This window comes from Achromobacter sp. ACM03, from assembly GCF_014851665.1.
In the GTDB taxonomy this organism is placed as follows: Bacteria; Pseudomonadota; Gammaproteobacteria; order Burkholderiales; family Burkholderiaceae_B; genus Achromobacter; species Achromobacter aegrifaciens.
In genome coordinates, this window is the sequence record NZ_JACVAD010000007.1 from 111187 (window position 1) to 222053 (window position 110867).

The following is a 110867-nucleotide window of genomic DNA, read 5'->3' on the forward strand; positions in this document are numbered from 1 at the left end:
GGCCATGCGGTCCAGCATGTCGGCGGTGCCGTCGCTGGAGCCGTCGTTGATGGCGATGACCTCGATGTGCGGATAGTTCTGGCCCAGGGCGGCCAGCAGCGTCTCTTCGCCGTTGTCGGCCTCGTTGTAGCAGGGCACCAGGATGGACACCAGCGGATTGCCGGCCAGGACTGGCGGCTGGCTGTCCTTGCCCCATTTCCAGTGCCGCTCCCAATGCCACCAGAAGTAGATGCCGCCAGCCATCCACATGCCGGACATGAACAGGGGGTAGAAGAACACGAAGCCCAGCAGCGCTTCGCCGGTCAGCATCAGGGTGAAGCCGAAGGGCGCGCCAAGCACCGCGCAGAGAATCAGCAGGGCAATCAGTCGGTCTATCATTTGATCGGATACCAGGCTTCGGAGATGGCGGGCCGGATGCCTTGCAACCGGGGCTGGTCTTGCGAGAAATCGTCGGGGTAGTAGCCGAAGCTGCGCGAGCCGCGCAGCTGCAACCGCTTCATCCAGCCGGCCAGCACGGCCGTGTCGACCGGCGTGGCTTCGGGGCGGCCGGGGCCGGTGCGCCAGTCGCGGGCCTGCAGCTCGAACACGGTCCTGTCCAGCGCCCCGGGGCGCTGCGCGACGGTATCGACCAGCCGGTCCAGCCAGGCGTTTTCCTGGCCGGCGGGCACGTTTTCCATCAGCGGCATCGCCATCGGCGCGGTCCAGTCGTAGGCGCCGAGGAAGTCGTCCAGGTTCTGCGCGAACCAGGTTTCGCTGCCGGGGTTCAGGATGGGTTCGGCAAAGATGTTGCGCGCCGTCTTGATCTGCGGGCCGCGCACCGCGCGCACCCGCTGCGTGAGTTCGGCGGTGAAGTCCACCAGCGCGCGGCTCTTGTAGCGGGTCCAGCGTTGCAGGGTGTCCGGATCCGCGCGCAGTTCGGCGATGCTGCCCGGCAGGCCCGCGGCCCGGTAGGCGGCCAGCGCGCCGGGGCTGGCGTCTTCGAAGTCCGACAGCAGCGCGTCGTCATGGAACAGGATGCCGTCGAAGATCGCGTAGCGGGACAGGTCCTCGTACAGATCGCCGATGCGCGCACGCACGGTCGGGTCGAACGGCGACAGGCGGCGGTACTGGTCGGGATCCGGCTCTGGCTGCGCCTGGCCTTCCTGCCAGCGCGTGACGCGGGGCAGGGCGGGATCCAGGTCGAAGGACAGCACCGGCATCCAGGCGTAGACCATCACGTTGGCGCGGTTGTGCAGCTGCCATGCGGCGCGGTTGAAGAGATCGGCGCGCATCGGCAGCCAGCGGTTGGGGAAGTAGACGGACTTCACCAGGCCGTCGCCCACGGGGTCCGAGTAGGCCTGCAGGAACACCGTGTTGATCTGCATGTCGAGGATGCGCTGCACCAGCTCGCCCAGGTTGCGGTCGGTCTGCGCCGGGTCCGGGTCGTAGACGTAGTCCAGGTCCACGTGCGCCACGCGCATGAAGGGCTGGGCTTCCATGCCGACCACGCTGTTGGCGAAGGGCTTGAGCGTCGGGTCGCTGGACAGCAGCAGGCGCGGCGTGGACATCAGGCGGCCGACGCGGCCCGGGCCGTCCTCCAACGTCAGCGCCAGCTGATAACCGTGCTCGGCGGTAATGCGCAGGGTGGAGCCGCCTTCGGCGCCATAAGGCCAGACCCAGACGCGCGGCTTCTTGCCGGTGGCGCGGCGGATCTTTTCGGTGATGGCGGCGACGTCGCCGCCCATGCGCGCGTCGAACTCCGCTTCGGTCTCGTAGCGGCGGGTCTGCGCATCGTAGGCTCGGATGGCGGCGGCGGGCTCGGTATTGCCCTGGGGATTGGCCAGCGCGCCGTAGTGCGAGGCATTGGTGTGCGCGGCAATTTCGACCAGCCCCGAGCGCGAGATCTCGCGGACCTCGTCCCAGTTCAGGAAGCGCTTGCGGTCTTCGGGGCTGCCGCCGAAGTCCACGCGCTGGTTGGCCGGCGTGTCCATCCAGACGCCGACCGGCGCCAGCAGCGCGGGCCATTGATAGGCTTTCAGGATGGGAAGCACGCGGGTGTAGAAGCTGCGGTAGCCGTCGTCAAAGGACAGCAGCACGGCGCGCTCGGGCAGCGGCTTGCCGCCCTGGCGCGCGGCCAGGATCTGATCCACGGTGACGGCCTGGTAGCCATTGGCGCGCAGCCAGGCCAGCTGTTCGACCAGACGGTCGGTGCGCACGCTGAGAAAGCCCTGGTCGGGGTCTTCGTCCTCCACGTCGTGGTAGGCCAGGGCCAGGAACTGGCCCTGCACCCAGGGCTGTTCGGCGGGGGCGAGCGGGCGCTGGTCCGGCGGCGTGTAGACCGGGATGTCCTTGGCGCAGGCGGTCAGCGCCAGGATCGCAAGCAACAGCAGGCCGGCGAGAATCAGGCGGGTATGGGTTTTAAGCATCATGGCGTTACTCGGATCCGGGTTCAGAAGCGGTACGTCAGGTCGAACACGATGCGCAGTTCGCGCTCGCGTTCGCCGTCGTACGGGCGGCTGGTGCCGGTGATCATGGCGCCCATGTCGAGGACGTCGTTGGCGCGGTATCGCTGGCCGTAGCCCAGCGCGATCACGCCGCCGGTGCCGTAGCCTTGCTGGGTGTAAGCGCCTGCGCCCAGGGTGCCGATCTGCTCCCAGGCGGTTTCGTAGCGGCGGTACAGGGTGTGCGTCAGGCGCACGCCGGGCAGCAGCATCAGGTCCGACCGCGGATTGAAATAGGGCACGTTGCTGTCGTGGCTGTTGCGCTGGGTGGACGCCTCGAACTCCAGGTCCGCCAGCAGGTGCGGCGAGGTGTAGACGCGCTCGCGCCCGGCCAGGCCCAGCGCCCAGCGGTTGTTGCCGTCGCTGAAGTGCGAAGGCGACAGCGCCAACGTCCATTCGCGGCGCTCGTCGGCTCGCCAGCGCACGTAGGCCGACAGGCTGTTGGAATAGATGCCGCTGGTCAGCGCGCGCAGCGGCGTTTCGCGCGACATGATTTCGCCCGAGCCGCCCACCTGCCAATGGTCGTCCAGGTCGTAGGCGGCCGACAGGCGCGCGCCCGGCTTCACGCCGTGGCCATAGTCGTGGGTGGAGACTTCGCCTTCGATCGTGAGGTCGCGGCCGCGCCATTCCACGCCGGTGCGCAGCCAGCGGTAGTTGCCGCGGCCTTCCTCGAAGTCGCCGGAGGCGTAGCCGCCGCCGCCGAAGACTCGCCAGTTGTAGTCCAGCGGCGCGGAGTACAGCACGGCGTCGATGCCGAAGTCGCCGCTGCCGGTGACCGGGCTGTCGGATGCCAGGCCGCGGTAACCGTTGATGCGCAGCTCGGCCTTGTTGTGCACTTCCCATTCGCGCGCCAAGCGGCGGCTGGTCAGGTTTTCGGGCGAGCGGGCCATGGTGTCCTGCGACAGCGCTTCGGCCTGGCGCCATTCCTGCAAGTCCAGGGCGGTGAAGCCCTGGCCGTTCTCCACGCCCAGGCTGCGCGGCGCCAGGGTCTCGGCCATCTTCAATTCGACCTCCGAGGCGCGGGGGAGCGATTGGGCGCGGTAGACGGTGGCCAGGTCGCTGCGCAGTCCGGAGTTGTTGGGCGCGTTCTCGACCATCTCTTCGAGGCGCTGCCGGGCGGCGACGGTGTCGTTGGCCTGCAGGCGAGCCGACGCCAGGGTCTGGCGGCTTTCCAGGTTCAGGTCGTTGGGCATGCGGGTGGCCTGGCCCTTGTAGTACAGCCAGGGGGCGTAGCCCGATTCGACGCCTTCGGTGACAGCGCTGGTCTCGTTGAACTGTTCGCCCTCGGCCAGCGAGTAGTACAGGCCGGTCTCGGTCGCCAGGCGCTGCTCGGCATCGTCGCCGCGCAGGGCGTCGTCGGCCGCGACCTGCCGATAGATGTCGCGGGCGCGTTCGGGCTGGCGCACGTACAGGTAGGCCGATGCCACGTCGTTCAAGGCGTAACGCGGCACCGTGACGCCCTCGGCCAGCAGGGCTTCGTATTCGCGGACCAGATCGGCCATGCGCACGCGGACGTGCAGGGCGTGCAAGCGGTCGATACGGGCGCGCAGCGCGTCGGCGCGGGCGTCTTCCTGCTGCTGCCAGACGGGGATCAGTTCGTCGTAACGCGCCAAAGCCTTGTCGGCCAACACGAAACGTTCAGCTTCCGACCGCGTGGGCATGGCCGCCAGCCGCACCTGTTGGGCCAGCGCGTCGGCCTCGAAGCCGCGCATCTGGCCAGCGTCGAACAGATCCTGGTGACGGCGCGCCAGCTCCAGCGCCACGTCCGCCATGCGCGCGCGCTGCAGCGCCCAGATGTACTCGCGCAACACGTAAGGGGTGCCGGGCGCGGCGGCCAGGGCCAGGTCGGCCTGGTGCAGCGCTTCATAAGGCTCGCCCTGGCGGGCGTGGACGTAGCTCAGGGCAAGGCGGGCGTCGACATCGCGGGGATGCCGCTTGAGCCAGCGCGCCGCGGCCTCGCGCGCCTCGGGGTAGCGGCCGGCATCGGCCAGGGTCATGATTTCGCCGGCGCGAAAAGCGGACTGGCCGGGATGGCGGCGCGCGCCCTCCTGGTACGCGGCCAGCGCCTCGGGCCAGCGCTGCAGGTCGCGGTAGGCGCGCGCGACGGAAAGCTGGATGTCGCCGGGCAGCGCCGCGCCTTGCGGCAATTGCTCGTAGGCGGCGACGGCTTCGGCGGGCTTGCCGGCCCATCCGGCGATGATGATGTGGTCGTAGATGGCGCGGCTGCCGCCGGCCGGACCTTGCTGGCGCAGCATCGCCAGCGCGGGCTCGTAGTCGCCGGCGCGCGCTCTGGCGATCAAGGCGTCGTAGTCGTTGCCGGGGCCGGCCAGCGCCATGGCTGGAGCCAGGATGGCGCAAGCCGCCAGCAGGCTCAGTCTCGGTCCAACGGCACCCAGGGGTGTCGATCCTCTGTTTTGCATCTGTAATACTTCCGCAGTTGCGACTCGGGGCGTTCCTGGTCCGGCCGGCCGTGGGCGTGCCTTTTTTCGGCGCGAGCCGAGGCGACGCGCAGCACAAAGGCGCCGGCGGCGGCGGGAAGGAACACTTTTTGGTTAGGACTGCGCGGCGCCCGCTGCGGGGACCTTCGCACTCGCGCTATGGGAGTGCATGGCTAGTACGCGCCACGCCCGTAGGGCGTGATTGCGGCGCTCTTGATGGCACCGTCAATGGCCCGAATTATAAGTGTGTTAACTGTCAGTCAACTGTCAATTAGTGCAAAGGGCCATGGCGAAAGTGCGGCCGTGGCGTATTCTTCGTCGCTTGCCGCGCAATCGTCTTGGCGCGGGCGGTAAAGGTTCAGGGCGAAACGGCGTGCGGCGACGGACGGGCGCCAGGTTGTGCCGGTCTGTCGCTGTACGGGTAACAAAAAGCGTCAGGGGTGGTGGGATGTAACGCCGCCTCATGAGGCATGAACCCAGTGCAACAGCAATGACGAGCGACGGCGAACGCCCGCGGGGCGCAAGCCGGCAAACACCATGACGACTTCTCTTTTCTTTCTGATGTGGGGCCTGGCCACGGCTCTGGCATTGCCGTTGCTGGCGCCATTGCGCGCCCGCGACGTGGGCGGCGTCGCCGCGTTCACGGCGGGCAACGCGCTGGCCGTGCTGTCGCTGCTGGCCTATGCGGCCTCGCCCATCCTGCCGTCCGCCGTCTATGTGATGGTCTCGAACGCCGCCTGGGTCTGCGCGGTCAGCCTGGTCTACGTCGGCGTGCGGCAGTTCTTCGGCCTGCGTCCGCTGGCGCGGCGCACGGCGGCGCTGGGCGCGCTCAGTATCGCTGCGTTCGCGCTGCTGCTGTACGTGGCGGATGACCTGCGGGCGCGCATGCTGCTGTTTTCCGCCTACACCTTCGTGGCCATGATGGCGACGGGCATGGTGTTCTTCCGCCAGCGCAAGCGGCTGCACACGCGCGGCGTGATGCTGTACATGATGCTGGCGAGCTTCGGCCTGGCCGCGCTGCATGCCCTGCGCCTGGCGGTCTACAGCGTGGGCGGACAAGAACCCTCGTCGCTGCTCGAGCCCAGTCCCTGGGGCCTGTTCTTCATTGTCTGCGGGACGGTGACCGTGCCCGGGCTGTTCCTGGCGCTGCTGCTCCTGATCCAGACCAGCCTGTCCGAACAGATGGAAGCTGCGCTGACCTTCGACGGCCTTACAGGCGCCTATTCGCGCCGCAGCATCCTGGACGAGCTGGAGCGCGAGTTGCAGCGCTGCCAGCGCGCCGGCGGCAAGCTGGCGGTGTTGGTGCTGGACATCGACCATTTCAAGTCCATCAACGACCGTTACGGCCATGCCGCGGGCGACGCGGCGCTGCGCCATTTTTCAAAGGTGGTGCAGCGGGCGGTGCGCGCCAGCGACCGCTTCGGCCGGTTGGGCGGCGAGGAATTCGTGCTGCTGATGTACGACTGCGATCCGGCCCGCGCGCTGGTGCAGGCGCAGCGCGTCTGCGACGCCCTGCGCGACACGCCCTTCCACCTGCAAGGGCGCGAAGTACGGATGACCACCAGCGGCGGCCTGGCTTCGTACCAGTCGGGAGACGGCGCGGACGGCATCCTGGCGCGCGCCGACGATGCGCTGTACCGCGCCAAGGAACATGGGCGCGACCGCGTCGAGATGGCCTGGATCGGCCGTCCCGCGGGCCGCGCGCAGGAGCGCGGCCCGGCGGTGGTGGAGGAGGAGGTCAGGGCTTGAGATGTTCCGTCAGGAACTTCTCCATGGCTTCGTAGAACTCGAATTTGTTCTCGTCGTTGTGGAAGCCGTGGCCTTCGTTGTCCTTGACCATGTACTCGACCTCGACGCCGCGGGCGCGCAGCGCCTTGACCATCTGGTCGCTTTCGTCCTTGTTCACGCGCGGATCCTTGGCGCCCTGCGCCACGAACAGCGGCGTCTTGATCCTGTCCGCGTGCAGCGCGGGCGAGGTGGCGGCCAGGCGTTCGCGGTCGCGTTCGGGGTCGCCCACCATGTCCTGCATCTTGTCCAGCATGGGCTTCCAGTACGGCGGAATGGACTTCATGAACGTGAACAGGTTGGACACCCCCACGTAGTCCACCGCGGCGGCATACAGGTCGGGCGTGAACGCCACGCCGGCCAGCGTGGCGTAGCCGCCATAGCTGGCTCCGTAGATGCCGATGCGCTTGGGATCGGCGATGCCTTGCCCGATGAGCCACTGCACGCCATCGGTGATGTCGTCCTGCATCTTCAGGCCCCATTGGCCGAAGCTGGCTTCCCAGAAGGCGCGGCCATAGCCGGTCGACCCGCGGAAGTTCATCTGCAGCACGCAGAAGCCGCGGTTGGCCAGGAACTGGACTTCAGGGTTGTAGCCCCAGCCGTCGCGCGCCCACGGACCGCCGTGAGGATTCACGATGCAAGGCAGGTTCTTGGGATCGCGGCCGGCGGGCAGCGTCAGGTAGCCGTGGACCGTCAGGCCGTCGCGGGTCTGGTAGCTGATGGGCTGCACGCGCGACATGTCCGCCTCGGGAATGGCGGGATTGATGTCGGCCAGCTTGGTCAGCGTATCGGCGGCGGCGTCGTAGATGTAGCGCGAGCCGGGCGTGCGGTCGTTGTAGGCGGCGACGATGAACTTGTCTTCGTCGCGGTTGGATCCCTGGATGGCGAAGTCGTAGCCAGTGAGCTTGGCCGACAGTTTCTTGAAGAGCGTCTCGCTCTGCGCGTCGAAGAACTTGTATTGCGGCTTGTCGGTCTGGTAGGCGGCTACCGTCAGCACGCGGCGCTTGCGCGAGTAGCCGGCGGAATCCAGGTCGACGGTGTCGGGCGTGAAGATTTCTTCCTCGGCCTCGGGCTGGGCGGGGTCGATCACCACCAGCGACAGCTTGTCGCGCCCGCGGTTGGACAGGGCGTAGAACTTCTTGTCGTCGAAGGTGAAGAACGCCGGACTGACGCTGGTGCGGTAGTCGGTGGTGATGAGCGGACGGAATTCGGAAGATTCATCGTCGCGGTAGAGCAGGGTGGTGTTCAGGCCGTCGCTGGCGACGGCGGCGCGCACCTTGCCGGCGTGGTCGGTCTGCCAGCCGACGATGTTGCCCGGGTTCTGCGCCACCAGCTCCGCGGCGCCCGTGTGGACGTTGACGCGGTAGACGTCGAAGACTTCCGGATTGCGCTGGTTGTGGCTGATGAGGACGTGGTCGGGATCGTCTTCCAGATCGTCCTCGATGCCGGCGCGCACGCCTTCATACGGCGTCAGGTCGGTGATCTTGCCGGTCTTGGCGTTGACGGCCAGCACGTGGAAGTTCTCGTCGCCGCCGAAATCCTTCTGGTAGAGCACCACGTCGGCGCCTTTCCAGAAGAAGTTGCTGATGTCGCGCGCGGTCTCGCTGGTCAGTTGCCGCGGGTCGCCGACAGGCGTGCTGCCTTGCAGCGGCTGCACGTAGATGTTCATGCGGGCGGGATTGCCGTCCACGCTGGTGGGCTGCATGAAGCCCAATGTGCGGCCGTCGTCGGCCAGGCGGAAGAAGCCCCGTTCGGGGTTGCGGAAGAAATCCTTGAGGGGATAGACGCGCGGCGGTTGCGCGGCGCTGGCGCCCAGCGAGACGCCGATGATGCTGGCGGCCAGGACGGTGCGCTTGAGGAATGAGAACAAGGGGGACCTCCGAAGTTGCCGCGGCGGGCGCTTGAGGCCGGCCGCCGGGTGGTCCGCCGATAATGCCATAGCGGCGCGGGCGGTGTCGAACCGCCCGCGGACGCTGCCGGGCCTGCGCCGGCCTTATTGCGGCTCCAGCCCCGTGGCCTTGACGATGGCGCCGTACTTGGCCATTTCGGCGCCGATGAAGGTTTTGAATTCCTGGGGCGGCTTGTAGGAAATGGCCAGCCCCTGGCCCTGCAGTTTTTCCTTCACGTCGGCGGCCTGCAGCGCCTGGGCCGTGTCCTTGGAAATGCGTTCCACCAGGGCCGGCGGCATGCCGGCGGGGCCGAACAGGCCGAACCAGTTGGAAATGTCGAAGTCGTCCAGGCCGACCTCCTTGGCCGTCGGGGTCGAAGGCAGGATGTCCTGACGCTGGGGACCGGCGATGAACAGCGGGTGCAGCTTGCCGGCTCCGATCTGGCCGATGATGGCTGGCGCCGTGGCGAAGAAGATATCGATCTGGCCGCCCACCAGATCGGCCACGGCCAGCGCCGTGCCGCGGTAGGGCACGTGGGTCAGGTTCATGCCGGAGCGCACCCGCAGCAGTTCGCCGGCCAGATGCTGCTGGCCGCCCATGCCCGGCGAACCGTACACCAGCGGCGCCTTTGCGCCTTGTTGCTTGAGATCGGCGTAGGTGGTGGCGGGCAGCTTGGGACCGCTGACCAGCACCAGCGGCGCATCCGCCACCAGGGCGATGGGCTGCAGGTCCTTCAACGGGTCGTAGCGCATCTGCTTGTAGACCAGCTTGTTGATCGAGACCTCGGGCGTGTAGGCCAGCAGCAGGGTGTAGCCGTCGGGTGTGGCGCGCGCGACCTGTTCGGCGCCTATCATGCCGCTGGCGCCGGACTTGTTCTCCACGATGACCTGCTGGCCCCAACTGGTGCTGAGCTTCGCCGCGAGGATGCGGGCGATCACGTCGGTGGCGCCGCCGGGCGTGTAGGCAACGATCAGGCGCACCGGCTTGTCGGGATAGGGCTGCGCCTGCGCGTACATGGGAAGGCAGGCGGCGGCCAGCAGTCCCGCGAGTTTGATTGCGTATCGAAACATGGGGTGGCTCCTGTGCGGGGAATGAGGGTTCAACTGCGCTGGATCAACAGCACGGCCTGGCCGGGCAGATGCAGGCGCGCGTACTCGGCCCAATCGTCCCCGGTCTGCAGCGCGCGCTGGGCCGTCAGGTCGACGACGCGCTTGAACGCGCCGGCCTCGATCTGACGCTTGAGGGCCGGTCCGGGGCCGTAGGCCAGTTCATAGGTCTGCTCGCCGCAGCGGTAGCGGCACAGGCGCAGACCGGCTTCGCCGTCGATGCGTTCGACCGATCCGGCGCCTGTGGCCTGGCCTGCAAAGACCGCGTTCAGCGCGGCCAGCGCCAGTCCGGCGGGGCGCGGATCGTAGCGGCGGTCGATCAGGCCGTTGCGCGGAAAGTAGCCGCGATCCACGTCCATGAAGGTGTCGAAGGAATAGCTCACCGCGTCCGTGGTCCGGGCCGCCAGGAAGGCTTCGGCCACCAGCGCGGCGATGGCGGTGTCGTCGGTGTTGGCCGCCGCCAGGCGGTCGGCCAGCTTGACGCCCACGTTCACCGTCGCGCCCCAGTCGCGCGCCCGCGCAGCCAGTTGCTGGTGCGTGGCGATCAGGTCGGCGCCCCAGTCCAGGCGCACGGTGAAACCGTCCAGGTTCTTCTGCGCGAAGTGCGGCAGCAGCGCGGATTGCGCCGCTTCGAGCTCGGACGCGCGCAGGCCGGTGTTGACGAAATGGCTGTAGTGCTTGCCGTCGAAGTGGGCATCGTCCGCGCCCGTGCGGATCTTGCAATAGACAAGGCGGGCGTCGGTGTGCGCGCGCAGGCGCTGCAAGGCTGCGCCCGCCTCTTCCAGCGCCTGGGCGTTCAGGTTGATCTCGATGGCGGCGATGGCCACGCCATGCTCGCGCGCCTGTTGCAGCAGCCTGGCGTCCGGCAGCCCCAGCGAGGTCAGCACGAAGCGGTGGCCGACGTCGGACATGAGGCGCGCACGGCGCAAGGTCTTGTCGTCGCGCAGGTCCTGCACAGGAATCTTGAGCGTGCGCAGCCCCATTTCCCACATGGACATCAGCGGGTAGTCGTTGCGCGCCAGCTTGCGGCCGAACTCCTGTACGCCGCCGGTGCAGGGGATTTCGACGATCTCGGCCCAGGGATGCCGCATCTCGACCGCGATGCCGTCGCAGGCGGCGGTCTTGGTATGGACGGTAGGCAGGGTGCGCGCCGCCGCCCGGCCCGGTTCGGCCTCGCCGCGCATGGCGCCGTGCGTGCGGATCAGCTTGGCGACATGCCCCTGCTCATGCACGTCGACGATGAAATAGCCGAATTTTTCCACGTCGCCGCGGCCGAATTCGTCCGCCGGCGGCACCCGGTAGAACTCGGAAAAGTCATGCCGCAGGAAGGCGGTCGACGGCAGCATGTAGACCTCCGCGCCGCCGATGACGTCGTACCAGAAATTGTGGACGTGGCCGGCGAACACGCCTTCGACGCGCGGATCGGCCAGGCGCGACAGCAGCCAGCCGCGGCCGGGCTCGTCGATGTTGTCGTAGGACCCGCGTTCGTTGGCGTCATGCAGATAGGGCGGGTAATGCAGCGACACGAAGACGCGGCCGCTGGCGCCTGCCAATTGCTCGTCGATCCAGGCGCGCTGCGCGTTATCCGCCGCCAGTCCGGAGTTGAACAGCAGTGCGTTCAGGAACAGGAAGCGCACGCCGCCATGGTCCACCGCGTAATAGTCCGGCCCGAACACCTGGCGGTACTTGTCCAGGTAGTCGTCGCAGACGATGTCGGCCGGCATCCAGTCGATGCGCTTGTCGCCGACGTCGTGGTTGCCGGGCACCAGGTGCAGCGGCATGTCGATCTGGCCGGCGATGGCCTTGAAGCGGTCGGCCGCCACCTCGAACGAAGGCATGCTGGGCACCGGGTGGACGATGTCTCCCAGGTGGATGGTGAAGGCGGGCGCGGGGTCCAGGCTGGCGATGTCGGCGAAGACATGCCGCGCCCGGGCATTGGCGCGGGCATTGGTGGCGAAGGGCGACGCGCAGGTGTCTTCGGATTCATTGACGTGGGTGTCGGCCACCACGGCAAAGCTGAACAGGCGGGCGCCCAGCGGCTGGCGGGAAAAGCGGGAATTCGTCATCAACTACCCTTTCAATTTCAATAAATGGAATTCAAGTGTTTATAGTGAACGGAATGTTTGTATTTCGGCAGGCGATATACTGTCAATGCTCCGAATCCCTAGGCCGCCATGCACTCGAAAACGCCGCTCAACTACGAACTCGAATCCCGCGCCTCGCTGGAAGCGCACCCGCGCTTTGCCTCCACGCTTTCCAACGGGCTGGACGTGCTCAAGTGCTTTTCGGCGGCCGAGCCGCAGCTGGGCAACAAGGAAATCGCCGAAATGCTCGGCCTGACGCGCCCGACGGTGTCCAGGCTGACATTCACGCTGGTGGGGCTGGGCTATCTGCGGCGCGACGAACGCACCGGCAAATATTCGCTGGGTCCGGCGGTGCTGACGCTGGGCTATCCCTTGCTGGTGCACCTGACGCTGCGGCAACTGGCGGCGCACGACATGATCGAACTGGCGCGCTATGCCAAGGGGCCGGTGTCCATGGCCATCCGCGACCGCCTGCAGGTGGTCTACGTGGAAACGGTGCACGACGGCGCGTCCAATGCCTCGCGCCCGGACATCGGGTCGGCCCGCCCCTTGCTGCGCACCGCCACCGGGCGCGCGCTGCTGTATGCGCAGACGCCGGACGAGCGTGAGCTCATCTGCGCCCGGCTGGCTGAGGAGTTCCCGGAGGACTGGGAACGCTTCGGCCCATCGCTGCAACCCGCGTTCGATGCCATCGCCGAGCACGGCTTCTGCGTGGTCAGCAAGGACTGGCGGGCCGAGCTGTGCGGCATCGCCACGCCGATGCGCTATCGCTCCAATGACTTGCCGCTGGCCTTCAACGTGACGATCCCGGCTGACAACCTGGACGAAAAGCACGTGTACGAGACCCTGGGGCCGCGCCTGCGGACCCTGGTGAAGAACCTGGAGTACCGCATCGGGATCATGTGAACGCGGCTGCGCTTATCGCGCGCAGCCGATATGCGGGATAATCGCGGGCACTGATCTGGAGATACACATGTACTGGAAACTGGTCGCGGCTTCGGCGCTGGCCCTGGGCCTGGCGGGCTGCTCGATGGGCATTTCGCCCGGCACGTCGCCGCACAGCGAATTCAAGGCCCCGGTGGCCTTCAAGGACGCCTACGACGCGGCGATCCGGCAGGCCAATGCGTGCCTACGCAGCACCGACAACGCCTATCGCGTGGTGGACACCATGAACGAAAGCGCGCAGTCCGGCGTGGTGCAGGTGCTGGCGCCCTATAGCGACAATGAGATGACGCGGGTCGAATTGAAGGCGGCCGGCCCCAAGACCACCGATGTGCGCATCGCGGTGTGGGGCAAGGGCACCTGGGACGCGGCCGCCATGCGCGCGATGCAGGACGCCGTCTATTACAGCCTGGTGTCTTGCAGCAGCTATATGCCGCTGGATCCGCGCCCGCCGGTCAAGCCTTCGCGCGACCTGCCCAACTGATGCGCGGGCGCTGGCGGCTTGCCGCCGCCGGCGCGCTCAGTCCCCGCCCGGGCGGCGGCGGATGATCTTGAAGGTGGCGGTGGCGCGCGCCACCAGCTCGCCGTCGGCGCGCCGGACCTCGCCTTCGCAGAAGGCGATCGACGCCCCTTTGCGCAGGCAGCGCGCCTCGATCACCAGGTCGCCCGTGCCGGGCGACAGGAACGAGGTGTTCATGTCGATGGTGGCCATGCCTTCCGTGCCGTCGGCCGAGCCGCGGGCGGCGGCGCTGAGCGTGAAGTCCAGCACGCTCATCAGCGTGCCTCCATGCACGTCGCCGCGGCTGTTGGTCAGGTCGGCGCGCCAGGGCAGCGAGGTACGGGCATAGGCCGGCGCGATGCTCTCGGGCACCAGGCCGATGAAATGCATGAAGGGGATGGTCAGGCCGAAGTAGTCGGTTTGAGGCGTGGAGGCTGCAGTCATGGACCGTTGCGGGCAGGAATGGAAAGTCGGTTGTCGGCGGTCATAATATATGTTTTGCCACGGGGTTTCAGGCGATGAACGGCTCATGGGGGCATCACCACCATGATTGAATTACGGAAGATCGTGCACGTGGACATGGACGCGTTCTATGCCTCCGTGGAACAGCGCGACAACCCCGAACTGCGCGGCAAGCCCGTGGTCGTGGCCTGGACCGGACCGCGCTCGGTGGTGTGCGCCGCGTCCTACGAGGCGCGGCGGTTCGGCATCCATTCGGCCATGTCCGCCGCCCGCGCGGAGCGCCTGTGTCCCCATGCGATCTACGTGCCGCCGGATTTCAACCGCTACCGCGAGGTCTCGCGCCAGGTCAGGCAGATCTTTGCCCGCCATACCGACATGATCGAACCCTTGTCGCTGGACGAGGCCTACCTCGACGTTACCGTCAACAAGCTGGGTCTGCCCTCGGCCACCGAGGTCGCGCAAGTCATCCGGCAGCAGATCCGCGAGGAAACCGGGCTGACGGCCTCGGCGGGAGTCGCGCCCAATAAATTCCTGGCCAAGATCGCGTCCGACTGGAACAAGCCGGACGGCCTGTTCGTGGTCCGGCCCGCCAAGGTGCTGGCCTTTCTGGAGCCCTTGCCGGTGCGCAAGGTGCCGGGCGTGGGCAAGGTGACGCAGGCGCGCCTGGAGCAACTGGGCATCCATACCGTGGGAGACCTGGCCACGCACAGCGCCCAGGAGCTGGAGCATTACTTCGGCCGCTATGGCCGGCGCCTGTACGAATTGGCGCGCGGCATCGACGAGCGCGAGGTGCAGACGGATCAGCCTTTGCAGCAGGTATCGTCGGAGACGACGTTCTCGCAGGATATCCGCCTGGACGCGGTGGGCGAGGCCATCGACCGCATGGCGGAACGGGTGTGGGACCAGGCGTTGAAGAAGGGCGCCCTGGGCCGTACCGTGGTGCTCAAGTTGAAGACGGACCGTTTCCGCATCCTGACGCGCAGCCAGACCAGCCTGAACCCGCCCGGATCGGCGGTGGAGCTGGCCGCCGTCGCCAGGCTGCTGTGCGAGCGCGTGGACTTGCCGCCGGAAACGCTGTACCGGCTGGCGGGGGTGGGGATGAGCAATTTCGCCGACCCGCAGGAGCAGTCGCGCCAGCCCGATCTGTTCGGGGGCGCGTTCTGAGCCGAGCGGGGCGGCTGGCTACCGTGTCTGGCTGGAAGCCGAACGGCAGCCAGGCATGTGCGGACTCAGGCCAGGCGGGCCTTCACTTGCTGTGACAGCGCCGTCATGTCGGCGCGGCCGGCCAGGGCCTGCTTCAGCAGCGCCATGACCTTGCCCATGGCGGGCGCGCCGGTCACGCCCTGCGCGGCCACTTCCGCCAGCGCGGCGTCGATGGCGGCCGAGACTTCCTCGGGCGTGGCGGCTTGCGGCAGGAATTCCTGCAGCACCAGCAGTTCGGCCTTTTCCTGTTCGGCGGTTTCGGTGCGGCCGGCCTGTTCGAACGCGGCGATGGACTCGCGGCGCTGTTTGACCTGCTTTTCGATGATGGCCGTGATCTCGGCGTCGTTCAGGTCGCGGCGTTCGTCCACTTCCTTCTGCTTGACGGCAGCCAGCAGGAAGCGCAGCGTGGTCAGGCGTTCGGCGGCCTTGGCGCGCATCGCGTCCTTGACGGCATCGGAGAGGCGGGTCTTGAGCGTAGCAGTGCTCATGGGTAAACCTTTGTGGTGTTGCGACAAACAAGCAGTTTAAACCGGCGGCCGGCGTATCCCGGCGGCGGGCGATTTCCCGCGGCGGGCGTGTTCCCGCGGCCGCCGGTTCCCCTTACTTACTTTACCTTGGCCAGGTCGCCACGCAGGGCGACGCCGGCCACCATCGCGCCGGCATGGCATTCGTAGTCGGTCTTGCTGCTGTATTCGTTCTTGCGGTAGTAGCTGATGATATTGGTCACCGCGTTCGCACCGGCCTTCTTGGCCGCTTCGTGAAGGGCGATGATGGCGGATTGGGCCACCCACAGGCAGGCGTCCTCGTCCTTCTTGGCGAAGGCGTTGGTCTTGCGGTTGGTGACGACGCCGGATTCCAGCACCGTGCCCTTGGGGCCGGTGCCGGCAAGGTAGAACTTGACGCTGCCGTCGATCTTGCCGGCGGCCTGGGCGGCTTCGACTGCGGCCTGCATGGGCAGATGGACGGTACGATCCGCAGCCAGGGCTTGCGCCGAGCATGCGAGCGACAAAAGCAGGGCGGCGGACAGCTTGTAAGAAACGTTCATGACAGGCATTCCATTCGGGAGAGGGAAAAACGCGGATATTGCGAACTTCAGCGCCAGCGGCGGAAGATCAACGAGGTGTTGATGCCGCCAAAGGCGAAGTTGTTGTTCATGACATATTCGTTGCTCATGTTGCGGCCCTCGGTCAGGTAGTCGAGTTCGCCGCAGCGCGGGTCGACGTTGCGCAGATTGAGCGTGGGCGCATACCAGTCGCGGTTGAGCATTTCAATGCTGAACCACGACTCCAGCACGCCGCAGGCGCCCAGGGTGTGGCCCAGGTAGCTCTTTTGCGAGCTGATGGGCATGCGGCTGCCGAACAGGCCGTGCGTGGCCTGCGTTTCGGCGATGTCGCCCTGTTCCGTGGCGGTGCCGTGGCCGTTGACGTAGCCGATGGCTTGCGGCGGCAGGCCCGCGTCGGCCAGCGCCATTTCCATGGCGATGCGCATGGTGCCGGCCTCGGGGCGTGTGATGTGCGTGCCGTCCGAATTGCTGCCGAAACCGACGATTTCCGCGTGGATGCGCGCGCCGCGCGCCAGTGCGTGGTCCAGCGATTCCAGCACCAGCATGCCGCCGCCTTCGCCGATCACCAGGCCGTCGCGGTCGCGGTCGTAGGGGCGGGGCGTGAGTTCGGGCGTGTCGTTTTTCTGGCTGGTCGCGTAGAGCGCGTCGAACACCAGGGCTTCGCTGGCGCAGAGCTCTTCCGCGCCGCCCGCCAGCATCAGCTCCTGGCGGCCGTAGCGGATGGCTTCGTAGGCGTAGCCTATGCCCTGGCTGCCCGAGGTGCAGGCGCTGGAGGTCGGGATGATGCGGCCCTTCAGCTCGAAGAAGATGCCGACGTTGGCCGCGGTGGTGTGGGGCATCATGCGGACGTAGGAATTGGCGTTCAGGTCGTCCGTGACGCCGTTGAGCAGCATGTTGCCGAAGGCGCGGATTTCCGCCGTGCTGCCCACCGAGGAGCCGCAGGCCACGCCCATGCGCCCGTCGGCGATGCATGGGTCGCCCAGCAGCGCCGCGTCGTCCAGCGCCAGTTCCGCGGCGCGCACCGCCAGCTGGGAAACCCGTCCCATGCTGCGCAACTGCTTGCGGGTCCAGTGCGCGGGCGTCTGGAAGCCTTCGATGGGGCCGGCCAGGCGGGTGTTCAGTTCGGCGTAGCGCGACCAGTCGGGCATGACGCGGATCGCGCTGCGCCCCGCCTGGAACGCCTGCTGCACGCTGGACCAGTCGTTGCCGAGCGCGCTGATGCCGCCCATGCCGGTGATGACGACGCGTTTCATCAGCACAGCCCTCCGTTGACGGCGATGACCTGGCGCGTGATGTAGGCGGCGCCGGGAGACATCAGGAATACGACGGCGGCGGCCACTTCCTCGGGCCGCCCCATGCGTTGCGCGGGCACGGCCTTCAGGATTTCCTCGACTGGCACGTGTTCGTCGATCATGTCGGTGTCGATCAGGCCCGGCGCCACGCAGTTGACGGTGATCTGGCGCTTGGCCAGTTCCACGGCCAGAGCTTTCGCGGCGCCGATGAGGCCGGCCTTGGAGGCGCTGTAGTTCACCTGGCCGCGGTTGCCGATCAGGCCGGACACGGACGCCATGCAGACCACGCGGCCAGGCGCGCGGCGGCGGATCATGGGCATGGCGAGCGGACTGAGCACGTTGTAGAAGCCGTCGAGATTGGTGCGCAGCACCTGGTCCCAATCGTCGCCTGTCAAAGCGGGAAACGCGCCGTCGCGGGTCAGGCCGGCGTTGAGGACCACGCCGTAATAGGCGCCGTGCGCGTCGATGTCGGCCTGCAGGGCGGCGGCGCATTGCTGGCGGTCCGCCACATCGAATTGCAGCACGCGCGCCTGGCGTCCGCGCGCCTGGACTTCGGCCTGCACGGCTTGCGCCTGGTCGAGCCGCTGGCGGCAGTGCAGCACCAGGTCGTGGCCGGCGTCGGCCAGGGCCAGCGCGATGGCGCGGCCGATGCCGCGGCTCGAGCCGGTTACGAGTATGGGGGCGGTGCTCATTCGGGTGATTCTTCCTGGATAAAAGCGGCGGGGTCCTTGGGCTGATAGACGTTCAGCCTGGCCTCGGCCAGCAGGCGCGCGTCGTCGCGCAGTTCGCATTCGAAGACGCTCATGCCGCTGGCGTCGATCAGCCCGCGGCGCGCATGTATGGTCAGGCGGGCGCCGGCGGGCAGCGCGTCGGCGTGGCTTTCGTAGCGCCGGGTGCCGAGCAGAAAGCCCAGTTTGACGGGTTCGCCTGCCTGGCGCGCCTGGCAGCCGGCCCAGGCGCCCACGGCCTGCGCCATCAGCTCCATGCCCAGCCATGGCGGCAATGAGCCGTCTGGCAGCGAGTAGGGGCCGGGCCTGACCACGGCGCGCGCGGTCAGGCTGTCGGCGTCGTGGCTGCAGACCTCGTCGATCAGGATCATGTCGCCGGCGTGCGGCAGCAGGCTGGATACCGGCCAGGTCGTCATGCTTGGGCTCCCAGGATCAGGCTGGCGTTGTTGCCGCCGAAGGCGAAGGAATTGCTCATGGCCAGGCGCGGCCGGCCTTGCGCGTAGCGGTGCTGCGCGGTGCTGAAATCCAGCGCCGGCAGGGTTGGATCGGGCTGCCCGTCCCAGACGTGGGGCATCAGCCGTCCTTCGGCATTGCCGGCCGACAGCGTGGCCCAGGCCAGCGCCGCTTCCAGCGCGCCCGCCGCGCCCAGCGCGTGGCCGGTAAGCGCCTTGGTCGAGGCACAGGGCACGCCCTGCGGAAAGACGGCGTGCATGGCCTGGCTTTCCATGGCGTCGTTGTGGAGGGTGCCGGTGCCGTGCAGATTGACCCAGCCTATGCTGGCCGCGTCCACGCCGGCGGATTGCAGCGCGGCCTGCATGGCTGCCCGCGCGCCGGCGCCGCTGGGTTCGGGCGCGGACATGTGCCAGGCGTCGGAGCTGGCGCCGCCGCCCAGCAGCGCCACGGAGCGCTCCCCTGCGGGCTCGCGTTCCATCAGGAACAGCACGCCGGCTTCGCCGATGTTGATGCCGCGGCGGTTGGCAGAGAAGGGCAGGCACAGCAAGTCGTCGATGGCTTCCAGCGTGGCGAAGCCGTTGATGGTCAGGCGGCACAGGGTGTCCGCGCCGCCGCAGACCACGGCGTCGCACAGGCCCGAGGCGAGCAGGCGGCGCGCGGACAGCATGGCGCGGGCGCTGGAGGTGCAGGCCGTGGACAGCGTGTAGGCGGGGCCGGTGGCGCCCAGCCAGTCCGCGAAAAAGGCGGCGGGGGACGACAGCGCCTGGCGGCGGTAGTCGTAGCCGTCCGGCCATGCGCCCTGCGCCGCCAGTTGGCGGAAGGCCGGCGCATTGTCGTTGACGCCGGAAGTGCTGGTGCCCAGCACGACGGCGACGCGGCTGGCGCCATGGCGGGCCACGGCGGCGCGCAGTTGCGGTTCGATCTGCAAAGCGGCGGCCAGCAGCAATTGGTTGTTGCGGCTGTGGTGATGGGCGGGCAGCGTGTCGGGGATGGGCGGCAGCGCGTCCGCATGGCCGCCCAGCGTCAGCGTGCGGCCATGGACCCAATCCGGCTGCGGGCGCATGCCCGAGGTGTCGCCGGCGAAGGCGGCGCGGGCTACCGCGTCGATGCCGGCGCCCAGCGCGCACACCACGCCGGGCGTACCCAACCAGGTGTTCATGGCTGCTCCTTCAAGGGCGAGATCCGCCAGGTGACCTGGTCGGCAGTGGTGATGATGAACGTGCCGGTCTGCGCGGCCTGCGGCCAGCGCACGCTCCAGCGCGAACCGCCGCGGTCCAGCAGTTCGCGTTGCGCCGCGCCATCGTCCTCGCGGCTGGCGCGCCAGTTGCCGGCGCCGTAGGCCGCATCCAGTTCCGCTTCGGGCGTCCACGCGAAGATCAGGGCGGCGAACAGATCGCGCGCCCCGGCATTGGGCCGCAGGAAGCCGTCGTTGCGCCATTGGCCGCGTTCCAGCATCTGGCGCGCCTGCGGCACGCCCATGGGATCGAACAGGGACCAGCGCAAGGCGGCGCCTTCGCGCTGCACCACCAGCAGCGCGTCCAGCGGCGGCTGGCCGGCGACGGCCTGCACCACATGCAGCTGCCGCGGCAGCGTGAAGTCCGCGTTGCCCGCCGGCAATGGCGGCGCGCCCGCGCAGCCCGCCAGCAGGGCAAGCGCCAGCAGCGCGCCCAGGGTGCGCGCGGCGGACAGGAAGGAGGAGCGGGTGGCGGCCATGGTCGGGATCAGGCGGGCAGCGGCTGCGCTTCGGCGCCGCGGCAAAGTTCGCTCAGCATGCGCAGGCGGCGCTGCGGGTTGGCGACGAAGGGGTTGTTCCGGTCCCAGGCGTAGCCCGCCAGGATGGAGCTGATCATGCGCCGGATCTCGGGCTGCGCGTTCTCGTAGAAGACCACATCCTGGAATTCCCCGCTGTACCAGCCCTGGACATAGGCGCGGAAGGTCTCCACGCCCACCATCAGCGGATCGGCGAATTCGGCCTGCCAGTCGACCTGCGCACCGGTCAGTTGGCGGTGCAGCGCGTCGGCCGCCAGCTTGGACGAGCGCAGGGCGATGGTGACGCCCGAGGAAAACACGGGGTCCAGGAATTCCGCCGCGTTGCCCAGCAGCGCGTAGCCGGGGCCGTGCAGCTGCGTCACGCTGGCCGAATAGCCGCCGATGGTATTGGCGGGCGTGTCCCAGACGGCGTTCTTCAGGACGCGCCTGAGATTGGGCGCGGCGTCGGCCATCTCGCGCAGCGTCGCCATCAGGTCCTGGCCGGGGCCGCCGAAGAGGTTTTCGCCGCCCACGACGCCGAACGAGCAGCGGCCGTTGGAGAAGGGGATCAGCCAGTACCAGATGCCGCGTTCTTGCGGGTGCACGCTGATCAGGATCTTCTCGCGGTCGAAGCCGGGGTCGTCGATGCGGTCCTCGATATGGGCGAAGATGGCCTTGCGCGGCGGCATCGACGACGGGCGCTCCAGGTCCAGCAGGCGCGCCAGCACGCGGCCGTAGCCGCTGGCATCGAGCACGAACCGGCTCTGCACCTGGTAGGACGCGCCATCGGCGCCGCGCACATCCAGCAAGGGGGCGTCGCCGTCGAAATCGGCCGCCGTCACTTCCTGCAGGTAGCGCACTTCCACGCCCTGGCGGGCGGCGTCGTCCGCCAGCACTTTGTCGAAGTGCGCGCGCTGCACCTGGAACGTGGTGCCGGGGCCGGGGCTGAACTTGTCGCGGAAATCGAAGTGGGTATAGCGCTCGCCGCAGGCAAACGCCGCGCCGTTCTTCACCTGGAAGCCGGCGGCCTGCACCGCCGGCAGCATGCCCGCTTCTTCCACGAATTCCAGGCAATGGGCGAGCAGGCTTTCGCCGATGGAAAAACGCGGAAACTGCTGGCGTTCCAGCATCAGGACGTCATGTCCTTGGCGCTTCAACAGGGCGGCGGCGACCGCGCCTGCCGGCCCCGCTCCTATGACTACGACTTCGCGATGTTCCATGCCGGGTATTTCCTTTTAGTTATTGAAAGCAGGATGCGGCGCGGCGGCGCGCGGCGGATTGATCCATGGCGCCCACAGCAGCGAGAAGGCCACGCCCAGCGCGACCGCCAGCCCGAAGTTGGCGATGGCGGGCGTCTGGCTGACGGCGAGCAGGCCGAAGGACAGCAGCGTGGTGGCGGCGCCCAGCAGGATGCCGACCAGGCTGGCGGCCGCGCCCGCGACCCGCTCGTACATGAAGATGGCGTAATCCACGCCGATGGCCGACACCAGCAGCAAACCGAACAGGCTGAACAGGGTGAGCGGCTGGCCCAGATAGCCCAGCGCGGCCAGGCTGCATGCGGTGGCCGCGAGCGGCACGGCCAGGATGCGCCAGGCGGCGGCCCGGCCCAGAGTCAGCAGCAGCAACAGCGCCGCGACCCCATAGGACAGCAGCTTGAGCTCGGCGGCTTCGATGCGCGTGGCCGCGAACATGCGATTCAGTTCGCCGCTGCGGTCCACCAGCGTGACGTCCGGGGCAACCCGGGCGATGGCCTCGAGCGCGGACGCGTCGCGCAGGCCCAGCAAGGTCACCATGCCTGCGGCCTGCCCTTCACGCACGCCCAGCCACAGCGGCCGCCAGCGTTCGGCCAGCGGGCCTTGCAGCGCGTCTTCGATGGCCTGCGGCGGCAGCGCGGCCATGGATTGCAGTTCCAGGCGCAAGGCGGCGTAGGGGATGCCGATGTCGGTAAGCGGCTTCCAGGCGTCGGGCTGCCCGGCCAGGCTGGCCAGCGTCGCGCCCAGCGCCTTCTGGTCGGCGGCCGGCGAGACCAGCTGGCTCAAGGCGTTGTAGGCGGCGAGATCGCCGCGCGCGACCAGCGCATCCAGCGCCTGCGACACCCGCGCCTGCCTGCGCAGCAGCTCGTCGGCGTCGGGCGCGCGCACCAGGAAGAACTGGCTGGTCGGCATGAAGCCGGTGATTTCGCCGATCTGCCGGGCCTGCTGCAGCAAGGGCGCGGGCAGGCTCAGCCATTGCCGCAGATCGTCCTGGATGCTCAGCCGGCTGATGCCGCCGGCAGTGGCGGCGATAAGGGCCAGGGCGCCCAGCCACAGCGCGGCGCGGCGTCCGGCCAGGCGCTGACGCGCGTGCAGCGCGGCCTCGGCAAAACGCAGCAGCGGCTGCCAGGGGCGGGGCCGCCAGCCGTCCATCCAGGCCGGCAACTGGCACACGGTGCAGGCGTAGGCGCCCAGCAGGCCGGCGGCCGAGAACACCGCGGTCTGCGTCAGCGCGGGGAATGGGGTGAACGCCAGCGCGACGTAGCCGACCAGGCTGGCTGCCAGGCTGATGGTCAGCCCGGGCAGGACGCGCCGCAGCGCGGGCCAGGCCTGCCAGTCGGCCATGCCATAGCTCTTGCCGAGCCAATGCATGGGGAAATCCACCGCTACGCCGATCAGGCTCGCGCCGATCACCAGGTTCAGGACGTGGATGGAGCCGAACACTGCCACGCAGGCCACCGCGCCGGTCAGCAGCCCGACGGCGACCGGCACGAAAGCCAGCAGCGCGCGCACGCGCCGCAGCGCCAGCAGCAGGACCAGCACGATGCCGATGGTGGCGCCGGTACCGATCCAGCTGCTTTCGGCAACCGCTTGCGCCCGGCCCGCGGCGGCGTACAAGGGGCCGCCGGCCACCAGCAGCTCGGCGCCGGCCGCGCCGAGCGCCGCGCGGTCCTGTTCGAGCTGCGCGGCGATTTGTTGGGGCGCGGCCGCGTCGAACGCATCGCCGCGGGTTTCTGCGCGCACCAGCATCCAGCGTCTGCCAGCATGTTCGGCCTGCAGGGTGCCCGTGCCCATGTCGTACTGCACCGCGCCGCCTGGGCGCAGCGCCTGTTCGGCGCGGCGCGTCAGGCCCAGCCAGTCCTGGTCCGCCGGCACCAGGCCCGAAGATGAAAATGGATCGGACAGCTCGCGTGCGCGGCGCTGGGCGTAGGCTGCGGGATCGGTCTCGAGCTGATGCCGGTCGGCCGCCGGCAGCATGGCCAGCCGGCCCGCCAGCAGTTGCGCGCGCAGCGCGGGCACGTCGATTTGCAGTTCCACCTGCACGGAAGAAAACAGGCCGCTGTCGGTCCAGCGCTGCGCCAGCAGGCGCGCGGGGGCCGCGGCATCCGCGCCGGCGTTTGCGCTTTGAGTCGCGACCAGCGCGATGAGCTGGCGCGACAGGGGCTCCTGGATGCGGGCCTCGGCCAATTGGCGCGTGGCGTCGGCGCCGGCCTGGGGCACCAGCTCCATCAGGTTGGCCGACACCGGCCAGCCGTGGCGGCTTTGCCAGGCGCCGGCGCAGAGAATCAGCAGCAGCCCCAGCTTGAACAGCCGCGGCAGCCAGCGCTCAATCGGCGAACGCACGTTGCTCCTCGGCGGTCAGGGCCTGGGCGGCCTGCGCATCCGTCATTTGCAGCACGCTGCGGTCGCCCTGCGTCTCGCGCAGTTCGATGCGGTCCACCAGCTTGCCCCCGTTGATCTGGATGTTGTCGAAGATCTGGCGCAGCAGGACCGAGCGCGGCGTCAGCAGCAGCTGCCAGGCATCGGCGTCGCCAGTGAGCGCCAGGTCGAAGTTTTCGCGCAGCCCGGCGGTGTCGCCTGCCAGCACGGACAGGAACAGCCGGTTCTCGCGGCCGGCGCCGGAATGCTGCGGCAGAGCCTGCCATTTGCCGGCTTCGTCGCGCCGGGAGATGCCGCGGGCGTCGATGCGCAGGTCCTGCGCGATCGGCGTGCGCAGCAGCCACAGCAGGCCCTTGCCCGCCGCCAGCGTGAAATCGCCGCGGCTGGTCAGCGGCTGCGGCAGCGAGCGCAGGAACTTCTGTTGCACGAAATGGCCGCGCACCACCGGCGTGGCGTTCAGCTGCGTTTGCAGGTCGGCCAGGTCGAAGGCGCGGGCGCCCAGCGGCAGCAGGGCCAAGGCCAGCAGGGCGCACAGGCGGCGTATGAAAACCAGGCGGCGCGTCATGCGGGCGTCTCCATCGATTGCAGCTTGCGTTGCACGGCATCGACCAGCGCGGCGGGCGAGGTCAGCTGCATCTCGCGGGTCTGGATGCAGACCGCCACCTGTTCGGACGTGGCCCGCGTCAGGCGCTGGCCGCTGGCGGCGTCCAGGATCAGGTAGTTGATCTTCAGCCGGTGCTCCCATTCCACCAGTTCGGCGCGCACCTTCAGGCGCTGGCCGAATTGTGCGGGCTGCGCGTAGCGCAGATGCAGGTCGATCACCGGCCAGGCGTAGCCGCTGGCGCGCATGGCGTCGTAGTTGTGTCCCAGCAGGTCCAGCAGTTCGCAGCGGGCCTGTTCCAGATACTTGACGTAGTGTCCGTGCCAGACGACGTTTAGCGGATCCACGTCGAAGAAGGGCACACGGATTTCGACTTCAGCGCCAATGGCGCCCCGTTTACGCATCGTCTTTCCAGAAAGGGTAGAAGTTGAACCATTGCAGCGGCGCCAGGCGGCAGTGTGCGGCCAGGCGGTCGGCGTAGCGCTGGGCCAGCTCGGCGATCCGGGCCTGGCGCGTGGCGCGCGTCCATTCGATGCCGTCCGACAGGCGCTCCATCGCCACGCGGTAGCGCGCGCCGTGGCGCGTGCAGAACAGCAGGTTGACCGGGCAGCGCAACAGGCCGGCCAGCAGCCAGGGGCCTTGCGGCAGCAGCGCGCTGGCGCCCAGGAAGTCCACGGGCGCGCAACGGTCGCCCTGCAGCGGCACGCGGTCGCCGGCGATGGCCAACCATTCGCCGCGGTCCAGGCGTTGCGCCAGGTCCAGCATGGCGGGAGCATCCAGCTCGCTGACCTGGATCATGCGCAGCCCGCCGCCGGCCTCGTGCAGCAGGCGGTTGAAATGAACCGCGTGCTTGTCGTGCACCAGCACATTGAGTTTCAAGGTGCCGCTTTGCTCCGCCAGCGCGCGGCAGACCTCGATATTGCCCAGGTGCGAGCCGACCAGGATCTGGCCGCGGTTCCTGCCCATTTGCGCGTGCAGGCCGTCAGGGTCGGAGATGTCCAGATGGGCCATCGTGATCTTGCCCTGCCAGACGTCCAGCTTGTCCAGGATGGCGTTGGCGAACGCGAGGTACTGGCGGTAGACCGGCATGTGGCGCGGCAGCGGTTCGGCCAGCGCGCCGGATTGCGCCAGCCGGCGCTGGTAGGCCGCGATCGAGCGCCGGGCGCGGCCGCCGCTGACATAGAAATACAGCACGACCAGCCAGACCACGGGCGCGACCAGGCGGCGGCCCAGAGTGCGTGCGGCCCAGGCCGTCAGGCGCATCAACAGGGCGCTGCCGCGTTCGGGCTGATCGGCCCAATGCTGATCGGCGGCGCTCATGGACGCGGACCTCCGGCAAGCCGGCGCCACAGCAGCGCCGGCGAGCGCGCCAGCATGCCGAAGAAGAGGCCCGCGTGCATGCGGCTGATCAGCAGGTTGTCGCGCAGGCCCTTGAAGTGCGAGATGCCGTCTTCCGGGTAGGCCACGCGCGTCGGCAGCCAGACCATCGCGACGCCGCGCCAGTGCAGCCGTACCAGGACGGCGATGTCGAAATCCATGCGCCGGCCCACGCGCGCGCCGTCGATCACGGGCAGCGCCGCGGCCAGCGGGTAGACGCGGAAACCACACATGGCGTCGGGGATGTCGAGCGAAAGCGTATTGATCCAGACCCACACGCGCGTCAGCCAGCGGCCATAGAGACGGCTGCGCGGCACGTCGTCGCCATATAGCGGCGCGCCGCAAACGAGGGCTTCGGGCCGGGCGCGGGAGGCCGCCGCGAAGGCCGCCGCGTCCGTCAGGGCGTGCTGACCGTCGGCGTCGACCTGCAAGGCATGGGTATAGCCCAGCGCCGCCGCCGCGCGCAGCCCGTCCTGCACCGCCGCGCCTTTGCCGCCGTTGACCGCGCGCCGCAGCAGATGCGTATGCGGTTGGGCGGCCAGCGCATCCAGCGCGGCGGCGCAAGACGGTTCGGAGCCGTCATCCACCAGCACGCAGGGCAAGCCTTGCGCCACAAGCTGCGCGTGCACCGCGGCGACCGTGGCGCCGTGGTTGTACACGGGAATGAGCGCGCAGAGCTTATGCGGGGCCATGGCCGCCTGCCTGCAGAATGCGGCCGGAAGAGCAGGGCGCGCCGTTGACCGTGTAGGCGAAATACAGCTTCTGCTTCGAGGCGTCCCATTTGAGCGCCAGCATGGCGGTATCGCCCGGACGCAGCAGGCGCTGGAATTTCAGGGCTTCCATGCCGGCGAAACGCAGCTCGGGATGGAGGTCGCGTTGTGCCAGCGACATGGCCCAGCCGATCTGGACAACCCCGGGCACAACGGGAGCAGTGGGGAAGTGGCCGCTGAAATGCGCCAGGTCGCAGGGGATTTCCAGCCGGTAGCGGCGTTCGTGATCCGCCAGGCGCGGCAGTTCCAGCGCCTCGGGCGCTAGCGGTCGGGGGCCCGCGGCCGCTTCGAACACGCTGCGCGGCAGCTTGCCCTGGGCGTTGGCAGGCAGTTGCGCGAAGAAGCGCCAGGTGCGCGCGCAGCGCATCCACTAGCGCCTTGCGGCCCTGGTTGCGCAAGGCATGCAGGCCGCCGGCCGACAGGGCGACCAGCGCGGCAAGGCGCGAGGTCCCGGCCAGACCTCCCAGGCGCGCTTCGGCGACGTAGGAATGGCGCGCCAGCGCCTGTTCCAGCATGGGCAGGGAAATGCGCTTTTCCTCGATCTTCACGATGCGGTCGAGGCGGCCGAGCAGCCGGAAACCGTCATGCGCAAGCTCCGCGCCGTCGGCGGTCTGCGCCTCGGCCGGATTGACCCATGGCGATTGCACGCGCAGCGCGCCTTCGGCGTTTAGGTCGACGGCCACGCCGGGCAGCGGCTGCCAGGGACTGTCGCCTTCGCGCCAGGCGACGGCGCCGGTTTCGGAGCTGCCGTAGATCTCGCTGGGGCGCAGTCCCAGGTGCTGTGCGATATGGTCGGATGCGTCGCTGGGCAATTCGCCGCCGGACGAGTGGATGCGGGTCAGGCGGCCGCGCAGCTGGTCCCAATCCAGCCGCTGTCCCAGGCGGCGCAGCAGCGCCGGGCTGGCGATCCAGGTGCAGGCCGGATGGCGCAGGCTGGCCTGCTGCAGCTCTTCCGGATAGAGGCGCTGCGGCCGGTCCAGCTGGCGCCCGGCGCACAGCGGCCACAGCACCCTGAAGGGCAGGCCGTACATGTGTTGCGCCGATACGCTGCCCAGCACGGGGCCGCGCGCATCCGGCCATTGCTGCTGCAGCGCGCGGACTTCGTCCATCAGTTGCCGCCAGTGCTTGGCGATATGTTTGGGCGTGCCGCTGGATCCCGAAGTGCACAGCACCAGCGTCAGCGCAGGGTCCAGTTCGGCGGGCGCGAGCGGTGCGTGGCCTTGCAGCTCGGCCAGCCGGCACAGTCGCTCGGCCGGCAGCGGCAGATCAGTGTCGCTCAGCCAGGCGTCCACCATGGCGTCGAGCGTGGCGCAGGTCTGCGCCTGGGCGTCGCCCGGCAGCACCGCGACCACGCCGGCGCGCCAGCATGCGAACAACGCGACGGCCATGCGGGCGGCGTCCTCGAACCAGATCGCGACGCGTTGCAGCTGCCTCGCTTGCAAGGCGCCCGCGGCCTGCAGGCTGGCGCGAGCAAACGCCTCGCGCGTCAGTGGCGGCTCGTCGGCGACCAGCGCATCGGCCAAGTCAGGCGGGGCGGGCAGCAGCAGCTGCGCGAGATCGGTCCAGGCCATGCGTTACGCCGCCTTGGCGGCGGCGGGGCGCAGCAGCCATTCGCCCGCCAGCAGCAGGCCCATCAGCACATAGCTCACGGCGCCGTTGTAGACGGTCCACCAGCTCCAGGGTCCCCAGGCCGCAAGGGCCGCCGCCACACTGCCGTTCAGGGCGAAAAAGGCGCACCACACGCGGGTGACATTGCGGGTATAGCGCACGCCTTCGGGCGGCAGATCTGGGTGGCGCAGCCGGGCCAGTTGCTCGATCACGGGGCGGCCGCGCCGCAGGCTGGCGCCGAAGATAGCCAGCATCATGCCGTTGACCAGCACGGGATACCAGCGCAGCCAGTCTTGCGAATTCGAAACGGCCAGGACCAGGCAGAAGGCCACCGCCACAGCGGGCAGCAGGCGCGCGCCCGGCCGGGCGGCATCCGCGGTCAGGCCGCGCGCCAGCCACAGCAGGGCCAGCGGCAGCGCCAGCCAGGCGGCGCTTACCCGTCCCAGCGCCGCGTGGACGGCGAAGGGATAGGCGATGCCGGCCACGGCCAGGGCTGCCGCCACGCCGCGTCTCATGCGGCGGGATCCTGTTTCTGGCACATGGCCTGCACCACGTCCTCGACCGTGCGCACGGTGCGGAAGTCGTTGGCGTCGAGCTTGCGGCCGGTCTGGCGGCGCACATGGTCGATCAGGTCGATGGCGTCGATGCTGTCGATCTCCAGGTCCGTGTACAGGTTTGCTTCGGGCGTGATGCGTTCAGGTTCGATCTCGAACAGTTCGACCAGCGCGCCGCGCAGCGTGTTGAAGATTTCGTCGCGGGTATGCATCCTGGACTCCGTATCCTTTAGGCGCGGCGTTGCGCGGTGACAAACTCGGCCAGCTTGGCGATGCTGGCGAAATGCTCGCGCATGTTGCGCGTCTCGGGATCGATGGTGATGCCGTACCGCTTTTGCAGCGCGAGGCCCAGCTCCAGGGCGTCCACCGAGTCCAGCCCCAGTCCGTCGCCAAAGAGGTGGGCGTCGCTGTCGATATCGTCGGGCGCGATGTCTTCCAGGCCCAGCGAGTCGATGACGAGGGTCTTGAGTTCAAATTCCAGTTGGTTCATCCGGTCAGGACTCCACTTCCACCGCCCGAGGCGGTTGTTCATTCATGATGGCGCCGGCAGGCGCGGCGGGCGCCAGCTCGGCTTCGAAATAGGCGTGCAGGTAATCGTTCATCTTGCGTCCGGCGATGGGCAGCGGATGCGCGCCGCTCCAGGAGGCGGGATCGATGTCCTCGCCCACGCGGATCACATAGCGCATGCGGCAGGGCGGAATCCGGTACCAGGGCTCGCCCTTGGTCAGGCTGCGGGGATTCATGCTGATGACCACGGGCGTGACCACGCGCGCGCCGCGCAGCGCGATGGCGCAGGCGCCGCGATGAAAGCGCGGCATGGCGTCGCGCGGCGTGCGCGTGCCTTCGGGAAAGACGATCAGGGTTTCGCCCGCGCGCAGCACGTCGGCGGCGCGGTCGAACATGTCGAAGCTTTCGTCGTTGGTGATGTAGCCGGCATTGGCCACCGGGCCGCGGGTGAACGGGTTGGTGGCCAGGCCGTGCTTGACGATGCAGTTGGCGTTCTTGACGTGGCCGACCAGGAACACCACGTCCAGCAGCGAAGGGTGGTTGGCCAGGATCATCTGTCCGGGCTTGCCGAGGCGTTCGGCGCCCTTGAATTCCACGGTCAGGATGCCGGTGCGGACCATGAAGCGGATGAACAGGCGGAAGGTGCCGTTCAGCGCGCCGCGCGCGCGGCGCTGGCGGTCCGCCTTGTCGCCGGGCAGCAAGCGCTGGGGCGGGAACACCAGCACGCGCAGCAGCACGCCGCCCAGCCCGAAAAGGGTAAAGGCCATGCCGGTGGCGAACAGACGCCAGAGCCAGAAGTCCTGCCGGGGAGGCGTGGCGCTAGTCATGCCGTGCGTGTCCAGGTCCATAGTCGGGAGCGGTTGGCGTGGCGCCAGTCGGGCGTGCGCAGCAAGAGGTGGCGCAGCAGGTTCAGGGGATTGGGCCAGGCCTGCGCGCTGTCGGCGGCATCCGGCGCCTGCGGGTCCAGGGCCAAGGTCCAGTCGGCGCCGGGCTGCAGATGCAGGGCGACCGCATAAGCGTAGGGCGCGTCATCCACCCAGGGGGCGTAAGCTGCGGGCGGCCGTTCCTCGGCCAGCACCACGAGCACGTCCTGGTGGCCGGCGTCGAACAGCATCGACGCCTCGATGCAGGCGTGCTCCAGGCCGTCGTCTTCCACCGACAAGGCCACGGATTCAGTGGTCTCGCGGCGTATGATCGACCACTGCGCGGCGATGGCGTTGTGGACCGACAGGCCGAAGGCCGTGGGCGACAGGGGTTCGTGCGCCGCCAGCGCTTGCAGCAGGCCGAAGTTGCGGGTGGTTTCGCCATGGCGGGAGGCAAACACCAGCGGCATGGGCGGGCGTCCCTCGGCCAACGGCCACGCGCACTCGAACACCCCGCGAGCCAGCGGGCTCAGGCGGCGGCGTTGCAAGGGAGGCAGGAAGTCCAGGCGGGGCGGATTCTGATTTCCGATCGGGCAGAACGGATGTTCGGCCCATTTCAACCAGTCGCCGGGGCCATCGATTCCTTGCGCCCAACCCTGCCATTGCGCGATCGAAAACGTCAACATAGCGCGCGATTCTACTATGGCGATGTCAGGCCATTTTGATTTAAAACGTTACATAATACACAATATTTCCTTTGTTTCTTACACTTCAGCTTGCTATTTGTTACTTTCTCCCGTGAACGTTCAGGAACTTTTAATCTGGTGGGCGGACAAAGGCGCGGCTGCGGGTTACCGCAGCCAGGAGCTGTCAGCGGAGGACGCCGCGCGCGCACAAGCGCTGCGCAGCCCGAAGGCGCAGCTCGATTGGCGGGTCAGCAGGGCTTTGCTGCAAGAGATCAGGCAGGCCATGCCGCCTGCGACCCTGTCGCTCAGCCACAGCGGCGGCCACGCGGTCTGCGCGTCCGCCCCGGCCGGGTGGCAGTTGGGCGCCGATCTGGAGCGAGTGCGGCCGCGCGAGGTCTTGCGCCTGGCCGAGTGGGTATGCGCGCCGGCCGAGCAAGCCACGCTGGCTGGCCTGGAAGGCGCAGCCCAATTGGAACGCTTTTATCTCTTGTGGACGCTGAAGGAAGCCTTCATCAAGGCGGCCGGACTGGATTTCCCTGCGGACATGGCTTCGGTAGGCCTGGACTTCGGCGGCAAGGCGGAATGGCGCCTGCGTGCGCCGCCGGGGCAGTGGCGCGCCTGTTCATGGCGCCTGGGCGAGGACTGGATCGCGTCCGTGGCGTGGCGCGGACAGGCTGGCGGCGCCACGCGTCCCCAATGGCGCGCGGGGACCGATTGCGTGTTACCGCCGCTTGCCATCCTGGGCGCATGGGCCAGCGGGCCGGATTGAATCGCCCGGGGTTTTTCAGTGGGCATTTAAAGATGTATTATAAATGCATGTTTAATGGCGATTCCGATCGCGCCACAAGGAGCAGTTGATGTTGAGTCCCCAAATCCGCGCCCTGGTCAAGGGCACGGCGCCCGTTCTCAAGACGCACGGCGTCGCGCTGACCAAGCATTTCTATGCCCGCATGTTCAAGCACAACCCCGAGCTCAAGCATGTCTTCAACCAGGGCCACCAGGCTGGCGGCGAGCAGCAGCAGGCGCTGGCCGGCGCGGTCGCGGCTTACGCCGAGCACATCGACGATCCTTCGGTGCTGATGCCCGTGGTGACGCGCATCGTGCACAAGCATGTCAGCCTGGGCATCCGGCCCGAGCACTACCAGATCGTGGGCAAGCATCTGCTGGCCTCCATCAGCGAAGTGCTGGGCGAGGCAGCCACGGAAGAGCTGGTGGCGGCCTGGGCCGCGGCCTACGGCCAACTGGCCGACCTGCTGATCGCCGAAGAGGCGCGCCTGTACGCGGAGTCGGCCGCCAAGCCGGGCGGTTGGACGGGCTGGCGCGCGTTCCGCGTGGTGGGCAAGCAGCGTGAAAGTGCCGAGATCACGTCCTTCTACCTGGCGCCGGCCGATGGCGGCGAAGTGCCTGCCTACCGTCCCGGCCAGTACGTGTCGGTGCGCGTGTTCGTGCCCGAACTGGGCCTGATGCAGCCGCGCCAGTACAGCCTGTCGGACGCGCCGGGCCAGGACCGCCTGCGCATCTCGGTCAAGCGCGAAGCCGCTGGCGCCGATACGCCGGCCGGCCGGGTTTCCAACGCCCTGCATGACCGCCTGGAAGAGGGCGGGGTGCTGGACGTGGCGCCGCCCCAGGGCGACTTCCATCTGCGCGAGGAAGGCAGCGCGCCGGTGGTGCTGCTGAGCGGCGGCGTGGGCCTGACGCCCATGGTCTCCATCCTGAACCATCTGGTGGGGTTGAACGACGAACGCCAGATCCGTTTCGTGCACGGCTGCCGCAACAACTCGGTCCACGCCATGCGCGATCACGTCAACAGCATCGCTGCCGAACGCGCCAACGTGCGCAAGGCGGTGTTCTACGAGGAGGTCGGCCACGGCGACCAACCTGGCCGCGACTACGACTACGCCGGCCGGGTGGATCTGAACGCCATCCGCGACGAAGTCATCGTGCCCGGCGCGGACTACTACCTATGTGGCCCGGCCGGCTTCATGCGCGCGCAGCGCGAAGCCTTGACCGGCCTGGGCGTGCCCGCCGACCGCATCCATGCCGAAGCCTTCGGCAGCGGCGGCGCGCCCGCCTGAGCGGTGTATCCTGGCGGCCTGAACTTTCGGGCCGCCAGCGTCCATCCCTTTCGTCCCAGCCATGCAACTGACCCGATTCACCGATTTCGGCCTGCGCGTCCTGATGTACCTGACGCAATGCCGCGACCGGTCCGCCGCCGTCACCATTCCGGAGATCGCCGACCGCTTCAGCGTGTCGCGCAATCATCTGGTGAAGGTGGTGCACTTCATGGCGCAGCAGGGTTGGGTCAGCACCTCGCGCGGCAAGGGCGGCGGCCTGCGGCTGTCGCAGTCCGCCGACCGCTACCGGCTGGGCGACCTGATCCGGCAGCTGGAGCAGCAGGGGCCGCTGATCGACTGCCGCGAACCTCCCTGTGCGCTGGACGGCGCATGCCGGCTGTCCGGCGTGCTGGCGCAGACCTTGCAGGCCTTCTACGAGGCGCTCAACGGCTACACCCTGGCCGACCTGGTGCGCGATCCCACGGCCGCCGCCATCATCAAGCTGCATCGCGCCGCCTGAGGCGGGGCATGATGTTTTGTTATGGACCCTGCGGAGTTTGGCATTTGCCGGACGGGCGGGGCGCGTCCCAGAATAGCGTCGTGTCCCTGTCTTTCTGGATCTAAGAGTATGCGGGTTTGCGTAATCGGCGCTGGCGTCGTGGGCGTCACGTCGGCCTATTTCCTGGCGCGCCAGGGCCATGACGTGGTGCTGGTGGACAGCCAGGCGCGTCCGGCCGAGGTCTCCAGCTACGCCAATGGCGGTCAGCTCAGTTATAGCTACGTGGCGCCTTTGGCCGGTCCGGGCGTGCTGCCCAGCGTGCCGGGCTGGCTGCTGCGCGAGGACTCCCCGCTGCGTTTCCGGCCCAGGCTGGATCCCCATCAATGGCGCTGGTGCCTGCAATTTGCGCTGGCGTGCCGGGCCTCGGTGGCCAAGGCTTCCACGGTCCAACTGGCTGGCCTGTCCTATCTGAGCCGGGACGTCATGCACTCGCTGCTGGAGCAGGAAGATCTGGATTTCGGCCATCTGAAGAACGGCAAGCTCATCGCCTACCGCAGTCCGGCCTTGCTGGACAAGGCGCGCGCGCTGGTGGCGTACCAGGCCGACCTCGGCGCTGAACAGCAGGTGCTGGACGCGGCGCAGACCCTGGCGCTGGAACCCGCGCTGGCCGGCATGGGCGCAAGCCTGGCCGGCGCCATCTACACCCCCAGCGAAGAAGCGGGCGACTGCCGCCAGTTCACCGAGGCGCTGTTCGACCGCCTGCAGACCATGGCCAACGTGCAATGCGTCATGTCCAATCCGGTATCGGGCCTGCAGCGCGAAGGCCGCCGCATCGTGGCGGTGAACACGCGCGACGGCGACATCGGCGCTGACGCCATCGTGCTGGCCACCGGTATCGGCACGCGCGCGCTGCTCAAGCCGCTGGGCCATGACGTGCCGCTGTATCCCTTGAAGGGCTACAGCCTGAGCGTGCCGCTGGCCGAGGACGACGACTCGGTGGCGCCGCGCATCAGCGTCACGGACTACGAACGGCGCATCGTCTATGCCCGCGTGGGCGGCGTGCTGCGGATCGCGGCCATGGTCGACATCGGCAGCGCCGATGCCGACATCGACACGGCGCGCATCGGGCTGCTCAAGCGCCAGGTGCACGAGGCGTTTCCGGCGCTGGACCTGCGCCAGGCGGCGCCTTGGGCGGGGCTGCGTCCGGCCACTCCCACCAGCAAGCCGCTGATCGGACGCAGCCATGCCGCCGATAACCTGTGGCTGAACATCGGGCAAGGCGCGCTGGGCTTCACCCTGGCCTGCGGCAGCGCCGCGCTGTTGACGGCCCAGATGGGCGGGCTGGAGCTGCCGCTGGATCCGGCGCCATTCCGCCCCTGATACGGCGATGTCCATTTTGCGATAGTGCCTGCCTTTTCATCGGCAGACGGACTGGATCGCGCTCAATAGGATAGCGATACTCCACCTCCTGCGTAGCCCCAACGGGCGCCGCAAGCGGCCGGAGACCATCCCTCATCCTCCGAGCGCAACCACCATGTCCTACCTGTTTCCGTTGTTCGCCATTCTGTTCTGGGCGGGCAACGTCATCGTCTCCAAGATGGCCGCCAGCGCCATCTCGCCCACTGCCATCACCTTCTACCGGCTGGTGCTGGCCCTGTTCCTGATGGGCCTGTTCACGGCCGGCCCGGCCTGGCGCAACCGCAAGACCATCCTGCGCCATTGGCCCAAGCTGGCGCTGTACGGCGCCCTGTCGTCGGCGGTATTCCAGGCGCTGTCCTATCGCGCCGCCGAAACCACCACGGCGACCAACATGGCCATCCTGACCGCGCTGATTCCCTTGCTGAGCATGCTGCTCAGCGTGGTGATCCTGCGGGATCCGCTGACCCTGGGCATGGCCGCTGGCGGCGCGCTGTCGTTCCTCGGCCTGCTGTACCTGGTGGGCCAGGGCGACATGCTTAGCGTGTTCCAGCACGGCATCCACGTCGGCGACGGCCTGATGCTGCTGGCTGCCTTGTCCTACGCGCTGTACGGAGTGTTGCTGCGCCACTGGAAAGTGCCGCTGCCGGCCTGGCAGTCCACCTTCGTGCAATCGATCTTCGCGCTGCTCTACATGCTGCCGCTGTACCTGCGCGTGCCGGCGGCGCAGGCTGCGCTGGACATGAACACGGTGCCGCTGATCCTGTACGCGGGCATCTTCTCGTCGGTGCTGCTGTCCTTCCTGTGGATCGAAGGCGTGCAGCGGCTGGGGCCCAACCGCTGCAGCATCTTCATCAACCTGCTGCCGCTGTTCACCGCGCTGGCCGCCTTCGTCATGCTGCGCGAGCAACTGCACATGTACCACCTGCTGGGCGGCGCGGTGACGCTGGCCGGCGTGCTGCTGGCGCAGACGGTGCAGCGCCCGCTGTTCGGTCGCGCCCGCACGCTGGCGCTGGACTAGGAAGTTTCACTGGCGTTCAAGACGGGCGCGCGCGGTACCGGCACAGTGGCTCTCTTTATAGGGAGAGAGCCCATGAGCATGTTCCAGAGAACGGCGATCGCGCTGGCGCGCAGCCCGGGCGTGGGGCGGGCGATGCGTGCCATGGCGGCCCGCACGTCGCTGGCGGCCCGTTTCGTCGGCGGCGCGGACGTCGACGCCGCGGTCCGCACGGCCGCCAGGCTGCGCGAGGCGCACGGCATCCGCGCCTCGCTCTTCTACCTGGGCGAGTACGTGGACGATCCCGAGGCCATCGAGCACAACGTGGCCCAGACGCTCGGCGCCTGCCGGGCGCTGGAGCACGCAGGGCTGGACGTGCACGTGTCAGTCGATCCCACCGCCATCGGCTATATGCGCGACGACGCGCTGGGCCGGGACAATGCCCGGCGCATCGGCCTGGTGGCGCGCCGGACGGTCGGCCTGGGGCGCGACTGGATGGTGCTGGACATGGAGGATTCCTCCCTCTGCGACCGCACCTGCGCCTTGCATCGCGAACTGCTGCAAGCCGGCATGCCGGCAGGCCTGACACTGCAGGCGCGGCGGCGCCGCACGCCGCTGGACCTGGCCTGGGCGATCCGTCAGCGCACCTCGCTGCGGCTGGTCAAGGGCGCGTTTCCGGAGCGCGCGCTGGACCACGCCGGCCGCGCGCGCATCGACCAGGCCTATCTGGACGCCGCCGCCATCATGCTGTCGCGCGAGGCGCTGGAGTCCGGCTTCCAGCCCGTTTTCGGTACCCATGACGACCGCCTGGCCGGCGCCATCCTGGAGCTGGCGCGGGAGCGCGGCTGGCCGCCAGAAGCCTTCGAATTCGAAATGCTCTACGGCGTGCGTCCGGACTGGCAGCTCGCGTTGCGCCGTTTGGGCTATAACGTCAGGGTCTATCTGCCCTTCGGCGGCGATTGGTGGCCGTATGCCGTGCGCCGCGTGGGCGAGAATCCCCGCAACGCGTGGCTGTTGGCCCGCACGCTCACATCGGACCAGAGCTACTTCGGCTAGGCGCTACATCCTCACTTGTTCATGGCGGTTTCCCAACATATCTGGCATTGCGGCGCCGGCCTGCCCGGCGATGTTTTGATCGCAGACCTGCGCGGCTACCGCTATGCGCCGCATTTCCACGACGCCTGGTCCATCGGCGCCATCGCGCAGGGCCGTTGCGCCTTCACCGTGCATGGCGCGCCGCAGGCCGCGGGCGAGGGCGATCTGGTGGTAATTGCGCCCGGTCAGGTTCATACGGGGGGCACCTCGGACGCGCCGCTGGGGTACCGCATGGCCTATATCGATCCGGACTGGTTCAGGGATCACGAACTCACGTTGTTTGCGGGCGGGGCCAGCCTGGCCGGTCCCGTGATTCGCGATCCGGCGCTCTGCCAGGCCTGGCTGGACGCGCTCACGCCCGATCCCATCGCCGACGCGCAGCGCCGCGAACGCCTCTCCGCCGCCTTGTTCGGCCTGCTGGTGGCACATGCGCAAGCCCGTACGGCGGCGGCAGACGACGCGTCCGATGTCTGCTCGCTGCTGCGCGCGCGTATGGCCTCGGACCCAGCCTGCGCGCCGGACCTGGAGGCCCTGGCGGTGGCGCAGGACCGCCACCGCACCACGCTGGTCAAGCAGTTCGCCCGGCGCTACGGCTTGCCGCCGTTGGCCTGGCTGCGCAACTGGCGGGTGGCGCGGGCCCGGGCGCTGCTGCGCGACGGCCTGGCGCTGGCCGACGCCGCGCATGCCGTGGGTTTCGCCGACCAGGCCCATCTGACCCGCGTGTTCAAGCAGGTCTACGGCAGCACGCCCGGCGTGCTGCGCAGCGCAGGGGCAGGCTCCCAGACATTGCGGGCGCGCGGCGTCTCCACCCGGTAGTCCGAGTACTTGCGGGTAAAGAACGTGGTGCCCAGTTCGGCCGCCGCCTGCAGCGGCTGGCGCGGGTCCGCCGCGATCTCGCCGCGCAGGTTGCCGGCGCCGTGCACGTAGCCGACGAAATCCGAATGGGTATAGCGCGCGTATTCCTGGATCTGGTGCACGATGCCCAGCGCCGCGCCGGGGTAGGTTTCCTCGGATGCCACCGCCAGGCCCAGGCGCTTGCCGGTCATGCGCTGCTTGACCCGTTCCGGTTCGGGTCCCTGGCCGGCATAGTGGCTGAACGAACGGTCGAAGAACGCCTTGGTCTGCGCCGACATGCCGTACCAGTAGATCGGGGTGCAGATCAGCACGCCGTCGGCCGGCAGGAAGTGTTCCAGGAACAGCTCGGAATAGCGGTCGGTCGGCGGGGGCGAGCGCCGCAAGTCCGGCAAAAAGGCCCCGATGTAGTCGTCCAGGAACAGCAGCGTGGCCTGGGTGCCCGCCGCCTCGGCCCCGCGCAGCGCAGCCGCGCCCAGGGCCGCGCTGTTGCCGTCGCGCCGCGGGCTGCCGACCAGGATCAGCAGGCGCTTGTGGGGATGATCTGAATTCATGTTTGATTCCTCTTGTTGGCATGGACGTTTCCATGTGGTGAGGAAAATTCTGTCCTGGCGACTGAAAGGCGACAAATGATGAATCCTTGAATATGATGAATTGATTTCATCCATAGAGCCAGGAATCCATGTTTGCCACGCTACCGGTGACCGCGCTGCGCACCTTCGAGGCGGCTGCCAGATTGCTCAGCTTCAAACTGGCCGCGGCCGAACTGGCGGTCACTGCCACGGCCGTGTCCCATCAGGTCAAGGCGCTCGAGCGGCACGTGGGCTACGCGCTCTTTGAACGCGTGCCGCGCGGCGTGCGCCTGACGGAGAAGGGCGCGCGCCTTTTTGCGGGCGTGCACGGCGCCTTGCTCGATGTGGCGCAGACCCTGGACGCCTTGCGCGCCGCGCCGGCCTCGGGCGCGCTGACCCTGTCCACCACACATTCGTTCGCGGCCCTGTGGCTGGTGCCGCGGCTGGGCCGCTTCTACGCGGCGTTTCCTCAATATCAACTGAACCTGAACACCAGCGCCGAAGCGGTGGACCTGTTGCGCGACGCCAGCGTGGACCTGGCCATCCGCTACAGCCGGGCGCGCTGGCCCGGGCTGCACGCCGCCTGCTCGTTGCAGGAATGGTTCGGCGTCTATGGCGCGCCGACGCTGGCCGCCCGTCCGGGCAGGCGCGCGCCGTCGCTGGTGACCGTGCGCTGGCGCGATTCGCAGCTGTACGAGCAGGGCTGGCAGGACTGGTGCGAGGCCGCCGGCCTGCCGTCCTGGCGCAAGCCGGCGGCGCTGCATGCCTACGAGGAAGAGCACTACGCCCTTCAGGCCGCCATTGCCGGCCAGGGACTGGTGCTGGCCAGCTCCGTCATGGTGTCGGACAGCGTGGCGGCGGGTACCCTGGTGGCGTATCGTCCTGAGGTGCGGGTGGCGGGGGCGGCCTACACCGCGCTGTGCGCGCCGGGCCGCGAACGCCATCCGCCGGTCAAGGCTTTCCTGGGGTGGTTGCGCAAGGAGTTCGAGGCGCAAGCATGAGGCCGGGAAGCATGCGGCTCATATCCTCTGCAACTGGATTGACGCGCCCCTGCACGCGCTTCTACTCTCTTCCCGAAAATCAGCGCGGAGGCCGCGAGGCGTGAATCGATTCCATGAAATGAGCGTGTTCCTGGCGGTGGCCGAGGCACAGAGTTTCGCCGCGGCCGCGCGCCGGCTGGAGATGTCCGCGCCCACCGTCACGCGCAGCGTGTCGGCGCTGGAGCGGCGGTTGGGCGCGTTGCTGCTGGTGCGCACCACGCGCAGCCTGCGACTGACCGAGGCCGGCCAGCGCTATGCCGACGACTGCCGCCGCATCCTCGACGAAGTCGAACAGGCCGACGATGCCGTGGCCGGCGCGATGGCCGCGCCGCGGGGCGCGCTCAGCATCACGGCGCCGGCGTTCTTTGGCGAATTGCACGTGATGCCGGCCGTGCTGGCTTATCTGCGCGCGCATCGCGAAGTCTCCGTGCGCACGCTGCTGGTGGACCGCGTGGTGAACCTGCTGGACGAACGCGTGGACGTGGCGGTGCGCATCGGCGCCTTGCCGGATTCGACGCTGACGGCGGTGCCGGTGGGGCAGGTACGCCGCGTGGTCTGCGCCGCGCCCGCCTTCCTGCGCGAACACGGCGTGCCGCAGGATCTGGAGTCCCTGCCGCGCTTTTGCACGGTCACCGCCGCCATGGAGGGCCGCACGCCGCAATGGCGCTTCCAGCAGGACGGCCAGCCCCGCAGCCTGCGCGTCGATTCGCAGCTGACGGTCACGTCCTTCCAGGCCGCGGTGCTCGCGGCCTGCGAGGGCTGGGGGCTGACGCAGGTGGTGTCCTACCAGGTGGCGCGGCACCTGGCCAGTGGCGCCCTGGAGGTGGTGCTGCGCGACTTCGAACTGCCGCCGCTGCCGGTCCACCTGGTGTACCCGGAAGGCCGCAAGAGTTCGGCCAAGGTGCGCAGCTTCGTGGAGTTCTGCGTCGAGGCCTTGCGGCGCGACCTGGCGACGCTGCCGGCGTAGCGACCCGTTCCTCGGACGCGCCCGCACGCAGGCCTTGAAGGGACGGGGCGGCCGTCCTCTTTCTTTCATCCGCTGCAAGAGTGTCTTGCCGGCGCTGGCCGTTCACGCGAGCCCGGCGCCGGCCCAAGATGGAGCCTGAATCCGACTTGGAGCCCGCTCATGCAAACCGCCCATACCCCTACGCTGACCTTCTACAGTTTTCCCTTGTCCGGCCACGCCCATCGCGTCGCCCTGATGCTGTCCCTGCTGGATGTGCCCCACCGCAAGGTCGATGTGGACCTGCGCGGCGGCGAGCAGAAGCGCCCGCCGTTCCTGGCTTTGAACGCCTTCGGCCAGGTGCCGGTCATCGACGATGGCGGGGTGGTGGTCGCGGATTCGACCGCCATCCTGGTCTACCTGGCCAAGCGCTACGGCGGCCAGGCCTGGCTGCCGGAAGACCCGGCCGGGGCGGCGGCGGTACAGCGCTGGCTGTCGGCGGCGTCCGGTCCGCTGGCGATCGGCCCGGCGGCTGCGCGCCTGGTGACCCTGTTCGGCGCGGCCTGTGACGTGGACAGCACGCTGGCCCGCGCCCATGCCTTGCTCAAGGTCATGGACGGCGAACTGGCCGCACGGGATTTCCTGGCGGGCACGACGCCGACCATTGCGGACGTGGCCTGCTACGCCTATGTGGCGCATGCCCCCGAAGGCAATGTGTCGCTGGAGGCCTATCCGCACGTCCGCGCCTGGCTGGGCCGCATCGAAAGCCTGCCGCGTTTCGTGCCCATGGCCTCGTCGCCGGTGGGCCTGCTGGCCGCCTGAGGACAGGCGCCGCCCTCAAGGAGTACGCCATGGCCATCGCAGAACCTGCCGCCCTCCCGCCGTCGCCCTGGCACGCGGGCGAACGCCTGTTGCAACACCACGTCGGGATCGCCGAGCGCATGGCGGTGACCGGACCCAAAGTCATCCGCGACTACATGCCGGACCAGCACCGCCTGTTTTTCGAGCAGCTGCCGTTTCTGGTTGCCGGCGCGGTGGACGGGCAGGGCGATCCCTGGGCCGGCGTGCTGGAAGGCCTGCCCGGCTTCGTGTCCTCGCCCGATCCACGCAGCCTGCGCGTGTCCGCCGTGCCGGATGCCGACGATCCGCTGCTGGCCGGCCTGGGGCTGGACCAGCAGGTGGGCCTGCTGGGAATCGAGCTGCACACGCGCCGACGCAACCGCGCCAACGGCCGCATCGCCGCCTGGGACGGCAAGCGCTTCGAGGTGGCGGTGATGCAGTCCTTCGGCAATTGCCCGCAATACATCCAGGCGCGGGAATTCCAGTTTTCGCGTTCGCCGGCGCTGCGCTTTCCGGGCGCGCCGAATGAGCGCACCGCGCTGGACGCCGCGGCGCGGGCGCTGATCGCCCGGTCCGACACGTTCTTCGTGGCGACCTACGCGGACGAGGGCGGCCGCAAGGTCGACGTCTCGCACCGCGGCGGCAAGCCGGGCTTCGTGCGGGTGGACGGCGACGTGCTGACCATTCCGGATTTTTCCGGGAACCGCTTTTTCAACACCCTGGGCAACATGGTGCTCAACCCGCGCGCCGGACTGCTGTTCATCGACTTCGAGCGCGGCGACGTGCTGCAGTTGACGGGCGCTGCTGAAGTCATCCTGGACAGCCCTGAGATCGCGCAGTTCGAGGGCGCCGAACGGCTGTGGCGGGTGCATGTGCGGCGCGTGGTGCGCCGGCCCGGCGCGCTGGCCTTGCGCTGGCGCTTCGATTCGTACTCGCCCACCGCGCTGGCGACCGGGCAATGGCCGGCCGCGGGGGCTGCCTAGCCCCGACCTAGCCCGGGAGGGCGGTCTTCTGCACCACGGCATCGTCCGGCCCGAGCAGGCGGCCGTCCTGCGCACGGATTTCCAGCTTGCGCACGGGCTGGCCGCGCTTGCGGTCGATCAGCGTGGAATGGGGTTCGGCCGCGCCGTAGTAGTGGTCTTCGCCCCATTGGCGCAAGCCCACGATTACTGGAAAGAGCGCCCGGCCTTTGTCCGTCAGCACGTATTCCTGGTAGGCGCTGCCGTCCGAGGCCGGCGCCACTTCGAGGATGCCGTGGGCCACCAGCGTGCGCAGCCGGTCGCTGAGGATGTTCTTGGCCACGCCCAGGCTTTTCTGCAATTCGCCAAACCGCCGCAATCCATCGAAGGCGTCGCGCACGATCAACAGCGACCACCAGTCGCCGATCGCGTCCAGGGAGCGTGCCACCGGGCAGGCGGCGCCTTCGAGACTAGTGCGTTTGACCATGTCGGATCCTTGCTGAGGGAAAGGCGGTGATGGCTGGCGTATCGAAATTTCGGTTGCATTATAAAACCTCGAAAACTATTATTCTGGTTTTATAATGCAACCAGAGTGGAGCAAGAGATGTCAGCCCGACCAGAACCCGCCGATTCCGCACCCCCAAGTCCGATGCCCAGATCCCTGGTGATGCTGCTGGCGGTGGCCTGCGCCCTGAGCGTGGCCAACGTGTATTACGCCCAGCCTTTGCTGGACGCCATCGGCCGAGAGTTCGGCATCGCCGAAGGCGCGGTAGGCATCGTGGTCACGGCCACCCAACTGGGCTGCGCGCTGGCGCTTCTGTTCGTGGTGCCGCTGGGCGACCTGCTGGACCGCCGGCGCCTGTTGCTGGGGCAGCTGGCGCTGCTGGTCCTGTCTTTGGCGGCCGTGGCGCTGTCGGCCGGCACGCCCTGGCTGTTGATGGGCATGGTGGCGCTGGGCTTGCTGGGAACGGCCATGACACAGGGCCTGCTGGCCTTGTCCGCGGCGCTGGCCGCGCCGGGCGAGCGCGGCCGGGTGGTCGGCGCCGCGCAAGGCGGGGTGGTGATCGGCCTGCTGTTGGCGCGCACGCTGGCCGGGGCCGTGGCGGACCTGTGGGGCTGGCGCGCGGTCTACGTCGTGTCCGCTGCGCTGGCCGCCGTGCTGGCGGTGGTGCTGGCGCGGCGTTTGCCGCAACGACGGCTGCCCGCGGTGGACATGGGTTACTGGGCCTTGCTGCGCTCGCTCTACGGCCTGTTGGCTACCGAGCGCGTGCTGCGCGTGCGCGGCATGATCGCGCTGCTGATGTTCGCTGCCTTCAGCGCCTTCTGGACCGCGCTGGTGCTGCCCCTGAGCGCGCCGCCGCATTCGCTGACGCACAGCGCGGTGGGCGCGTTCGGGCTGGTGGGCGTGGCGGGCGTGCTGATGGCGGCGCGGGCAGGGCGGCTGGCCGATAGCGGGCAAGGCGAGCGGACCACGGCCGTGGGCCTGGCGTTGCTCTGCCTGGCCTGGGTGCCGATTGCCTTTCTGGATCAGAGTCTGTGGTTGCTGGCGTTGGGTGTGCTGGTCCTGGATATCGCCTTGCAAGCGCTGCACGTGACGAATCAGACCATGATCTTCAGCGTGAATCCGCAGGCGCATAGTCGATTGGTCGGTGGCTACATGATGTTCTACGCGGTGGGGAGCGGGTTGGGGTCTATCGCTTCGACGGCGGTTTATGCGCAGGCGGGGTGGCTTGGGGTGTGCTTGCTGGGGGCGGGTATCAGTGTTGCGGCGCTGGCGTTCTGGGCGGTGACGTTGCCGCGTGGTGAGCGTTTGGCCGTTGGTTCTCAGGATGCTCGTCGTGGGGTTCTTTAGACGCCAGTCGCGTCGTGGGCTCGCGATGCGCGGGGCTGCGATTGCGGTCCGAAGCCTTCGCTCCGGACTTCCCCTTCGTCATCTTCGTCCTCGCCTTCGGCGACTCCTTCAGATTCCCTCGGGCTTATCGACGCCCCGCGCATCGCGAGCCCACGCCGCGACTGGCTCGGCTGCTTGAATCTTCACGGGCGCTGGGGCGGGCGGTGTGCTTGGCGTTCTGGCCACGGTCGGTGGGGGGGTGGTGTGTTTTGCGGGGCCCGCCCCAGGCCGGCCGCGCGGGCGGCCTCTTGGGGCTTACGCTGTATCTTGCGTCGCGCGATGGGGCTGCGCGCGGGTGACGGGGGCGTTCTCGTGATGACGCGTGCGGTTGGCGAGAACCAGGTTTGAATATGGTGGGCGCTGTGTTCGGGGTGATGGCGAAGCGCACGGGTCGGCCAGCAATCGTCATTTCAACGCAGGTGCCGGATGGGTGGCGCGCGTCCAGGTCTGCATGCGCAAGCGGCCATTCGCCGCGCGCCACCCATCACCGCCCACTCCCCCGTGTGCTGGGGATCAATAGCAAATCAGTCACCGCATCCGCGCAAGCGAACACAATCGAAATTCAAGAAATCACGTATGTCATTCTCGGCCGCCCGCGCGGCCGAGAATGACGGGCAGCTCAAGTATCGTCCCTGACCACGGCTCCAGCAGCGCCCCAGTCCAAGATTCAAGTAGCTCGTCGGCGCGGGCGCCTGAGTGGCGGGCAACCTCGATGCGCCCGAGGGAATCTGAAGGAACCGCCGCAGGCGGTGACGAAGATGACGAAGGGGCAGTCCGGAGCGAACGCTCCGGACCGCAATCGTGGGCGCCCGCCACTCAGGCGCCCGCGCCGACGAGCGGCCTACGGAGCACTGGGACGCGACTCCGAAGCCAATCGCCAATGAGACCTCAGACGAGACCCTCATGTATCAAGGGCCCGTAACGCACCACAAACAGCTACGGCTGCACCTCATACTCTCCAGATCCCAGCACCACCGCCGCCATCCCAGGCGCCTGGCTCAGCTTATGCAGCGCATAGCATTGCGCGGTCGCGATCTTGGCGTCGTGGAAGGCAGGGTCTTCCTGGCGCAGGTCCAGGCTGGCCAGCAGCGCTCGCGCCATCTGCCAGCCGGCAAAGGTGGTGCCCGCCAGCAGCAGATACGGCACGGCGGCCGCGAACACGGCGTTGGGGCGGCTGGCGGCGTTGGCCAGCACGAAGTCGATGGCGTCGGCCAGCGCCGCGCGGGCCTGGCGCAGCGGCGTCAACATCAGGCGGGCAGCGGATTCGCTGCGGGCTTCCAGCGCCGCTTCGGTCTTGCCGACTTCCGCCAGCAGGGCGCGGGCGACTGCGCCGCCGTCGCGCAGGGTCTTGCGGCCCACCAGGTCGTTGGCCTGGATCGCCGTGGTGCCCTCGTAGATCGTGAGGATGCGCGCGTCGCGGTAGTACTGCGCCGCGCCGGTTTCCTCGATGAAGCCCATGCCGCCGTGCACCTGCACGCCCAGGCTGGCCACGTCGATGGACATCTCGGTGCACCAGCCCTTGACGATCGGCACCAGGTATTCCTGCACCGCCAGATGGCGCTTGCGGGCTTCGGCGTCCGGGCTGGCGTGCGCCAGATCGGCATGCCCCGCGGTGTAGTAGGCCAGCGCGCGGCCGGCCTCGGTCAGGGCGCGCATCGTGCCCAGCATGCGCCGCACGTCGGGGTGCTGGATGATGGCCACCGCGTCCTTGGACGAACCGTCCACCGGGCGGCTCTGCACGCGCTCGGCGGCATAGGCCAGCGCGTGCTGGTGGGCGCGGTCGGCGACGGCCACGCCCTGCACGCCTACCGCGTAGCGCGCGGCATTCATCATGATGAACATGGCGTCCAGGCCGCGGTTTTCCTGTCCCACCAGATAGCCCAGCGCGCCGCCCGCGTCGCCGAACTGCAGCGTGCAGGTGGGGCTGGCCTTGATGCCCAGCTTGTGTTCGATCGACACGCAATGGACATCGTTGCGCGCGCCCAGCGTGCCGTCTTCGTTGACCAGGAACTTGGGCACCAGGAACAGCGAAATGCCTTTGACGCCTTCGGGCGCGTCGGGCAGGCGCGCCAGCACCAGGTGCAGGATGTTCTCGGCCAGATCGTGTTCGCCGTAGGTGATGAAGATCTTGGTGCCCGAGATGCGGTAGGTGCCGTCGCCCACGGGTTGCGCGCGTGACCGCACCATGGCCAGGTCCGAGCCTGCCTGTGGCTCGGTCAGGTTCATGGTGCCGGTCCAGCGTCCGGAAATCATGGGCTCGATGAAGCGCTGCTTCAGTTCAGGCGAACCCGCCGTCAGCAGCGCCTCGATCGCGCCATTGGTCAGCAGCGGGCACAACGCGAACGACAGGTTAGCGGCGTTCAGCATTTCCGAGCAGGGCGAACCGATCAGGCCGGGCAGGCCCTGGCCGCCGTATTCCACCGGATGCGTCATGCCTTGCCAGCCGGCCTCCGCGTACATGTCGAAGGCTTGCTTGAAGCCAGGCGAAGTGGTGACGGCGCCGTCGCGCCAGGAGCTGGGCTCGCGGTCGGCTGCATGGTTCAGCGGCGCCAGCACGTCGCCGGCATAGCGGGCGGATTCTTCCAGCACGGCCTGGGTGGTGTCGGGCGTGGCTTCCTCGAAGCCGGGCAGCGCGGCAACTTGCGGCAGGCCCGCAAGGTGGTTCAGCACGAACAGCATGTCTTTCACGGGGGCTTGGTACGTCATGGCGTCGGAGCTCCTGGATGGGATGGAAACGTGGGATTCAACCGGCCTTGCCGGGGCCGGCCACGTCGATGGCCTTGGTCGCGCCGACGGCGGCGCGCAGTTCGAATTTCTGGATCTTGCCGGTGGAGGTCTTGGGCAGTTCGCCGAAGCGCACCGCGCGCGGCACCTTGAAGCCGGGCAGCAGCAGCTTGCAGTGCGCGATGATCTCTTCGGCGGTGGCGCTGCAGCCGGGCTTGAGCTCGACGAAGGCGCAAGGGGTTTCGCCCCATTTGGGGTCGGGCATGGCTACTACGGCCACCGCCGCCACCGCGGGATGGCGGTAGAGCGCGTCTTCCACTTCGATGCTGGAGATGTTCTCGCCGCCGGAAATGATGATGTCCTTGCTGCGGTCCTTGATGCGGACGTAGCCGTCGGCCGTCATCACGCCCAGGTCGCCGGTGCGGAACCAGCCGCCGGCGAAAGCCTGTTCGGTGGCGCGTTCATTCTTCAGATAGCCCTTCATGCAGATGTTGCCGCGGAACATGACTTCGCCCACGGTCTGCTCGTCGGCCGGCACCTCTTCCATGGTGTCGGGATCGCGCACGGATACGCCCGCCTGCAGGTGGTAGCGCACGCCCTGGCGCGCATTGCGCAGCGCGCGCTCTTCCTCGTCCAGCGCGTCCCAGGCTTCCTGGCGGGCGCACACGGCTGCGGGTCCATAGACTTCGGTCAGACCGTACACATGGGTCAATTCGAAACCGATGTCGCGCATCTTGGCGATGACGGCGGGCGCGGGCGCGGCGCCCGCCACCATGGTGCGCACCGTGTGGTCGATGCCGGCGCGCAGTTCGGCCGGCGCGTTGGCCAGCGCGCTCTGCACGATGGGCGCGCCGCAATAATGGGTGACGCCTTCATTGCGGATCAGGTCGAACACGGTCTGCGGATCGAACTTGCGCAGGCACACGTTGACGCCGGCGCGCGCGGCGACCGTCCAGGCAAAGCACCAGCCGTTGCAGTGGAACAGCGGCAGGGTCCACAGATAGACCGGATGCTTGGGCATGTCCCATTCGAGGATGTTGCTGATGGCGTTCAGGTAGGCGCCGCGGTAGTGGTAGACCACACCCTTGGGATCGCCGGTGGTGCCGGACGTGTAATTCAGTGCGATGGCGTCCCATTCGTCCGCGGGGGGCTTCCAGTCGTAGCGGGCAGGGGCGCCGGCCAGGAAGGCTTCGTAATCGACCGCGCCGGGCAGCTCCGCCGGGGCGGTTTCCAGGTCGTGCACCGAAATGAGCTTCAGGTGCGGGAACTCGGCCCGGGCGCGCTGGGCGAGTTCGGCGTACTCCGTGTCCACGATCAGCGCCTGCGCTTCGCCGTGGCCCAGCATGAACAGCACGCTGGGGGTGTCCAGGCGGGTATTCAGGGTATTGAGCACCGCGCCCAGCATGGGCACGCCGAAATGGGCTTCGACCATGGCGGGAATGTTGGGCAGCATCACGGCCACGGTGTCGCCGCGCTTGATGCCGGCTTGCGCCAGCGCGCCGGCCAGGCGCTGCGCGCGCTCGTAGGTCTGGGCCCAGTTGCGCCGCACCTCGCCGTGGACGATGGCCAGCCGCTGGCCATAGACCTGGGCTGCGCGCGCGATGAAATCCACCGGGGTCAGGGCTTCGTAGTTGGCTTCGCGGCGCTCAAGGCCGCGGTCGAACATACCGCTCATGCTTGTCTCCAGTTGGGACGCGCAGGCGTCCCTTATCCGTGTGCGGGGAGTTTGATCCCCGTCGCTTGCCCTAGCTTACGGGGCCGCCGAAAATGCTGTCTGTCACCTGCATGACAGACGGCCGGCCGACCTGGCTTCCCCAAGTTTTACACAGTTATTCCCATGTCCGACGTTTCAAACATCGTTTCCGCCGAGGAACTGGCCGGCCTGTTCGGATCCTGTGCCTGGTTTACCGCGCTGGAGGCCCGCCACCAGGATCTGGTGCTGGCGACCGCGCGCGCCGAACACGTGCCCAACGGCGCCTGGATCGCGCGGCGCAATGCGCCGTCGGACTATTGGCTGGGCGTGCACACGGGTCTGTTGAAGCTGGCCATCTACAACGAATCGGGCCGCAGCTGCACCTTTTCGGGCGTGCCGCCGGGCGGCTGGTTCGGCGAGGGCAGCGTCATCAAGCGCGAACTGCGCAAGTACGACGTGGTGGCGATCCAGCCGTCGCTGGTGTTGCTGGTGCCTACGGCCACCTTCCATGCGCTGTTGTCGGCCAGCCTGCCTTTTTCGCATTTCGTCATCGGCCAGTTGAACAACCGCATGGGCGAGTTCATCGCTTCCATCCAGAACCACCGTTTGCTGGATGCGGACGCGCGCGTGGCGCAGTCGCTGGCGCAGCTGTTCAATCCGCAGCTGTATCCGTCCACCGATCTGACGCTGGCGATCTCGCAGGAAGAACTAGGCTATCTGACGGGCCTGTCGCGCCAGCGGGTCAACCAGGCGCTGCAGACGCTGGCCGACCAGGGCATCCTGGCGCTGGCCTACAACCAGATCAAGGTGCTGGACCTGGAGCGCTTGCGCCAATACGGCCTGGACCAGATCTGAGGGCGCCGGATCAGGCGCCGCGCAAGGCGCGGGTGAGCGCGGCGCGCGCCAGGATGCGGGTCGAATCCAGCGTGGGCAGGGCCGAATTGCCGTCGTTCAGCACCAGCGGCAACTCGGTGCAGCCCAGTACCACGGCGTCGCAGCCAGCCTCGCGCAGGCGCTCGATCACGGCTTGCAGCTTCGCCACGGATTCCGGCTTGAACACGCCGTACACCAGTTCATCCATGATGACGCGGGCCAGCGTGTCGCGGTCCGCTTGCGCCGGCCGCAACCATTGCAGCCCGCGCGCTTCCAGCTTGTCCGGATAGACGCTGCTGTCCACCAGCCAGCGCGTGCCCAGGATGCCGATGCGGCGCAAGCCGCGCGCCTGGGCTTCGGCCGCGACCTCTTCGGCGATATGCAGCCAGGGCAGGGGCGACTGCGGCAGCACATGGTCCAGCGCCTGGTGGATGGTGTTGTCCGGGCAGATCAGGAAATCCGCGCCCGCGCGCGCCAGCTTGCCCGCCGACGACTGCATCAGCGCGCCCACCCCGGCCAGGTCGGCCTGGTCCAGGCAGGCGACATAGTCCGCCAGCGAATGCGTGTGCAGCGAAATCTCCGGGTGCGCGTGCGGGCCCAGGCGCTGGGCGCCTTCCGCGCACAGCGTGCGGTAGCAAAGCGCGGCGCCTTCCGCCGAGCAGGCGACGATGCCGATGTGCAGGGGCGTGGCGTTCATTCAGCAGACTCCTTGTTGGATGCGCGCACGTGGCGCGCGATGTCCAGGAAGCTCGCCGCCATGGCGTCTTGCTGCGCCTGCGGCAGCCGCGACAGGAACAGTTCGTCGACGGCGGGGCCGTAGACCTTCCACATCTCGCGGCGCAGCGCGCGGCCCTTGGGCGTGAGGCGGGCGTAGGTGGCGCGGCGGTCTTCGTCCGAGCGGAAGCGTTCGACCAGGCCTTCGGCCTCGATGCGGTCCATCAGGCGCGTCAGGTTGTAGCGCGCGATCACCATGCGCTCGGCGATCTCGAACATCCTGGCCGTGCCGTCGGGCGCGCGCTCCAGCGCCCATAAGGCGTCATACCAGGCCAGCGGCGGCAGGCCGGCGGCTGACAGGCGCTTTTCGATTTCTTCCACTACCAGCGCATGCGCGGTCAGGAAGAGGCTCCACGCATCGGGCTTGCCCGTGGCCATGCGGTCGGTTCCTTTGAAAGAGGTGGGAATGCTGCGGGGATTGTAAGAGGCGGGCGCCAGGCGCGACGCCAGCATTTCGCGGTCCAAACAACCCTTTATTGGTGATTTATACCCTGGCTGGCCACGGTGAAAAAAACCGTGTGAATTGCAATGCCATGATTTGCATGGGATTTTTCCTGGCACGGAATTCGCATATGGGTACGTACCCCAAAACCGCAACACTGGAGGGCGTTCCCATCATGGGTCCGTATCGGAAATTATGGTTCACCTTGATCGCCGTATTGGCGGTCACGTTCGCATTGCTGGGCTTCTACGGCGGCGAGGTCTATCGCCAGGCGCCGCCGATTCCCGGGCAGGTCGTGACGACCGACGGCAAACCGCTGTTCGGTCGCGACGACATCCTGGACGGCCAGACCGCCTGGCAATCGGTCGGCGGCATGCAGCTGGGATCGGTCTGGGGACACGGCGCCTACCAGGCGCCGGACTGGACGGCCGACTGGCTGCACCGTGAACTGACCGCCTGGCTGGACCTGGCCGCGCGCGAGCAGCACGGCCGGGACTATGCGCAGCTGGACGCGGGCGCCCAGGCAGCGCTGCGTGCGGAACTGAAGGCCGAATACCGCGCCAACCGCAGCGACGCCGCCACCGACACGCTGGCGGTGAGCCCGCGGCGCGCGCGCGCCATGGCGCAGACCGCCGCCTATTACGACCAGCTGTTCTCCGACGCGCCCGCGCTGCACCGCAGCCGCGAAAATTTCGCGATGAAGGAAAACACGCTGCCCGACGCCGCGCGCCGCACCCAGCTCACGCATTTCTTCTTCTGGACGGCATGGGCCGCGGCCACCGAGCGTGAAGGCAAGAACGTCACCTACACCAACAACTGGCCGCATGAACCCCTGATCGACAACGTGCCCAGCGCCGAAAACGTCATGTGGTCCATCCTCAGCGTGGTGGTGCTGCTGGCCGGCATCGGCTTCCTGGTCTGGGCCTGGGCTTTCCTGCGCGGCAAGGAAGACGACGAGCCGCTGGCGCCAGCCAAGGACCCGCTGACCACCTTCGCCCTGACGCCGTCGCAGCGCGCCCTGGGCAAGTACCTGTTCCTGGTGGTGGCGCTGTTCGGCTTCCAGGTGCTGCTGGGCGCCTTCACCGCGCACTACACCGTCGAAGGGCAGAAGTTCTATGGCGTCGACCTGTCGCAGTGGTTCCCGTATTCGCTGGTGCGCACCTGGCATATCCAGAGCGCGCTGTTCTGGATCGCCACGGGCTTCCTGGCCGCCGGTCTGTTCCTGGCGCCGTTGATCAACGGCGGGCGCGATCCCAAGTTCCAGAAGCTTGGCGTCGACATCCTGTTCTGGGCGCTGGTGCTGGTGGTGGTCGGATCGTTCACCGGGAACTACCTCGCGATCGCGCAGATCATGCCGCCGGACCTGAACTTCTGGCTGGGCCACCAGGGCTATGAATACGTGGACCTGGGCCGCCTGTGGCAGATCGGCAAGTTCGCGGGCATCTGCTTCTGGCTGGTGCTGATGCTGCGCGGCATCGTGCCGGCGCTGCGCACGCCGGGCGGGGACAAGAATCTGCTGGCGCTCCTGACCGCTTCGGTCGGCGCCATCGGCCTGTTCTACGGCGCCGGCTTCTTCTACGGCGAACGCACGCACCTGACGGTGATGGAGTACTGGCGCTGGTGGATCGTGCACCTGTGGGTGGAAGGCTTTTTCGAAGTCTTCGCGACCACGGCGCTGGCCTTCATCTTCTCCACGCTGGGCCTGGTGTCGCGCCGCATGGCCACCACGGCCAGCCTGGCCTCGGCCTCGCTCTTCATGCTGGGCGGCATACCCGGCACCTTCCACCACCTGTACTTCGCCGGCACTACCACGCCCGTGATGGCCATCGGCGCCAGCTTCTCGGCGCTGGAAGTGGTGCCGCTCATCGTGCTGGGTCATGAGGCCTGGGAGAACTGGCGCCTGAAGACCCGCGCGCCCTGGATGGAAAACCTGAAGTGGCCGCTGATGTGCTTCGTCGCCGTGGCCTTCTGGAACATGCTGGGCGCGGGCGTCTTCGGCTTCATGATCAACCCGCCCGTTTCGCTGTACTACATCCAGGGCCTGAACACCACGCCGGTGCACGCGCACGCGGCCCTGTTCGGCGTGTATGGCTTCCTGGCGCTGGGCTTCACCCTGCTGGTGCTGCGCTACATCCGTCCGCAGTACGCGCTGAGCCCCGGTTTGATGAAGCTGGCGTTCTGGGGCATGAACCTGGGCCTCGCGCTGATGATCTTCACCAGCCTGCTGCCGGTGGGGCTGATCCAGTTCCACGCCAGCGTCAGCGAGGGCATGTGGTACGCCCGCAGCGAAGGCTTCATGCAGCAGGAGCTGCTGCAGAACCTGCGCTGGGGCCGCACCTTCGGCGACGTGGTGTTCCTGCTGGGCGCGCTGGCCATCGTGATGCAGGTGATCCTGGGCCTTCTGAGCGGCAAGCCCGCGCTGGCCGAGCCGCGCCTGCAGGCCAAGGCGGCGCGCGGGTAGCGGCGCGCGGCGCGCGGCGAGCGTCGGGCTCTTTGCTTCAGCGCAAAGAGCCCGGCCGCGGCAGCCGGTCCAATGGAATCCAGCCCGCGCCCGACCGGCGCGGGCATTCCGGAGAACCGCCGCATGCGCATCCTGCCGACCGTCATCGTTTCATTGCTGTTGACCGCTTGCGGGCCCCAGGACGGGGCCCGTTTTGCGTTGCCGGAAATCACGCGGCTGCCGCCGGGCGAGGTGAGCTACGTGCCGCCGGGCGAGGCCTTGCGCAACGGCTATCCCGCCACGCCCGCGCCGCGCGTCGCGCGCTATCCGGATGGCCTGGTCATCATGACACGACAGGTCAGCCAGGCCGAATACGCAGCGTGCGTGGAGGCCGGCGCATGCAAGGCGTTGGATCCCGCGCAGCGCCAGGCGGTTGCGCCCGACCTGCCCGCGGTAGGCATCAGCTGGACCGACGCGGTTGCCTATGCTGCGTGGCTGTCCGAACGCACCGGCAGGCGCCTGCGCCTGCCCAGCTATGCCGAATGGGTCTACGCGGCGGGCGAAGCCTATCGCGCGGACGTCTTGCCGGCCTTGCCCGATGGCAGCGACCCGGCGCAGCGCTGGCTGGCGGAATACGAACAACAGAGCCTGCGCGGCGCGCAGGGCGACGTCACGGTGCGCGCCTTCGGCGCCTATGGCCGCAACCGCGCCGGCCTAATGGACATGGCGGGCAGCGTGTGGGACTGGACCGACGATTGCCATGCGCGGCGCGTGCTGGACGGGCTGCGCGATGGCGCAAGCGGCAATGCGGCGCAGGAGCAGGAGCAGGAAAGCCGCAACTGCGGCATACGCGTCGCGGCCGGCAGGCACGTCGCGTATCTGCCCGATTTCATCCGCGACCCCAAGGGCGGCGCGTGTTCGGTCGGCGTGCCGCCCGCCAACCTGGGGCTGCGGCTGGTGCTGGAACCCGGCTAGGCCGCGTTGCCTGCGCGCTATGCGCCGGCCAGCTCGGCGCTCGCGTCGCAGGCCTCGTCCGCGGCCGGCGACCCGTGGCGACAGGACAGGCAGGCCGAGCAATCCACGGCGGGCGCGGCGTGCTCGCCCAGGCGGGCCAAGGCGGCGGGCGAGCGCAGCACCACGCGCTTGCGTCCGGCCGAGACGATGCCGCGCTGCTTCCAGTCGCTGAGCAGCCGGCTGACCGTGTGCAAGGTGGTGCCGGTCATTTCGGCGATGTCCTGGCGGGTGATGGGAAAGCCGATGCCGATGCCGTCCTGCATGGGCTGGCCGGATTGCTGCACCAGCCTCAGGATGGCGCGCGCGACCCGTTGCTCGACTTCATCGGTGGACAGCTCCTGGATGCGGACGTGCGCGTCCTGCAAGCGCTGTCCCATGGTTTGCAGTGCGGCCGCGCCCAACTGGGGATGGCAGGCGATGAAGCGTTCCCAGGCCGTGGCCGGCCACGCCAGGCAGACGCTTTCCTGTACGGTCTGCACCGTAGCCGGATAGCAGGGCTGCCGCATGGCGCAGGCCAGCCCGAACATGTCGCCGGGATTCACGTAGCGCACCACGACCTGTTCGCCCTCCGGCGTCAGCTGCGCCACCTTCAGGCAGCCATGCAGCAGCACGAAAAAATGCGCGGCAGCGGCGCCCTGGCGATAGGCCAAGGCGCCGGCCTCCAGGCGGCAAGGCACCGCGCCGCGCAGCGCGGCGTCCAGCTGCGCATCGGACAAGGGCCTGAACAGATCCAGGTTGCGAAGCAGGGCATGGCACAGGGGCGACGACGCCGCAGGCTGCCCGGAAGCGTGTGGAGGGTCCATGCCTTGATGGTGACATCGCGGCCGCGCGGCGGCAATGCACGGCGGCTCGCAAGCTGGTCTGAAGTTTGCGCTACAGCAAAGAACGCAAAAGGTGGCGAGCCTTCAATGGAAGCGCCGACAGACTCGGCGTTGCAGAAACCCGAACAGGAGTTGCACATGAACGCTTTGCGCCCCACCTTGCTTGCCATGGCATTGATCGCAGCGATGGCGGGCGGCCCGGCAGCCGCCCAGAACGCCGATCAACTGGAACGCGCCAAGGTTGCGCTGGTCGCCCCGCCCATGGTCCACCCGCATGAGCAGGTGGCCCGTTCGGGTCCCAAGGTGATCGAATTCACGATGACCATCGAGGAGAAGAAGATGGTCATCGATGACAAGGGCACGACCTTGCAGGCAATGACGTTCAACGGGTCCATGCCCGGTCCGACCCTGGTGGTGCATGAAGGCGATTATGTCGAACTGACCCTGGTCAATCCGGCCACCAACGCCATGCCGCACAACGTGGATTTCCACGCCGCCACCGGCGCGCTGGGCGGGGCCAAGCTCACCAACGTGAACCCGGGCGAGCAGGCCACGCTGCGCTTCAAGGCGGATCGCAGCGGCACCTTCGTCTACCACTGTGCGCCCGAAGGCATGGTGCCCTGGCACGTGGTGGCGGGCATGAGCGGCACGCTGATGGTGCTGCCGCGCGACGGACTGAAGGATCCGCAGGGCAAGCCGCTGCGCTACGACCGTGCCTACACCATAGGCGAGTTCGACCTGTACATCCCCAAGGACGCGAACGGCAAATTCAAGGACTACGCGACCCTGGCGGAAAGCTATGGCGACACGGTCGAAGTCATGCGCACGCTGACGCCGTCGCACATCGTCTTCAATGGCAAGGTCGGGGCCTTGACGGGGGCGAACGCGCTCACGGCCAAGGTCGGCGAGACGGTGCTCCTGATCCATTCGCAGGCCAATCGCGATACGCGCCCGCATCTGATCGGCGGCCATGGCGACTGGGTCTGGGAAACCGGCAAGTTCGCCAACCCGCCGCAGAAGGACCTGGAGACCTGGTTCATCCGCGGCGGTTCGGCGGGCGCGGCGCTCTACACCTTCAAGCAGCCCGGCGTGTACGCCTACCTGAACCACAACCTGATCGAAGCCTTCGAACTGGGCGCGGCCGGGCATATCAAGGTCGAGGGCAAATGGAATGACGACCTGATGAAGCAGATCAAGGCGCCGGGTCCGATCCCGCGCTGAGCGCGGCGGCAGGGCGCGCGTGGCGCGCCTTGCCCTTGTCTGTCCGCTACGCCGTCACGCTTTTTCCTTTCGGAGCCTTGCCATGTCCTCGCTGTATCGAATTGCGTTCGCCGCCGCCCTGGCCAGCCTGCCCGTCGCGCAAGCGGGGGCCGAGTCGCTGGCCGCCATCAACCCCGCGGGCGAAAAGCTCTACAAGTCCGCCTGTGTCGTATGCCACGCCAGCGGGGTCGCCAATGCGCCCAGGCTGGGCGACAAGCAAGCCTGGTCGCCCTTTATTGCGCAGGGCACGGATGCGCTGTTGGCCACCGTGCTCAAGGGCAAGGGCGCGATGCCGCCGCGCGGCGGCTCGTCCGCGGACGAACCGACCCTGAGGGCCGCGGTGGAATTCATGATGGCTGCGTCCCGCTAGCGGGGAGGGCCTGGGGACCTGTCCTGAAATAGTTGCACTTGCAATTATTAGAATTCCTCCATACGATTGCAATTGCACATTATGCAATTGCAATTCACGATGCGAAATGACGGCGGCCGTACACCGGGATGCCGCCTTCGCGCCCACCAGGAGGACGCCATGGACACCCCGACAGAACCGACCGACGCCGACCCGCAGGAAACCCAGGAATGGCTGGAGGCCATGCAGGCCGTGCTGGCCCACGAGGGCCGGCCGCGCACCCACTATCTGCTGGACCAACTGATCGGCCAGGACCGCGCCGGCCACGGCGGCTATGCCGCGCCGAACGCCACGCCCTACGTCAACACGATCCGGCCAGCGGAGCAGGGTTCGTTTCCGGGCGACATGGGCATCGAGCTGCGGCTGGACGCCTATCTGCGCTGGAACGCCATGGCCATGGTGCTGCGCGCGGGCAAGACCTCGGGCGTGGGCGGACACATCGCGACCTACGCCTCGGCCACGACACTGTACGAAACCGGCTTTCGCCACTTCTTCCGTGCGGCCACGCCGGACTTCCTGGGTGACATGCTGTACATCCAGGGTCATTCCGCGCCCGGCATCTATGCGCGCGCCTATCTGGAGGGCCGCATTTCCGAGGAAGAACTCGACCGCTTCCGGCGCGAGACGGCCGGCGGCGGGTTGGCGTCCTATCCGCATCCGCGCACCATGCCCGGGTTCTGGCAGTTCCCGACCGTGTCGATGGGACTGGGACCGCTGATGGCCGCCTATCAGGCGCGCTACATGCGCTACCTGGAAGACCGCGAGCTGATCCCCGCGCAAGGCCGCAAGGTCTGGGGCTTTCTGGGCGACGGCGAACAGGACCAGCCCGAGACGCTGGCGGCGGTGGCGATGGCCGGCCGCGAAAAACTGGACAACCTGATCTTCGTGGTGAACTGCAATCTGCAGCGCCTGGACGGCCCGGTGCGCGGCAACGCCAAGATCATCCAGGAACTGGAAAGCGTGTACCGCGGCGCCGGTTGGAACGTCATCAAGGTGATCTGGGGAGCCGGCTGGGACGCGCTGCTGGCGCAAGACCATGACGGCCGCCTGCGCCGGCGAATGATGCAGTGCGTGGACGGCGAGTACCAGGTGTTCAAGGCGCGCGGCGGCGCATACGTGCGCGAACATTTCTTCGGCGCTGACCCGGTGCTGCTGGAGCGCGTGGCGCACCTGAGCGATGAGGAAATCGGCGCGCTCAACCGCGGCGGCCATGATCCGGCCAAGATCTATGCCGCCTACGCCTCGGCGCTGGCCCATCGTGGCCAGCCCACCGTCATCCTGGCCAAGACCGTCAAGGGCTATGGCATGGGCGCGGCGGGCGAGGCTGCCAACACCAATCACCAGCAGAAGAAGATGGCGGATCCGGCCGTGCGCGCCTTCCGCGACCGCTTCTCCATCCCGGTGCCCGACGATCTGCTGGAACAGATCCCCTACATCAAGCCCGCGCCCGGCAGCGCCGAGCGGACCTATTTCGATGCCGCGATCGCGCGCGCGGGCGGCCATCTGCCGCGGCGGCAGGCTGGACCCGGGCCGCTGGCCACGCCGCCGCTGGAGGCGTTCTCCGCGCACCTGAAGGGCAGCGACGGCCGCGAGTTCTCGACCACGATGGCCTTTGTGCGGGTGCTGGCGCAATTGCTCAAGGACCCCGCCATCGGCCAGCGCGTGGTGCCCATCGTGCCCGACGAGTCGCGCACCTTCGGCATGGACGGCATGTTCCGGCAGGTGGGCATTTATTCGCACGTGGGGCAGCTGTACACGCCGCAGGACGCAGACCAGTTGAGCGTCTACCGCGAAGACCGGCGCGGCCAGATCCTGCAGGAAGGCATCAACGAGTCGGGCGCGATGGCCTCGTGGATCGCGGCCGCCACCGCGCACAGCACGCACGGCGCGGCCACGATTCCGTTCTACATCTTCTACTCCATGTTCGGCTTCCAGCGCGTGGGCGACCTGGCCTGGGCGGCGGGCGACATCCGCGCGCGCGGCTTCCTGCTGGGCGCGACCTCCGGACGCACCACGCTGGAAGGCGAAGGACTGCAGCACGACGACGGCCACAGCCACGTGCTGGCCTCGGTCATCCCTTCATGCGTGGCCTACGACCCGGCCTACGCCTACGAGATCGCGGTGATCGTGCAGGACGGCATGCGTCGCATGTACCAGGACGAAGAAGACGTCTTTTACTACCTGACGCTGATCAACGAGAAGACCGCGCATCCGCCCATGCCGCAGGGCGCCGAGGAGGGCATCCTGCGCGGCATGTACCGCCTGCGCGAAGGCGGCGACGGCGCGCTGCGGGTGCAGTTGTTGGGCAGCGGCGCGATCCTGGGCGAAACGCTGGCGGCGGCAGAGCTGCTGCGGCAGGACTTCGGCGTGGCGGCCGACGTGTGGAGCGTGACCAGCTATTCGGAACTGGGCCGCGACGGCCAGGAAGCGGAGCGCTGGAGCCGCCTGCATCCGCTGGAGAACAGGCGCGCCGGCTACGCGGAGACGGTCCTGGCGGACAGCGAGGGGCCGGTGGTGGCCGCCACCGACTACATGAAGACGGTGGCCGAACAGATACGTCCGTTCATGCAGGACCGCCGCTATGTCACGCTGGGGACCGACGGCTTTGGCCGGTCAGACACGCGGGCAGCCCTGCGGGCCTACTTCGAGGTGGACCGGCATCACATCGCGCTGGCGGCCCTGAAGGCGCTGGCGGACGACGGACTGATGCCGCACGAGCGCGCGGCCGACGCCATCGCCCGCTACGGCATCGACCCGGAGGCCGTATCCGCGGCGCGGCCCTAGGGGCAGGCTAGACGCGCCGCGCCAGCAAGGCCCAGATCCCGGCGGCGGACAGCAGGGCGCCGCCGCCCAGGTTGAAGCCGCGCTGGGCGCGGGGCGAGGCCAACAGGCGCCGGGCGGACCCGGCAAAGATGGCATAGGCCGTGGCGTTGATGCCGGCGCAGGCGACGAAGGTGGCCGACAGGATCCAGAGCTGGCGCGTCACGTCGCCTACCGGATCGATGAACTGCGGCAGGAAAGCCACGAAGAAGATGATGCCCTTGGGGTTCAGCGCCGTCACCAGATAGGTGTTGGCGAACAGCTTCCAGCGCGAACCCGAGGCAGTGGCCGTGGGCAGGGTCGCCGGCGACACGCCGGCGCGCAGCAGCTTGAAGCCCAGGTACAGCAGGTACAGGCCGCCCACGATCTTGACCACCGTGAACCAGAACGCCGACGCCGCCAGCAGGGCGCCCAGGCCCAGCAGCGACAGCAGCAGGGCGGTGGAGTCGCCCAGCGCCACCGCCAGCACCAGCGGCAGGCGTGCGCGCCGGCCTTGCGCAATGGAGTAGCTGATGACGGTGAGTATCGTGGGGCCGGGCAGCATCACGAGGAGGGCGGACGCGCCCAGGAAGGCCAGCCAGGTTTCAAGCGACATGGGATCTGCTCCAGGGGTGGGGCTGCGCGCGGCGGCCAGCCTGCGGGCCACTGTATAGCAATCGCGGCCGCCTGCAAACCGGACGTGGCCGGGCGCGGGCGCCGGGTGGTGTTAAATACGGTTTTCCCCGGACAGTGAGCGCGGGCCTGCAAGGGCGCGCGAAGGAAACATCATGGCATTCGATTTTGATCTGTTTGTGATCGGCGCGGGCTCCGGCGGCGTGCGCGCGGCGCGTTTCGCGGCGGGCTTCGGCGCGCGCGTGGCGGTGGCGGAAAGCCGTTACCTGGGCGGCACCTGCGTGAACGTGGGCTGCGTGCCCAAGAAGCTGCTGGTCTATGGCGCGCACTACAGCGAGGACTTCGAGCAGGCCCGCGGCTTCGGCTGGAACGCCGGCGAGCCCAGCTTCGACTGGCCCACGCTGATCGCGAACAAGAACCGGGAAATCGAACGTCTTAACGGCATTTATCGCAATTTGCTGGTCAATAGCGGCGTCACCCTGCTGGAAGGCCACGCCCGCATCCTCGATCCGCACACGGTCGAGATCAACGGCAAATCCTACCGCGCCGCCAATATCCTGGTGGCGACCGGCGGCTGGCCCCAGGTGCCGGACATTCCGGGCAAGGAACACGCCACCACGTCGAACGAAGCCTTCTTCCTGAAGGAACTGCCGCGCCGCGTGCTGGTGGTGGGCGGCGGCTATATCGCCGTGGAATTCGCCTCCATTTTCAACGGCATGGGCGCGCAGACCACGCAGGTCTACCGTGGTCCGTTGTTCCTGCGCGGCTTTGACCAGGGCGTGCGCGAGCATCTGCGCGACGAACTGGTGAAAAAGGGCATCGACCTGCGCTTCAATTCGGAAGTGACGCGCATCGACAAGCAGGCCGACGGCACGCTGGCCGCCACGCTGAAGGACGGCTCCGTGGTCGAGGCCGATTGCGTGTTCTACGCCACTGGCCGCCGGCCCATGCTGGACAACCTGGGCCTGGAGAACACGGCGGTCAAGCTGGGCAAGGGCGGTTTCATCGAGGTGGACGACGAATACCGCACGGCCGAGCCCTCCATCCTGGCCATCGGCGACGTGATCGGCCGTGTGCCGCTGACGCCCGTGGCGCTGGCCGAAGGCATGGCGGTGGCGCGGCGCCTGTTCCGTCCCGAGGAATACCGCAAGGTCGACTACCAGCTGATTCCGACCGCCGTGTTCAGCCTGCCGAACATCGGCACGGTGGGCATGACGACGGAAGAGGCGCGCGCCGCCGGCCACGAGGTCAAGCTGTTCGAAAGCCGCTTCCGGCCCATGAAGCTGACGCTGACCGAGTCGCAGGAAAAGACGCTGATGAAGCTGATCGTGGACGCCAAGACCGACCGCGTGCTGGGCGTGCACATGGTCGGCCCGGACGCGGGCGAGATCGTGCAGGGCATCGCGATCGCGCTGAAGGCCGGCGCGACCAAGCAGGTGTTCGACGAGACCATCGGCATCCATCCCACGGCTGCCGAAGAGTTCGTGACCCTGCGCACGCCGGTCGCCCAATAAGGCGCTACAGCCGTTCGATCATGGCGCGCGCCGCCATCGGCGCGCGTTCCTTCGCGCCATTGATGAAGAACGCAAAGACGTCTCCCGGCCGCGCCTTTTTTTCCGGGGCGCCGGTGAGCGGCAGGTCGGCCGGGTGGCCGCCGCGGGCCCAGCTGCGCAGGCGGTCCGCCCAGGCGTCCAGCGCCTTGGGCGGGTAGCCCGCCTTGTAGGCCGTGCTGGCGCGCATCAGCCGCGCATAGACGAAAGCGGCGGTACGGTCGGCGATGGACGGGTAGTCCTCGCTGTCCGTGTAGACGGTGGCCGCGCCGTGGCGCCGCGCCAGCTCCAGGTATTCCTCGCAGGCGAAGCTGTCATGGCGCACGTCCAGTACGTGGCGCAGCGGCAAGCCGTCCACCTTGTCCGGCAGCAGCGCGAGGAAGGCGCCGAAATCGTCCGCATCGAATACCTTGGTCGGCGCGAACTGCCAGACGATGGGCCCCAGCTTGGGGCCCAGTTCGGCGATGCCGCTGTGCACGAAGCGGTGGATCGAATCCTTGGCGCCCGCCAGTTCGCGGCGGTTGGTCGCGTAGCGCGAGGCCTTCAGCGAAAACACGAAGCCTGCGGGCGTCTCATCGCGCCATTTGGCGAAGGTGGCCGGCTTCTGGGTACTGTAGTAGGTGCCGTTGATCTCGATGGCGGTGAGCTGGCTGCTGGCGTATTCCAGTTCGCGCGCATGCGGCAGGTTTTCGGGGTAGAAGACGCCGCGCCAGGGGGCGTAGGTCCAGCCGCCGATACCGATGCGGATGGCGCCGTCTTTCGGATGAGAATGCGCTTGCGGCATGGCCGGCCCTCCAGGCGTGGGAACCGGACAACTGTATCGCCGGCGCCACTGGTCCGCAAACCCCCGCCGGAAGTTCGCTGTTCCGATACAGTTTTGCGCTAAGGTGTGGATTCACGTTTCCACTTTCCGCGCTGCCCCGCGCCGGCCCATCATGCCCGACCTTACCCATCTGATGACGTTCGCCCTGGTTGCCCTGGGCATGGTGCTCACACCCGGGCCCAACATGATCTACCTGGTATCCCGTTCCATCTCGCAGGGCGCGCAGGCGGGCCTGATTTCGCTGGGGGGCGTGGCGGTCGGCTTCGTCTTCTACGTGCTCTGCGCGGCGTTCGGCATCACGGCGCTGCTGATGGCGGTGCCCTACGCCTACGACGCGCTGCGCATCGGCGGCGCGCTGTACCTGCTGTACATGGCCTGGCAGGCGCTGCGCCCGGGCGGGCGTTCGCCGTTCGAGGTGCGCGAACTGCCCAAGAGCAGCCCGCGCACGCTGTTCACGATGGGGCTGGTGACCAATCTGCTCAATCCCAAGATCGCGATCATGTACGTGTCGCTGCTGCCGCAGTTCATCCAGCCCGAGCGCGGCAGCGTGTTCACGCAGTCGCTGGCGCTGGGCATGACGCAGGTTGTGATCAGCCTGACGGTCAATGCGCTGATCGCCATCATGGCCGGTTCCATCGCCGGGTTCCTGGCGGGCCGCCCCTTGTGGATGGTGGTGCAGCGCTGGTTGATGGGCACGGTGCTGGCCGGGCTGGCGGTACGCATGCTGATGGATAACCGCCGCTGATGCAGGCCGAAGACGGTTTCTTTGCGTCCTTGGGCGGCATGCTGGGCGAGGCGCTGCGCAGCGTCGTCGCGGGCTTGAAGTGGCTGCTGGGCGGCCTGGGCCATGCCTTCGGCGATTTCTACTCGGGACTGGCCGGCGCAATGGGCATGAGCCCGTCGATCTTCAATTTCATCCTGCTGGTGCTGGGGCTGATGTGCCTGTGGGCCGCGGTCAAGGCGCTGCTGCGCCGTTCGATCATCGGATTCCTGTTCTGGGTGATCGTCGCGCTACTGCTGCTGGGCGGACTGGGCGCCTAGCGCTTCTCCAAGCGCTTCCCGCAAGAGGTCGACGCGGGGATTGGATGGTCCCTTCCGGGTTATCAAGGCCACCACGCTGGAAGGCGGTTCCGGGTGCGCGCGTATCTGCTTGACCGCGCCCGCGGGGGCCACAGTGTCGCGGATGAGGGCCATGTCCGGCACGATGCCGATGCCCAGGCCGCTGGCGACGAACTGCACGCCGGTGGTGGGGCTGGTGGATTCCACCACGGGCAGGGGCGCGGGCAGGCCGGCATGGGTGAAGCAGTCTTCAATCAGCTTGCGGCCCATGGATCCTTCGGCCGGCATTACCCAACGTTCCCGTGCCAGGCTGGCCCAGTCCACGCGCCGCGCACGGACCAGCGGATGGCTGGCGGCCGCAATCACCGCGAACTGCACTTCAAACAATTTGACGTACTGAAACGCGGCCGCCCCGGATTCCAGCATCTGCAGCGGGAAAGTGGAAATCAGCGCGTCGATTTCGCCCAGCTCCAGCGCGTGGAGCAGGGCGGGCACGCGTTCTTCGAGCAATTGCACGCGCATCGGCCTGGCATGGTTCACCAGTTTCTCGACCACGCCGCGCAAGTAGGTCTGCGCCAGGAAGGGCGGCGCGCCGATGCGGATCTTCGCCGCGTAGCGATCGGCGGTCTGGGCGTCGGCGCGCAGATGTCCAAGCTCTTCAAGCAACAGCGCGGCGCCGCGCAGCACCACCTCTCCTTGCGGTGTCGGTTTCAGGCCGCGCGCGGTGCGCAGGAACAAGGCAAAGCCAAACGCGCTTTCGACTTCCGTCAGCGCCTTGCTCAGCGCGGGTTGCGTCAAGTTGAGCGCCTGGCTCGCGGCGCGCAGGCTGCCCGTGCTCTGCACCACTTGCAGCATGCGCAGATGGCGAAAGCGCAGCTTGGATACCAGATGGTCGGGTTCGATGGCGCCGGTCATGGGTTGAGATAGAACTGAAAGTTATCGCTATATCAAAATATATCAATTTTTTGATTAGCTGCGATCGCCTATCCTGCCCGCATAACAAGGAGACAACATGCAACGTCGTACTTTTTGCCTGGGCGCCCTTGGCGCGGGCATGATGTTCCGTTCCATGGCGAGCGCCGCAGAGAGCTATCCGTCGCGGGCCGTGCGCGTCGTCGTGCCCTATGCCGCTGGCGGGGGACCCGACATCATGGTGCGGCAATTCGGCCCGGTGCTCGGCGCCAGGATGGGTCAGACCATCGTGGTGGAGAACAAGGTGGGCGCGGGCGGCGTGCTGGCCGCCCAATACGTGGCCCAGGCTGCGCCCGACGGCTATACCGTGCTGCTGGGTTCCAACTCGCACCTGATCCAGAAAGCCCTGCAGCCGAGCCTGATGTTCGATCCCGAGCAGGACTTTCTGCCGGTCACGGTGATCGGCGCCTCGCCCAGCGTCCTGGTCGTGTCCGCCAAGTCACCCTACCGCACGGCGCAAGACCTGATCGCCGCCCTGAAGGCGCAACCGGGCAAGATGAACTACGCCTCGGGCGGCATCGGATCGGCCGCGCATCTGGGCGGCGCGACCTTCGTCACGCTGCTGGGGGCCGAAGCCACGCACGTTCCGTTCAAGGGGTCGGTGGAGATCCCAACCTCGCTGCTGCGCGGGGACACGGATTTCGCCTTCGCCATTGCCGGGACCGCCGTGCCGCAGGTGCAGGGCGGCCGGCTGCGCGCGCTGGCCGTGACCAGCCGCGAACCCATGGCTGAGCTTGCCGGCGTGCCCACGCTGCGGGAGATCCTGGGCAGCGATCTGGCGGTCCAGGAATTCTGGTTCGCCTTCTGGCTGCCGCGCAAATCGAGCGCCGAGGTGGCCGACAAGCTCTATGGCGCAACCACGGCGTCGCTCAAGGACCCGGGCGTCAAGAGCAACTTCGAGGCGGCAGGCGTCAGCGTGATCCAAAGCGACAGCCCGGAAGCCGCCGCGTCGTTCGTGCGCAGCGAGGCCCGCAAATGGGCTGAAATCATCAAACTGACCGGCATCACCGCCGGCTGACCCGCAGGAAATCCATGGCCAAGCCTCTTGAAGGCGTACGCGTGCTCGACTTGTCGCACGTGATCGCCGGTCCTCTCGCTTCGTTTTATCTGGCGCAACTGGGCGCTGAAGTCATCAAGGTCGAACCGCCCCTGGCGGGCGAAGTCCTGCGCTCGATGAAGAACGGCGTCGACACCGACACGCCCACCGGATTCGCGGCCATCAACGCCGGCAAGCAATCGCTGGCGCTGGACATCCGGACCCGCCAGGGCGCGGACCTGCTGCGCTCGCTGGCCGCCTCGGCCGATGTGTTCATCGAAAACTTCAGGCCGGGCGTGGTGGCGCGCTACGGGCTGGACTACGCCTCGATCAAGGCGGTCAAGCCCGACATCGTGTATTGCTCCATCTCGGGCTTTGGCCAGCAAGGGGCCTGGTCGCAGCGCGGCGCCTACGACCATGTGGTCCAGGCGATGACCGGCATGATGATGATGTCGGGCGAGGGCGACGACGCGCCGCCGCTGAAAGTGGGCTTTCCGGTGATCGACGTGGCCGTGGGCATGCTGGGCGCGCTGTCCATCGTGTCGGCGCTGCATCGCAGACTGCGCGAAGGCGCCGGGCAATACATCGACGCGTCCATGGTCCAGGCCTCGCTGGCGCTGATGTACACCAATACCTGCGCCTACCTGAGCGACGGCACGCCGACGCGCCGGGTCGGCAACCGGGGCTACACCGGCAGTCCCGCGGCCGATACCTACCGCTGTGCGGACGGCTGGCTGGCGGTGGCCGCGAACACGCCGGAACAATTCCGCAAGTTGACCGCCGCCATCGGAGTGGAGGCGCTGTGCAGCGACGCCAGGGCGCTGGATCTGGATGCCTTCAACCTGCCCAACGGATTCGTGGTGCCGAACGACCGCGAGTACGTGGTGCAACGGCTGAGAGCCGCGTTTTCGACCCGCAGCGCCGCGCAGCTCGAGGACCTGCTCAGCCAGGCCGGCGTGCCCGCGGCCAAAGTGAGAAAGCTCGAGGAGTTCCTCGACGAGGCGGACGCTACCGGTTGCGTGAGCCTGCCTGATCATCGTTTTCACCAGGGTGGACGCGAGCTGCGCACGCATGGGCTAGGCTTTGCCTTCGAGCAGGACGGCGGCCCGACTCAGGCAGGCGCTCCCGCGCTGGGCGAGGGCACGCGCGAGGTGCTCAGGCGCGTGGGCCTGGACGACGCCGCGATAGCCGAGCTCGAGCGCGCCGGCGTCCTGCGGACCCAGGCCGACACCGCGCTTCCCCTGATCCCCTGAACAACCATTCATCCGGAGACTCTATGACTCAACTTTTGCAAGGCCGCGTCGCCATCGTGACCGGAGCCGGGCGTGGATTGGGCCGCTCGCATGCGCTGGAGCTTGCGCAGCACGGCGCCAAGGTGCTGGTGAACGACCTGGGCGCCGACCGGCCGGACTCGCCGGCCCAGGCCGTGGTGGACGCGATCCGCGCGGCTGGCGGGGACGCCATGGCGCATGGCGCCGACGTGACCCAGCCGCAGCAGGCCGAGGCGATGGTGCAGGCGGCCATCGCAAATTGGGGGCGCGTCGACATCCTGGTCAACAACGCGGGCATCCTGCGCGACAAGACCTTCGCCAAGATGAGCCTGGAGGACTTCCGCCTCGTGATCGAGGTCCATCTGATGGGCGCGGTGCATTGCACCCAGGCGGTGTGGAACGCCATGCGCGAACAGAACTATGGCCGCATCGTCATGACCACCTCGTCCTCGGGACTCTATGGCAACTTCGGCCAGGCCAATTACGGCGCGGCGAAGATGGCGCTGGTCGGCCTGATGCAGACCCTTGCCCTCGAAGGCGAGCGCTACGGCGTGCGCGTGAATTGCCTGGCGCCGACGGCCGCCACGGCCATGACCGAAGGCCTGCTCGATGAGCAGGCGCTGGCCTTGTTGACGCCGGACTCGGTCAGTCCCGCCCTGGTTGCCCTGGTGGCCGAAAACGCGCCCACCCGGACCATTCTGATGGCGGGCGCGGGCAGTTTCGAGCAGGCCAATATCACCATGACCCGCGGTATCCATCTGAGTGGAGAGGAGTTGTCCGCGCAGGCCCTGATCGGCCGCCTGGACGAAGTGTCCGACCGCGCGCAGGAAACGGTTCCCGCCACCGGTTTCGACCAGTTGCGCCACGAGATCGCCAAGGCCCTGGCATGCGAAACCGAGAAGTTGTAGTCCTGTCTGGCGTGCGCACGCCCATCGGCAGTTTCGGCAAGAGCCTGAAGGACGTCCCGCCCACGGCGCTGGCCGCCGAGGTGTTGAAAGCCGCCGTGGCGCGCGCGGGCCTGGCGCCTGCGCAGATCGAGCACGTCTGCTTCGGCCAGGTCATCACGACCGAAGCGCGTGACCTGTACTTGTCGCGGGTGGCGGCGATCGAGGCCGGTTGCGCCGACGGCACGCCGGCATTCAACGTCAACCGCTTGTGCGGCTCGGGATTGCAGGCGGTCGTTTCGGCGGCGCAGTCCATCCTGCTGGGCGACTGCAAGGTCGCGGTGGCGGGCGGCGCCGAGAGCATGTCGCGCGCGCCGTACGCCACATCGGCGCTGCGCTTCGGCGCGCGCATGGGCGATGCGCCGATGACCGATATGCTGCTGGGCGCCTTGCATGATCCGTTCCACCGCATCCACATGGGCGTCACGGCGGAAAACGTCGCCAGGCGCTACGGCATTACGCGGGACGCGCAGGATGCGCTGGCGCTGGAGAGCCACCGCCGCGCCGCGCGCGCCGTGGCCGAAGGCCGCTTCGACGCGCAGCTCGTGGCCATCACGACGCCCGGCCGCAAGCCCATTGTGTTCGCGCAGGACGAGCACGTCCGCGCCGACATCGCGCCGTCGGACCTGGCCGCCCTGAGGCCCGTATTTTCTTCCGACGATGGCACGGTCACGGCGGGCAACTCCTCCGGCATCAATGACGGTGCGGCCGCGCTGGTACTGATGGAGCGTGCCGAGGCGCTGGCCCTGGGCGCGCGCCCCATGGCCCGCCTGCTTGCTTACGCCCATGCCGGCGTGGACCCGCGCTACATGGGCATGGGCCCGGTTCCCGCCGTGCGCGCCGCCCTGGCCAAGGCAGGCCTGTCCGCCGCCGATATGGATGTGATCGAGTCCAACGAGGCCTTTGCGGCGCAGGCCTGCGCGGTGGCGAGCGAACTGGATCTGGATCCGGCCAAGGTCAATCCCAATGGTTCGGGCATTGCGCTGGGGCATCCGGTGGGAGCCACGGGCGCGATCATCGCTGTCAAGGCCTTGCACGAACTCGAGCGCATCGGCGGACGGTACGCGCTGGTCACCATGTGCATAGGCGGCGGGCAGGGCATCGCCGCAATCTTTGAACGCATCTGAAGCCGCCATGACACGCAATCCTGTTGCATCTCCTCTGCCGTTCGACTCGATCCAGTCCTTGCTGAACGCCGTGGGGCAGCCTCCCATTGTTTCCGACGCGCTGCTGATCGATCAGGACATGATCGACCGGTTCGCGCAGGTCACGCTCGATACGCAGTGGATCCATGTGGACCGGCTGCGCGCGCAAGCGGAATCCCCCTATGGCGACACCATCGCGCATGGCTTTCTGGCGCTGTCGCTGCTGACGCACTGGCAGAACAGCTGCATCGCCTTTCCGGGCGCAGCGATGTTGCTGAATTACGGATTCGACAGGGTCCGCTTCACCGCGCCCGTGGTTTCCGGCACGCGCGTGGCCGCCAGCTTTTCCTTGGCCGAGGTCGTGGAGACCGGCACGGGCATGGCCCGCTGCGCCTGGAAGGTCGCGATCCAGGCGGAGGGGACGCTCAGGCCGTCGGTGCATGCCGACTGGCTGATCATGGTGTGGTACGGGAGCCCTTGAGTCCCAACGTCACGTCGCGGAGCCTGCGCACCAGGCCCGCGAACCGCTCGGCTCCGGTATTGCCATATCCGATCACCAGGCCATTGTCCTCCGCCCGCGGCGCCACCGCGAACGAGGACAACGCGCCCGGATTCATCCCGATCTTGCGCGCCTGTTCCACGATCTCCCGGTCGGGATATGCAGCAGGCAGCCGCACCGTCAGATGCAGCCCGGAATGTCCGCCCAGGACTTCGTGTTCGATCCCCAAATGCGCCGCCAGCGCCTCGCGCAATGCTCCCTGCCGTTCTCGGTACAGGCGCCGCATGCGGCCCAGGTGGCGCGAGAACTGGCCGTTTTCCATGAAGGCCGCCATGGTCAGCTGTTCCAGCCGGTGGCCGCCGCGCAGCATCTCGATGATGGATGGCATCGCCTGCGCGGCGATGGCTTCGGGCAGCACCACGAAACCCAGGCGCAGCGCCGGGCACATGGTCTTGCTGAAGGTGCCCACGTACAGCACCGGCGCGTCCTCGACCAGGCCCTGCATGGCGGCGATGGGTTCGCCCTGGTGGCGGAATTCGCTGTCGTAGTCGTCCTCGATGATCCAGGCGCCGGCCTGGCGGGCGCGCTCGATCAAGCCCAGGCGGCGCGGCAGGGACAGCACCGCGCCGGTCGGGTACTGGTGCGACGGCGTTGTCTGGATGAGGCGGGGCGGGCGTTCCTGCCAGGCGCTTTCGGGAATCACGATGCCGTCCGCGTCCACGCGCATGGCAACCACGTCCAGGTCGCCGCCATGGAAGGCGGACTTGGCGCCGCGGTAGCCGGGGTCTTCCAGCCAGGCGGTGTCGCCAGGGTTGGTCAACAGCTGCACGCAGAGCGCCAGCGCGCCCTGGGCGCCTTCGGTGATGACGATGCGCGAGGCGTCGCAGCGCACGCCGCGCGACACGCGCAGGTATTGGGCGATGGCTTCGCGTAGCGCCGGCTCGCCCACGGGATGGCCGTAGCCCAGGGCCGTGGCCGGGGCGGCTTGCAGCGCGCGGTCCTGCGCGCGGCGCCATGCGTTGATGGGAAACTGCGTCAGCGCAGGCGTGCCGGGCGTCATGGGCAGCGAACCGTCGTGGGCGTAGCGCGTGGAGACGATGCGCGTCAGCCGCTTGGCGGTGAGCGAGGGCTGGTCCGTGGGCGGCGTCGCGCGCTTGGCGGCGATGGCCGCGGCGGCCGACAGGGGAGCGACCCGCGTGCCCTGGCGGTCGGCGATCACGTAGCCTTCGGCCGTGAGCTGTTCGTAGGCGATCAGCACCGTGTTGCGCGAGATGGCGAGTTCCTCGGACAAGGCGCGCGACGAGGGCAGCTTGCCGCCCGCGGGCAGCTGTCCGGCCAGGATCGCCTGCTTGAGGCGCTGGATCAGTTGGCGCTGGCGCGGCAGGGCGCCGGGGCCGCGCGTGAGCGGGCTGGAAAGCAGGGCGGGGGTATTCATCTTGGCCCTATTAAAATTCTGGATCGTGGTGCTTTTTATGATGCCACCATTCCGATATCGTGAGGGCATGCGTACTGCGCCCGTCCCTTCGGGCGGCGCGCCAACCTGAAGAGGCCCCGTAGCATGCAACCCCGCGTCAACGCCTACCAGCAACCCATCGGCCCGGACATGACGGGCTGGACCACGCGTCCGCGTCCGCCCCTGACACCCATCGTCGGCCGCTATTGCCGGCTGGAGCCGCTGTCGGCCGAGCGCCACGCCGAGGATCTGTTCCACGCGTTCAGCCAGGCGCCGGACGACAGCGACTGGACCTACATGTCGGTGGGACCCTTCGCGGACCTGGCGGCCTACCGCCAGTTCGCCGAGAAGGCGCAGGCCGGCAATGACCCCTTGCATCACGCCATCATCGACCTGGAAACGGGGCGCGCCATCGGCACGCTGGCGCTGATGCGCATCGACCCGGCCAACGGCGCGATCGAAGTCGGCTTCGTGTCGTTCTCGCGCCAGCTCAAGCGCACCCGCATCGCAACCGAGGCCCAGTTCCTGCTGATGAGCCGCGCCTTCGACGAACTGGGCTACCGCCGCTATGAATGGAAGTGCGATAGCCTGAACGCGCCGTCGCGCGCGGCGGCTCTGCGGCTGGGTTTCCAGTTCGAGGGCATCTTCCGCCAGGCCACGGTGTACAAGGGCCGCAGCCGCGACACGGCCTGGTTCGCCATGGTCGACGGCGACTGGCCCGCGCTGCGTGCCGCCTATGAGCGCTGGTTGAGCCCCGACAATTTCGATGCCCAGGGCAAGCAGCGGCAGGGCCTGTCCGAACTGACAGCACAGGCGCGCGCCGCGTGCGCCTGATCCCGGTTGCGCTGGCCCTGTTCTGGGGCCTGAACTGGCCGGCGGTGAAGATCATCCTGTCGATCTTCCCGCCGTTCACGCTGCGCCTGCTCGGCCTGGGCAGCGGCGCGGTGCTGCTGTTGCTGCTGGCGCGAGCCAAGCGGGTGCCCCTGCTGCCGCCGCGCGAGTCGTGGCGCGGCATCATCGTGGGCGGCCTGCTTGCCGTCGCGGCCTTCAACCTGCTGGTGGCCTGGGCGCAGCTCAGCACCAGCACCTCGCGCGCGGCGGTGCTGACCTTCACCATGCCCATGATGTCGGCCGTGCTGGCCTGGGCGGTGCTGGGCGAACGCCTGGACCGGCGCCGGGCGCTGGCGCTGCTGCTGGGCGCGGCCGGGGTTTCCATCCTGGCCTGGCCGGTGCTGCGCGCAGTCTTCGGCGAACACGATGCGGCCGCGGCCAAGGGTCTGGTGTTTCCGCTGGTGGCGGCTTTCGGCTGGGCCGCCGGCACGGTCTACCTGAAGGGCTGGCCGGTGGCCGGCGATCGCATCGTCGTCACGGCCTGGCAGTTGGCGGTGGGCGCGGCTTGCGCCTTGGGCGGCATGCTGATCGCGGGCGAATCGTTCCCCACGCAGGGCTGGAACGGCCGTGTGGTGGCGGCGCTGTCGTTCCACATCATCCTGGGCACCGCCGTCGCGTACTGGCTCTGGTTCGTGCTGAGCGAGCGCGTCAGCGCCACGGTGGCCGCGCTGACCACATTGATGGTGCCGGTGGTGGGAGTGCTGGGCGCGATGGCGCTGGTGGGCGACCGGCCCGCCGCCTTGGACTGGTGGGGATTCGCCCTGGTGCTGGGAGGCGCCGCGCTGATCGTGCTGAACCTGGGCGCGGCGCCCGCGCCGCGATCCAGGCCATAGGCGAGGGTGGATCAGCGCGCGCGCCGCAGCTTCTCGCGCAGCAGTTCGGCGCCGCTCACCAGGGTGATGCCGGTCAGCACCAGCAGCGCGCCCAGCACGAAACCGGCGTCCAGCGGTTCGTCCAGGATGAGCACGCCGAAGCTCACGCCGAACAGCGGCGTCATGAACGACAGGACGGACAAGCGCGAAGCCAGGTAGCGGCGCAGCAGCCAGAACCAGGCCAGATAGCTGGACAGGGCCACCACCACGGACTGGAAGGCGACGCTGAGCACTGCCGCCTGCGTATAGCGAAAGCCGGCGTTGCCGGTGGCCGCGGCGTAGGCCAGCAGGGTAATGGCCGCGACCGCCATCTGATAGAACAGCGTCTTGGCAGGCGCGGCTTCGGACAGCGAGGTCTTGCGGATCGCCACGGTGGTGGCGCCCCAGAACAGGCCGGCCAGGAGGCCCATCGCATCGCCCAGCAGCATGTTGGGCGCGCCGGCCGATCCCGCCGGCTGGCCCTTGCCGAGGAAGGCCACGGCGATGCCGCAGAACGCCACGGCCACGCCCACCCACTGCAGCGGCTTCAGGCGTTCTTCGGGCAGCAGCCAGTGCAGTCCCAGCGCGGTGAAGATGGGCGCGGTGTACAGGAACACCGACATGTGCGAGGCCGTGGTGTAGACCAGGCCCTGCGCCACGAACAGAAATTCCCCGGCGAACAGCAGGCCCACGATGAGACCGGGCAGCGCCGTGCCGTCCATGACGGCACGCAGGCCTTCGCGCCGCCACACGGCCACGGCCAGCACCAGCGCCGCGAACGCCGAGCGCAGTCCGATCTGCATGATGGGCGAAACATCCGCGGCCACCAGCTTGATGGCGATCTGCTGGAAGCCCCAGCAGACGCATAAGAGCAGCATGGCGCCGGTCGCCAGCCCGTCCAGCGGCTGGCGCAAGGGCTTGGCGGCGCTCACGGCAGTTCGGCGGGGTAGCTGTCCAGGGCCAGGCCGATCTGCTGGCGCAGATCCCATTCCGCCAGCGTCGATTGCACCGGGCCGAAGAAGGCGCCGTCGCGCGTCACGAACATGGCGGGCAGGTGGAAGACTTCGTAGCGCTCGACCAGGCCGCGGTTGTCGCCGGCGTCGACCCAGCACACGCGTTCCACGGGCAGCTCCAGCTGCGGCAGTTGTTCACGGGCGACGCGGCAGGTGCCACAGGTGCGGCTGTGGAAGACCAGCAGGGACAGCCCGGGCGCGTCCAGCAGGTAGCGGTCGGCGGTGCTGTCGTTGAGTTCTATCTGTTCCATGGGGCGGGCAAGGCGGGAGAGGGCGCCGGTCGCGGCGCGAGGCGCCCATTATGGCAGCGCCCCGCCCGCGGGCGGGAGATACCCGCGGGCCTGGCAGGGCCGTCCCGGCCTCAGGCGGCGCGCAGCTTGCGGTCCAGTTCCAGCACCGACTGGTACAGCACGCGGGTGCCATCCAGCAGCTGCGTGGGTTCGATCCACTCTTCCGGGCAATGGCTGCGGCCATTCAGGCAGGGGATGAAGATCATGCCGATGGGGCCGGTGGGCACCATGTAGACCGCGTCGTGGCCCGCGCCGCTGGGCAGGCGCATGGAGGCGTAGCCCAGCTGATCGGCGGCGGCCTGCACCGCGTCCATCACCAGCGGCGTGCAGTCCGTGGGCCGCGCGCGGCTCAGCTGCGTGAAGCTTGCGGACAGGCGCAACGCGGTCAGGTCGGTGGCCACGCCGGCCATCAGCGTTTCCGGGAAGGCGTCCAGCACGGCATCGCTGTCGCTGCGCATTTCCAGCGTCAGCTCGACCCGGCCTGGCACCGCGTTGGCGGCGTTCGGCGTCATGGACAACCGGCCCACGGTGGCGACCACGTAATGCGGATTGCCGCTGGCGGCGCTGGCCTGGCGGTGGGCGGCATCGATGATGCGGGCCGCGCCCACCAGGGCGTCGCGGCGGATGTCCATGGGCGTGGTGCCGGCATGATCCGGCTGGCCTTCCACCGTGATCAGCACGCGGCGGATGCCGACGATGTTGGTGACCACGCCGATAGGCAGGCCGCGGCTTTCCAGCACCGGGCCTTGTTCGATATGCAGTTCGACGAACGCCGCGGTGCCGTCAGGGCCGCGCAGCGGCGCGCCCAGCGCCGAGGGGTCGCCGCCGATGCGGGCGATGCCGGCCGCGAGCGTCTCGCCTTCGGGATTGCGGGCCGCCAGCATGTCGGGCGTCAGCTGGCCACAGAGCGCGCGGCTGCCGACGCAGGAAATGCCATAGTCGCTGGGTTCCTCGGACAGGAAGTCGATGACCTCGAAGGGATGTTCCAGCTGCACGCCTTGCTCGCGCAGGGTGTGGGCCACTTCGATGCCGGCCAGCACGCCGATGATGCCGTCGAAACGGCCCCCGGCCATCACGGTGTCGCAATGCGAGCCGGTGGCGATGGGCTTGCGCGCGGGATCGCGCCCGGCCAGCGTGCCTATCAGGTTGCCGCCGGCGTCCAGGCGGGTCGCCAGGCCCGCGGCCTCGAACTCGCTGCGCAGCCAGGCGCGGGCCTCGTCGAACAGCGGCGAGAATGCGCGGCGCGTCCAGGGGACGTCGGGCAGGGTGAAACGGGAAAGGGTTTCGACGCGGGCCCAGAGGCGCTCGGCGTTCAGGGGAGGAAAAGCGTGTGGCATGAGACTTCCTGAAAATACGCCAGGAATTATGGCATGCGTGCCTGCAAGGTCTGGCTGCGTGGCGCATCCAGGAACAGCGCCACCACCGCAGCGCAGGCCAGGGTGATAGCGATCAGCGCGTGCAGCAGTTGGCGGAAGGCGTCGTCATAAGCCTGGCGCAACAGGGCCGGGGCCGCGCCGGGCTGATGGACCAGGGCTTGCGCCATGTCGCCGGCTGCGAGGTATTGCGCGGCGGCGCCTGGATCCGCGCCGAGCCGGTGGGCGATCAAGAAGGTCAGCAAGGCGTTGACGCTGGCCAGCGCGATGCCTTCACCGGCTACGCGGGTGGTGCTGAAGATGCCGGCGGCCATGCCGGCCCGCTCGGGCGGCGCGACGCTCATGGACAGGCCGTCCATCAGGCCCCAGGGCAGGCCGGTGCCTGCGCCGATCAGCAGCATGGGCCAGAGCGCGGCCTGGGGCGCGTGTTCCACCCCGATGCGGCTGAGCCAGTACAGGCCCAGGGCTGCGGCCAGCAGGCCCAGCGCGCAACTGCGGCCCGCGCTCATCCAGCGCATGGTCCAGACGGCGACCGCCGGCATGAAGAGCAGCGGCGCGGACAGGGCCGCCATCGCCAATCCTGCGCTGGCCTCGCTGCGCCCCTCGATGCCGATGAAGCGGATCGGCAGCAACACCAGCAGCACCACATAGCAATAGCAGGTGGCTACGGGCAGCATCTGCACGCCGACAAAGCGCGGATAGCGCAGCAGCGTCAGGTCCAGCATCGGGCGGCGCACGCGGCGCTCGATCGCGACGAAGGCCAGCAGGCACAGCGCCGCAGCGGCCAGCAGCCTCCAGGCAAGCGCGGACGCGCCGCGCGCGGCAGGCATTTCCAGGATGCCCCAGGTCAATAGCGCCAGCGCGCCGGTGAAGGTCAGGCTGCCCGCCCAGTCCAGCGGACCCGCTTGCGGATCCCGCGACTCCTGCATCCGGGGCAGGGCGACGGCCAGCGCCATCGCGCCGACCGCGGCGCTCGACAGAAAGACCGAGCGCCAGCCCAGGCTGTCGATCAGCAGGCCGGCCAGCATCGGCCCCAGCGCCAGGCCCGCGCCGAAACTGGCGCCGAGCAGGCCGAAGGCGCGGGTGCGCGCCGGACCAGGGCAGGCGTGCGCCAGGGACGCCGAGCCGCCGGCGAGGGCTGCGGCGGCGCCCGCGCCTTGCAGCGCGCGCAGGCCGTCCAGCCAGGCCACCGTGGGTGCGAACGCCAGCGCAACCGATACCAGCGCGAACAAGGCCACGCCAGCCACGAACAAACGCTTGCGGCCATAGGCGTCGGCCAGCGTGCCTGCCGCCATCAGCAGGCTGCCGAAGCTCAGCATGAAGGCGTTGGTGATCCAGCCGAGCGCCTGGGCGTGGCCGCCCAGATCGCGGCCGATGGCGGGGGTGGCGATGGCGCCGCCGGAAAAGCTCAAGGGCAGGATCAGGGCGGCCGTGCAGACGGCAAGCATGGTCCAGCCAGGGGAAACGGGAACTGAGGTAGAGGAAGGCATCGACGAATCAGGTTGGAATAGCCGGGATAGGCGTCGATGAAGGATAAAATCGCGTCAATAAAACAAAAATGCCGCGTATTTCCTATCTAAGCGGATAAATATTCCTTAATGGAGCGGAAATGGACAGCCTGAGCGGAATACATGCCTTCGTCCACGCCGCGCAGCGCGGCAGCTACGTCGCGGCCGCCGAGCATCTGGGCCTGTCGGCCTCGGCGGTGGGCAAGAGCGTGGCGCGGCTGGAGGACAGGCTGGGCGTGCGCCTGCTCAACCGCAGTACGCGGCGCATCAGCCTGACCGAAGCGGGCGCGCTCTATCTGGAGCGCTGCTTGCGCATCGTGCACGAGCTGGATGAGGCCGAAGCCGAGGTGACGCAGGGGCGCGAAGCGCCGCGCGGGCGCTTGCGGGTCAGCGTGCCGGCCATCGGCTACCGCTTGTTGCTGCCGCTGCTGCCTGAATTCACCCGCCTTTATCCGGAGATCGAACTCGACCTGGACTTCAACGACCGCATCGTCGACGTGATCGGCGAGGGGCTGGACGCAGTGATACGCAGCGGGGACTTCGCTGACTCGCGCCTCAGGGCGCGGCCGCTGGGGCCGTATCGATTCGTGGTGGCGGGCGCGCCCGCCTATCTGGCCGCGCATGGCGCGCCGCGCACGCCGGACGACCTGGCTGGCCACGCCAGGCTCGCCTATCGCTATCCGGGCTCGGGCCAGGCGCAGCACTGGCAGTTCCGCGACGGGCCACTCGCGCCGCAGCCCGCGGCGTTGACCTTCAATAGTGTCGAGGCGCTGATCGGCGCGGCGCAGGCCGGGCTGGGTCTGGCCTACCTGCCGGACTTCGCGCTGCGGGCGGCTTTGGACGAAGGCAGGCTCATCACTGTGTTGGACGAGCACCTCGACGCTGGCGGCCGCTTTTCCGTGTTGTGGCCCGACAGCAGGCACCCGCTGCCCAAGCTGCGCGCCTTCGTCGATTTCCTGGCCGAGCGGCTGGGCGCCTAGCGCCTGAGGCGCCAGGAAGGTTCGCGCTTTTCCAGGAACGCGCCGACGCCTTCGCGCGCTTCGTCCGTGCTGCGCACGGCCGCGATGCGTTCCACCGTGTCGGCGATGAGGGCCGCGTCGATCTCCCGGCCGGCGAAATCGCGCACCAGCCGCTTGCTGGCCTGCACCGCGCCGGGGCCGTTGTCGCACAGGGCAAGGCACAGCGCCTCGGCGCGTTGCGCCAGGTCGGCCAGGGGGGCGACGTCGTGCACCAGGCCCAGCCGGAACGCGGTCGCGGCGTCGAAGCGCTCGGCGGTCAGGAAGTAGCGGTTGGCCGCGCGCTCGCCCATGGCGCGCAGCACATAGGGGCTGATGGTGGCGGGCAGCAGCCCCAGCCGTGTTTCCGAAAGGCAGAAGTGCGCGCTGTCCGCGGCGATGGCGATGTCGCAGGCCGACACCAGGCCCATGCCGCCGGCATAGGCGTCGCCGTTGACGCAGGCCACCACCGGCTTGGGGCAGGACCAGATCGCGTGCAGCATGCGGGCCAGCTTGGCCGCGTCGGCGCGGTTTTCGGCGTCGGTCAACGTGGCCATCTTGCGCATCCAGTTCAGGTCGCCACCGGCGCAGAAGGCCTTGCCCGCGCCCGTCAGCAGCAGCACGCGCACGGCGGGGTCGTCCACCGCGGCCTGCACTGCGCCGGTCAGGGCGGCGATCAGCGTGTCGTCGAACGCGTTGCGCATGTCGGGGCGGTTCAGCGTCAGGCGGGCGATGGGTCCGTCGTGGGCGATGTCCAGCGGGGCGGGCGTGGTCATTCCGGGTCTCCAGTTTTCTTGATTCAGGCTCAACAAAGCGGCGGGACTAGCGGTCGATTCTAGGTTGAAATTTCTGTTCCGGCCATCGAATCGGAACAAATATTGAGTTATCCTCAAAAAAAATAATGGAGCGAGACATGAGCCAGAAAGCAGGCGGCGTGGCCGCCGGCCAACGCTACGCGTCGGTATTCCGGCCGGGGCTGTATCAGGGCAAGACCATCGTCGTGACCGGGGGCGGCAGCGGGCTGGGCCGCTGCACCGCGCACGAGCTGGCGTCGCTGGGCGCGGGCCTGGCGCTGGTAGGGCGCAAGCTCGACAAGCTGCAGGCGGCGCAGGACGAAATCTGCCGGATCTACCCCGAGGCCAGCGGCCGCATCAGCCTGCACGCCTGCGACATCCGCGACGAGGCCGGCGTGCGCGGCGCGGTTGCCGATGCGCTGGCGCGGCACGGCGCCATCGACGGCCTGTTCAATTGCGCGGGCGGCCAGTTCCCGGCGCCGCTGGACCGCATCACCTACAACGGCTGGAACGCGGTGGTGCAGAACAATCTGCACGGCACCTTCCTGATGTCGCGCGAGGTCTACACCCAGCACATGCGCCAGCACGGCGGGGCCATCGTCAACATGCTGGCCGACATCTGGGGCGGCATGCCGGGCATGGGGCATTCGGGCGCGGCGCGCGCGGGCGTCTGGAACCTGACCGAAACCGCGGCCTGCGAATGGGCCCATGCAGGCGTGCGCGTCAACGCGGTGGCGCCGGGCTGGATCGCTTCCAGCGGCATGGACAGCTACGACGAGGACTACCGCGCCGTGCTGCGCGAATTACGCACCAAGGTGCCGCTGCAGCGCTTCGGCACCGAGGCCGAGCTGGCGGCGGCGGTCGTGTTCCTGCTGTCGCCGGCCGCGGCCTTCATCAACGGCAGCGTCATCCGGGTGGATGGCGGCGTGCCCAATGCCCGCCATTCCTGGACCCTGGCGCCCGCCGAGCGGGGCGAAGCCTACAACGGCTTTCCTCAGTACGTGCCGCCGTCCTTGTTTTCCGACGATTGAAGCCGATGCAGGGCGTCCCGCACTTCGCCGCGGAATTGCGCCAGCGCCAGGGCGTCCTGCGCGGGCGGCTGCAGCGCCTGCCACAGGAAGCCGACCAACTGGTCGGCGGTGGCGGCCACGTTCACCCGTGCGCCGCGCAGGATGGCGTCCCACAGCACATGCTCCATCGGCCCGTAGACGGCCGAGCGCAAGAGCCGCAGCGGCATGTCGCGGCGGATGTCGCCGTCGGCCTGGCCCTGGGCCAGGATGCCCATCAGCGGCGCGGTGTAGCGGCGCTGCAGGCCCGCGTAGACATCGCCGAAATCGTCGTTGCGCGCGCGCCCTTCGGACAGGATGAAGGCGCACAGCCCGGTGCCTTCGGCCAGCAGGTGGCGCAGGTGCGCATGCACCAGGAAATGCAGCCGGGCCCGCGCGCCGTGCACGTGGGGCAGGCTGTCCTCGACCTTGGCGATGATCTCGTCGTACCAGTCGCTGATCACCCGCACGCACAGTTCGCGCTTGCCGCCGAAATAAGTGAACACCGTGGCTTCGGACACGCCCAGGCGCTGCGCGATCTCGGTGGTGGTGGCCGCCTGGAAGCCGGCTTCGGAGAAGACCTGGCGGGCGACGCGCAGGATGTCGCGGATGCGCTGTTCGGATTTGGCGCTGGCCGGCGGTCGGCGCATCGGGACGGTGGCGGCTTTTTCCATGCGGGGGGAGTGGGCTGCGGGGGGGGGCGGGGGCTTATTATTGAGCCAGGGTCAAGTTTGAGGCAAGACGTTACATCGCTGGCGCCGGGCGCCGGCGCGTTCGACAACAACATCAGAGACAAACCATGCTGTCCAGAGCCGATTCCTACGCGCAGCTCGCGTCCCAATTCCAATGGCAGGTGCCTGCGGCCTACAACATCGGCGTCGACGCCTGCGACAAATGGGCCGACGGCAGCGGCCGGCTGGCGCTGATCTACGAGCAGAGCGACGGCTCGCAATCGCGCTACACCTTTGATCAGATCAAGACGCTGTCCAACCGCCTGGCGCACAGCCTGGAGCGCCACGGCGTCAAGCGCGGCGACCGCGTTGCCGTCTACCTGCCGCAGGCGCCCGAAACGGCGGTAACCCATATCGCGGTCTACAAGATGGGCGCGGTGGCTGTGCCCTTGTTCACGCTGTTCGGCGTGGACGCGATCCAGTACCGCCTGGCCAACAGCGGCGCGGCCGCGCTGGTGACCGACGCCGAAGGCTGCCGCAAGCTGCGCGAGATCCGCGCCGGCCTGCCCGACCTGAAGGTGGTCTATTGCATCGACCAGGACTGCCCGGACGACGCCGTGCCTTTTCACGCTGCGCTGGCCGCGGAATCCGAGGACTACACGCCGGTGGCGACGGCGGCCGACGACCCGGCCGTCATCATCTATACGTCGGGCACCACCGGCAAGCCCAAGGGCGCGCTGCACGCGCACCGGGTGCTGCTGGGCCATCTGCCGGGCGTGGAGATGTCGCACGAATTCTTCCCTGAGAATGCCGCGCTGATGTGGACGCCGGCCGACTGGGCCTGGATCGGCGGCCTGCTGGACGTGCTGCTGCCGTCCTGGCACCACGGCGTGCCGGTGCTGGCGCGCCGCTTCGAGAAGTTCGACGGCGCCAGCGCCTTCGAGCTGATGGCGCGCCATGGCGTGACCCACACCTTCCTGCCACCCACCGCGCTGAAGATGATGCGCGGCGCCGAGCTGCCGGCCGGCGCCGGCGCGCTGGCGCTGCGCTCGGTCGCCAGCGGCGGCGAGTCGCTGGGGGCGGAACTCATAGACTGGGGCCGGCGCGTGCTGGGCGTGACCATCAACGAGTTCTACGGCCAGACCGAATGCAACATGCTGGTGTCGTCCTGCTCGTCCCTGTTCGACCCCTGCATCGGCGCCATCGGCCGCGCTGCGCCGGGCCACCGCGTCGCTATTGTGGATGAGCGGGGCGTCGAAGTGGCCGATGGACAGGAGGGCAACATCGGCGTATTGCGCCCGGATCCCGTCATGTTCCTGGGCTACTGGAACAACCCCGAGGCCACCGCCGAAAAGTTCGCGGGCGACTACCTGCTGACCGGCGACCAGGGCGTGCGCGACGCGCAGGGCTTCATCCGCTTCGTCGGCCGTAACGACGACGTCATCACCAGCGCCGGCTACCGCATCGGCCCCGGCCCCATCGAGGACTGCCTGATCGGCCACCCCGCCGTGCGCATGGCCGCGGTGGTGGGCGTGCCGGACGCCCAGCGCACCGAGATCGTGATGGCCTATGTGGTGCTGAACGAAGGTTATGCAGGGGATGACGCGTTGGTGAAGGAACTGCAGGCCCACGTGCGCAAGCGCCTGGCGGCCCACGAGTATCCGCGCGCGATCCGTTTTGTAACCAGTTTGCCGACCACCGCCACCGGCAAGATCATCCGCCGCGAGCTGCGCGACGGCAGCTACGCCTGACCGGTCTCAACCGGTGACAATGTCGTCCAAGAGGATGGGTTGACGGGCAGCCAGCCGCTGCAAGTATGATGGCGCAAATTGATACGGCCCCATGCCAATTGGGGCCGTATCACCATTAGCCTTACTAGTATGGAGATAAACCCCGATGAATAAGCCTTTGGATGGGGGATTGGCAGCCTTGAACGTGCCTGCCTATGTGAAGCACCGCGGCCTGATCGACTGGGTCGCCAGCTTTGTGGCGCTGGCCAAGCCGGACCAGGTCGTGTGGTGCGACGGTTCCCAGGAAGAATATGACCGGCTGTGCGAACAGATGGTCCAGGCGGGCACCATGCGCAGGCTGAACCCCGCCAAGCGGCCTAATTCCTTCCTGGCGTGCTCGGATCCTTCCGACGTCGCCCGCGTGGAGGACCGCACCTTCATTTGCTCCGATCGCGCCGAAGATGCCGGCCCGACCAACAACTGGGCCGAACCCGCCGCCATGCGCGAGACGCTCAACGGCCTGTTCGACGGCGCCATGCGCGGCCGCACGCTGTATGTCGTGCCGTTCTCGATGGGCCCGCTGGGTTCGGACATCGCGCACATCGGCGTGGAACTGTCCGACAGCCCCTACGTAGCCGTGAACATGCGCATCATGACGCGCATGGGCAAGCAGGTCTATGACGTGCTGGGCGCCGACGGCGACTTCGTGCCCTGTGTGCATTCGGTGGGCAAGCCGCTGGCCGCAGGCGAGGCCGACGTGGCCTGGCCGTGCAACCCGACCAAGTACATCGTCCACTTCCCCAAGACCCGCGAAATCTGGAGCTTCGGCTCGGGCTACGGCGGCAACGCGCTGCTGGGCAAGAAGTGCTTCGCGCTGCGCATCGCGTCCACCATGGGCCGCGACCAGGGCTGGCTGGCCGAACACATGCTGATTTTGGGCGTGACCTCGCCCAAGGGCCGCAAGTACCACGTGGCGGCCGCCTTCCCGTCGGCCTGCGGCAAGACCAACTTCGCCATGCTGATCCCGCCCCAGGGCATGGACGGCTGGAAGGTCACCACCATCGGCGACGACATCGCCTGGATCAAACCCGGCAAGGACGGTCGCCTGCACGCCATCAACCCGGAAGCCGGCTACTTCGGCGTGGCCCCGGGCACCAGCGAGCAGACCAACTTCAACGCCATGGCCACGCTCAAGGCCAACGTCATCTTCACCAACGTGGCGCTCACCGATGACGGCGACGTCTGGTGGGAAGGCATGACGGACGAGCCGCCGGCGCACCTGATCGACTGGCAGGGCCAGGACTGGACGCCCGCCATTGCGCGCGAAACCGGCCGCAAGGCGGCGCACCCGAACGCGCGCTTCACCGCACCGGCTGCGCAATGCCCGTCCATCGACCCCGAATGGGAGAACCCCGAAGGCGTGGTCATCGACGCCTTCATCTTCGGTGGCCGCCGCTCCACCACCGTGCCGCTGGTCACCGAAGCCCGCAACTGGGTCGAAGGCGTCTACATGGCCGCCACCATGGGCTCGGAAACCACCGCCGCCGCTGCCGGCCAGCAGGGCGTGGTGCGCCGCGATCCCTTCGCCATGCTGCCGTTCTGCGGCTACAACATGAGCGACTACTTCAGCCACTGGCTGAAGCTGGGCAAACAGCTGGAAGCCGCCGGCGCCACCTTGCCGCGCATCTACTGCGTCAACTGGTTCCGCAAGGGTCCGGACGGCAAGTTCGTCTGGCCGGGGTTCGGCGACAACATGCGCGTGCTGCGCTGGATGCTGGGCCGCATCGACGGCCAGTCCAAGGGCGTGGACCAGGTGTTCGGCATTTCGCCGAGCTACCAGGACATCGACTGGACGGGCCTGGAGTTCAGCCCGGACAAGTTCGAGCAGGTCATGTCGGTGGACGCCGCCGCCTGGCGCGACGAACTGGCATTGCACCAGGAGCTCTTCGCCCAGCTCAAGCAGGGCCTGCCCGAAGACCTGCCGGCCACCAAGGCCAGCATCGAAGGCCGCCTGGCGGCCTGAGTCCGGGCGTCGTGAGGGTGTCTGGCGCTGGCGCTCGTCAGGCGTCTGACACCCCATGGGAAGCTTGCGCAGGTTGAGACGGATCCGCCCGGTTGCCAGACGGCCGGACGGAGCCGGCTTCCGGCACGGCCGCGTGCTGTTTTTTGCGGCACAATCACCCCATGAAACTCGACGCTGAAGACCTCGCCAAGATCAGTTCGCTGACCGTCGCGCACTACCAAGAGAACGCGGACTCGTTCGAGGCCGGCACGCGCGACCACGACGTCAGCCAGAACATCGCGGCGCTCCTGCGCTACATCGAAGGCGAACCTCCCTACGACATCCTGGATTTCGGCTGCGGGCCGGGCCGTGATCTGAAAACGTTCGCGGCCCTGGGCCATCGCGCGGTCGGCCTGGACGGCACGCCGCGCTTCGTCGAGATGGCGCGGCAGGCTACTGGCTGCGAGGTCTGGCAGCAGGACTTTCTGCGCCTGGCCCTGCCGCCGGCGCGCTTCGACGGCATCTTTGCCAACGCCGCCTTGTTCCACGTGCCTGGCCAGGAGCTGCCGCAAGTGCTGCGCGCCTTGCATGGCGCGCTCAAGCCGCGCGGCGTGCTGTTCAGCTCCAACCCGCGCGGCGGCAACCAGGAAGGCTGGAACCGCGGGCGCTATGGCGCCTACCATGACCTGGAAGGCTGGAGCGCGCTGCTGACGGCGGCCGGCTTCGAGGAACTTGAACACTACTACCGGCCGCAGGGCCTGCCGCGCGAGCAGCAGCCCTGGCTGGCCAGCGTCTGGCGGCGCACGGCGTAGTTCAGGCGGCCTGGATGGTCCAGGGCGCGTCCGGCAGATCGATCACTTCGCAATCCACCGTGGGGCCCGCGCGTTCCAGCACGGCGAATTCGCCGTCCGCCAGCGCCATCAAGGGGTGGTGCCAGACATCCCGGCGCAGCGTGATGCCCACGCCCGCGCCCGCCATGAAGGCGCGCAGCGTGGCCAGGTCCGGCGCCTCTGCGCCCAGCGCAACCAACACCACATAAGGCGTGCCCGCCAGCGGCAGGAAGGTCTGGCTGCCCAGCCTGTGGCGTTCCAGCATGCGGGCGGCAAAGGGCAGGGCGATCGCCTGCGCGCGGAATACCGACAGCGATGGCCGGCCGCCCGCGTCCAGCAGATCGGGCTCGCCCATTTCCACGCGCAGCGAGGTGCCCGCATTGATCGAGCGGCCGGCGCGGCCGGCGCTGCTGACGACCTCGCCATAGGGTGCGAACGCCGCAGCGGCCAGAGGCTGCGCTATCAGGGTGTGGGCAGCCATCAGAAATTGATCCCCAGCCATTCGCGCACCTGTTCATGCAGGTCGCCGGCAAAATCCTCGGGCGATCCGGAGGCGGTGATTTCGCCCAGGCTCAGCACGTAGATGTGGTTGGACATGGCCACCACGCGCCGCACGTTGTGGTCCACCAGCAGGATGCCCATGCCGGCGTCGGCGAAGGCGCGGATCCATTGGAAGACTTCGGCCGCCACGCGCGGCGCCAGCCCGATGCTGGGTTCGTCGATCAGGCAGACCTGCGGCTGCACCATATAGGCCTTGGCGAATTCCAGCGACTTCTGCTGGCCGCCGGACAGGTTGCCGGCCTGGTCCTTGAGCTTTTCCTTCAGCACCGGAAAGCGCTCCAGCGTTTCAGTAAAGCGCGGCTCCAGCACGTCGCCGTAGCGCTTGCGCCGGCCCTCCAGCGGCAGGCGCAGGTTTTCCTCCACCGTCAGGTAGGGGAACAGGCTGGATTCCTGCGGGATGTACCAGAGGCCGTCGTCGATCATGCGGTGCGGCGGCTGGCCCGAGATATCGCGTCCGGCGCGCGTGACGCGGCCGGACTTGGGTCGCAGGAAGCCGCAGATGGCTTTCATCAGCGTGGACTTGCCCGCGCCGTTCAGGCCGATCAGGCCGCTGATGCGGCCGGCCTGCACCGTGAGCGAGACGTTGCGCAGCACGTCGATGTCGCCCATGTAGCCCGCGGTCACGCCTTCCATGGCGAGCAGCGTGTCAGGCATGGTCCTGCTCCTCTTGTCCCGGTTCGCCCAGATAGGCTTCGATCACCGCGGGTTCGCGCAGCACCTGCTGCGTGGGGCCGTCGGCCAGCACGCGGCCGGCGTTCATGCACACCGAGCGCGCACACAGGTCCACCACCACCGGCATGTCGTGGCTGACCAGGATGAAGGTCTGGCCGCTCTGGTTGCGGCGGCGGATGAATTCCGACATGGTTTCCTTCATGACCGGGTGCACCGCGGCGAAGGGTTCGTCCAGCAGCGCGATGCGCGGCGGCGCCATGAAGCAGGCGCCGAACTCCAGCAGCTTTTTTTGCCCGCCCGACAACTGCCCCGCGTCCAGGTGCATGACGTGGGTCAGCTTGAGCTCGTCCAGCAGTTCCAGCGCGCGGCGGCTGGCGGCCGCCTCGTCCAGGCCCATGGCCAGCCCGCATACGATCAGGTTGTCGTAGGCGCTTACCCGGTTGAAGACGCGGGTCATCTGGAACATGCGCAGCACGCCCAGCCGCGTCAGTCGCGTGGGGTTCAGCCCCATCACGCTGCGGCCGTCCAGCAGCACCTGGCCCGCGTCCGCCGCCAGGTGGCCGGACAGCACGTTGAGCAGGGTGGTCTTGCCGGAGCCGTTGGGGCCGATCAGCCCCAGCAGTTCGCCGTCGGCGACGTCCATGCCCGCGCCGTTCACGGCAAGCAGGCCGCCGAAACGCTTTTGTATTCCGGATATCTGCAGCAGTGGCATCAGGCCCCCCTGGCGCTGGCGCGGGCGTCGCCGGAGCGGCGCAGGATAGCGCGGCGCGCCAGGCCCCACAGCCCTTCACGGAAGAAGCGCGCGAAAATGATGACCAGCAGCGCGAACACGATCATCTGGATGTTGCCCGCGTCGCGCAGCAATTCCGACGCGACGTAGACCAGCACCGCGCCCAGGAGCGGCCCGACCAGCGTGCCCATTCCGCCGATCACCACCATGGCGATCACCATGCCGGTCTGCGTCACGATGCCGAGTTCCGGGCTGACCAGCTGCGCGAAGGTGCCGTACAGGCCGCCGGCAAAGCCGCAGATGGCGCAGCTGACCAGAAAGGCCAGCGTCTTGTAGCGCACCACGTCGATGCCGCGGCTGGCCGCGCCGATCTCGTCGTCGCGGATGGCCTGCAGGAAACGTCCCGGGCGCGCCCGCAGCAGCAGGAAGATCAGCAGCGTCACCGCCGCCAGCGCGGCCAGGAACAGGTAATAGTTGCCCACGCGGCTTTCCAGCAGCGCCGGCACGTGCAGCCCCTGGTCGCCCCGCGTGAAGTCAATGGAGTTGTAGATCACCAGGCGTACGATCTCGGCGAAGGACAGCGTGGTCAGCGCCAGGTAGGGGCCCGACAGCCGCAGCACGATGCGGCCCAGCACCAGGCCGATCAGCCCCGGCACCACCGCGGACAGCGGCAGGCCCAGCCACAGCGGCACCTTCCAGTGATAGGCCAGGAGACCGGTGGTGTAGCCGCCCAGCATGGCGAAGGCGGCCGGCGCCAGCGAGAACTGGCCGGCGTAGCCCGCCAGCAGGTTCCAGCCGCAAGCCAGCATGGCGAAGTACATGCTGACGATCAGCACGCCCAGCCAGTACGGCGAGGACACGCCCAGCGGCAGCAGCGCCAGCACGGCCAGGAACGCCAGCGACAGCCGCATTTCCTGGGTCAGCTTGTTGCGCAGCAGATTGGGATGGGCCAGCGGATCCATGTTCAGACCTCCCGCGCGCGTTCGCCGAACAGGCCCTTGGGCCGGAACAGCAGGATCAGGATCAGCAAGGCCAGGCCGAAGGTGTCGCGGTAGTCATAGGACAGGTAGACCGCGCCGAAGCTCTCCAGCACGCCCAGCGCCAGCGCCGCGACGATACTGCCGGGAATCGAGCCCATGCCGCCTATCACCACGATCACATAGGACTTGATGGCCGGAAACGCGCCCACGTCCGGCGCCGGATTGATGACCGGCGCCAGCAGCGCCCCGGCCAGCGCCGCCAGCACGCCGGAGGCCATGAAGATGATGCTGCTGGCGCGCGCGGTGTCGATGCCGGCAATAGAGGCGCCCAGCCGGTTCTGCGCTACCGCCTGCACCTGCCGGCCCCACAGCGAACGCTTGATGAAGAGCGCCAGCCCGATCAGCAGCACGATGGACAGGCCGGCAGTGATCAGCTTCTGCCCGCTCATCATGAAAGGACCGACCGCCATGCGCGTCACGTCCGACAGCGCCGGGCCGCGCATGGGGTAGGGGCCCACGACCTTGTCCACCAGGTTGATCAGCAGCAGCGACAGCCCGAAGGTGACCACCACCGCGTACTCGTCCTTCATCAGCCCCCAGGAGCCGTAGCCCGCGTACAGCGGACGCATCAGCCAGCGTTCCGTGGCCCAGCCCAGCAGCGCGCCGGCGGCGGCGGCCACGGGTAGCGCCAGCCACGGCGGCACGCCCAGGGCCAGCGAGACCAGGGTGTAGGTGTAGGCGCCTATCATGTAGAACTCGCCATGGGCGAAGTTCACGACCTTCAGGATGCCGAAGATCATGGTCAGGCCGACCGCCATCAGCGCGTAGTACAGGCCGATGATCAGGCCGTTGACGAACAGGTCCAATGCCAGCACTCGATTCTCCCTGGCGCCGGGGCGGGGCCCGGCGTGTTGCAGTCATGCTGTGGAGGCGATCCGGTACTTTTGCCGAGGGCGGCGCCCCCGCTTTGGGGGCGCATTCTCTTTATTTGGCCGGTTTGACCAGCTTTTCGACCTGCAGCGGCTGGCCCGTGGCCTGGATCAGCGTGGTCTTGCTCAGCGGCTGGTCGACTTCGGTCAACTGGTAGGTGACGTAGGGGATGTCGACCCACTGCTGGTAGGTGTAGCCCGGCTGCTGCGAGAAGCTGAACTTGCCGCGCACGCCTTCGAACTGCATGCCCTGCAGCGCCTTGATGATGGCGGCGCTGTCGGTGGACTTGGCCTCTTCGATCGCGCGGGCGATCAGGAGCACCGAGTCCGCGGCCTGGAAGATGAGGCGGTTGGGTTCGGTCTTGGCCTGCTTCTGGTAGGTGGCGGCCACGTCCATGCCTATCTGCGGCATGGGCATCTGCGGGTGGTACAGGCCGAAGGCCAGCATGTACTTGCCGGCTTCCTTTACGTTCTTCCAGAAGTCCGGATAGTCGGCGATGCCGGCGCCGTCGTAGAACCAGGTCTTGGCGCTGGGCGCCACGCCTTGTTCGTACAACTGGTTCATCAGGATGTAGGCGGCCGGCGGCAGCATGATGTTGACCACCAAGTCCGGCGGGCTTGCGCGCAACGGCAGCACGGCCGGCGTGAAGTCCTTGCCGGCGCGGTCCAGCGCCACGTACTTGTACTGGGTCTGCGGCGCGGCCTTCTTGAGGAATTCGCCCAACAGCTTGGCCTGGCCGATGCCGTAGTCGGTGTTCTCGGCGAAGGCGACCACGCTTTTGACCTTCAGCGCCGCGATGGTGTCGGCCATGGCGCTTGAGACGCGGGTGTTGTAATTGGCCGGATTGAAGACTTCCGGATAGCCCTTGGCGCGCACGTCGTCGGACCAGCAGTTGGTGTTGACGTAGGGCACCTTGTAGCGGTGCGCGACCTCGATTTCGGCCAGGCAGACCGAGCTCTGGTGACCGCCAGTGACGGCTACCACCTTGTCGCGCGAGATCAGTTTCTCGGCCGCCGCGCGGCCCTTTTCCGGAATGCCCTGGTTGTCTTCGTAGATGATCTTCAGCGGCCGGCCCAGCACGCCGCCCTTGTCGTTGATCATCTTGGCGATGATTTCCACGCCGTCCTTCACCTGGGTGCCTTGCACCACCGACCCGGGCGGGGACTGCGCGATGCTCACGCCGATGACGACGGGATCGGCGCCATGGGCGGCGGAGGCGAGTACGACCGCGGATACGGCTGCGGCTAAGCGGAGCAGTTTCATCGTGGTTTCCTTCTGGAAAGGAGGTGCGGCGATGCCGCCGCTCGCGCAGGCGAGGCGTCGGCGGGCGGGAACTCTGCTCGTTTGTAATCCTGTAGTACCGGTCTGACCAGTTAGGGCTTACCAGCATCGGGCCGGCCTTGGCGCCGGCCCGGCAGGGGGGGGCGTCAGGCCGCCAGCAGGTTTTCGATGCGGGCGGCGGTATTCAGTACGCGCCAGTCGGCGCCGCGCGCGCCCGCGATCTGCAGCCCCAGCGGCAGGCCGTTGCGGCCGCTGCCGCAGGGCAGCGTCAGCGCCGGCATGCCGGTCAGGTTGAAGGGCATGGTGAGGCCTGTGACGGCCGTGTGCAGCGGCACTTCGCGGCCTGCGATGTCGACCGCGCCCGCACCGGAGCGCGGCGGCTCGATGCGCAGCGTGGGGGTGACCAGCACGTCCACCGACTGCATCGCCTGGTCGAACATGTGCGCCAGCGCGGCGCGGCCGCGCTGCGCCCGCGTGTACCAGGTGGCGGGGAAGAACTGGCCGATCTCCAGGCGCACGCGCACGTCGTCGCCCAGCGTCTCGGGCTGGTCGATCAGCCGGCGCCAGTGGATGTCGGTGGCTTCGCTGCACAGGGTGGCGAATTGCAGCGCCGCGCTGTGCTCGACGCCCGGCAGGTCCAGCGGCACCAGCGTGGCGCCGTCGGCCTGCATCCGCGCCAGGGCATGGTTGACCGCCTGCGCCACGTCCTCGGCCAGCGGGTCGTAGAAGTAATTGCGCGGCACGCCCACGCGCAGGCCGGTCAGCGCGCCGGCGCTGACGGTGCGTTCGGCCTGGCCCGACATGATGGAATAGGCCAGGGCGGCGTCGGCCACGCTGGCGGCGATGGGCCCAAGGTGGTCCAGGCTGGCGCCCAGCGCCTGCGCACCGTCGCGCGAGATGGCGTCGAAGGTGGGCTTGAAGCCGACCACGCCGCAGCAGGCGGCGGGGATGCGGATGGAGCCCGCGGTGTCGGTGCCGACGGCCAGGCGGACGATGCCGGCGGCCACCGCCGCGGCCGATCCGCCGCTGGAGCCGCCCGCGGTGTAGCCCGCCCCGCGGGGATTGCCGACCCAGCCGTAATGGGGATTTTCGCTGGTGATGCCGTAGGCCAGTTCGTGCAGGTTGGTCGTGCCCACCACCAGCGCGCCGGCTTCGCGCAGCCGCGCCACGGCCAGCGCATCGTGCAGCGCGGGTGGCGGTTTCAGGCCGCCGCTGCCGTTGGTCTGGGGAAAGCCCGCGACCTGCATCAAGTCCTTGACGGCGATCGGCACGCCCATCAGCGGCATGGCCGCGCCTTCACGCAGCCGGCGCGCGGCGGCCGCCGCAGCGCCGTCCAGCGCCGGGGTGTCGGACAGACTGATGAAGGCATTCAGGCCGGCCTGCTGCCGGGCCGCGGCCAGCGCGGCGCGGGCGGCGTCGGCGGCGCGCGCCGGGTCCTCGCGGCATTCACGGGCAATGGCGGCGATGCCGCGCGCATGGCGCGACACCGCGACGCCGCGGCCTGCCTGCGCGGCGGGCAGCCGTTCGGCGGGCGCAGCGGGCGGTGGCGCCAGGTAGCCCAGTTCGGCTTCCGGCGCCAGCGAGTCCAGCACGGTGAGTTCGGGCAGGTTGACGCGCAGCCGGTCCAGCCAGGCCTGGCGGCGTTCGGCATAGGGGTAGTCAGCCAGTCGGGCCATGGCGTCGACGGCGCGGGCGAATCGATCGTAGAGGTCGGTCATGAGCGGCGCTATGTACGAGAAAGTGCGTGGGGCCCGCGGCCATGCCGGGGCGCATTGCAGTACGGCTTTATCCTAACCGGTCAGACCAGTTGAATGTCATAATGCCCAGGCAGTATATGGCTGTCAACGCCAAACCGGGGGCGGCCGCGCACCCCTGCCTTGAGAATTCCGCGATGAACACCGTCGAACACATAGCCCAGCAGTTGCAGGCCCGCATCCGCCAGCGCGACTGGGCCGAGGCCGGCAAGCTGCCGGGGCAGCGCCAGCTGGCCGAGGAACTGGGCGTAAGCCGCGCCTCGCTGCGCGAGGCCATCACCATGCTGGAAGGGCTGGGACTGCTGCGCAGCGAAGCCGGCCGCGGCGTGTTCATCGCCCGGCCCGGCGAAAAAGGCCTGGGCAGCGCCTACGGCCGCTGGCGTTTCCAGGGCCGCTATGCCTTGCGTGATGTCTATCTGGTGCGCAACCAGCTGGAGGAGCTGGCAGCCGGCCTGGCCGCGGGCGTCGTCACCCAGGCGGGGCTGGCCCGCCTGCGCGCCACCATCACGCACATGGAACAGGCCGCCGACGCCGGCGACCTGGTGGCCATGTCGGAAGGCGACCGCGCCTTCCACGCCTGCCTGTACGAGATCGCCGGCAGCCCGATGTTGCTGGACCTGGCCGAGAACATCGCCGAAGTGGTGGACGGCAGCCGGCAGGTCGCGTTCGCCGATCCGGCGCGCGTGCGCGAGCCCATCTACGAACACGCGGCCATCATCGACGCGCTGGCTACCGGTTCGGCCGACGCCGCGCGGCGCGCCATGCGCGCCCACATCTGCAACGTGGCCGACCGCGCGGGCCTGTCGCTGACGATCCCGGGCGCCTGAGTCTCCCTACCGCTGTCCGTCATGCACGGACACGGCTTCCTTGGTCAGCCCGCCCAGCCGCGAATGCACCCGGCCGCCCGTGCCCATGACCAGGGCGAACAGGATCTCGTTGGCGCGCGGCGCATCCTGGATGCCGATCTCGATGCTGTTGAAGTGGCTGCGCACATACGAAGCGTGGATGTAGTGCACCGGCACCATCATGCGGTAGCCGGCTACGGCCACGGCCTTGACGGCGGGCACCATGGCGCGGGGTTCGCCCAGCACGCTGCGCATGGCCCAGCCGCCGGCCTCGTGCCAGACCGCGCCGTGCTCCATTTCACCGTCCAGGCCGACGATGGCGGCCTTGCTGTAGACCTCGATCTGGTCCTTGCCGCCCAGCGTCTCGACCAGCTCGGTCGCCAGCAGCGTGCCCAGGCTGCGCAGTTCGGCCATGAAGGGCATCAGATCCGGCTCGTAGCGGCCAGCGTAGGGATTTCGGATGACGGCGCAGGACGCCGCCAGCTTGAGTGGCCTCTCGGGCGCCGGGCCGTTCTCGTGGTAGGTGGTCTCGAGGATGAGGCAGCGTTTGCGGATATCGATCAGCGACATGCGGGGAATTCCTGGTAGCAGTTGAAAGAGGAGGTTCTATTGCGGCGGGATGCCGGTTTCCTTGACGATGGCCGCCCATTTGTCGATCTCGGCGCGTACGAAGCCGCCGAATTCGGCCGGGGTCTGCTGCTTGACGGTCAGGCCCTGGCGCTCATAGGTCTGCTTGAGTTCGCCGTCGGCCAGGGCCTTGCCCAGCGATTGCGACAGGCGTTCCACCACGGGCGCGGGCAGGCCGGCCGGACCCATCAAGCCGAACCACACGGTCAGATCGAAGCCGGCGGCGCCGGTTTCATTGAGCGTGGGGATGTCCGGCGCCAGCGGAAAGCGTTCGGGAGTGCTGACCCCGTAGGTCTTGACCTTGCCGGCGCGCGCCTGCTGCAGGCCATTGGCCAGATCGGTGAAGGTGAGGTCGACGGTGCCGCCGATGACGTCGGTGAGCGCCTGCGGACCGCCGCGGTAGGGCACCGGCGTAACGTTGATCTTGCCCATGGACGCCAGCTTGGCGCCGAACACCTGCGCGCTGCCCGAGCCGTAGGCGTAGGTCAGCTTGCCGGGATGCTGGGCGCCATAGGCAAACAGATCGGATACCTTGCTGCCCGGCATGCGCGGCGAACCCACCAGCAGATAGGGCGTTTCGGCGACGGCGCCGATGGGCGCGAGGTCGGTGGCGGGGTTGTAGGGCAGGTCCTTGAACAGGCTCACGCCGCTGGCCGCCGTGGACACGCCCACCACCACCAGGGTGTAGCCGTCGGGCTTGGCGCGGGCCACGTCATGGGTGCCGATGATGCCGTTGGCGCCGGGCTTGTTTTCCACCACTACCGGCTGGCCAAGATCGTCGGCCATGGCTTTGCCCAGGCTGCGGGCCACCACGTCGGTGATGCTGCCTGGCGGGAAGGGTACGACCATGCGGATGGGATGGTCGGGGTAGCCCGCGGCGCCGGCGGGCGCGAGCGGCGCGCCCAGCACCAGCGCCAGCGCAAGCGCGGCGGCGGATCGTTTCATGCTTGTCTCCTGTGGATCTCGTTATCGTTGGCGTCCGGCGCTTCAGGCGGGAGCCGGGGTTTCCAGGCGCTGCAGATAGCGGTGGATCTCGGTGTTGTCCACGCCGGCCGGCATGTCTGCAAGCGCGCGCTGCCATAGCGCCGTGCACAGCGACAGCTGCGAGGCCGGAACGCCGGCCAGGGCCTGCAGCGCATCGGCGGTGCGCAGGTCCTTGGCCATCAGCGCCAGGGCAAAGCCGCCGTTGTAGGTGCCGGGCACGATGAACTGGCGCAGCTTGGTTTCGGTGGCGACGTTGCGGCCGCTGGAGGCGTTGAGCACATCGGTGAACACTTCCAGGTCCAGGTCCATGCGCTGCGCGATCAAGAGCGCTTCGCTGGCCGCCAGCAGGCCGGCCGCGTAGACGTAGTTGTTCAGCGCCTTCATCGCATGGGCGGAGCCCACGGCGCCGGTGTGGATGAGGGACGCGCCCATGCGCGAGAGCAGGGGACGCACCCGCGCCAGGCCGTCGGCATCGGCGCCCACCATGATGGCCAGCGTGCCAGCGGCCGCCTTGGCCACCGCGCCCGACACCGGCGCGTCGATGAGCGTCACGCCCGCCGCGCGCAACAGCGGCGCCAGCCGCAGCGTTTCGGCCGGGTTGGACGAGCCCATGTCCAGCAGCACGGAGCCTGGGCGCATCACGCCCGCCAGCCCGTGCTCGCCTTCGATCACCGCGTTGGTGATGGCGCTGTCGGGCAGCATGGTGATGACCACGTCGCAGGCGGCCAGCGCCGATAGGCCGGCGGCCGGCTTGAGCGTCTGGTTCCAGGCGGGGTGGTCCGCCAGGCGCTCCAGGCGCGCGGGGTCGCGGTCATACGCCAGGATGTTGTAGCGCTCCTCGCCGCGGGCGAGGTTTTCCAGCATGGGCAGACCCATCATGCCCAGGCCCACGAATCCTACTGTGAGAGTCATGCATTCCCTTTATCGAATCGTCCTGGAAAGCGCGCCAGGAGCCATCTGGGATGCTAATGAAAGCGCCATTTCAGCGCTTATGCTAAGTTGGCCAGGGGTTATAACAAACGATTATCGGGTCAGCCATGCGATTCAAACTCAGGCAGATGGAAGCGTTCCGGGCGGTGATGCTGACCGGTTCCATGAATGGCGCGGCCAAGCTGCTGTTCGTGTCGCAGCCCGCGGTCAGCCGTCTCATCGCCCATACCGAGCAAAGCCTGGGCCTGCAGCTGTTCGAGCGCGACAAGGGCAAGCTCACGCCCACCCCTGAAGCGCAGCGCCTGTTCCAGGAAGTGGGACCGCTGTTCGACGAGGCCCTGCGCATCGACGAACTGGCGCGCGACCTGGCCGAGCGGCCGGAGGGCGCGTTGACCCTGTGTTCCAGCCCCAGCCTGGCGCTGAACTTCGTGCCGCCGGTGATCGCGCAGTACATGGAGCTCTATCCCGACGTCAGGCTCAAGTTCCACACCACGCTGCTGTCCGACATGGCGCATGAGCTGTTGGGACGCAAGGCGGAACTGGCCGTGTCGGTGCTGCCGATAGACCATCCCAATCTGGTCGTGGAGCCGCTGGCCACGGGCGAGATGGTCTGCATCCTGCCGCAAGGCCATCCGCTGGCCGCAAGGCGGGCAGTCAGCCTGGCCGAGCTGGCCGAGTGCCGGCTGATCCTCTACAACCGCAACATCCCGTTCGGGCAGTTGGTGGCAGCGGCCTTCCAGCGCGCTGGCGTCAGCTGGAATCCGGCCGTGGAAATCGTGCGCGCCGAGCTGGCCTGCGCCCTGGTCCGGGTCGGCGCGGGCGTGGCCATCGTCGACGAGTTCTCGGTCGGGCAGCAGGGTTGGCCCGGCGTGGTGACGCGGCCGCTACGCGAGTCCATCCCGCTGTCGCTGAGCCTGGTGCGTTCGCGCTTCGAGCGCCCCAGCCGCCAGGTGCAGCGCTTCGTGCGCCTGATCAAGGAGCACGCGCGGACCTCGCGCAAGACGGGCCGCGTTCGGCCAGCGGCGTAGCCGGCATCCGCAGGGAACGGACAGCCGGCGCATTTTCCGGACACGCCTGTTGGACCTGGCGCAAGCTTGCCTCGAATAAGCGCAGTTTGCGGATAGCGTCGGCCGGATCCGGCTAACGCGGGCCAGGCGCGCCACGCCAGTATTCGCCTCACTCAATCAGCCAACGGCGAGGTGATGCGATGAAGGGTCTGGACAATAAAGTGGCCATCGTGACCGGCGGCGCCACGCTGATCGGCGCGGGCGTGGTCGCCACGCTGCGCGCCTACGGCATGCGTGTGGCACTGTTCGATATCGACGCGGCCGGCGGCGAACGCGTGGCCGCGGCCGATCCGGCCGGCACGCGCTTCTGGCCGGTGGACATTGCCGACGACGCGCAACTGGAGCGCGGCGTGGCCGACGCCGCGGCGCATTTTGGCCGCATCGATTTCCTGGTCAACCTGGCCGCGACCTATCTGGACGACGGCGCCGCATCGGGCCGCGCCGATTGGCTGCGCGCGCTCGACGTGAACGTGGTCAGCGCCGTGATGGCCGCGCGCGCGGTCCATCCCCATCTGCTGGCCGCTGGCGGCGGGGCCATCGTCAATTTCACCAGCATTTCGTCGCGCGTCGCGCAGACCGGGCGCTGGCTCTATCCGGTGTCCAAGGCGGCGCTGCTGCAAGTCACCCGCAACATGGCGATGGACTATGCCGCCGACGGCATCCGCGTCAACTCCGTGTCGCCAGGCTGGACCTGGTCGCGCGTGATGGACGAGCTGACGCAGGGCGACCGCGCCAAGACCGACCGGGTGGCCGCGGACTACCACCTGCTGGGCCGCGCCGGCGATCCGGCCGAAGTGGCCGAGGTGGTCGCCTTCCTGCTCTCAGACCATGCCAGCTTCGTCACCGGCGCCGACTACGCGGTGGACGGCGGCTATTCCGCCATGGGTCCCGAACAGGCCAAGCCCGCGATTCCGCGCCTGGCCGCCTAGCCAAACAAAGGAGAACAAACATGCGTCGAATCGCGATCGTGGGTGGAGGGCAGGCCGGCCTGCCCCTGGCGTTGGGACTGCTGGAAAAAGGTTATGAGGTGACCGTCGTCACCAACCGCGAACCGGACGACATCCGCCGCGGCAAAGTGATGTCCAGCCAGTGCATGTTCGATGCTTCGCTGCAGGTCGAGCGTGACCTGGGCCTGAACCAGTGGGAGGCGGAATGCCCCACCGTCGACGGCATCGGCCTGGCGATCCCGCATCCGGAGCGGCCCGGCCACAAGCTGATCGATTGGGTGGCGCGCCTGGACCAGCCCGCGCAGGCGGTGGACCAGCGCATCAAGATGCCGGCCTGGATGGAGCTGTTCGCGGCACGCGGCGGCCGGCTGTTGATCCAGGACGGCGGCGTGGCCGAACTTGAACTGCTGGCCGCCTCGCATGACCTGGTGCTGCTGGCCGCGGGCAAGGGCGAGGTGGTCAAGCTGTTCGAGCGCGACGCGCTGCGCTCGCGCTTCGACCGGCCGCAGCGCGCGCTGGCGCTGACCTATGTGCACGGCATGCGCCCGGCGCCGGATCATTCTCGCGTCGCCTTCAACCTGATTCCGGGCGTGGGCGAGTACTTCGTGTTCCCGGCGCTGACCATCAGCGGTCCCTGCGAGATCATGGTGTTCGAGGGCGTGCCTGGCGGGCCGATGGATTGCTGGCGCGACATCAAGTCGCCGCAGGAGCATCTGGCGCAAAGCCTGCATATCCTGCACAGCTATCTGCCCTGGGAGGCCGAGCGCTGCAGCGCGGTGGAGCTGACCGACGCCAACGGCATCCTGGCCGGTAGCTTCGCGCCCACGGTGCGCAAGCCGGTGCTGACCCTGCCGTCGGGCCGGCTGGTGTTCGGCCTGGGCGATGCGGTGGTGACCAACGACCCTATCACGGGGCAGGGCTCGAACAACGCCACCAAGGCCTGCGCCGTGTACCTGGACGCCATTCTGGCGCATGGCGACGCTACGTTCACGGCCGAATGGATGCAGCGCACCTTCGAACGCTTCTGGGACTACGCAGGCGCGGTGGTGGAATGGACCAACTCCATGCTGCTGCCGCCGGCGCCGCACCTGCTCAAATTGCTGCAGGCCGCGGACCTCACGCCGGCGATCGCCAGCACCATCGCCAACGGCTTCAACCATCCGCCGTCGCTGTACCCCTGGTGGGGCGACGCCACGGCCTGCGAGGCTTTCATCGCGGCGCAGCCGGCGCGGGCGGCGGCATGAAGCCCGATTGCGCAGCGGGCCTGCCCCTGGACTGGGGCTGCACCGATCTGCATCCCAAGGTCCTGCGCGGCGTGTTAGGCAGCTATCCGACCGGTGTGGCCATCGTCGCCACGCGCTGTCCGGACGGCCGCCGGGTCGGGCTCACCATCAACTCCTTCGCCTCGCTGTCGCTGGACCCGCCGCTGGTGTTGTGGAGCCTGGTGAACCATTCGCCCAACCTGGCGGCGTTCCGCGATTGCAGCCACTTCACCATCAGCGTGCTGGCCTGCGGCCAGGAAGAGTTGGCGCTGCGTTTTGCCAGTTCTTCTGTTCCGGACAAGTTCGCGGGAGCGCCCGTGCACGACGTGCCGGAAGGCGTGCCCGCCATCGAAGGGGCGGTGGCCACCCTGGTCTGCGCCAACGACCAGCAAAGCCCCGCGGGCGATCACCTGCTGCTGTTCGGCCGGGTGCTGCGCGTGGCCAGCGTGACGGCCACGCCGTTGGTGTTCCATGCAGGGCGCTTCACTGCGTTGAGCGCCGCATAGGGCTCGCACGCGATTCCTTTCAATGTCCACGGGCCCGGGCGGCCTGTTTTCCCATCGGAGCGCATCATGCCCCTGGAGTCAGAGGCGCAGGTCATCATCGTCGGCAGCGGCATGAATTCGCTGGTCTGCGCGGCCTTGCTGGCGCAGCGCGGGAAGTCCGTGCTGGTGCTGGAACGCAACGACAGGCTGGGTGGCTGCATCCGCACCGAGGAGCTGTTTCCCGGCTACCGCCACGACGTGCTGTCCTGCTGGTATCCGCTGTTTGTCGGCAGTCCCGCCTATGCGGCGCTCAAACCCGCGTTGCAGGAAGCCGGACTGGAATTCATGCAGGGCGAGTACGCCACCGGGCTGGTGCTGCCCGACGGCTCGGGCCTGGCCTTGAAGCAGGATGTGGCGGACAGCGCGCGGCGGCTGGATGCCTGGGCGCCCGGCGATGGCGCAGCCTTCGGCGCCATGGCGCAGCGCCTGTTCGGCGAGGACGCGGCGCTGACCTTCGGCCTGCTGGGCCAGAATCCCTACGGCGCGGGCATGCTCAAGCTGCTATTCGGCGAATGGCGCAAGCGCGGCATGGACGGCCTGGCCGCCTTTGCCGCCGACTCGATGGAGAGCTTTCGCCGCTGGTCCGAACGCGCGTTGCAGTCTGATGCCGCGCGTGCATTGATCGCGCCCTGGGTACTGCACACCGGCCTGGGTCCGGACGACGCCTGTTCCGCGCTGATCGGCAAGCTGACCTTTGCCGCGGTCGTGGCCGGCGGCATGCCGGTGGTCAAGGGCGGCGGCAGCGGCGTGGTGGACGCGCTGGCCGCCGTCATCGAACGATACGGCGGCCGCCTGCAGACCGGCGCCGAGGTCGAACGCATCATCACAAGCGGCCAGGGCAAGCGGCGCCGCGCGGTGGGCGTGCTGGCGGGCGGACGCGAATATCGCGCGACAGTAGCGGTGGTCTGCAATGTGACGCCCGGCCAGTTGTACGGCCAGTTGCTGCCCGATGCGCCGCCCGCCGTGCGCGAACGCGCCGCTGGCTATCGCTACGGCCGCGGCGGCATGCAGATCCATTTCGCGCTGAATGCGCCGCCGGATTGGCTGACGCCGGAATTGCGCCACGTGCCGCTGGTGCATCTGACCGAGAGCATGGAACAGGTCTGCGCTTCGGTGACCGAGGCCAACAACGGCCTGCTGCCCGCGCGCCCCACGCTGGCCATCGGCCAGCCCGTCGCGGTCGACCCGACGCGCGCGCCGCCGGGCGGCTGGATCCTGTGGGTGCAGATGCAGGAACTGCCGGCGCGGATCAAGGGCGATGCCGCGGGCGAGATCGCGGCGCCTGCCGACGGCCGCTGGAACGAGGCCGTGCGCGAGGCAATGGCCGACCGGGTGCAGGCGCGCATGGAACGGGTCATGCCGGGCCTGGCGCGGCGCATCGTCGGCCGGCGGGCGTACTCGCCGGCGGACCTGGAAGGCCTGAACCGCAACCTGGTGGGCGGCGACCCCTATTCGGGCGTGTGTTCGCCCGACCAGTTCTTCTGGCTGCGGCCCTTCGCCGGAAGCCAGGGTGCGCGCGGCCACCGCACGCCGCTGCGCAATCTCTTTCACATCGGCGCCGCCACCCACCCGGGCCCCGGCCTTGGGGGCGGTTCCGGCTATCTCGTCGCACAACAAATAGGCAGGAGGGGAACATGAACGGACACCTGAAAATCCGGCGGCTTGCTGGCGCCTTGGCATTGGCGCTGGCTGGCACGGGAGCCCAGGCCACGGAGGGCGGCGGCCTGGGCATCTATCCGGACGGACTGGAGAACTTCATGTCGGGCGCGCTGCCTCCGCCCGGCGTGCACATGCTGGTCTATGCCGGCGGGGCGCGCTACGACACGCTGCGCGGCAACGACGGCGAACGCGTGCCGGTGCCTGGCTTCAAGGTGGACGTCAATGTGCTGGCGCCGCGCCTGATCTGGGTCACGCAGCAGCAGGTCATGGGCGGCCAGCTGGCCTTCCACGCCATCGCGCCGCTGCTGGACGTGACCGCCAAGGCTGCTGGGCAACGCAACCGCAGCACCGGCCTGGGCGACATGACGCTGGGCGTGGCGCTGGGCTATCACCCGTCCGAAAGCCTGCACTACGTGGTGGGGTTGGACATGTACGCGCCCACCGGCGAATACGACCGCAAGGACCCGTCCAGCCTGGGCAAGAACTACTGGACCGCGCAGCCGGTGTTCGCCCTGAGCCGCATCAGCCCGGACGGCTTCAACGCCGACCTGAAAGTCATGTACGACTTCAACTTCACCAATTCCGCCACCGATACGCGTTCAGGCCAGGCCCTGCACGCCGACTACGCGCTGGGCTGGGGCGTGGGCAAGGGCTGGGTGCTGGGGGTGGGCGGCTACGCCTTCCAGCAAGTCACCGACGACAGCGGCCCGAACAGCGCCGCCGGCCGCGCCCGGGCTTTCGGCTTCGGTCCCTCGGTGCGGTACATGAATGAAAAGGGCTGGCTGTTTACGGCCAAATGGCAGCAGGACTTCAAGGTCAAGAACCGGCCCGAGGGCGCGCAGCTGTATGTGAAGTTGGGGATACCGTTCTAGGTCTGGCGGCTGCACTGGAAGGCCCTGGCTGTCCGTCTCTGCGGGGCTGTCCTGCTGGTATCGTTGCGCTGTCGATGGGACGGGGCAGGGACATGAATCTGTACGAAGCGATACGCTGGGGCAACGAATCCGAGGACCCGTACACTGGCGGTCCGGATGGCGCGGATACCTGTTTCCTGGTGCGGGCGGAATCGGTCGAGGAGGCTGGACGGCTTGCGGATGCGGCATTGCGCGGCGCCCGGTGCGGGCTGGCGGACTGGACCCAGGTTCTGCACTTGCTCGGCACGGAACAGGCCACGGACAGTGAGCCTCGAATCCTGCGTGGACCCTATTTGCAGCACGCCTACCGGCATGGTTGGCGTCTCTGGAACCGGGCCGAGGCGGCGGCGCCATGGGTCGAACAGCACTAGGCGACGGGCCATTCGGCGCGGTGGCTGCTTGCCTTGCCCCTGAAGTCCTTGGACGGCAAACCGAACAAGCTGGGCCTTGTCGAGGGAGTCCTCGCGCTCGCGGAGCAATGCAGGCGTTGTTGGGATGCAACTGCAGGCCCGCTCCCACGGGGAGTTTCGCGCCTCGCTCACCATTCCGGCTGACGGTGGAATAGCATCCCGCGTGGAGATATCCGCGCCGGCGAGCGCTTACGGGGAAAACGATGAAAAGAACAGTTTCGGCGCTGGCGCTTTGCTTGTGCGGCGGACTTGCCGTGGCACAGAACACGAGCAGCAGCTTTGAAGTGCAGGAGCCAATGCGTAACTCCTTGGGCTTTCCAATGGGTAGCGACGGCGGCCAGGAGTGGCTGGGCGACAAGGCGGTCGCGCACATGGGTTTCATTGCCGCCTGCAAGCTGTACCCGGCAGACGGGCCGGAGGTCCAGGGGATGGTGGCCATGGCCCTGGCCCAAGCGAGCCTGGGCATGGACCTGGCCCGCGCGCCGACAGACCCGGCCGCGCTGCGCGCCAGGCTCGCCCAGCGCTTGAATTCCCAGGAAGGGCGCAAGGACGCGGCGGAAAAAATCCAGGCCATGCGCAAGCGCGTCTTGGCCGAGCAGGCGCATGCCGGCAAGTTGATAGAGGCTTCCGTGGGCTTTACGGGCAAGAATCCGAACCCCTGCGAGCTCGAGCGGTACTACGCGCGTCAATTCCTGACACAGCACAAGGACGGCGCCATGAAGGCCGCTCCCAGGATCAATCAAATCGCGCGGGAGGTCATGGCGCAGGACTCCTCTGCCAAGGCCAAGCCGGCTGCGCCAGCCCGACCCTGAAGCGCCGCCGCCTCACCCGCGTCGCCGCAAACTCTGGCTGGGACTCACGCCGTAGCGTTCCTTATATCCGGCGCTGAAGCGCCCCATGTGCGCGAAGCCCCAGCGCAGCGCCACCCCGGCGATGTTGCGGGTCTCGCCCGAGATCAGTTCCGCATGCGCGCGTTCCATGCGCAGGTCGCGCAGGTAATGCATGGGGCTCACGCCCAGGAATTCCTTGAATCCCGCGTACAGGCTGCGCACGCTGACGCCGGCGATGCGCGCCAGCTGCTCGGCCGTGACCGGTTCGTGCGCATGCGCCTGCAAATAGTCCTGCACGCTGCGCACGTGGCGCGGCAGCACCGCGCCACGCCGGCCGGGCAGGGCGCCGGTGTAGTTGTGGGGCTGGGCCGCCAGCAAGGTGGCGGCGACCAGCTGTTCCATCTGATGCACGATGAGTTTGTGTTCGGCCAGGTTCGCGTGCTGGGTGGAGCAGTCCAGCAGATAGCTCATCAGGCAGCGCCAGGCCGGGCATTCGCGCCAGCGGAACCCCAACTGGAAGCGTAGCGGCCGATCCAGCGCACAGCCCAGATGGCCCATCAGGGTGCGTTCCAGCAGCGAGCGGCCCACGCGCAGCATGAACTGGTCGTTGTCGTCGGCCCAGCGCATGGCCAGGTCGTCGTCCGGGCTGACGACCGACGCGACCTCGGGCGTCGAATCCACTTGCTGCGGGCCGCTGCTGATGCGGGCGCAGCCCGACAACGGCATCTGCACCAGGAAGAAGTCCTCGAGCGGACCGGGACGGATTTCGACGTTGGCACCATAGCGCAGGCGATTCAGAGAGACCTCGCCCAGCGGCTGGTGGTGCATGCGGGCGTCCAGGCGCTGCAGCGCGCCGACCACGCCCAGGTGGTGCGGACGCATCACGCGGCCGACCATGGAACGGGCTTCGTCCAGATCGCCGGAGGCGAACAATTGCTGCGCCGGCAGGCCCAGGACCGACTCGATCCGCGGCGCGGCCGGCGGCCAAGTCGTGCTGGTGGCGGACTGCATCGTGTCGAGCATGGGGAAACTCCACTGCCGGGGCCTTGAAGGCTTTGATAGTAAAGCTGCGCCGGACAGGGCGGACTGGTGGAAAACCCGTCCAGAGGAGGCCGGACCTATCCGATTTTGGCGTCGGCTATCCGACATGCGCAGAAAACCTCTTGCACGCGTATATTGACAACCGGTTTCCAATATTGGAAACTGGTTGTCAATTAGGCAATGCACAGGAGGCCAGAAATGAATCCAACCAAGGAAGAACGGCTCACCGGGGTGATCCTGACCTTGTTCCAGTTGAACGGCGCGCTGCTTGACTGGGGCGACGCCTTCGTCGCGCCCGAGGCGCTGACGAGCGCCCGCTGGCAGATGCTGGGCGCCCTGGCGCTGGCGGGACAGCCTCTGAGCGCGCCGCAGGTCGCCGCCGCGATGGGCGTGACGCGCCAGGGCGCGCAGAAGCAGCTGAACCTGCTGTCCGAGGCGCAACTGGTGGAGGTCCGCCCCAATCCGCAGCACAAACGCTCGCCGCTGTACCAGCTGACCGATGGGGGGCGGCGCGTCTATGGCGCCATCGACGCGCGCTGGAAGGAGCGCGCGCGCCAACTGGCCGGCGGCTTCAGCGCCGCTGAACTGGAAACGGCGGGGAGGGTGCTGGCGGGCCTGCTGGCCGCGCACGTTCCCGCGCCACCGGAGCAAGATCATGAAACATAGAATCCATGCCGCTGCCGCCCTGTTGACGCTGCTGTTTCTGGCGGCGTTTTGGATCTCGACAGTGGCGTCCGAACTGTTCCTGGCCGCATCCGCGGTGGCCCAGGTCAAGCTTGCCATCGCTTATGCGCTGTTGGGTTTCGTGCCCGTCATGATGCTGACCGCCGCCAGCGGTTTCCTGATGGGCGGCAAGGGCAGGCATCCGCTGCTGTTGGCCAAGCGTAGACGCATGCCCTTCATCGCGGCCAATGGTTTGCTGATTCTGGTTCCCGCGGCGGTGTTCCTGGCGCTGCGCGCGCAGGCGGGCTTGCTGGACGGGGTGTTCTACGGGGTGCAGGTCTTGGAGCTGGCGGCAGGCGCGGCCAACCTGGCGCTGATCGGACTGAACATCCGCGACGGCCTCAGGCTGGGCCGCTTGCGGCGGGGCGCGCAAGAACAGGGCCGGTCCTAGCGTCCCGCCCCGCTGCGCGGGACGAGAGGCCAGCCGGCCCTGTTGCCTCAGTGCATCTTGCCGTAGCGTCCGGCGTTGAAGTCCTGGATCGCTTCGACGATTTCCGCCTGCGTGTTCATCACGAAGGGGCCGTAGCCGACCACCGGCTCGTCGATGGGCTCGCCGCTCAACACCAGGAACACCGCGTCGTTGTTGGCTTCGACGGTGATGTCCTCGCCCTCCAGGGAGAACAGCGCCAGCTGCGCATCACGCGCCACGGTTTCCCCGTTGACCAGCACCGTGCCGCGCAGAACGACCAGCATGCTGTTGCGGCCTTCGGCGACGGGGAAGGTCGCCGACTTGCCGGCGGCCAGCCTCACGTCCCACACGTCCATCGGCGTGAAGGTGCGCGCCGGCCCCGCGTGGCCCGCATAGTTGCCCGCGATCACGCGCAGCTTGCCCGCGCCGTCCGGCAGGTCCACCGTCGGGATGTCCGCGTCGAGGATGCCCTGGTAGCCGGCCGGCGCCATCTTGTCCTTGGCGGGCAGGTTGACCCAGAGCTGCACCATTTCCAGCTCGCCGCCCTTGCGGGTGAAGGCGTGGGAATGGAATTCCTCATGCAGGATGCCCGAGGCCGCCGTCATCCATTGCACGTCGCCGGGACCGATGACGCCGCCGTTGCCGGTGGAATCGCGGTGCTCGACTTCGCCGCTGTAGACGATGGTCACGGTTTCAAAGCCGCGGTGCGGATGCTGCCCGACGCCACGCGGATGTTCGGCCGGCTCGAACTGCGCCGGGCCGGCGTAGTCCAGCAGCAGGAACGGGCTGGTGTTCTTGCCTTTGTCGTTGTAGGAGAACATGGAGCGCACCGGGAAGCCGTCGCCCACCCAGTGGGGACGGGGGCTGGCATGCAATCCGAGGATCTTCTTCATGGTCGTATTTCCTGTTGCGCGGCCCCAGCGGGGCCGTCCGTCATGATTAATAAGATAAGGGCGCCACCTCTTCGGCGGTAGTCCCTGGCATTGATAAGCACTGTTCCATGGATCGGACAGTGGGGCCGGAATTTGCCGCTGGCGTATCCTTCGGGCATGGAAGACGGTATGAATACGGCCCAGGCGGGCGGCAATAACGATCAGGTCCAGGGCTTCGCCCCGGTGGCGGGGGCTGGCGCGCGCGTGCTGGTGCTGGGTTCGATGCCCGGCGTGGCATCGCTCAGGCAGGGCCGCTATTACGCCCATCCGCGCAACGCCTTCTGGCCCATCGCGGCCAGCGTCTTCGGCTTCGATCCCGGCCTGGACTATGCACAGCGCCTGCTGGCCCTGCAGGCTGCCGGCATCGCCTTGTGGGACGTGCTGCAGGCCTGTGAACGTCCCGGCAGCCTGGACGCCGATATCCGTGGCGACACCCTGGTCGCCAATGACTTCGCCACCTTCCTTGAACGCCACCCTGGCATCGTCCGGGTCTGCTTCAACGGCGCCAAGGCCGCGGCGATGTACCGCCGCCACGTGCTGCCCGGACTGGCCGTCCCATTGGAATACATGGATTTGCCGTCGACCAGCCCGGCGCATGCGGCGGCCTCGTTCGAGCACAAGCTGGCCGCCTGGGGCCGGGCGCTCAAGGTCGAGGATTGACGGATTGGGTTGCGGACCGGCTCCGGGTTAACGCTTATCCGTCCCCGGTTTGATCCTTATCAAGTCCCTATATAACTCCAAGTGATAAGTTAATTCCCGTAACAGAATTAACGCTTGGAGAAGCACTATGAGTACCTCCGCCAGCCCCCCGGAACCGCCACTCCCGGGTAAACGTGGCTTCCTGAAGGGCTTATTGGGGTTGGGGGCCGCGGCCACCGTTATTCCCATCCGCGCCGAGGCCACCGGCATCAACGGCCAGCCGCCGCGCCGTCCGGGCATGCCGGGCAAGCGCTACGGAATGGTGGTCGACATGCGCAAGTGCATCGGTTGCCAGTCCTGTACGGTCAGCTGCTCCATGGAGAACCTGCCTCCCATCGGGCAGTTCCGCACCACCGTCCTGCAATACGAAGTCCTGCCCGACGCCGGCGGCCCCGCCTCCATGGTGATGCTGCCGCGCCTCTGCAACCATTGCGACAACCCGCCTTGCGTGCCCGTCTGTCCGGTGCAGGCCACCTTCCAGCGTGAAGACGGCATTGTGCTGGTCGATAACGAGCGCTGCGTGGGCTGCGCCTATTGCGTGCAGGCCTGTCCCTACGACGCCCGCTTCATCAACCACGAAACGCAGACCGCCGACAAATGCACGTTCTGCGAGCACCGTCTGGAAGCCGGGCTGCTGCCGGCCTGCGTGGAGAGCTGCGTGGGCGGCGCGCGCGTCATCGGCGACATGAATGATCCCGATAGCGCCATTTCCAAGCTGCTGGTCGAGCACAAGCAGGACATCAAGGTGCTCAAGCCCGAAATGAAGACCGATCCCCACGTCTATTACATCGGCCTGCCCGATGCGTTCGTCCACCAGGTCGACGGCCAGGCCGGCGTGCGGCTGGCTGGCGGTCATTGAGCCATCGAAGGGGATGACCATGCAGATCTCTGAATTGTTGACCCCGGTCTACGACGCCGCCTGGCTGCCGTGGGCCGTGCAGTACTTCTTCCTCATCGGCATCAGCGCCACCACTGCGCTGACCGCCGCTTTCGCGGCCTTTGGCAGCGCGGGTTCGCCCGCCCGCCGGTTGCTGCCCGCGGCCGTGACGGTGCTGCTGGTCAGCGCCATCGCCGCACCCGTGTCGCTGTTGGCGGACCTGCACCAGCCGGGCCGCTTCTGGCACTTCTACGCGCATTTCACGCCCTGGTCCTGGATGTGGCTGGGCGCCTTGCTGCTGCCGGTGTTCGTGACCTTGGCGCTGCTGTTCTGCGCCGCCTGGTGGTGGGGCCGCATCGGCTGGGTGCGCGCGCTGGGCATGGCGCTGGCAGTGTCGGCGCTGTCGATCCTGGTCTATACCGGCGCCGAGGTCATGGTGCTGCGTTCGCGGCCGCTGTGGCACACGGTGTTCCTGCCGGTGAACTTTGCGCTGACCGCCTGGCTGGGCGCGCTGGGAGCCATGTTCCTGGTGGGCCGCTGGCTGCGGGGCGGCACGCAGGCCATGCCGGTGGAACTGTTGCGCAGCCTGAGCGTGACGGCGGTGGTGATGATGGCGCTGGGCGCCGGCGCCTGGGCGCTGCTGGGCCTCTTGGGCATGGACCCTTCGTTCGACGCCGCGCTGCGCCTGTTCGCCGAGTTCCCGATCTGGCGCGTCAGCCTGGCGGGCGCGGTGGCGACCGGCTTCTGCATGATCGCGCTGTTGCAGCGCCCGGCGCGCACGCTGGCCGCGCCGCTGCCTTCAGCGGCGCTGGCATTGACCATGTTGGCGGCTGCTTGGATCTTCCGCTGGGTGGTCTTCATGAGCGTGCAGGGCGTGCCGAAGTACGGCGCCGGCCTCTACCTGTACGACATGCCCTGGGGCAGCGATGGCTTGCTGGGCATGGTGGGCGTGCTGGGCCTGTGCGTGGCGCTGATCGCCGCCGTGACCTACGCCCTGGAACTGTTTCCGGCGCGCACGCGGGGCGTGGCGGCCTGAGCGCCGCCGCCCGGGCCTGTGTGTGCACAGGCCCTAGACGAAAGAACATGGAATGAAAGCAATGGACAAGCAACACGAAGACGACAAGCGCGACGCCCCGCCGGACGAGGCCGCCAATCAGCCGCGCGACGAGGCGCGGCGCAAGCTGATGGTGCGCGGCGGCGTGGTCGCCGGCGGCATGGCGGCGTTCGCGGCGGGCTACGGCGAGACCGTGGTCCGGGCCGTGAAGGGCCTGGCGCAAGGCACGGCCGGCGTGCCCACGGCGCATGCCGTGCGCGGCAACTCGCTGACGCCGGAATTCCGCATCGATCCCTTGACCGGCGTGCTCAGCGCCCAGCCCGGCCAGACGGTCAGCCCCTCCAGCTGTCTGGGCTGCTGGACCCAGTGCGGCGTACGCCTGCGCGTGGACACGAAGGAAAACCGCATCCTGCGCGTGGCCGGCAACCCCTACCATCCGCTGGCCACGACCCGGCCGGCCGCGATGGAAGCGCCGGTGCGCGAGGTCTATGCGCAACTGGGCGGCGACAACGGCCTGGAAGGACGCGCCACGTCCTGCGCGCGCGGTTCGGCCATGCTGGAGCAGATGAACAGCCCGTTCCGCGTGCTGCAGCCGCTCAAGCGCGTGGGCAAGCGCGGCGAGGGCAAGTGGCAGACCATCTCGTTCGAACAGCTGGTTCAGGAAGTCTGCGAAGGCGGCGATCTGTTTGGCGAAGGCCAGGTGGACGGCCTGCGCGCCATCTTTGACCGCGAAACGCCGCTGGATCCGCAGAATCCCGAGTATGGCGCCAAGGTCAACCAGTTCCTGTTCACCGACGCGTCCAACGAAGGCCGTACGCCGCTGATCCAGCGCTTTGCCGGGCAATCGTTCGGCACGGTGAATTTCAGCAACCACGGTTCCTATTGCGGCCAGAGCTTCCGCGTGGGCGCGGGGGCGGCGCTGGGCGATCTGAAGGGCATGCCCCACGGCAAGCCGGATTGGGACAACGCGCGCTTCGGCCTGTTCATCGGCGCGGCGCCGGCGCAGGCCGGCAACCCGTTCCAGCGCCAGGCCCGCCAGTTGGCCGAGGCCCGCGTGCGGCCGGAAGAGACTGGCTTTACGTACGTGGTCGTGTCGCCGATGCTGCCTGCCTCGTCCAGCCTGTCGGCGGGATCGGGCAATGAATGGGTGCCGGTCAATCCGGCCGGCGACCTGGGTCTGGCCATGGGCCTGATCCGCTGGATCCTGGACAACGAACGTTACGATGCCCGCGCGCTGGCGCAGCCCGGCCCTGCGGCCATGAAGGCCGCGGGCGAGGCGGCCTGGACCAACGCCACCCATCTGGTGGTGGCGGAACCCGGCCATCCCCGCCTGGGCAGTTTCCTGCGCGGCGCCGACCTGGGCTGGCCGCGTCCGGCCGATGCCGGCGAGAAGTGGGAAGACGTGTACGTCGTGCGCCTGGAAGACGGCACGCTGGCGCCGCACACCGCGGCCGCGCCCGCCACGCTGTTCGTGGACGACGCGGTCGCCGCGCCCGGCATGGATGGCGCGCCAGAAGCGCTGCGCGTGCGCAGTTCGCTGTCGCTGCTGCGCGAGGAAGCGCGCCGCAAGACGCTGGACGAATACGCGGAACTGAGCGGCGTGCCGGCCGCCAAGATCGCGTCGCTGGCCGAGCGTTTCACCAGCTACGGCAAGCGCGCCGTGGCCGATGCGCACGGAGGCACCATGAGCGGCTCGGGCTTCTATACGGCCTATGCCATCGCCATGCTGAACACGCTGGTGGGCAACCTCAACGTGGAAGGCGGCCTGGTGCTGGACGCGGGTCCGTTCCCGCCCTATGGGCAGGGGCCGCGCTACAACATCGCCGGCTTTGCCAACCGCGCCACGCCCAAGGGCGTGGGCCTGTCGCGCAACCGCTTCCCGTACGAGAAGTCCAGCGAGTTCAAGCGCAAAAAGGCCGCCGGCCAATCGGCCTATCCGGCCGCGGCGCCCTGGTATCCGGCCACCGGCGGGCTCAGCTCGGAAATGCTGGCGTCCGCGCTGGCGGGCTATCCGTACCATGCCAAGGTCTGGTTCAACCACATGAGCAACCCGATCTACGGGATCGCCGGCCTGAAGAGCGTCATCATCGACAAGATGAAAGATCCGCGCCTCTTGCCGCTGTCGGTATCGATCAACCCCTTCATCAACGAGACCAACGCGCTGGCCGACTACATCGTGCCGGATACGGTGACCTACGAAAGCTGGGGCGTCTCCGCGCCCTGGGCGGACGTGGTGGCCAAGGCGTCCACCGTGCGCTGGCCGGCCGTGCAGCCGCGCGTGGCGCGTACCGCCACGGACGAGCCGGTCTGCCTGGAAACCTTCCTGATCGCCTGCGCCAAGCGGCTGGGCATGCCGGGCTTCGGCGCGGGCGCCATCTCCGACAAGGACGGCGCCAAGTACGCGCTGGACACGCCGGAGGACTTCTTCCTGCGCGGCATCGCCAACATTGCCTTCGCGGCCGGCAAGCCCGTGCCCGAGGCCAGCGACGACGACATGGCGCTCACCGGCGTGGACCGCTATGGCGCGCTATTGCAGCAGAAGCTCAAACCGGGCGAATGGCGTCAGGTAGCCATGGTGATGAGCCGTGGCGGGCGCTTCGACAAAGTGCAGGATGCCTGGGTGGAAGAGGGCGGAACGCGGCAGACGCGC

General features: G+C 68.3%; 108 protein-coding genes and 1 pseudogene (2 of these 109 only partly in view). 53 read left to right on the top strand and 56 right to left on the bottom strand.

The genetic code is table 11. The features are described 5' to 3' along the window. The 3 genes in view from pgaC to pgaA are tightly spaced (at most 20 nt apart) and all read right to left on the bottom strand, a layout consistent with a single transcriptional unit that may run on beyond the window. On the bottom strand, nt 1-378 hold the start of the coding sequence (pgaC, locus tag IB257_RS25870) for a poly-beta-1,6-N-acetyl-D-glucosamine synthase (RefSeq protein ID WP_118934541.1). It extends 963 nt beyond the left edge of the window; 378 of the gene's 1341 nt are visible here — the first part of the coding sequence; its start codon is at nt 376-378; the stop codon falls past the left edge of the window. Then, nucleotides 375-2408 (bottom strand): poly-beta-1,6-N-acetyl-D-glucosamine N-deacetylase PgaB, encoded by a 2034-nt coding sequence (pgaB, locus tag IB257_RS25875; protein ID WP_054458201.1) that lies wholly within the window; start codon nt 2406-2408, stop codon nt 375-377. The genes pgaC and pgaB overlap by 4 nt, the downstream gene beginning before the upstream one ends. 20 nt (nt 2409-2428) lie before the next feature. Continuing rightward, nucleotides 2429-4900 (bottom strand): poly-beta-1,6 N-acetyl-D-glucosamine export porin PgaA, encoded by a 2472-nt coding sequence (pgaA, locus tag IB257_RS25880; RefSeq protein WP_054458200.1) that lies wholly within the window; start codon nt 4898-4900, stop codon nt 2429-2431. 555 nt (nt 4901-5455) lie between these two features. On the opposite strand from pgaA, the gene IB257_RS25885 reads away from it, so the two are divergent. Continuing rightward, nucleotides 5456-6667 (top strand): GGDEF domain-containing protein, encoded by a 1212-nt coding sequence (locus IB257_RS25885; protein ID WP_054458199.1) that lies wholly within the window; start codon nt 5456-5458, stop codon nt 6665-6667. Here the strand turns inward: IB257_RS25885 and IB257_RS25890 are convergent. From IB257_RS25890 to IB257_RS25900, 3 genes are all read right to left on the bottom strand, one after another. After that, on the bottom strand, nt 6657-8573 hold the full coding sequence (locus tag IB257_RS25890) for a S9 family peptidase (protein ID WP_119451648.1): 1917 nt from the start codon (nt 8571-8573) through the stop codon (nt 6657-6659). The two genes, IB257_RS25885 and IB257_RS25890, sit on opposite strands and share 11 nt — an antisense overlap. A 123-nt stretch (nt 8574-8696) precedes the next feature. Further along, nucleotides 8697-9662: a tripartite tricarboxylate transporter substrate binding protein gene (locus tag IB257_RS25895; protein WP_054458197.1), complete on the bottom strand. Its 966-nt coding sequence runs from the start codon at nt 9660-9662 to the stop codon at nt 8697-8699. Nucleotides 9663-9691: 29 nt separating this feature from the next. After that, nucleotides 9692-11764 carry a metallophosphoesterase gene (locus tag IB257_RS25900; RefSeq protein WP_192493030.1) on the bottom strand — a complete coding sequence of 691 codons (2073 nt, stop codon included), beginning with the start codon at nt 11762-11764 and terminating at the stop codon, nt 9692-9694. Between the two features lie 108 nt (nt 11765-11872). Here IB257_RS25900 and IB257_RS25905 point away from each other — a divergent pair, with 108 nt between their 5' ends. Together IB257_RS25905 and IB257_RS25910 are read left to right on the top strand one after the other, a co-directional pair. Beyond that, entirely contained in the window at nt 11873-12688 is an 816-nt protein-coding gene (locus IB257_RS25905) for an IclR family transcriptional regulator (protein WP_054458195.1), read from the top strand. A gap of 67 nt (nt 12689-12755) precedes the next feature. Continuing rightward, nucleotides 12756-13208, top strand: a complete 453-nt coding sequence (locus IB257_RS25910) for a BPTD_2524 family lipoprotein (protein WP_054458194.1) — start codon at nt 12756-12758, stop codon at nt 13206-13208. Nucleotides 13209-13244: 36 nt separating this feature from the next. On the opposite strand, the gene IB257_RS25915 is transcribed toward IB257_RS25910, so the two are convergent. Further along, nucleotides 13245-13667: a PaaI family thioesterase gene (locus IB257_RS25915; RefSeq protein ID WP_054458193.1), complete on the bottom strand. Its 423-nt coding sequence runs from the start codon at nt 13665-13667 to the stop codon at nt 13245-13247. A gap of 102 nt (nt 13668-13769) precedes the next feature. Between IB257_RS25915 and dinB the strand changes: the two genes are divergently transcribed. Next, complete coding sequence (dinB, locus tag IB257_RS25920; protein WP_119451652.1) at nt 13770-14849, top strand: DNA polymerase IV; 1080 nt, start codon at nt 13770-13772, stop codon at nt 14847-14849. Nucleotides 14850-14914: 65 nt separating this feature from the next. On the opposite strand, the gene IB257_RS25925 is transcribed toward dinB, so the two are convergent. The 14 genes from IB257_RS25925 to IB257_RS31640 all read right to left on the bottom strand — a co-directional run bounded on the left by IB257_RS25925 (nt 14915) and on the right by IB257_RS31640 (nt 26920). Beyond that, a complete protein-coding gene (locus IB257_RS25925; protein WP_054458191.1) occupies nt 14915-15376 on the bottom strand; it encodes a GatB/YqeY domain-containing protein in 462 nt (153 codons plus the stop codon). 116 nt (nt 15377-15492) lie between these two features. Next, on the bottom strand, nt 15493-15933 hold the full coding sequence (locus tag IB257_RS25930; RefSeq protein WP_119451653.1) for an excinuclease: 441 nt from the start codon (nt 15931-15933) through the stop codon (nt 15493-15495). Between the two features lie 47 nt (nt 15934-15980). Further along, complete coding sequence (locus tag IB257_RS25935) at nt 15981-17204, bottom strand: beta-ketoacyl-ACP synthase (protein ID WP_054458189.1); 1224 nt, start codon at nt 17202-17204, stop codon at nt 15981-15983. After that, nucleotides 17204-17935, bottom strand: a complete 732-nt coding sequence (gene fabG / locus IB257_RS25940) for a 3-oxoacyl-ACP reductase FabG (protein ID WP_119451654.1) — start codon at nt 17933-17935, stop codon at nt 17204-17206. Before fabG ends, IB257_RS25935 begins: the two co-directional genes overlap by 1 nt. Continuing rightward, entirely contained in the window at nt 17932-18387 is a 456-nt protein-coding gene (locus tag IB257_RS25945; protein WP_054458187.1) for a hotdog family protein, read from the bottom strand. Before IB257_RS25945 ends, fabG begins: the two co-directional genes overlap by 4 nt. Beyond that, nucleotides 18384-19583: a beta-ketoacyl-ACP synthase gene (locus IB257_RS25950; protein WP_192493031.1), complete on the bottom strand. Its 1200-nt coding sequence runs from the start codon at nt 19581-19583 to the stop codon at nt 18384-18386. The genes IB257_RS25945 and IB257_RS25950 overlap by 4 nt, the downstream gene beginning before the upstream one ends. Next, nucleotides 19580-20137, bottom strand: a complete 558-nt coding sequence (locus IB257_RS25955) for a hypothetical protein (RefSeq protein ID WP_192493032.1) — start codon at nt 20135-20137, stop codon at nt 19580-19582. The genes IB257_RS25950 and IB257_RS25955 overlap by 4 nt, the downstream gene beginning before the upstream one ends. 8 nt (nt 20138-20145) lie before the next feature. Then, entirely contained in the window at nt 20146-21393 is a 1248-nt protein-coding gene (locus tag IB257_RS25960) for an NAD(P)/FAD-dependent oxidoreductase (RefSeq protein WP_192493033.1), read from the bottom strand. A 15-nt stretch (nt 21394-21408) separates the two neighbouring features. Beyond that, on the bottom strand, nt 21409-23769 hold the full coding sequence (locus tag IB257_RS25965; protein ID WP_192493034.1) for a hypothetical protein: 2361 nt from the start codon (nt 23767-23769) through the stop codon (nt 21409-21411). Next, nucleotides 23753-24370, bottom strand: a complete 618-nt coding sequence (locus IB257_RS25970; protein ID WP_054458183.1) for an outer membrane lipoprotein carrier protein LolA — start codon at nt 24368-24370, stop codon at nt 23753-23755. The genes IB257_RS25965 and IB257_RS25970 overlap by 17 nt, the downstream gene beginning before the upstream one ends. Further along, nucleotides 24367-24810, bottom strand: coding sequence for a thioesterase family protein (locus tag IB257_RS25975; protein ID WP_054458182.1), 444 nt, complete (start codon nt 24808-24810; stop codon nt 24367-24369). Before IB257_RS25975 ends, IB257_RS25970 begins: the two co-directional genes overlap by 4 nt. Continuing rightward, the gene (locus IB257_RS25980; RefSeq protein ID WP_054458181.1) at nt 24803-25726 is read right to left on the bottom strand and encodes a glycosyl transferase; all 924 of its coding nucleotides are present in this window, start codon (nt 25724-25726) and stop codon (nt 24803-24805) included. The genes IB257_RS25975 and IB257_RS25980 overlap by 8 nt, the downstream gene beginning before the upstream one ends. Next, nucleotides 25723-26475 (bottom strand): glycosyltransferase family 2 protein, encoded by a 753-nt coding sequence (locus IB257_RS25985; protein WP_054458180.1) that lies wholly within the window; start codon nt 26473-26475, stop codon nt 25723-25725. Before IB257_RS25985 ends, IB257_RS25980 begins: the two co-directional genes overlap by 4 nt. After that, nucleotides 26462-26920, bottom strand: a complete 459-nt coding sequence (locus tag IB257_RS31640; protein WP_225589249.1) for a hypothetical protein — start codon at nt 26918-26920, stop codon at nt 26462-26464. The genes IB257_RS25985 and IB257_RS31640 overlap by 14 nt, the downstream gene beginning before the upstream one ends. Before the next feature lie 34 nt (nt 26921-26954). On the opposite strand from IB257_RS31640, the gene IB257_RS31645 reads away from it, so the two are divergent. Beyond that, nucleotides 26955-27224 (top strand): hypothetical protein, encoded by a 270-nt coding sequence (locus tag IB257_RS31645; RefSeq protein WP_225589250.1) that lies wholly within the window; start codon nt 26955-26957, stop codon nt 27222-27224. 69 nt (nt 27225-27293) lie between these two features. Here the strand turns inward: IB257_RS31645 and IB257_RS31650 are convergent. The 6 genes and pseudogenes from IB257_RS31650 to IB257_RS26015 form a co-directional block, all read right to left on the bottom strand. Further along, a pseudogene (locus IB257_RS31650) lies at nt 27294-28124 on the bottom strand (AMP-binding protein); the annotation flags it as partial. A 3-nt stretch (nt 28125-28127) separates the two neighbouring features. Then, on the bottom strand, nt 28128-28676 hold the full coding sequence (locus IB257_RS25995) for a hypothetical protein (protein WP_054458178.1): 549 nt from the start codon (nt 28674-28676) through the stop codon (nt 28128-28130). Further along, nucleotides 28673-28927 carry an acyl carrier protein gene (locus IB257_RS26000; RefSeq protein ID WP_013392999.1) on the bottom strand — a complete coding sequence of 85 codons (255 nt, stop codon included), beginning with the start codon at nt 28925-28927 and terminating at the stop codon, nt 28673-28675. The genes IB257_RS25995 and IB257_RS26000 overlap by 4 nt, the downstream gene beginning before the upstream one ends. Before the next feature lie 17 nt (nt 28928-28944). Continuing rightward, on the bottom strand, nt 28945-29205 hold the full coding sequence (locus tag IB257_RS26005) for a phosphopantetheine-binding protein (RefSeq protein WP_054458177.1): 261 nt from the start codon (nt 29203-29205) through the stop codon (nt 28945-28947). A gap of 4 nt (nt 29206-29209) precedes the next feature. Then, nucleotides 29210-30049, bottom strand: a complete 840-nt coding sequence (locus IB257_RS26010; RefSeq protein ID WP_119451677.1) for a 1-acyl-sn-glycerol-3-phosphate acyltransferase — start codon at nt 30047-30049, stop codon at nt 29210-29212. Next, on the bottom strand, nt 30046-30771 hold the full coding sequence (locus tag IB257_RS26015) for a beta-ketoacyl synthase chain length factor (RefSeq protein ID WP_192493035.1): 726 nt from the start codon (nt 30769-30771) through the stop codon (nt 30046-30048). The genes IB257_RS26010 and IB257_RS26015 overlap by 4 nt, the downstream gene beginning before the upstream one ends. Before the next feature lie 283 nt (nt 30772-31054). Here IB257_RS26015 and IB257_RS26020 point away from each other — a divergent pair, with 283 nt between their 5' ends. The 7 genes from IB257_RS26020 to IB257_RS26050 all read left to right on the top strand — a co-directional run bounded on the left by IB257_RS26020 (nt 31055) and on the right by IB257_RS26050 (nt 37648). Continuing rightward, on the top strand, nt 31055-31540 hold the full coding sequence (locus IB257_RS26020; protein ID WP_225589213.1) for a 4'-phosphopantetheinyl transferase superfamily protein: 486 nt from the start codon (nt 31055-31057) through the stop codon (nt 31538-31540). 88 nt (nt 31541-31628) lie between these two features. After that, entirely contained in the window at nt 31629-32846 is a 1218-nt protein-coding gene (hmpA, locus tag IB257_RS26025; RefSeq protein WP_054458173.1) for an NO-inducible flavohemoprotein, read from the top strand. A 61-nt stretch (nt 32847-32907) separates the two neighbouring features. Next, nucleotides 32908-33345, top strand: a complete 438-nt coding sequence (locus tag IB257_RS26030) for an Rrf2 family transcriptional regulator (RefSeq protein ID WP_054458172.1) — start codon at nt 32908-32910, stop codon at nt 33343-33345. Nucleotides 33346-33453: 108 nt separating this feature from the next. Then, nucleotides 33454-34704 carry a D-amino acid dehydrogenase gene (locus tag IB257_RS26035; protein WP_192493036.1) on the top strand — a complete coding sequence of 417 codons (1251 nt, stop codon included), beginning with the start codon at nt 33454-33456 and terminating at the stop codon, nt 34702-34704. A 154-nt stretch (nt 34705-34858) separates the two neighbouring features. Beyond that, nucleotides 34859-35761 carry a DMT family transporter gene (locus IB257_RS26040; RefSeq protein ID WP_054458170.1) on the top strand — a complete coding sequence of 301 codons (903 nt, stop codon included), beginning with the start codon at nt 34859-34861 and terminating at the stop codon, nt 35759-35761. 72 nt (nt 35762-35833) lie between these two features. Beyond that, a complete protein-coding gene (locus IB257_RS26045) occupies nt 35834-36793 on the top strand; it encodes a proline dehydrogenase family protein (protein ID WP_192493037.1) in 960 nt (319 codons plus the stop codon). Between the two features lie 21 nt (nt 36794-36814). Next, nucleotides 36815-37648 carry an AraC family transcriptional regulator gene (locus IB257_RS26050; protein WP_192493038.1) on the top strand — a complete coding sequence of 278 codons (834 nt, stop codon included), beginning with the start codon at nt 36815-36817 and terminating at the stop codon, nt 37646-37648. Here IB257_RS26050 and IB257_RS26055 read toward each other — a convergent pair. Beyond that, on the bottom strand, nt 37567-38238 hold the full coding sequence (locus IB257_RS26055; protein WP_192493039.1) for a flavodoxin family protein: 672 nt from the start codon (nt 38236-38238) through the stop codon (nt 37567-37569). The genes IB257_RS26050 and IB257_RS26055 overlap by 82 nt on opposite strands. A 128-nt stretch (nt 38239-38366) precedes the next feature. On the opposite strand from IB257_RS26055, the gene IB257_RS26060 reads away from it, so the two are divergent. From IB257_RS26060 to IB257_RS26075, 4 genes are all read left to right on the top strand, one after another. Continuing rightward, nucleotides 38367-39257, top strand: a complete 891-nt coding sequence (locus IB257_RS26060) for a LysR substrate-binding domain-containing protein (protein WP_054458167.1) — start codon at nt 38367-38369, stop codon at nt 39255-39257. Between the two features lie 100 nt (nt 39258-39357). Then, entirely contained in the window at nt 39358-40263 is a 906-nt protein-coding gene (locus IB257_RS26065) for a LysR family transcriptional regulator (RefSeq protein WP_054458166.1), read from the top strand. Nucleotides 40264-40422: 159 nt separating this feature from the next. Beyond that, complete coding sequence (locus IB257_RS26070) at nt 40423-41061, top strand: glutathione S-transferase family protein (RefSeq protein WP_192493040.1); 639 nt, start codon at nt 40423-40425, stop codon at nt 41059-41061. A gap of 29 nt (nt 41062-41090) precedes the next feature. Further along, nucleotides 41091-42062 carry a pyridoxamine 5'-phosphate oxidase family protein gene (locus tag IB257_RS26075; RefSeq protein WP_192493041.1) on the top strand — a complete coding sequence of 324 codons (972 nt, stop codon included), beginning with the start codon at nt 41091-41093 and terminating at the stop codon, nt 42060-42062. A 7-nt stretch (nt 42063-42069) separates the two neighbouring features. On the opposite strand, the gene IB257_RS26080 is transcribed toward IB257_RS26075, so the two are convergent. Next, a complete protein-coding gene (locus IB257_RS26080) occupies nt 42070-42525 on the bottom strand; it encodes a helix-turn-helix domain-containing protein (protein WP_054458163.1) in 456 nt (151 codons plus the stop codon). Between the two features lie 117 nt (nt 42526-42642). Here IB257_RS26080 and IB257_RS26085 point away from each other — a divergent pair, with 117 nt between their 5' ends. Beyond that, on the top strand, nt 42643-43890 hold the full coding sequence (locus tag IB257_RS26085) for an MFS transporter (protein ID WP_192493042.1): 1248 nt from the start codon (nt 42643-42645) through the stop codon (nt 43888-43890). Between the two features lie 975 nt (nt 43891-44865). On the opposite strand, the gene IB257_RS26090 is transcribed toward IB257_RS26085, so the two are convergent. Together IB257_RS26090 and IB257_RS26095 are read right to left on the bottom strand one after the other, a co-directional pair. After that, nucleotides 44866-46635: an acyl-CoA dehydrogenase gene (locus IB257_RS26090; protein ID WP_192493043.1), complete on the bottom strand. Its 1770-nt coding sequence runs from the start codon at nt 46633-46635 to the stop codon at nt 44866-44868. 37 nt (nt 46636-46672) lie between these two features. Continuing rightward, on the bottom strand, nt 46673-48328 hold the full coding sequence (locus IB257_RS26095) for an acyl-CoA synthetase (RefSeq protein ID WP_054458160.1): 1656 nt from the start codon (nt 48326-48328) through the stop codon (nt 46673-46675). A 162-nt stretch (nt 48329-48490) separates the two neighbouring features. On the opposite strand from IB257_RS26095, the gene IB257_RS26100 reads away from it, so the two are divergent. Beyond that, on the top strand, nt 48491-49201 hold the full coding sequence (locus tag IB257_RS26100; RefSeq protein WP_054458159.1) for a Crp/Fnr family transcriptional regulator: 711 nt from the start codon (nt 48491-48493) through the stop codon (nt 49199-49201). A 10-nt stretch (nt 49202-49211) separates the two neighbouring features. Here IB257_RS26100 and IB257_RS26105 read toward each other — a convergent pair whose 3' ends face one another. Continuing rightward, nucleotides 49212-49916: an aspartate/glutamate racemase family protein gene (locus tag IB257_RS26105; protein WP_175182302.1), complete on the bottom strand. Its 705-nt coding sequence runs from the start codon at nt 49914-49916 to the stop codon at nt 49212-49214. Beyond that, nucleotides 49913-50371 (bottom strand): MarR family winged helix-turn-helix transcriptional regulator, encoded by a 459-nt coding sequence (locus tag IB257_RS26110; protein WP_119452062.1) that lies wholly within the window; start codon nt 50369-50371, stop codon nt 49913-49915. Before IB257_RS26110 ends, IB257_RS26105 begins: the two co-directional genes overlap by 4 nt. Before the next feature lie 239 nt (nt 50372-50610). Here IB257_RS26110 and IB257_RS26115 point away from each other — a divergent pair, with 239 nt between their 5' ends. Continuing rightward, nucleotides 50611-52896 carry a nitric-oxide reductase large subunit gene (locus IB257_RS26115; protein WP_192493065.1) on the top strand — a complete coding sequence of 762 codons (2286 nt, stop codon included), beginning with the start codon at nt 50611-50613 and terminating at the stop codon, nt 52894-52896. Nucleotides 52897-52968: 72 nt separating this feature from the next. After that, nucleotides 52969-53850, top strand: coding sequence for an SUMF1/EgtB/PvdO family nonheme iron enzyme (locus IB257_RS26120; RefSeq protein WP_119452058.1), 882 nt, complete (start codon nt 52969-52971; stop codon nt 53848-53850). 17 nt (nt 53851-53867) lie between these two features. Here the strand turns inward: IB257_RS26120 and IB257_RS26125 are convergent, their stop codons facing one another. Beyond that, entirely contained in the window at nt 53868-54692 is an 825-nt protein-coding gene (locus tag IB257_RS26125; RefSeq protein WP_054458157.1) for a Crp/Fnr family transcriptional regulator, read from the bottom strand. A 156-nt stretch (nt 54693-54848) separates the two neighbouring features. Between IB257_RS26125 and nirK the strand changes: the two genes are divergently transcribed. From nirK to aceE, 3 genes are all read left to right on the top strand, one after another. Beyond that, entirely contained in the window at nt 54849-55931 is a 1083-nt protein-coding gene (gene nirK / locus IB257_RS26130; protein WP_175214275.1) for a copper-containing nitrite reductase, read from the top strand. 82 nt (nt 55932-56013) lie between these two features. After that, nucleotides 56014-56340, top strand: coding sequence for a cytochrome c5 family protein (locus IB257_RS26135; RefSeq protein WP_054458155.1), 327 nt, complete (start codon nt 56014-56016; stop codon nt 56338-56340). A 159-nt stretch (nt 56341-56499) separates the two neighbouring features. Then, nucleotides 56500-59163 carry a pyruvate dehydrogenase (acetyl-transferring), homodimeric type gene (gene aceE / locus IB257_RS26140; RefSeq protein ID WP_192493044.1) on the top strand — a complete coding sequence of 888 codons (2664 nt, stop codon included), beginning with the start codon at nt 56500-56502 and terminating at the stop codon, nt 59161-59163. A 7-nt stretch (nt 59164-59170) separates the two neighbouring features. Here the strand turns inward: aceE and IB257_RS26145 are convergent, their stop codons facing one another. After that, entirely contained in the window at nt 59171-59794 is a 624-nt protein-coding gene (locus IB257_RS26145) for a LysE family translocator (RefSeq protein ID WP_054458153.1), read from the bottom strand. Between the two features lie 172 nt (nt 59795-59966). On the opposite strand from IB257_RS26145, the gene gorA reads away from it, so the two are divergent. Continuing rightward, a complete protein-coding gene (gorA, locus tag IB257_RS26150) occupies nt 59967-61325 on the top strand; it encodes a glutathione-disulfide reductase (protein ID WP_054458152.1) in 1359 nt (452 codons plus the stop codon). Nucleotides 61326-61329: 4 nt separating this feature from the next. Here the strand turns inward: gorA and IB257_RS26155 are convergent, their stop codons facing one another. Beyond that, nucleotides 61330-62145, bottom strand: a complete 816-nt coding sequence (locus IB257_RS26155) for a DUF72 domain-containing protein (protein ID WP_119452055.1) — start codon at nt 62143-62145, stop codon at nt 61330-61332. Between the two features lie 151 nt (nt 62146-62296). Here IB257_RS26155 and IB257_RS26160 point away from each other — a divergent pair, with 151 nt between their 5' ends. After that, nucleotides 62297-62929, top strand: a complete 633-nt coding sequence (locus IB257_RS26160; RefSeq protein WP_054458288.1) for a LysE family translocator — start codon at nt 62297-62299, stop codon at nt 62927-62929. Then, the gene (locus IB257_RS26165) at nt 62929-63225 is read left to right on the top strand and encodes a hypothetical protein (protein ID WP_125473095.1); all 297 of its coding nucleotides are present in this window, start codon (nt 62929-62931) and stop codon (nt 63223-63225) included. The genes IB257_RS26160 and IB257_RS26165 overlap by 1 nt, the downstream gene beginning before the upstream one ends. Here IB257_RS26165 and IB257_RS26170 read toward each other — a convergent pair. Continuing rightward, complete coding sequence (locus tag IB257_RS26170) at nt 63196-64158, bottom strand: LysR family transcriptional regulator (RefSeq protein ID WP_225589217.1); 963 nt, start codon at nt 64156-64158, stop codon at nt 63196-63198. The genes IB257_RS26165 and IB257_RS26170 overlap by 30 nt on opposite strands. A 97-nt stretch (nt 64159-64255) precedes the next feature. Between IB257_RS26170 and IB257_RS26175 the strand changes: the two genes are divergently transcribed. From IB257_RS26175 to IB257_RS26195, 5 genes are read left to right on the top strand one after another with little or no spacing between them, the layout of a single operon-like run. After that, nucleotides 64256-65233, top strand: coding sequence for a tripartite tricarboxylate transporter substrate binding protein (locus IB257_RS26175; RefSeq protein ID WP_192493045.1), 978 nt, complete (start codon nt 64256-64258; stop codon nt 65231-65233). 14 nt (nt 65234-65247) lie between these two features. Further along, nucleotides 65248-66504 carry a CaiB/BaiF CoA-transferase family protein gene (locus tag IB257_RS26180; protein WP_175162692.1) on the top strand — a complete coding sequence of 419 codons (1257 nt, stop codon included), beginning with the start codon at nt 65248-65250 and terminating at the stop codon, nt 66502-66504. Nucleotides 66505-66527: 23 nt separating this feature from the next. After that, complete coding sequence (locus IB257_RS26185; RefSeq protein ID WP_175162690.1) at nt 66528-67430, top strand: SDR family NAD(P)-dependent oxidoreductase; 903 nt, start codon at nt 66528-66530, stop codon at nt 67428-67430. Continuing rightward, a complete protein-coding gene (gene bktB, locus IB257_RS26190; protein WP_175162688.1) occupies nt 67409-68593 on the top strand; it encodes a beta-ketothiolase BktB in 1185 nt (394 codons plus the stop codon). The genes IB257_RS26185 and bktB overlap by 22 nt, the downstream gene beginning before the upstream one ends. Nucleotides 68594-68600: 7 nt before the next feature. Continuing rightward, the gene (locus tag IB257_RS26195; protein ID WP_192493046.1) at nt 68601-69092 is read left to right on the top strand and encodes a MaoC family dehydratase; all 492 of its coding nucleotides are present in this window, start codon (nt 68601-68603) and stop codon (nt 69090-69092) included. Here IB257_RS26195 and IB257_RS26200 read toward each other — a convergent pair. Beyond that, nucleotides 69067-70545 carry a PLP-dependent aminotransferase family protein gene (locus tag IB257_RS26200; protein WP_192493047.1) on the bottom strand — a complete coding sequence of 493 codons (1479 nt, stop codon included), beginning with the start codon at nt 70543-70545 and terminating at the stop codon, nt 69067-69069. The two genes, IB257_RS26195 and IB257_RS26200, sit on opposite strands and share 26 nt — an antisense overlap. Nucleotides 70546-70668: 123 nt before the next feature. Between IB257_RS26200 and IB257_RS26205 the strand changes: the two genes are divergently transcribed. Together IB257_RS26205 and IB257_RS26210 are read left to right on the top strand one after the other, a co-directional pair. Beyond that, on the top strand, nt 70669-71397 hold the full coding sequence (locus IB257_RS26205) for a GNAT family N-acetyltransferase (RefSeq protein WP_054458148.1): 729 nt from the start codon (nt 70669-70671) through the stop codon (nt 71395-71397). After that, on the top strand, nt 71388-72287 hold the full coding sequence (locus IB257_RS26210) for a DMT family transporter (protein ID WP_054458147.1): 900 nt from the start codon (nt 71388-71390) through the stop codon (nt 72285-72287). The genes IB257_RS26205 and IB257_RS26210 overlap by 10 nt, the downstream gene beginning before the upstream one ends. 11 nt (nt 72288-72298) lie before the next feature. Here the strand turns inward: IB257_RS26210 and IB257_RS26215 are convergent, their stop codons facing one another. From IB257_RS26215 to IB257_RS26230, 4 genes are all read right to left on the bottom strand, one after another. Then, nucleotides 72299-73237 (bottom strand): DMT family transporter, encoded by a 939-nt coding sequence (locus tag IB257_RS26215; protein WP_119452052.1) that lies wholly within the window; start codon nt 73235-73237, stop codon nt 72299-72301. Further along, nucleotides 73234-73569: a co-chaperone YbbN gene (locus IB257_RS26220; RefSeq protein ID WP_119452051.1), complete on the bottom strand. Its 336-nt coding sequence runs from the start codon at nt 73567-73569 to the stop codon at nt 73234-73236. Before IB257_RS26220 ends, IB257_RS26215 begins: the two co-directional genes overlap by 4 nt. Before the next feature lie 110 nt (nt 73570-73679). Further along, the gene (locus tag IB257_RS26225) at nt 73680-74945 is read right to left on the bottom strand and encodes a Zn-dependent hydrolase (RefSeq protein ID WP_192353231.1); all 1266 of its coding nucleotides are present in this window, start codon (nt 74943-74945) and stop codon (nt 73680-73682) included. A 26-nt stretch (nt 74946-74971) separates the two neighbouring features. Further along, a complete protein-coding gene (locus IB257_RS26230) occupies nt 74972-76429 on the bottom strand; it encodes an MFS transporter (protein WP_225589219.1) in 1458 nt (485 codons plus the stop codon). A 161-nt stretch (nt 76430-76590) separates the two neighbouring features. Here IB257_RS26230 and IB257_RS26235 point away from each other — a divergent pair, with 161 nt between their 5' ends. Continuing rightward, nucleotides 76591-77469, top strand: a complete 879-nt coding sequence (locus IB257_RS26235; protein WP_054459129.1) for a LysR family transcriptional regulator — start codon at nt 76591-76593, stop codon at nt 77467-77469. On the opposite strand, the gene IB257_RS26240 is transcribed toward IB257_RS26235, so the two are convergent. Next, a complete protein-coding gene (locus tag IB257_RS26240) occupies nt 77466-78260 on the bottom strand; it encodes an enoyl-CoA hydratase/isomerase family protein (RefSeq protein ID WP_054459131.1) in 795 nt (264 codons plus the stop codon). The genes IB257_RS26235 and IB257_RS26240 overlap by 4 nt on opposite strands. Nucleotides 78261-78397: 137 nt before the next feature. Here IB257_RS26240 and IB257_RS26245 point away from each other — a divergent pair, with 137 nt between their 5' ends. Beyond that, nucleotides 78398-79309 (top strand): SDR family oxidoreductase, encoded by a 912-nt coding sequence (locus IB257_RS26245; protein ID WP_192493048.1) that lies wholly within the window; start codon nt 78398-78400, stop codon nt 79307-79309. Here the strand turns inward: IB257_RS26245 and IB257_RS26250 are convergent. After that, complete coding sequence (locus IB257_RS26250) at nt 79273-79998, bottom strand: TetR/AcrR family transcriptional regulator (RefSeq protein WP_192493049.1); 726 nt, start codon at nt 79996-79998, stop codon at nt 79273-79275. The genes IB257_RS26245 and IB257_RS26250 overlap by 37 nt on opposite strands. Before the next feature lie 125 nt (nt 79999-80123). Here IB257_RS26250 and IB257_RS26255 point away from each other — a divergent pair, with 125 nt between their 5' ends. The 3 genes from IB257_RS26255 to IB257_RS26265 all read left to right on the top strand — a co-directional run bounded on the left by IB257_RS26255 (nt 80124) and on the right by IB257_RS26265 (nt 84539). Next, the gene (locus IB257_RS26255; protein ID WP_192493050.1) at nt 80124-81746 is read left to right on the top strand and encodes an acyl-CoA synthetase; all 1623 of its coding nucleotides are present in this window, start codon (nt 80124-80126) and stop codon (nt 81744-81746) included. 145 nt (nt 81747-81891) lie between these two features. Further along, nucleotides 81892-83748, top strand: coding sequence for a phosphoenolpyruvate carboxykinase (GTP) (locus tag IB257_RS26260; RefSeq protein WP_054459137.1), 1857 nt, complete (start codon nt 81892-81894; stop codon nt 83746-83748). A 161-nt stretch (nt 83749-83909) separates the two neighbouring features. Next, complete coding sequence (locus IB257_RS26265; RefSeq protein WP_175214412.1) at nt 83910-84539, top strand: bifunctional 2-polyprenyl-6-hydroxyphenol methylase/3-demethylubiquinol 3-O-methyltransferase UbiG; 630 nt, start codon at nt 83910-83912, stop codon at nt 84537-84539. Nucleotide 84540: 1 nt separating this feature from the next. Here the strand turns inward: IB257_RS26265 and IB257_RS26270 are convergent, their stop codons facing one another. The 7 genes from IB257_RS26270 to IB257_RS26300 all read right to left on the bottom strand — a co-directional run bounded on the left by IB257_RS26270 (nt 84541) and on the right by IB257_RS26300 (nt 91429). Further along, nucleotides 84541-85038, bottom strand: coding sequence for an ureidoglycolate lyase (locus IB257_RS26270; protein ID WP_054459143.1), 498 nt, complete (start codon nt 85036-85038; stop codon nt 84541-84543). Then, on the bottom strand, nt 85038-85772 hold the full coding sequence (locus tag IB257_RS26275; protein WP_013393054.1) for an ABC transporter ATP-binding protein: 735 nt from the start codon (nt 85770-85772) through the stop codon (nt 85038-85040). The genes IB257_RS26270 and IB257_RS26275 overlap by 1 nt, the downstream gene beginning before the upstream one ends. Continuing rightward, a complete protein-coding gene (locus tag IB257_RS26280; protein WP_054459145.1) occupies nt 85765-86502 on the bottom strand; it encodes an ABC transporter ATP-binding protein in 738 nt (245 codons plus the stop codon). The genes IB257_RS26275 and IB257_RS26280 overlap by 8 nt, the downstream gene beginning before the upstream one ends. Further along, nucleotides 86502-87482 carry a branched-chain amino acid ABC transporter permease gene (locus tag IB257_RS26285; protein ID WP_054459151.1) on the bottom strand — a complete coding sequence of 327 codons (981 nt, stop codon included), beginning with the start codon at nt 87480-87482 and terminating at the stop codon, nt 86502-86504. Before IB257_RS26285 ends, IB257_RS26280 begins: the two co-directional genes overlap by 1 nt. Nucleotides 87483-87484: 2 nt before the next feature. Then, nucleotides 87485-88375 carry a branched-chain amino acid ABC transporter permease gene (locus IB257_RS26290; RefSeq protein ID WP_054459153.1) on the bottom strand — a complete coding sequence of 297 codons (891 nt, stop codon included), beginning with the start codon at nt 88373-88375 and terminating at the stop codon, nt 87485-87487. Nucleotides 88376-88484: 109 nt separating this feature from the next. After that, nucleotides 88485-89693 carry an ABC transporter substrate-binding protein gene (locus IB257_RS26295; RefSeq protein WP_054459154.1) on the bottom strand — a complete coding sequence of 403 codons (1209 nt, stop codon included), beginning with the start codon at nt 89691-89693 and terminating at the stop codon, nt 88485-88487. A gap of 164 nt (nt 89694-89857) precedes the next feature. Further along, nucleotides 89858-91429: an amidase gene (locus IB257_RS26300; RefSeq protein ID WP_192493051.1), complete on the bottom strand. Its 1572-nt coding sequence runs from the start codon at nt 91427-91429 to the stop codon at nt 89858-89860. 173 nt (nt 91430-91602) lie between these two features. Here IB257_RS26300 and IB257_RS26305 point away from each other — a divergent pair, with 173 nt between their 5' ends. Continuing rightward, nucleotides 91603-92292 (top strand): FadR/GntR family transcriptional regulator, encoded by a 690-nt coding sequence (locus IB257_RS26305; RefSeq protein ID WP_054459156.1) that lies wholly within the window; start codon nt 91603-91605, stop codon nt 92290-92292. A gap of 6 nt (nt 92293-92298) precedes the next feature. Here IB257_RS26305 and IB257_RS26310 read toward each other — a convergent pair whose 3' ends face one another. From IB257_RS26310 to IB257_RS26320, 3 genes are read right to left on the bottom strand one after another with little or no spacing between them, the layout of a single operon-like run. Next, nucleotides 92299-92880 (bottom strand): amino acid synthesis family protein, encoded by a 582-nt coding sequence (locus tag IB257_RS26310; protein ID WP_054459160.1) that lies wholly within the window; start codon nt 92878-92880, stop codon nt 92299-92301. 36 nt (nt 92881-92916) lie between these two features. Further along, nucleotides 92917-93882 (bottom strand): tripartite tricarboxylate transporter substrate binding protein, encoded by a 966-nt coding sequence (locus IB257_RS26315; protein WP_192493052.1) that lies wholly within the window; start codon nt 93880-93882, stop codon nt 92917-92919. A 42-nt stretch (nt 93883-93924) separates the two neighbouring features. Beyond that, entirely contained in the window at nt 93925-94833 is a 909-nt protein-coding gene (locus IB257_RS26320) for an NAD(P)-dependent oxidoreductase (protein WP_192354093.1), read from the bottom strand. Nucleotides 94834-94958: 125 nt separating this feature from the next. On the opposite strand from IB257_RS26320, the gene IB257_RS26325 reads away from it, so the two are divergent. The 8 genes from IB257_RS26325 (at nt 94959) to IB257_RS26360 (ending at nt 102464) form a co-directional block, all read left to right on the top strand. Beyond that, on the top strand, nt 94959-95879 hold the full coding sequence (locus tag IB257_RS26325; protein ID WP_192493053.1) for a LysR family transcriptional regulator: 921 nt from the start codon (nt 94959-94961) through the stop codon (nt 95877-95879). Nucleotides 95880-96058: 179 nt separating this feature from the next. Then, nucleotides 96059-96847: an SDR family oxidoreductase gene (locus IB257_RS26330; RefSeq protein ID WP_054459169.1), complete on the top strand. Its 789-nt coding sequence runs from the start codon at nt 96059-96061 to the stop codon at nt 96845-96847. 20 nt (nt 96848-96867) lie between these two features. Next, nucleotides 96868-98109, top strand: coding sequence for a styrene monooxygenase/indole monooxygenase family protein (locus tag IB257_RS26335; RefSeq protein ID WP_192493054.1), 1242 nt, complete (start codon nt 96868-96870; stop codon nt 98107-98109). After that, complete coding sequence (locus IB257_RS26340; RefSeq protein ID WP_054459173.1) at nt 98106-98633, top strand: flavin reductase family protein; 528 nt, start codon at nt 98106-98108, stop codon at nt 98631-98633. Before IB257_RS26335 ends, IB257_RS26340 begins: the two co-directional genes overlap by 4 nt. Nucleotides 98634-98699: 66 nt before the next feature. Next, nucleotides 98700-100310 carry an NAD(P)/FAD-dependent oxidoreductase gene (locus tag IB257_RS26345; RefSeq protein WP_192354096.1) on the top strand — a complete coding sequence of 537 codons (1611 nt, stop codon included), beginning with the start codon at nt 98700-98702 and terminating at the stop codon, nt 100308-100310. Then, nucleotides 100307-101203, top strand: a complete 897-nt coding sequence (locus IB257_RS26350; protein WP_175182189.1) for a transporter — start codon at nt 100307-100309, stop codon at nt 101201-101203. Before IB257_RS26345 ends, IB257_RS26350 begins: the two co-directional genes overlap by 4 nt. Before the next feature lie 92 nt (nt 101204-101295). After that, entirely contained in the window at nt 101296-101613 is a 318-nt protein-coding gene (locus tag IB257_RS26355; protein WP_125473130.1) for a hypothetical protein, read from the top strand. A gap of 335 nt (nt 101614-101948) precedes the next feature. Then, nucleotides 101949-102464, top strand: coding sequence for a hypothetical protein (locus IB257_RS26360; protein WP_192493055.1), 516 nt, complete (start codon nt 101949-101951; stop codon nt 102462-102464). Nucleotides 102465-102476: 12 nt separating this feature from the next. On the opposite strand, the gene IB257_RS26365 is transcribed toward IB257_RS26360, so the two are convergent. Beyond that, nucleotides 102477-103505, bottom strand: a complete 1029-nt coding sequence (locus tag IB257_RS26365; RefSeq protein WP_125473128.1) for an AraC family transcriptional regulator — start codon at nt 103503-103505, stop codon at nt 102477-102479. Between the two features lie 216 nt (nt 103506-103721). Here IB257_RS26365 and IB257_RS26370 point away from each other — a divergent pair, with 216 nt between their 5' ends. Beyond that, nucleotides 103722-104189: a MarR family winged helix-turn-helix transcriptional regulator gene (locus tag IB257_RS26370; protein ID WP_054459184.1), complete on the top strand. Its 468-nt coding sequence runs from the start codon at nt 103722-103724 to the stop codon at nt 104187-104189. Further along, the gene (locus IB257_RS26375) at nt 104179-104637 is read left to right on the top strand and encodes a hypothetical protein (RefSeq protein ID WP_166738438.1); all 459 of its coding nucleotides are present in this window, start codon (nt 104179-104181) and stop codon (nt 104635-104637) included. The genes IB257_RS26370 and IB257_RS26375 overlap by 11 nt, the downstream gene beginning before the upstream one ends. Nucleotides 104638-104684: 47 nt before the next feature. Here the strand turns inward: IB257_RS26375 and IB257_RS26380 are convergent, their stop codons facing one another. Beyond that, the gene (locus tag IB257_RS26380; RefSeq protein WP_119451825.1) at nt 104685-105548 is read right to left on the bottom strand and encodes a pirin family protein; all 864 of its coding nucleotides are present in this window, start codon (nt 105546-105548) and stop codon (nt 104685-104687) included. 168 nt (nt 105549-105716) lie between these two features. Here IB257_RS26380 and IB257_RS26385 point away from each other — a divergent pair, with 168 nt between their 5' ends. The 4 genes from IB257_RS26385 to IB257_RS26400 all read left to right on the top strand — a co-directional run. Next, on the top strand, nt 105717-106247 hold the full coding sequence (locus tag IB257_RS26385) for a DNA-deoxyinosine glycosylase (RefSeq protein ID WP_192493056.1): 531 nt from the start codon (nt 105717-105719) through the stop codon (nt 106245-106247). 127 nt (nt 106248-106374) lie between these two features. Next, nucleotides 106375-107145, top strand: a complete 771-nt coding sequence (gene dsrO, locus IB257_RS26390; protein ID WP_192493057.1) for a sulfate reduction electron transfer complex DsrMKJOP subunit DsrO — start codon at nt 106375-106377, stop codon at nt 107143-107145. Between the two features lie 19 nt (nt 107146-107164). Beyond that, a complete protein-coding gene (gene nrfD / locus IB257_RS26395) occupies nt 107165-108199 on the top strand; it encodes an NrfD/PsrC family molybdoenzyme membrane anchor subunit (RefSeq protein ID WP_192353242.1) in 1035 nt (344 codons plus the stop codon). A gap of 61 nt (nt 108200-108260) precedes the next feature. Beyond that, a protein-coding gene (locus IB257_RS26400) for a tetrathionate reductase subunit A (RefSeq protein WP_192493058.1) crosses the window boundary here: on the top strand, nt 108261-110867 show its 5' portion. Its footprint extends 594 nt past the window's final position; 2607 of the gene's 3201 nt are visible here — the first part of the coding sequence; it begins with the start codon at nt 108261-108263; the stop codon falls past the right edge of the window.

Coding starts and splice junctions, on each gene's coding strand:
- pgaB (WP_054458201.1), bottom strand. CDS start 2,408: ATGATGCTTAAAACCCATACCCGCCTGATTCTCGCCGGCCTGCTGTTG.
- pgaA (WP_054458200.1), bottom strand. CDS start 4,900: ATGCAAAACAGAGGATCGACACCCCTGGGTGCCGTTGGACCGAGACTG.
- IB257_RS25885 (WP_054458199.1), top strand. CDS start 5,456: ATGACGACTTCTCTTTTCTTTCTGATGTGGGGCCTGGCCACGGCTCTG.
- IB257_RS25895 (WP_054458197.1), bottom strand. CDS start 9,662: ATGTTTCGATACGCAATCAAACTCGCGGGACTGCTGGCCGCCGCCTGC.
- IB257_RS25900 (WP_192493030.1), bottom strand. CDS start 11,764: ATGACGAATTCCCGCTTTTCCCGCCAGCCGCTGGGCGCCCGCCTGTTC.
- IB257_RS25905 (WP_054458195.1), top strand. CDS start 11,873: ATGCACTCGAAAACGCCGCTCAACTACGAACTCGAATCCCGCGCCTCG.
- IB257_RS25910 (WP_054458194.1), top strand. CDS start 12,756: ATGTACTGGAAACTGGTCGCGGCTTCGGCGCTGGCCCTGGGCCTGGCG.
- IB257_RS25915 (WP_054458193.1), bottom strand. CDS start 13,667: ATGACTGCAGCCTCCACGCCTCAAACCGACTACTTCGGCCTGACCATC.
- dinB (WP_119451652.1), top strand. CDS start 13,770: ATGATTGAATTACGGAAGATCGTGCACGTGGACATGGACGCGTTCTAT.
- IB257_RS25925 (WP_054458191.1), bottom strand. CDS start 15,376: ATGAGCACTGCTACGCTCAAGACCCGCCTCTCCGATGCCGTCAAGGAC.
- IB257_RS25930 (WP_119451653.1), bottom strand. CDS start 15,933: ATGAACGTTTCTTACAAGCTGTCCGCCGCCCTGCTTTTGTCGCTCGCA.
- IB257_RS25935 (WP_054458189.1), bottom strand. CDS start 17,204: ATGAAACGCGTCGTCATCACCGGCATGGGCGGCATCAGCGCGCTCGGC.
- fabG (WP_119451654.1), bottom strand. CDS start 17,935: ATGAGCACCGCCCCCATACTCGTAACCGGCTCGAGCCGCGGCATCGGC.
- IB257_RS25945 (WP_054458187.1), bottom strand. CDS start 18,387: ATGACGACCTGGCCGGTATCCAGCCTGCTGCCGCACGCCGGCGACATG.
- IB257_RS25950 (WP_192493031.1), bottom strand. CDS start 19,583: ATGAACACCTGGTTGGGTACGCCCGGCGTGGTGTGCGCGCTGGGCGCC.
- IB257_RS25955 (WP_192493032.1), bottom strand. CDS start 20,137: ATGGCCGCCACCCGCTCCTCCTTCCTGTCCGCCGCGCGCACCCTGGGC.
- IB257_RS25960 (WP_192493033.1), bottom strand. CDS start 21,393: ATGGAACATCGCGAAGTCGTAGTCATAGGAGCGGGGCCGGCAGGCGCG.
- IB257_RS25970 (WP_054458183.1), bottom strand. CDS start 24,370: ATGACGCGCCGCCTGGTTTTCATACGCCGCCTGTGCGCCCTGCTGGCC.
- IB257_RS25975 (WP_054458182.1), bottom strand. CDS start 24,810: ATGCGTAAACGGGGCGCCATTGGCGCTGAAGTCGAAATCCGTGTGCCC.
- IB257_RS25980 (WP_054458181.1), bottom strand. CDS start 25,726: ATGAGCGCCGCCGATCAGCATTGGGCCGATCAGCCCGAACGCGGCAGC.
- IB257_RS25985 (WP_054458180.1), bottom strand. CDS start 26,475: ATGGCCCCGCATAAGCTCTGCGCGCTCATTCCCGTGTACAACCACGGC.
- IB257_RS31640 (WP_225589249.1), bottom strand. CDS start 26,920: ATGCGCTGCGCGCGCACCTGGCGCTTCTTCGCGCAACTGCCTGCCAAC.
- IB257_RS31645 (WP_225589250.1), top strand. CDS start 26,955: ATGCAGGCCGCCGGCCGACAGGGCGACCAGCGCGGCAAGGCGCGAGGT.
- IB257_RS25995 (WP_054458178.1), bottom strand. CDS start 28,676: ATGAGACGCGGCGTGGCGGCAGCCCTGGCCGTGGCCGGCATCGCCTAT.
- IB257_RS26000 (WP_013392999.1), bottom strand. CDS start 28,927: ATGCATACCCGCGACGAAATCTTCAACACGCTGCGCGGCGCGCTGGTC.
- IB257_RS26005 (WP_054458177.1), bottom strand. CDS start 29,205: ATGAACCAACTGGAATTTGAACTCAAGACCCTCGTCATCGACTCGCTG.
- IB257_RS26010 (WP_119451677.1), bottom strand. CDS start 30,049: ATGACTAGCGCCACGCCTCCCCGGCAGGACTTCTGGCTCTGGCGTCTG.
- IB257_RS26015 (WP_192493035.1), bottom strand. CDS start 30,771: ATGTTGACGTTTTCGATCGCGCAATGGCAGGGTTGGGCGCAAGGAATC.
- IB257_RS26020 (WP_225589213.1), top strand. CDS start 31,055: ATGCCGCCTGCGACCCTGTCGCTCAGCCACAGCGGCGGCCACGCGGTC.
- hmpA (WP_054458173.1), top strand. CDS start 31,629: ATGTTGAGTCCCCAAATCCGCGCCCTGGTCAAGGGCACGGCGCCCGTT.
- IB257_RS26030 (WP_054458172.1), top strand. CDS start 32,908: ATGCAACTGACCCGATTCACCGATTTCGGCCTGCGCGTCCTGATGTAC.
- IB257_RS26035 (WP_192493036.1), top strand. CDS start 33,454: ATGCGGGTTTGCGTAATCGGCGCTGGCGTCGTGGGCGTCACGTCGGCC.
- IB257_RS26040 (WP_054458170.1), top strand. CDS start 34,859: ATGTCCTACCTGTTTCCGTTGTTCGCCATTCTGTTCTGGGCGGGCAAC.
- IB257_RS26045 (WP_192493037.1), top strand. CDS start 35,834: ATGAGCATGTTCCAGAGAACGGCGATCGCGCTGGCGCGCAGCCCGGGC.
- IB257_RS26050 (WP_192493038.1), top strand. CDS start 36,815: ATGGCGGTTTCCCAACATATCTGGCATTGCGGCGCCGGCCTGCCCGGC.
- IB257_RS26055 (WP_192493039.1), bottom strand. CDS start 38,238: ATGAATTCAGATCATCCCCACAAGCGCCTGCTGATCCTGGTCGGCAGC.
- IB257_RS26060 (WP_054458167.1), top strand. CDS start 38,367: ATGTTTGCCACGCTACCGGTGACCGCGCTGCGCACCTTCGAGGCGGCT.
- IB257_RS26070 (WP_192493040.1), top strand. CDS start 40,423: ATGCAAACCGCCCATACCCCTACGCTGACCTTCTACAGTTTTCCCTTG.
- IB257_RS26075 (WP_192493041.1), top strand. CDS start 41,091: ATGGCCATCGCAGAACCTGCCGCCCTCCCGCCGTCGCCCTGGCACGCG.
- IB257_RS26080 (WP_054458163.1), bottom strand. CDS start 42,525: ATGGTCAAACGCACTAGTCTCGAAGGCGCCGCCTGCCCGGTGGCACGC.
- IB257_RS26085 (WP_192493042.1), top strand. CDS start 42,643: ATGTCAGCCCGACCAGAACCCGCCGATTCCGCACCCCCAAGTCCGATG.
- IB257_RS26090 (WP_192493043.1), bottom strand. CDS start 46,635: ATGACGTACCAAGCCCCCGTGAAAGACATGCTGTTCGTGCTGAACCAC.
- IB257_RS26095 (WP_054458160.1), bottom strand. CDS start 48,328: ATGAGCGGTATGTTCGACCGCGGCCTTGAGCGCCGCGAAGCCAACTAC.
- IB257_RS26100 (WP_054458159.1), top strand. CDS start 48,491: ATGTCCGACGTTTCAAACATCGTTTCCGCCGAGGAACTGGCCGGCCTG.
- IB257_RS26105 (WP_175182302.1), bottom strand. CDS start 49,916: ATGAACGCCACGCCCCTGCACATCGGCATCGTCGCCTGCTCGGCGGAA.
- IB257_RS26110 (WP_119452062.1), bottom strand. CDS start 50,371: ATGGCCACGGGCAAGCCCGATGCGTGGAGCCTCTTCCTGACCGCGCAT.
- IB257_RS26115 (WP_192493065.1), top strand. CDS start 50,611: ATGGGTCCGTATCGGAAATTATGGTTCACCTTGATCGCCGTATTGGCG.
- IB257_RS26120 (WP_119452058.1), top strand. CDS start 52,969: ATGGAATCCAGCCCGCGCCCGACCGGCGCGGGCATTCCGGAGAACCGC.
- IB257_RS26125 (WP_054458157.1), bottom strand. CDS start 54,692: ATGGACCCTCCACACGCTTCCGGGCAGCCTGCGGCGTCGTCGCCCCTG.
- nirK (WP_175214275.1), top strand. CDS start 54,849: ATGAACGCTTTGCGCCCCACCTTGCTTGCCATGGCATTGATCGCAGCG.
- IB257_RS26135 (WP_054458155.1), top strand. CDS start 56,014: ATGTCCTCGCTGTATCGAATTGCGTTCGCCGCCGCCCTGGCCAGCCTG.
- aceE (WP_192493044.1), top strand. CDS start 56,500: ATGGACACCCCGACAGAACCGACCGACGCCGACCCGCAGGAAACCCAG.
- IB257_RS26145 (WP_054458153.1), bottom strand. CDS start 59,794: ATGTCGCTTGAAACCTGGCTGGCCTTCCTGGGCGCGTCCGCCCTCCTC.
- gorA (WP_054458152.1), top strand. CDS start 59,967: ATGGCATTCGATTTTGATCTGTTTGTGATCGGCGCGGGCTCCGGCGGC.
- IB257_RS26155 (WP_119452055.1), bottom strand. CDS start 62,145: ATGCCGCAAGCGCATTCTCATCCGAAAGACGGCGCCATCCGCATCGGT.
- IB257_RS26160 (WP_054458288.1), top strand. CDS start 62,297: ATGCCCGACCTTACCCATCTGATGACGTTCGCCCTGGTTGCCCTGGGC.
- IB257_RS26165 (WP_125473095.1), top strand. CDS start 62,929: ATGCAGGCCGAAGACGGTTTCTTTGCGTCCTTGGGCGGCATGCTGGGC.
- IB257_RS26170 (WP_225589217.1), bottom strand. CDS start 64,158: ATGACCGGCGCCATCGAACCCGACCATCTGGTATCCAAGCTGCGCTTT.
- IB257_RS26175 (WP_192493045.1), top strand. CDS start 64,256: ATGCAACGTCGTACTTTTTGCCTGGGCGCCCTTGGCGCGGGCATGATG.
- IB257_RS26180 (WP_175162692.1), top strand. CDS start 65,248: ATGGCCAAGCCTCTTGAAGGCGTACGCGTGCTCGACTTGTCGCACGTG.
- IB257_RS26185 (WP_175162690.1), top strand. CDS start 66,528: ATGACTCAACTTTTGCAAGGCCGCGTCGCCATCGTGACCGGAGCCGGG.
- bktB (WP_175162688.1), top strand. CDS start 67,409: ATGCGAAACCGAGAAGTTGTAGTCCTGTCTGGCGTGCGCACGCCCATC.
- IB257_RS26195 (WP_192493046.1), top strand. CDS start 68,601: ATGACACGCAATCCTGTTGCATCTCCTCTGCCGTTCGACTCGATCCAG.
- IB257_RS26200 (WP_192493047.1), bottom strand. CDS start 70,545: ATGAATACCCCCGCCCTGCTTTCCAGCCCGCTCACGCGCGGCCCCGGC.
- IB257_RS26205 (WP_054458148.1), top strand. CDS start 70,669: ATGCAACCCCGCGTCAACGCCTACCAGCAACCCATCGGCCCGGACATG.
- IB257_RS26220 (WP_119452051.1), bottom strand. CDS start 73,569: ATGGAACAGATAGAACTCAACGACAGCACCGCCGACCGCTACCTGCTG.
- IB257_RS26225 (WP_192353231.1), bottom strand. CDS start 74,945: ATGCCACACGCTTTTCCTCCCCTGAACGCCGAGCGCCTCTGGGCCCGC.
- IB257_RS26230 (WP_225589219.1), bottom strand. CDS start 76,429: ATGCTTGCCGTCTGCACGGCCGCCCTGATCCTGCCCTTGAGCTTTTCC.
- IB257_RS26235 (WP_054459129.1), top strand. CDS start 76,591: ATGGACAGCCTGAGCGGAATACATGCCTTCGTCCACGCCGCGCAGCGC.
- IB257_RS26240 (WP_054459131.1), bottom strand. CDS start 78,260: ATGACCACGCCCGCCCCGCTGGACATCGCCCACGACGGACCCATCGCC.
- IB257_RS26245 (WP_192493048.1), top strand. CDS start 78,398: ATGAGCCAGAAAGCAGGCGGCGTGGCCGCCGGCCAACGCTACGCGTCG.
- IB257_RS26250 (WP_192493049.1), bottom strand. CDS start 79,998: ATGGAAAAAGCCGCCACCGTCCCGATGCGCCGACCGCCGGCCAGCGCC.
- IB257_RS26255 (WP_192493050.1), top strand. CDS start 80,124: ATGCTGTCCAGAGCCGATTCCTACGCGCAGCTCGCGTCCCAATTCCAA.
- IB257_RS26260 (WP_054459137.1), top strand. CDS start 81,892: ATGAATAAGCCTTTGGATGGGGGATTGGCAGCCTTGAACGTGCCTGCC.
- IB257_RS26265 (WP_175214412.1), top strand. CDS start 83,910: ATGAAACTCGACGCTGAAGACCTCGCCAAGATCAGTTCGCTGACCGTC.
- IB257_RS26270 (WP_054459143.1), bottom strand. CDS start 85,038: ATGGCTGCCCACACCCTGATAGCGCAGCCTCTGGCCGCTGCGGCGTTC.
- IB257_RS26275 (WP_013393054.1), bottom strand. CDS start 85,772: ATGCCTGACACGCTGCTCGCCATGGAAGGCGTGACCGCGGGCTACATG.
- IB257_RS26280 (WP_054459145.1), bottom strand. CDS start 86,502: ATGCCACTGCTGCAGATATCCGGAATACAAAAGCGTTTCGGCGGCCTG.
- IB257_RS26285 (WP_054459151.1), bottom strand. CDS start 87,482: ATGGATCCGCTGGCCCATCCCAATCTGCTGCGCAACAAGCTGACCCAG.
- IB257_RS26295 (WP_054459154.1), bottom strand. CDS start 89,693: ATGAAACTGCTCCGCTTAGCCGCAGCCGTATCCGCGGTCGTACTCGCC.
- IB257_RS26300 (WP_192493051.1), bottom strand. CDS start 91,429: ATGACCGACCTCTACGATCGATTCGCCCGCGCCGTCGACGCCATGGCC.
- IB257_RS26305 (WP_054459156.1), top strand. CDS start 91,603: ATGAACACCGTCGAACACATAGCCCAGCAGTTGCAGGCCCGCATCCGC.
- IB257_RS26310 (WP_054459160.1), bottom strand. CDS start 92,880: ATGTCGCTGATCGATATCCGCAAACGCTGCCTCATCCTCGAGACCACC.
- IB257_RS26315 (WP_192493052.1), bottom strand. CDS start 93,882: ATGAAACGATCCGCCGCCGCGCTTGCGCTGGCGCTGGTGCTGGGCGCG.
- IB257_RS26320 (WP_192354093.1), bottom strand. CDS start 94,833: ATGACTCTCACAGTAGGATTCGTGGGCCTGGGCATGATGGGTCTGCCC.
- IB257_RS26325 (WP_192493053.1), top strand. CDS start 94,959: ATGCGATTCAAACTCAGGCAGATGGAAGCGTTCCGGGCGGTGATGCTG.
- IB257_RS26330 (WP_054459169.1), top strand. CDS start 96,059: ATGAAGGGTCTGGACAATAAAGTGGCCATCGTGACCGGCGGCGCCACG.
- IB257_RS26335 (WP_192493054.1), top strand. CDS start 96,868: ATGCGTCGAATCGCGATCGTGGGTGGAGGGCAGGCCGGCCTGCCCCTG.
- IB257_RS26340 (WP_054459173.1), top strand. CDS start 98,106: ATGAAGCCCGATTGCGCAGCGGGCCTGCCCCTGGACTGGGGCTGCACC.
- IB257_RS26345 (WP_192354096.1), top strand. CDS start 98,700: ATGCCCCTGGAGTCAGAGGCGCAGGTCATCATCGTCGGCAGCGGCATG.
- IB257_RS26350 (WP_175182189.1), top strand. CDS start 100,307: ATGAACGGACACCTGAAAATCCGGCGGCTTGCTGGCGCCTTGGCATTG.
- IB257_RS26355 (WP_125473130.1), top strand. CDS start 101,296: ATGAATCTGTACGAAGCGATACGCTGGGGCAACGAATCCGAGGACCCG.
- IB257_RS26360 (WP_192493055.1), top strand. CDS start 101,949: ATGCGTAACTCCTTGGGCTTTCCAATGGGTAGCGACGGCGGCCAGGAG.
- IB257_RS26365 (WP_125473128.1), bottom strand. CDS start 103,505: ATGCTCGACACGATGCAGTCCGCCACCAGCACGACTTGGCCGCCGGCC.
- IB257_RS26370 (WP_054459184.1), top strand. CDS start 103,722: ATGAATCCAACCAAGGAAGAACGGCTCACCGGGGTGATCCTGACCTTG.
- IB257_RS26375 (WP_166738438.1), top strand. CDS start 104,179: ATGAAACATAGAATCCATGCCGCTGCCGCCCTGTTGACGCTGCTGTTT.
- IB257_RS26380 (WP_119451825.1), bottom strand. CDS start 105,548: ATGAAGAAGATCCTCGGATTGCATGCCAGCCCCCGTCCCCACTGGGTG.
- IB257_RS26385 (WP_192493056.1), top strand. CDS start 105,717: ATGAATACGGCCCAGGCGGGCGGCAATAACGATCAGGTCCAGGGCTTC.
- dsrO (WP_192493057.1), top strand. CDS start 106,375: ATGAGTACCTCCGCCAGCCCCCCGGAACCGCCACTCCCGGGTAAACGT.
- nrfD (WP_192353242.1), top strand. CDS start 107,165: ATGCAGATCTCTGAATTGTTGACCCCGGTCTACGACGCCGCCTGGCTG.